Source organism: Komagataeibacter rhaeticus (assembly GCF_003207855.1).
GTDB classification, from domain to species: Bacteria; Pseudomonadota; Alphaproteobacteria; order Acetobacterales; family Acetobacteraceae; genus Komagataeibacter; species Komagataeibacter rhaeticus.
On record NZ_NKTZ01000002.1, the window covers coordinates 342,648 to 445,033 of the forward strand.

Annotated in this window: 82 protein-coding genes, 1 pseudogene and 1 riboswitch; of the genes and pseudogenes, 35 read left to right on the forward strand and 48 right to left on the reverse strand. The window is 60.8% G+C overall.

The window, feature by feature from the left end:
* Positions 1–37: 37 nt before the first annotated feature.
* From CFR78_RS03800 to ppdK, 7 genes are all read right to left on the reverse strand, one after another.
* Positions 38–1,303, reverse strand: coding sequence for an acyl-CoA dehydrogenase family protein (locus CFR78_RS03800; protein WP_034933333.1), 1,266 nt, complete (start codon positions 1,301–1,303; stop codon positions 38–40).
* Positions 1,304–1,354: 51 nt separating this feature from the next.
* Positions 1,355–2,581 (reverse strand): MFS transporter, encoded by a 1,227-nt coding sequence (locus CFR78_RS03805; RefSeq protein ID WP_034933336.1) that lies wholly within the window; start codon positions 2,579–2,581, stop codon positions 1,355–1,357.
* 333 nt (positions 2,582–2,914) lie between these two features.
* Positions 2,915–3,046 (reverse strand): hypothetical protein, encoded by a 132-nt coding sequence (locus CFR78_RS16550; protein WP_007399525.1) that lies wholly within the window; start codon positions 3,044–3,046, stop codon positions 2,915–2,917.
* Positions 3,047–3,530: 484 nt separating this feature from the next.
* Positions 3,531–5,198: an alpha-keto acid decarboxylase family protein gene (locus tag CFR78_RS03810; RefSeq protein ID WP_034933338.1), complete on the reverse strand. Its 1,668-nt coding sequence runs from the start codon at positions 5,196–5,198 to the stop codon at positions 3,531–3,533.
* Positions 5,199–5,248: 50 nt separating this feature from the next.
* Positions 5,249–6,589 (reverse strand): B12-binding domain-containing radical SAM protein, encoded by a 1,341-nt coding sequence (locus CFR78_RS03815; protein ID WP_007399521.1) that lies wholly within the window; start codon positions 6,587–6,589, stop codon positions 5,249–5,251.
* A 298-nt stretch (positions 6,590–6,887) separates the two neighbouring features.
* On the reverse strand, positions 6,888–7,754 hold the full coding sequence (locus tag CFR78_RS03820; protein ID WP_034933340.1) for a pyruvate, water dikinase regulatory protein: 867 nt from the start codon (positions 7,752–7,754) through the stop codon (positions 6,888–6,890).
* 79 nt (positions 7,755–7,833) lie between these two features.
* Entirely contained in the window at positions 7,834–10,509 is a 2,676-nt protein-coding gene (gene ppdK / locus CFR78_RS03825) for a pyruvate, phosphate dikinase (RefSeq protein WP_034933343.1), read from the reverse strand.
* 551 nt (positions 10,510–11,060) lie between these two features.
* Between ppdK and CFR78_RS03830 the strand changes: the two genes are divergently transcribed.
* Both CFR78_RS03830 and CFR78_RS03835 read left to right on the forward strand, forming a co-directional pair.
* A complete protein-coding gene (locus CFR78_RS03830; protein WP_034933345.1) occupies positions 11,061–11,237 on the forward strand; it encodes a DUF3311 domain-containing protein in 177 nt (58 codons plus the stop codon).
* Positions 11,234–12,745, forward strand: a complete 1,512-nt coding sequence (locus tag CFR78_RS03835; protein WP_034933348.1) for a sodium:solute symporter family protein — start codon at positions 11,234–11,236, stop codon at positions 12,743–12,745. The genes CFR78_RS03830 and CFR78_RS03835 overlap by 4 nt, the downstream gene beginning before the upstream one ends.
* Before the next feature lie 394 nt (positions 12,746–13,139).
* On the opposite strand, the gene CFR78_RS03840 is transcribed toward CFR78_RS03835, so the two are convergent.
* The gene (locus tag CFR78_RS03840; protein ID WP_172459724.1) at positions 13,140–13,364 is read right to left on the reverse strand and encodes a (2Fe-2S)-binding protein; all 225 of its coding nucleotides are present in this window, start codon (positions 13,362–13,364) and stop codon (positions 13,140–13,142) included.
* A 264-nt stretch (positions 13,365–13,628) separates the two neighbouring features.
* Here CFR78_RS03840 and CFR78_RS03845 point away from each other — a divergent pair, with 264 nt between their 5' ends.
* Positions 13,629–14,084, forward strand: coding sequence for an Rrf2 family transcriptional regulator (locus tag CFR78_RS03845; RefSeq protein ID WP_007399508.1), 456 nt, complete (start codon positions 13,629–13,631; stop codon positions 14,082–14,084).
* Positions 14,085–14,348: 264 nt separating this feature from the next.
* A complete protein-coding gene (locus tag CFR78_RS03850) occupies positions 14,349–15,740 on the forward strand; it encodes an NAD-dependent succinate-semialdehyde dehydrogenase (RefSeq protein ID WP_034933350.1) in 1,392 nt (463 codons plus the stop codon).
* 371 nt (positions 15,741–16,111) lie between these two features.
* Here the strand turns inward: CFR78_RS03850 and CFR78_RS03855 are convergent, their stop codons facing one another.
* The 6 genes from CFR78_RS03855 to CFR78_RS03880 form a co-directional block, all read right to left on the reverse strand.
* A complete protein-coding gene (locus CFR78_RS03855) occupies positions 16,112–16,678 on the reverse strand; it encodes a phosphatase PAP2 family protein (RefSeq protein WP_051672178.1) in 567 nt (188 codons plus the stop codon).
* Between the two features lie 175 nt (positions 16,679–16,853).
* On the reverse strand, positions 16,854–18,179 hold the full coding sequence (locus CFR78_RS03860) for a cytochrome c (RefSeq protein ID WP_007399505.1): 1,326 nt from the start codon (positions 18,177–18,179) through the stop codon (positions 16,854–16,856).
* Positions 18,172–19,809 carry a GMC family oxidoreductase gene (locus tag CFR78_RS03865; RefSeq protein WP_034933356.1) on the reverse strand — a complete coding sequence of 546 codons (1,638 nt, stop codon included), beginning with the start codon at positions 19,807–19,809 and terminating at the stop codon, positions 18,172–18,174. The genes CFR78_RS03860 and CFR78_RS03865 overlap by 8 nt, the downstream gene beginning before the upstream one ends.
* 17 nt (positions 19,810–19,826) lie before the next feature.
* Positions 19,827–20,447: a sorbitol dehydrogenase family protein gene (locus CFR78_RS03870; protein WP_223846523.1), complete on the reverse strand. Its 621-nt coding sequence runs from the start codon at positions 20,445–20,447 to the stop codon at positions 19,827–19,829.
* A 681-nt stretch (positions 20,448–21,128) separates the two neighbouring features.
* Entirely contained in the window at positions 21,129–21,944 is an 816-nt protein-coding gene (locus CFR78_RS03875) for an FTR1 family iron permease (RefSeq protein WP_034927582.1), read from the reverse strand.
* Positions 21,945–21,946: 2 nt separating this feature from the next.
* The gene (locus CFR78_RS03880; protein WP_172459725.1) at positions 21,947–22,288 is read right to left on the reverse strand and encodes a cupredoxin domain-containing protein; all 342 of its coding nucleotides are present in this window, start codon (positions 22,286–22,288) and stop codon (positions 21,947–21,949) included.
* A 209-nt stretch (positions 22,289–22,497) separates the two neighbouring features.
* Between CFR78_RS03880 and hmpA the strand changes: the two genes are divergently transcribed.
* The 9 genes from hmpA (at position 22,498) to CFR78_RS03930 (ending at position 33,459) form a co-directional block, all read left to right on the forward strand.
* Positions 22,498–23,703 (forward strand): NO-inducible flavohemoprotein, encoded by a 1,206-nt coding sequence (gene hmpA / locus CFR78_RS03885; protein ID WP_034927639.1) that lies wholly within the window; start codon positions 22,498–22,500, stop codon positions 23,701–23,703.
* Between the two features lie 283 nt (positions 23,704–23,986).
* A complete protein-coding gene (locus CFR78_RS03890; RefSeq protein WP_034927586.1) occupies positions 23,987–24,688 on the forward strand; it encodes a glutathione S-transferase in 702 nt (233 codons plus the stop codon).
* 86 nt (positions 24,689–24,774) lie between these two features.
* Positions 24,775–26,397: an ABC-F family ATP-binding cassette domain-containing protein gene (locus CFR78_RS03895; protein ID WP_034927588.1), complete on the forward strand. Its 1,623-nt coding sequence runs from the start codon at positions 24,775–24,777 to the stop codon at positions 26,395–26,397.
* A 118-nt stretch (positions 26,398–26,515) separates the two neighbouring features.
* On the forward strand, positions 26,516–28,894 hold the full coding sequence (locus tag CFR78_RS03900) for a heavy metal translocating P-type ATPase (protein ID WP_051671987.1): 2,379 nt from the start codon (positions 26,516–26,518) through the stop codon (positions 28,892–28,894).
* Positions 28,895–28,977: 83 nt separating this feature from the next.
* On the forward strand, positions 28,978–29,319 hold the full coding sequence (locus tag CFR78_RS03905) for a metal-sensitive transcriptional regulator (protein WP_007399494.1): 342 nt from the start codon (positions 28,978–28,980) through the stop codon (positions 29,317–29,319).
* Positions 29,320–29,408: 89 nt separating this feature from the next.
* The gene (locus CFR78_RS03910) at positions 29,409–29,783 is read left to right on the forward strand and encodes a hypothetical protein (protein ID WP_007399493.1); all 375 of its coding nucleotides are present in this window, start codon (positions 29,409–29,411) and stop codon (positions 29,781–29,783) included.
* Positions 29,784–29,862: 79 nt separating this feature from the next.
* On the forward strand, positions 29,863–31,761 hold the full coding sequence (locus tag CFR78_RS03915) for a copper resistance system multicopper oxidase (RefSeq protein WP_034927598.1): 1,899 nt from the start codon (positions 29,863–29,865) through the stop codon (positions 31,759–31,761).
* Positions 31,758–32,687 carry a copper resistance protein B gene (locus CFR78_RS03925; protein ID WP_181417484.1) on the forward strand — a complete coding sequence of 310 codons (930 nt, stop codon included), beginning with the start codon at positions 31,758–31,760 and terminating at the stop codon, positions 32,685–32,687. Before CFR78_RS03915 ends, CFR78_RS03925 begins: the two co-directional genes overlap by 4 nt.
* A 163-nt stretch (positions 32,688–32,850) precedes the next feature.
* Positions 32,851–33,459 (forward strand): glutathione binding-like protein, encoded by a 609-nt coding sequence (locus CFR78_RS03930; RefSeq protein ID WP_034927604.1) that lies wholly within the window; start codon positions 32,851–32,853, stop codon positions 33,457–33,459.
* A 132-nt stretch (positions 33,460–33,591) separates the two neighbouring features.
* On the opposite strand, the gene CFR78_RS03935 is transcribed toward CFR78_RS03930, so the two are convergent.
* Both CFR78_RS03935 and CFR78_RS03940 read right to left on the reverse strand, forming a co-directional pair.
* On the reverse strand, positions 33,592–34,140 hold the full coding sequence (locus tag CFR78_RS03935; RefSeq protein ID WP_007399489.1) for a hypothetical protein: 549 nt from the start codon (positions 34,138–34,140) through the stop codon (positions 33,592–33,594).
* Between the two features lie 56 nt (positions 34,141–34,196).
* Complete coding sequence (locus CFR78_RS03940) at positions 34,197–34,670, reverse strand: GAF domain-containing protein (protein WP_007399488.1); 474 nt, start codon at positions 34,668–34,670, stop codon at positions 34,197–34,199.
* Positions 34,671–34,941: 271 nt separating this feature from the next.
* Between CFR78_RS03940 and CFR78_RS03945 the strand changes: the two genes are divergently transcribed.
* Together CFR78_RS03945 and CFR78_RS03950 are read left to right on the forward strand one after the other, a co-directional pair.
* Positions 34,942–37,401 (forward strand): membrane-bound PQQ-dependent dehydrogenase, glucose/quinate/shikimate family, encoded by a 2,460-nt coding sequence (locus CFR78_RS03945; protein WP_034927640.1) that lies wholly within the window; start codon positions 34,942–34,944, stop codon positions 37,399–37,401.
* Between the two features lie 225 nt (positions 37,402–37,626).
* Positions 37,627–38,574, forward strand: coding sequence for a helix-turn-helix domain-containing protein (locus CFR78_RS03950; RefSeq protein WP_034927606.1), 948 nt, complete (start codon positions 37,627–37,629; stop codon positions 38,572–38,574).
* A gap of 146 nt (positions 38,575–38,720) precedes the next feature.
* On the opposite strand, the gene CFR78_RS03955 is transcribed toward CFR78_RS03950, so the two are convergent.
* The 3 genes from CFR78_RS03955 to CFR78_RS03965 all read right to left on the reverse strand — a co-directional run bounded on the left by CFR78_RS03955 (position 38,721) and on the right by CFR78_RS03965 (position 42,137).
* Complete coding sequence (locus CFR78_RS03955) at positions 38,721–38,924, reverse strand: TOBE domain-containing protein (RefSeq protein WP_034927643.1); 204 nt, start codon at positions 38,922–38,924, stop codon at positions 38,721–38,723.
* 228 nt (positions 38,925–39,152) lie between these two features.
* Positions 39,153–40,433: an NAD(P)/FAD-dependent oxidoreductase gene (locus CFR78_RS03960; protein ID WP_007399483.1), complete on the reverse strand. Its 1,281-nt coding sequence runs from the start codon at positions 40,431–40,433 to the stop codon at positions 39,153–39,155.
* Between the two features lie 192 nt (positions 40,434–40,625).
* Entirely contained in the window at positions 40,626–42,137 is a 1,512-nt protein-coding gene (locus tag CFR78_RS03965; RefSeq protein WP_034927609.1) for an aldehyde dehydrogenase family protein, read from the reverse strand.
* A 628-nt stretch (positions 42,138–42,765) separates the two neighbouring features.
* Here CFR78_RS03965 and CFR78_RS16555 point away from each other — a divergent pair.
* Positions 42,766–42,987: a hypothetical protein gene (locus tag CFR78_RS16555; protein WP_258365893.1), complete on the forward strand. Its 222-nt coding sequence runs from the start codon at positions 42,766–42,768 to the stop codon at positions 42,985–42,987.
* Between the two features lie 122 nt (positions 42,988–43,109).
* On the opposite strand, the gene CFR78_RS03975 is transcribed toward CFR78_RS16555, so the two are convergent.
* Positions 43,110–44,192: an aromatic ring-hydroxylating oxygenase subunit alpha gene (locus CFR78_RS03975; protein WP_051671988.1), complete on the reverse strand. Its 1,083-nt coding sequence runs from the start codon at positions 44,190–44,192 to the stop codon at positions 43,110–43,112.
* Positions 44,193–44,291: 99 nt separating this feature from the next.
* Here CFR78_RS03975 and CFR78_RS03980 point away from each other — a divergent pair, with 99 nt between their 5' ends.
* Both CFR78_RS03980 and CFR78_RS03985 read left to right on the forward strand, forming a co-directional pair.
* Complete coding sequence (locus CFR78_RS03980) at positions 44,292–45,194, forward strand: LysR family transcriptional regulator (protein ID WP_034927620.1); 903 nt, start codon at positions 44,292–44,294, stop codon at positions 45,192–45,194.
* Between the two features lie 122 nt (positions 45,195–45,316).
* A complete protein-coding gene (locus CFR78_RS03985; RefSeq protein ID WP_034927622.1) occupies positions 45,317–46,414 on the forward strand; it encodes a PepSY-associated TM helix domain-containing protein in 1,098 nt (365 codons plus the stop codon).
* A gap of 51 nt (positions 46,415–46,465) precedes the next feature.
* On the opposite strand, the gene CFR78_RS03990 is transcribed toward CFR78_RS03985, so the two are convergent.
* The 6 genes from CFR78_RS03990 to CFR78_RS04015 form a co-directional block, all read right to left on the reverse strand.
* Entirely contained in the window at positions 46,466–47,095 is a 630-nt protein-coding gene (locus CFR78_RS03990) for a Crp/Fnr family transcriptional regulator (RefSeq protein ID WP_223846524.1), read from the reverse strand.
* Entirely contained in the window at positions 47,092–47,763 is a 672-nt protein-coding gene (locus CFR78_RS03995) for a TetR/AcrR family transcriptional regulator (RefSeq protein WP_034927624.1), read from the reverse strand. The genes CFR78_RS03990 and CFR78_RS03995 overlap by 4 nt, the downstream gene beginning before the upstream one ends.
* 79 nt (positions 47,764–47,842) lie before the next feature.
* Positions 47,843–48,412 (reverse strand): hypothetical protein, encoded by a 570-nt coding sequence (locus CFR78_RS04000; protein ID WP_258365897.1) that lies wholly within the window; start codon positions 48,410–48,412, stop codon positions 47,843–47,845.
* Between the two features lie 224 nt (positions 48,413–48,636).
* Complete coding sequence (locus tag CFR78_RS04005) at positions 48,637–49,869, reverse strand: MFS transporter (RefSeq protein ID WP_051671990.1); 1,233 nt, start codon at positions 49,867–49,869, stop codon at positions 48,637–48,639.
* Between the two features lie 32 nt (positions 49,870–49,901).
* Positions 49,902–50,300, reverse strand: coding sequence for a GlcG/HbpS family heme-binding protein (locus CFR78_RS04010; protein WP_034927630.1), 399 nt, complete (start codon positions 50,298–50,300; stop codon positions 49,902–49,904).
* Positions 50,301–50,391: 91 nt separating this feature from the next.
* The gene (locus tag CFR78_RS04015) at positions 50,392–51,123 is read right to left on the reverse strand and encodes an IclR family transcriptional regulator (RefSeq protein ID WP_034927647.1); all 732 of its coding nucleotides are present in this window, start codon (positions 51,121–51,123) and stop codon (positions 50,392–50,394) included.
* Between the two features lie 450 nt (positions 51,124–51,573).
* Between CFR78_RS04015 and CFR78_RS04020 the strand changes: the two genes are divergently transcribed.
* On the forward strand, positions 51,574–52,575 hold the full coding sequence (locus tag CFR78_RS04020; RefSeq protein ID WP_034927633.1) for an NAD-dependent epimerase/dehydratase family protein: 1,002 nt from the start codon (positions 51,574–51,576) through the stop codon (positions 52,573–52,575).
* A 201-nt stretch (positions 52,576–52,776) separates the two neighbouring features.
* On the opposite strand, the gene CFR78_RS04025 is transcribed toward CFR78_RS04020, so the two are convergent.
* From CFR78_RS04025 to CFR78_RS16560, 3 genes are all read right to left on the reverse strand, one after another.
* A complete protein-coding gene (locus CFR78_RS04025) occupies positions 52,777–54,693 on the reverse strand; it encodes a Hint domain-containing protein (RefSeq protein ID WP_258365900.1) in 1,917 nt (638 codons plus the stop codon).
* 140 nt (positions 54,694–54,833) lie between these two features.
* Complete coding sequence (locus CFR78_RS04030) at positions 54,834–55,607, reverse strand: zinc-dependent alcohol dehydrogenase family protein (protein ID WP_240471506.1); 774 nt, start codon at positions 55,605–55,607, stop codon at positions 54,834–54,836.
* 24 nt (positions 55,608–55,631) lie between these two features.
* Positions 55,632–55,841 carry an alcohol dehydrogenase catalytic domain-containing protein gene (locus CFR78_RS16560; RefSeq protein ID WP_240471507.1) on the reverse strand — a complete coding sequence of 70 codons (210 nt, stop codon included), beginning with the start codon at positions 55,839–55,841 and terminating at the stop codon, positions 55,632–55,634.
* Positions 55,842–56,113: 272 nt separating this feature from the next.
* Positions 56,114–56,192: riboswitch (Fluoride riboswitch) on the forward strand.
* Positions 56,193–56,329: 137 nt separating this feature from the next.
* Here CFR78_RS16560 and CFR78_RS04035 point away from each other — a divergent pair.
* A complete protein-coding gene (locus CFR78_RS04035) occupies positions 56,330–57,142 on the forward strand; it encodes a universal stress protein (RefSeq protein ID WP_110580998.1) in 813 nt (270 codons plus the stop codon).
* A 39-nt stretch (positions 57,143–57,181) separates the two neighbouring features.
* A complete protein-coding gene (locus tag CFR78_RS04040) occupies positions 57,182–57,595 on the forward strand; it encodes a CrcB family protein (protein ID WP_034933841.1) in 414 nt (137 codons plus the stop codon).
* A gap of 26 nt (positions 57,596–57,621) precedes the next feature.
* Here the strand turns inward: CFR78_RS04040 and CFR78_RS04045 are convergent, their stop codons facing one another.
* Positions 57,622–58,797, reverse strand: a complete 1,176-nt coding sequence (locus tag CFR78_RS04045) for an AAA family ATPase (RefSeq protein WP_034933818.1) — start codon at positions 58,795–58,797, stop codon at positions 57,622–57,624.
* 268 nt (positions 58,798–59,065) lie between these two features.
* On the opposite strand from CFR78_RS04045, the gene CFR78_RS04050 reads away from it, so the two are divergent.
* The 3 genes from CFR78_RS04050 (at position 59,066) to CFR78_RS04060 (ending at position 62,535) form a co-directional block, all read left to right on the forward strand.
* On the forward strand, positions 59,066–60,079 hold the full coding sequence (locus CFR78_RS04050; protein WP_034933843.1) for a LacI family DNA-binding transcriptional regulator: 1,014 nt from the start codon (positions 59,066–59,068) through the stop codon (positions 60,077–60,079).
* 80 nt (positions 60,080–60,159) lie between these two features.
* A complete protein-coding gene (locus CFR78_RS04055; RefSeq protein WP_034933821.1) occupies positions 60,160–61,023 on the forward strand; it encodes a shikimate dehydrogenase family protein in 864 nt (287 codons plus the stop codon).
* Between the two features lie 36 nt (positions 61,024–61,059).
* Positions 61,060–62,535, forward strand: coding sequence for a sugar porter family MFS transporter (locus CFR78_RS04060; RefSeq protein WP_034933824.1), 1,476 nt, complete (start codon positions 61,060–61,062; stop codon positions 62,533–62,535).
* A gap of 238 nt (positions 62,536–62,773) precedes the next feature.
* Here CFR78_RS04060 and CFR78_RS04065 read toward each other — a convergent pair whose 3' ends face one another.
* The 4 genes from CFR78_RS04065 to qhpR all read right to left on the reverse strand — a co-directional run bounded on the left by CFR78_RS04065 (position 62,774) and on the right by qhpR (position 68,830).
* On the reverse strand, positions 62,774–65,149 hold the full coding sequence (locus CFR78_RS04065; protein ID WP_110580985.1) for a TonB-dependent siderophore receptor: 2,376 nt from the start codon (positions 65,147–65,149) through the stop codon (positions 62,774–62,776).
* A 336-nt stretch (positions 65,150–65,485) separates the two neighbouring features.
* The gene (gene eutC, locus CFR78_RS04070; RefSeq protein ID WP_110580986.1) at positions 65,486–66,256 is read right to left on the reverse strand and encodes an ethanolamine ammonia-lyase subunit EutC; all 771 of its coding nucleotides are present in this window, start codon (positions 66,254–66,256) and stop codon (positions 65,486–65,488) included.
* Complete coding sequence (locus CFR78_RS04075; RefSeq protein ID WP_007399454.1) at positions 66,249–67,631, reverse strand: ethanolamine ammonia-lyase subunit EutB; 1,383 nt, start codon at positions 67,629–67,631, stop codon at positions 66,249–66,251. Before CFR78_RS04075 ends, eutC begins: the two co-directional genes overlap by 8 nt.
* Before the next feature lie 116 nt (positions 67,632–67,747).
* Positions 67,748–68,830 (reverse strand): AraC-like transcriptional regulator QhpR, encoded by a 1,083-nt coding sequence (gene qhpR / locus CFR78_RS04080; RefSeq protein WP_034933831.1) that lies wholly within the window; start codon positions 68,828–68,830, stop codon positions 67,748–67,750.
* 189 nt (positions 68,831–69,019) lie between these two features.
* Here qhpR and CFR78_RS04085 point away from each other — a divergent pair, with 189 nt between their 5' ends.
* Complete coding sequence (locus CFR78_RS04085) at positions 69,020–71,104, forward strand: phosphocholine-specific phospholipase C (protein ID WP_034933832.1); 2,085 nt, start codon at positions 69,020–69,022, stop codon at positions 71,102–71,104.
* The gene (locus CFR78_RS04090; protein ID WP_034933835.1) at positions 71,101–72,393 is read left to right on the forward strand and encodes a haloacid dehalogenase-like hydrolase; all 1,293 of its coding nucleotides are present in this window, start codon (positions 71,101–71,103) and stop codon (positions 72,391–72,393) included. The genes CFR78_RS04085 and CFR78_RS04090 overlap by 4 nt, the downstream gene beginning before the upstream one ends.
* Before the next feature lie 258 nt (positions 72,394–72,651).
* Here CFR78_RS04090 and CFR78_RS04095 read toward each other — a convergent pair whose 3' ends face one another.
* From CFR78_RS04095 to CFR78_RS04105, 3 genes are all read right to left on the reverse strand, one after another.
* Positions 72,652–75,078: a TonB-dependent receptor gene (locus CFR78_RS04095; protein WP_110580987.1), complete on the reverse strand. Its 2,427-nt coding sequence runs from the start codon at positions 75,076–75,078 to the stop codon at positions 72,652–72,654.
* Positions 75,079–75,691: 613 nt separating this feature from the next.
* Positions 75,692–77,086 (reverse strand): ethanolamine permease, encoded by a 1,395-nt coding sequence (gene eat / locus CFR78_RS04100; RefSeq protein WP_110580988.1) that lies wholly within the window; start codon positions 77,084–77,086, stop codon positions 75,692–75,694.
* A gap of 330 nt (positions 77,087–77,416) precedes the next feature.
* Positions 77,417–79,642, reverse strand: coding sequence for a TonB-dependent receptor (locus tag CFR78_RS04105; RefSeq protein WP_034932370.1), 2,226 nt, complete (start codon positions 79,640–79,642; stop codon positions 77,417–77,419).
* A 667-nt stretch (positions 79,643–80,309) separates the two neighbouring features.
* On the opposite strand from CFR78_RS04105, the gene CFR78_RS04110 reads away from it, so the two are divergent.
* The 3 genes from CFR78_RS04110 to CFR78_RS04120 all read left to right on the forward strand — a co-directional run bounded on the left by CFR78_RS04110 (position 80,310) and on the right by CFR78_RS04120 (position 85,026).
* On the forward strand, positions 80,310–81,389 hold the full coding sequence (locus CFR78_RS04110) for a phosphatidylinositol-specific phospholipase C1-like protein (RefSeq protein WP_240471468.1): 1,080 nt from the start codon (positions 80,310–80,312) through the stop codon (positions 81,387–81,389).
* Positions 81,390–82,381: 992 nt separating this feature from the next.
* Positions 82,382–83,614, forward strand: a complete 1,233-nt coding sequence (locus CFR78_RS04115; protein WP_051672147.1) for an MFS transporter — start codon at positions 82,382–82,384, stop codon at positions 83,612–83,614.
* Positions 83,615–83,634: 20 nt separating this feature from the next.
* A complete protein-coding gene (locus tag CFR78_RS04120; RefSeq protein ID WP_051672148.1) occupies positions 83,635–85,026 on the forward strand; it encodes a zinc-binding metallopeptidase family protein in 1,392 nt (463 codons plus the stop codon).
* Positions 85,027–85,168: 142 nt separating this feature from the next.
* Here the strand turns inward: CFR78_RS04120 and CFR78_RS04125 are convergent, their stop codons facing one another.
* Positions 85,169–86,131, reverse strand: coding sequence for a PDR/VanB family oxidoreductase (locus tag CFR78_RS04125; RefSeq protein WP_034932374.1), 963 nt, complete (start codon positions 86,129–86,131; stop codon positions 85,169–85,171).
* Between the two features lie 264 nt (positions 86,132–86,395).
* Between CFR78_RS04125 and CFR78_RS04130 the strand changes: the two genes are divergently transcribed.
* The gene (locus CFR78_RS04130) at positions 86,396–87,478 is read left to right on the forward strand and encodes an acetamidase/formamidase family protein (protein WP_034932376.1); all 1,083 of its coding nucleotides are present in this window, start codon (positions 86,396–86,398) and stop codon (positions 87,476–87,478) included.
* Between the two features lie 303 nt (positions 87,479–87,781).
* On the opposite strand, the gene CFR78_RS04135 is transcribed toward CFR78_RS04130, so the two are convergent.
* The 4 genes from CFR78_RS04135 to ygiD form a co-directional block, all read right to left on the reverse strand.
* Entirely contained in the window at positions 87,782–88,906 is a 1,125-nt protein-coding gene (locus CFR78_RS04135; RefSeq protein ID WP_258365906.1) for an aromatic ring-hydroxylating oxygenase subunit alpha, read from the reverse strand.
* Between the two features lie 165 nt (positions 88,907–89,071).
* A complete protein-coding gene (locus CFR78_RS04140; protein WP_034932380.1) occupies positions 89,072–89,884 on the reverse strand; it encodes a TauD/TfdA dioxygenase family protein in 813 nt (270 codons plus the stop codon).
* Between the two features lie 51 nt (positions 89,885–89,935).
* Positions 89,936–91,042, reverse strand: coding sequence for an LLM class flavin-dependent oxidoreductase (locus CFR78_RS04145; protein WP_034932382.1), 1,107 nt, complete (start codon positions 91,040–91,042; stop codon positions 89,936–89,938).
* 139 nt (positions 91,043–91,181) lie between these two features.
* Positions 91,182–92,015, reverse strand: a complete 834-nt coding sequence (gene ygiD, locus CFR78_RS04150; protein ID WP_034932384.1) for a 4,5-DOPA-extradiol-dioxygenase — start codon at positions 92,013–92,015, stop codon at positions 91,182–91,184.
* Positions 92,016–92,290: 275 nt separating this feature from the next.
* Here ygiD and CFR78_RS04155 point away from each other — a divergent pair, with 275 nt between their 5' ends.
* The gene (locus CFR78_RS04155) at positions 92,291–92,782 is read left to right on the forward strand and encodes a VOC family protein (RefSeq protein WP_034932386.1); all 492 of its coding nucleotides are present in this window, start codon (positions 92,291–92,293) and stop codon (positions 92,780–92,782) included.
* 45 nt (positions 92,783–92,827) lie between these two features.
* Here the strand turns inward: CFR78_RS04155 and CFR78_RS04160 are convergent, their stop codons facing one another.
* The gene (locus CFR78_RS04160; RefSeq protein WP_258365909.1) at positions 92,828–93,850 is read right to left on the reverse strand and encodes a helix-turn-helix transcriptional regulator; all 1,023 of its coding nucleotides are present in this window, start codon (positions 93,848–93,850) and stop codon (positions 92,828–92,830) included.
* Positions 93,851–93,971: 121 nt separating this feature from the next.
* On the opposite strand from CFR78_RS04160, the gene CFR78_RS04165 reads away from it, so the two are divergent.
* Positions 93,972–94,616 (forward strand): cysteine hydrolase family protein, encoded by a 645-nt coding sequence (locus CFR78_RS04165; RefSeq protein ID WP_050800748.1) that lies wholly within the window; start codon positions 93,972–93,974, stop codon positions 94,614–94,616.
* 40 nt (positions 94,617–94,656) lie between these two features.
* Here the strand turns inward: CFR78_RS04165 and CFR78_RS04170 are convergent, their stop codons facing one another.
* The 3 genes from CFR78_RS04170 to CFR78_RS04180 all read right to left on the reverse strand — a co-directional run bounded on the left by CFR78_RS04170 (position 94,657) and on the right by CFR78_RS04180 (position 98,899).
* Positions 94,657–95,736, reverse strand: coding sequence for a TauD/TfdA family dioxygenase (locus CFR78_RS04170; RefSeq protein ID WP_034932388.1), 1,080 nt, complete (start codon positions 95,734–95,736; stop codon positions 94,657–94,659).
* A gap of 158 nt (positions 95,737–95,894) precedes the next feature.
* The gene (locus CFR78_RS04175; RefSeq protein WP_258365911.1) at positions 95,895–96,509 is read right to left on the reverse strand and encodes a flavin reductase; all 615 of its coding nucleotides are present in this window, start codon (positions 96,507–96,509) and stop codon (positions 95,895–95,897) included.
* Between the two features lie 35 nt (positions 96,510–96,544).
* Complete coding sequence (locus CFR78_RS04180; protein ID WP_240471471.1) at positions 96,545–98,899, reverse strand: TonB-dependent receptor; 2,355 nt, start codon at positions 98,897–98,899, stop codon at positions 96,545–96,547.
* Positions 98,900–99,121: 222 nt separating this feature from the next.
* On the opposite strand from CFR78_RS04180, the gene CFR78_RS15980 reads away from it, so the two are divergent.
* The 3 genes and pseudogenes from CFR78_RS15980 (at position 99,122) to CFR78_RS04190 (ending at position 100,632) form a co-directional block, all read left to right on the forward strand.
* Complete coding sequence (locus CFR78_RS15980) at positions 99,122–99,340, forward strand: hypothetical protein (RefSeq protein ID WP_139064306.1); 219 nt, start codon at positions 99,122–99,124, stop codon at positions 99,338–99,340.
* A 108-nt stretch (positions 99,341–99,448) separates the two neighbouring features.
* Complete coding sequence (locus tag CFR78_RS15985) at positions 99,449–99,805, forward strand: carboxylesterase family protein (RefSeq protein ID WP_146221264.1); 357 nt, start codon at positions 99,449–99,451, stop codon at positions 99,803–99,805.
* Positions 99,802–100,632 (forward strand): annotated as a pseudogene (locus CFR78_RS04190) (oxidoreductase). The gene CFR78_RS15985 and the pseudogene CFR78_RS04190 overlap by 4 nt, the downstream one beginning before the upstream one ends.
* A gap of 200 nt (positions 100,633–100,832) precedes the next feature.
* Here CFR78_RS04190 and CFR78_RS04195 read toward each other — a convergent pair.
* Both CFR78_RS04195 and CFR78_RS04200 read right to left on the reverse strand, forming a co-directional pair.
* Positions 100,833–101,288: a nitrate reductase associated protein gene (locus CFR78_RS04195; protein WP_007399414.1), complete on the reverse strand. Its 456-nt coding sequence runs from the start codon at positions 101,286–101,288 to the stop codon at positions 100,833–100,835.
* Between the two features lie 24 nt (positions 101,289–101,312).
* A complete protein-coding gene (locus CFR78_RS04200; protein ID WP_110580990.1) occupies positions 101,313–102,251 on the reverse strand; it encodes an ABC transporter substrate-binding protein in 939 nt (312 codons plus the stop codon).
* Between the last annotated feature and the right edge of the window lie 135 nt (positions 102,252–102,386).

The window sequence follows — 102,386 nt, forward strand, 5'->3', positions numbered from 1 at the left end:
AAACAACAAGGCGCCCGGTGGCGGGCGTTACGGACGCTTACTGGTAAAGCCCCGGTTCGGGCACCCAGCCGGTCAGCAGGTGGCGGCCGATTTCCGCATTCTTCCAGTCCACGGGGTCATGCAGGGATATGGTGCGGGCATCGCGCCAGTAGCGGTCGAATGCGTTGGCGGCATCCGTGCCCCGCGCACCCGCCGCCGCCGGTGCATCGCTGGCCGCGCGCAGGCCCGCGCGCGTGGCGACCGAACGCGCAGCACTGGCCGCCATCGCCACCGCATTACGCGACACCTGCCCCTGTTCATACTGGTCCAGCATCCGGCCCGCCGCCATCACGGCGCAGTAGGCGCCAAACAGGTCGGCCCCGATCTCACCCAGCAGGCGGCGCACATAGGGGTCCTGATCCGCGCTTTCCACCCCTGCCGCCCCCCACGGCCGGGCCTGCCGGGGCACGAATGCGCATACGGCCCGCACCGCGCCAATACCGATACCGGTCAGGATTGCACTGAAACCGGCCTGAAAACGCAGGGCCACATGCCGGGGCAGGTCGGCATCGGGCAACAGCGCGTTCCACCTGTCCGCCACCCGCACGCGGTCCAGTGTCACGGTGCCGGAATCCGTGGCGCGCTGGCCCATGCGGTTCCAGTCATGGTGAAAGGCAAGGCCCGGCGTATTACGCGGCACAAGGTCCATGCGCACGCCCGCGCGGACCGAACCCGCCTTCTGTGCCGCTACCGGATCGAATGAGGAGACAGCCACCAGATCCGCACCCGATGCACCCGTGGCATAGATCTTGCGGCCCGATATGAAATGCGTGCCCTCGGGGCCGGGCTGCGCCAGTGTCTGCAGGAAACTGTCGGCCGTGCGCCCGTTTTCCGCCACTGCCATACCCAGTATGATATGGTCACTGACAATGCGGGCGCCAAGTTCCGCCTTCAGGCCCGCCGGCGCATAGGCAAAGATTTCCCGCAGCAGGTCATCATGCACCTTGTAGATCTGGGCCACCGCCGGGTCCGCCACGGCAAGGCGCAGCATGAGTTCAAGCGAAAGGTCCTGCCCCATGCCCATCCCGCCCCATTCCACCGGCACGGCCAGCGCAAGGATGCCGGTGGGCTTCAGGGCGGCAATGGCCTGATGGGGGTAGCCGCCAGTGCGGTCGCGCTGCACCGCCGTGGGCGCGATACAGGTATCGAGCACATGCTGCACACGCAGCAGCACCGCCCCCACCGGCCCGCTTACGGGACGGGAGGGCAGCAGGTCATGCAGCAGGGGGGGCAGGCAGTACCCGCCAGTGGGCAATGTGGTCATGCCGCACGATAGGAAAGACGGAACAGGCCGGCAACCACCCTGCCCCTGGGTCTAGCCGCCCGCCTGCCTGCGGGCGGCAGCGCGGATATCGCTCAGCGTGACCAGCCAGATCACGAACCCGCCCATGGCCAGGCAGGCCCCCACCCAGCCCACCGAGGCCCAGCCCAGCCCGGCACTGATTGCAAGCCCGCCCAGCGCCGGGCCGATTGCATTGGCCATGTTGAACGCGCTCTGGTTCATCGCAGCGGCAAGGGCCTGCGCATCCACCGCCACGCTAAGCAGGCGGGACTGGATCACGGTGCCCAGCCCACCCCCGCACCCGATCATGAACACGATGGGCATCATGCCCCACACGGAATGCACCGAACCGGGAAAACCCGCCAGTGCCGCCGCATTGACCAGAAGCGTGCCGCCGATGGTCGGCATCATCTTCCTGTCCGCCGCCCAGGCGCAGGCCATGGTGCCAACCGTCATGCCCACGCCAAACACCGCCAGCATGACGGGGGTCATGTAGGCCGGTGCGTGCGTCACCACCTGCAGGATGGATGCCAGATAGGTATAGACACAGAAAATGCCGCCAAAACCCACAATACCGATGCCCAGCGTCAGCCAGACCTGCCGGTTGCGCAGGGCGCGCACTTCCGTCATGGCGCTGGCATGTGGACGCGGCGGGTCCAGGGGTACGAAGCGCATGATCAGCAGCATCGTGCACAGGGCCAGCCCCGCGATCAGCACGAAGGCCCAGCGCCAGCCCATCAGCATGCCCAGTCCGTTGGCCATGGGCACGCCACCGATCGTGGCGATGGTCAGCCCCAGCACCACGCGCGCCACCGCCTGCGTGCGCCGGTTGATCGGCACAAGCGAGGACGCGACAATACCCGCCGTACCGAAATAGGCCCCGTGCGGCAGGCCGCTTACGAAGCGGCACAGCAGCAGCCACCCATAACCCGGCGCCAGCGCGGTCAGCCCGTTGCCCAGCACATACAGGACCATCATGCCGATCAGCAGGTGCTTGCGGCTCATCTTCGCGCCAAGCATGGCGATAAGGGGCGCGCCCACGCACACGCCTGCCGCATAGGCCTCGATCGCATGACCGGCCTGCGGCACGGTGACATGCATGTCCGCCGAAATCATGGGCACAAGGCTCATGGCCGCGAATTCGGCCGTGCCGATGGCGAAACCACCCAGCGCCAGAATGAAGAAGATCAGGCCGGGACTGACGGCGTCACGAACGGAAGCATCCGCCCCCACGCCGGGACTGGTTGGTGTATCTGTCATGCACAGGCTCGGGACAAGGGAGGAAAAGCGCAGTTACGCACGCCGTTCCATGGCCGATACACCCATGCCAGACAGGCTACAAGCCCGCATGGAACATGAAGTCCATATCTTCAGCCTATGGCTATACCCGTCATCACCCACCACGGGGTGACAGACCATCCCCCGCAAGCGGCGGCCAGTACGCCGGATATCCGCGCAAGCCAGGCCGCAGGCATGAAAAAAGACGCCGAAGCGCCTGTCATCATCCGTATCCAGAACTGTCTGCCCGCCGGCCATTCCCGCTTTATTGCGGGAATTCCGGCTGCAGGGGTGTCAGGACAGAAACCCCGGCAATCAGGCAGCGCGATCGGACACGATGGTGGCAACCATCAGGGCGGCGATCATGGGCAGGAAAGCAACCATGGTCAGGGAAGACATGGCGTTGACGGAGTGGGCAATCATGGTGCTGATGTTTGCGATGAACATTTGTTTTTCCTCTGGTGTCGAGTTGATGAACGGGAAAGAACACCAGAACCGAAATACAGGCAATGAAAATCGTATGGTATTTCCTGACCATACCTGGATCATTACATATTTATTATGATATTTGTGACCAACAAATACTCATGAACACCTGACCATCAGGCTCCTGCTCCATAAAGGACAGGAAGGAATGCCATCAAAAGCGGCAGAACCGGTTCAGGTCAGGAAAGGGAGCAAAATAAGGTGGCTGGAATTTATGCAAATGCACAAATTTTAACCACACACGATCACGTTTTTGTGATGCCGCTTGCTGCTTTTATGCTCTGGTTCTGTCCCGCTTTCGGGACCCGTCCGCCGCATATTTTGCGACACCATAAAAAACAGTCGTATTTTCAATAACCTGCATGACGGCATTCGTCCAGCTTAAAAACAGGTCTTTCGCCATCGGAGATGAAAAAAGACCTGCCGCCATTTTATGCGCCGTCTTTCAGGTCAGGTCGGGGGTTTCGATTCCATAATCGTAGCGGCGCACCGCCTGCCCCATTGCCGCCATCGCGGGGGGCGCATCCATGGGGGTGAAACCCACCTCGACAAACGCCACGCCCTGATGCGCGGCCGCCTGTACCAGTGCCGCATCCAGTTCCGCAATACTGCCCGCCCGCAGCGACAGGGGGGCCGCACCGGAACCGAACGCCGCAGGCAGGCTGGCATAATCCCAGTTGGCAATGTCGTTATACGACGCCTGCGGGCCCAGGATCATCCGCTCGATGGTATAGCCACCGTTATTGATCAGGAAAATCGTGATGTTGCATCTGTGGCGCAGCAGGGTGGAAAGTTCCTGCGCGGTCATCTGGAATGATCCGTCACCAATAAAGAGCACATGCCGGCGGTGGGGGGTGGCAAGGCACGCGCCAAGGCTTGCGGGCAGGGAATAGCCAATGGCGGCCCAGACCGGCTGCACCAGCAGGCTGCACCCGGCGGGCAGGCGCGCATGCAGCATGGCCACCATGGACGAACCGTTATCCGCCACCACCACGTCACCCGGCCGCAGGAATGCTTCCGCCCTGGGCCAGAATGCCGCCTGTTCCCATGCCTGCGCGGCGGGTGGGACGGCCGCCTGCACTGCCGGCGGCGGTTCGGCGCGCGTATGTGGCAGCGAAGCCAGCTTGCGCCACACCGCATCCAGCAGGGCGGCTGCGGTTATGCCCTGAAAATCCAGCCCGTCACATGTCAGGCTGAACGCCTGGATATCCACCAGCGCGCCCGCGCCGATTTCCTGCGAGAAATAGCCGGATGTGGAATCCACGAACCGCACGCCCAGCCCGATCACACAATCAGCCCCATGCACATAATCGGCCACATGCGGGGCAGAGGCACGGCCACCATAGGCCCCCAGCCATTCAGGCCCCGTTTCCGCCATGATGGTGCGCGCGGTGGAGAGTGCCGCATAAGGAAGGCCGTACTGGGCACAAAGCTGCTGCACCCGCTCCACCAGCCCGTATTGCCGCACCAGCGCATCAACCAGCACCAAGGGCTGGCGCGCCTGCCTGATCCGCCGCACGACCAGATCCGCCGCACGCTCCACCAGTACGGGATCAAACTGGGGTTCCATGGCCGGGGGCGTGCCCACCTCCACGTCAACGTAACAGATGTCGGACGGAAACTGGATATAGACCGGGCGGCTGAAGGTCCGTGCGGCGTGCAGCACGCGATCGGTCTCGGTCACGGCGCTGGCCGGATGCAGCCGTGCCGTGGCCGCGGCAAACTGCCGGTAGCAGGCCATGACGTTATCATAATTTCCGTCAGCCAGCGTATGATGCACCAGGGCACGCGACTGGATGGCATGCCAGGGCGGCATGCCGGAAATCACGACCAGCGGCACCCCTTCGGCACACGCACCCGCCACGGCCGAAAGCGCCGACAGGTCCCCCACCCCATACGTCACCAGTACCGCCCCGATGCCGGTCAGCCGGGCATCGCCATCGGCCGCATAGGCGGCATTGAGTTCATTGCAGGTCCCGATGAATTCAATGCCGGGCGTGCGTTCGATCAGTTCAAGGAATTCCAGGTTATAGTCACCCGGCACACCATAAATGCGCGAGACACCGCTGTGCCGGAGCCGCTCCAGCACCATACTCCCGATTGATCCGCGCATATGCCATTCCCCTGCCTGCTGCTGCCCGGCCGGGATTGGACGGGCAGCTGTCAGTAGATATCAAAATCATTGTTTCCCGTGGATGAAAAGGCCATGCGCCGTTCCGTCATGTTCAGGATCCATGATGACATGTCCGAACGGGTGCGGGGAAAGGGCAGCCGGTGCAGCATGGAGCGCATGCTGTAGAATTTGCGGTACATGCCCTGAATGCGCTGCTCCATCTGCTGGGGCGTGCAGTTTTTGGGCCAGATATGGCAGACCTGTCCCGGCCAGCGGTCGATCTCATCGGGGTCGATGATCCGGTTCGCCTTCTTCATCCGCTCGAACAGGGCGGTGCCCCTGGTGGGGGTCAGGATATTGAAATAGGCGGCGGGAACCTTGTGCGCTTCCAGAAAAGAAAGGGTCGCCTCATATACATCGGGATGTTCCTCATCATACCCGAAGATGAAATTGAGCGAATAGCTGATGTCACGCCTGCGCAGGTTATCGAACATCTCGCCGTAACGGCTGGCCTTGTTCCACCCTTTCTTCATGCCCTGCAGCATTTCCTCATCGATACTTTCAATACCGATATTGACGTGCATCACCCCGCTTTGCCGGGCAAGATCAAGGAAACCGGTATCAAGGCACAGGTTGGACGACCACAGGGTGGACCAGCGGATCTTCAGCGGCACCAGCCCTTCCATCAGTTCCATCGCACGGCTTTTCTTGCCGCCGAAATTACTTTCCCCAAAGAAGAAATGACTGCCCCGGTTCTTTATCCTTTCCAGTTCGCCCACCATCTGGTCCACCGGGCGCCAACGATACCGGCCGCCAAGATAGAAACGCTCCGAACAGAAATCACACACGAACGGGCACCCACGCGAGGACTGCACCGCAAACGTGCGGAAAGGCCCGAATTTCTTCAGGTCCAGCAGGTCATAACGGGGTGGCGGCAGGTCGTCGAGTTCCTTGAGCGGGGCCGCGCGATAGATTTTTTCCAGCCGGTCCGCCGCCGCGTCTTCCAGCATGGTCCGCCATATGGGCTCGGCCTCCCCCACGCCTACGGCATCGCAATGTTCCGCGGCCTCATCAGCGTAGAAGAAGACATGGGGTCCGCCCATGATCACCTTTACACCCCTGCGGCGGAAGGCTGCGGCAATATCGTAAGCGCGCGTGGAATGCAGTGTCCATGCGGTCAGCGCCACCACATCGACCGGCACATTGAAGTCGATATCCTCCAGCTGTTCATCCAGCAGGGTCACGGTCCATTCCGGCGGGGTCAGGGCGGCCAGATAGGGCAGGGCCAGCGGCACCATCTGTCGTCGCCTGGTCTTGAACAGGGTCCGGTCGGTCCTGGAGCGGTAATGGGAGGGCTGGATGATCAGAAGTCTGGGATTTGTCTTGGACATGCTTCGGCTCTATGGACTCAGATGCAGGAAATATCCTGAACAAGTAACTCTGCGCCATATCGTACGATTTTCGTCCCGCATGTCCACCGCGCGAAATAATCATCACCCATTCCCGCATGGACGTATAGAATATGCATATTGCATATATCGAAAAATTTTATGATTATTTATTTTATTATTACTTTTTTTACTTTTTTATTATTTGAATAAATTTGAGTTACTGGAAATTTTTAAACGTTTATGTTACATATTAAACATATCTGCATTCAACCCGCTGCATGACTTGATCCCTGCCCGATCAGCAGCCAGCGGGTCGTCCCCCCACACCGTCATGCTCCAGCATGTCGATGATGGCGGCGGCCGTCTCCTCCACCGAGCGATGGGTGACGTTGATGACGGGCCATTTGTAGCGCACGCATAGCCGGCGGGCCCATTGCAGTTCCTCCTGCACGTTCTGGGGATCGATATAGGGTTTGACCGATGTTTCCGACATGCCGGGCGTGGCCATGGAACGCCCCGGCAGCATCATGCCCACCCGTGAGCGCCGTATTTCAAGCAGGGTATAGGGGTCGATCGTAAGCCCCACCACCAGGCCGGGAAACTCCACCAGTCCCGGCGGCAGGGGCGCGTGGGGCACGAGCGGAATATTGGCGGCCTTGATGCCGCGGTTGGCAAGATAGAAGCAGGTGGGGGTCTTGGACGTGCGCGACACGCCAACCAGGATGACATCGGCCCGGGAAAGATCGGTGGCCTTCTGCCCGTCATCATGCGCAATGACGTACTGCATCGCGTCGATACGGCGGCGGTAGCTGTCATCCATCACATACTGGCCGCCGGGGTGGCGCTCGGCCACGGTGCCGGTCTGCTGTTCAAGAAAATGGATGGTGCCATCCAGGATGTTCTTGACCTGCACACCAAGGCGCGCGCACCCAACGCGCAGCATGGTCTGGAGATCGGGCGAGGTCAGGGATGACAGGACCGGCCCCGGTTCATCCCTTATCCCGGCCAGTACCCGCCCCACCTGCACGCGGGTGCGGACAAGGTTCCAGTTGCGGGGCGAGAATTCGGCACCCTGAAACTGCGCGCTGCACGCGCGCATGACAGCTTCCAGCGCCTGCCCCGTCGCTTCGGAGACAAGGTGCAGGATAATGGGCTGATTGTTCATGATACTGCCTGACATGGTGCCCCACCCGTGGGCGGGGCACCATTCCTACGGCGTTATGTTATGGCCGGTGGCCATGCGGTCAGGCCGGGCTGGCGGCCTTCTGGCGCGTGGCCAGCGCGGCCTGTGCCGCGGCAAGACGTGCCACCGGCACGCGGAAGGGCGAGCACGAGACATAGTCCAGCCCGACTTCATCAAAGAATGCGATGGAATCCGGGTCGCCACCATGTTCGCCACAGATGCCCAGCTTCAGGTCCGCGCTGGTCTGCCGGCCCCGTTCCACCCCAAGGCGGACAAGCGCCCCCACGCCATCGCGGTCGATCGACACGAACGGATCACGCGGCAGCAGCCCCTGGTCAACGTAATAGGGCAGGAAGGACCCCGCATCATCACGCGACAGGCCGAAGGTGGTCTGGGTCAGGTCGTTGGTGCCGAACGAGAAGAAATCGGCATATTCCGCGATCTGGTCCGCCTGAATGGCGGCACGGGGCAGTTCGATCATGGTGCCGATGGAGTAGCTGAGATTCGTTCCCTCCTCCTTCAGCACACGCGCGATCTCGTCCTCGGCCGCACGGCGGGTGGTGGCCAGTTCGGCCTTTGTCGCCACCAGCGGGATCATGATCTCGGGGTGGATGGGCCTGCCCAGTTCCTTTTCCACCAGTACTGCCGCCTGAATCAGCGCACGGACCTGCATGGCATAGATTTCCGGACTGGTCAGGCCAAGGCGGCAGCCACGGTGGCCCAGCATCGGGTTGGTTTCCGCCAGCGCGGCGCAACGCGCGCGCACGTCCTCCACGCTCCTGCCCAGCGCCTGTGCCACCTCGGCCATCTCGGCCGCCTCATGCGGCAGGAACTCGTGCAGCGGCGGGTCCAGCAGGCGCACCGTGACCGGCAGCCCGGCCATGATGCGGAACAGGCTGGCAAAATCCTCGCGCTGGAACGGCAGCAGGGCGGCAATGGCCTTCTGGCGCACGCTCTCCTCATCGGCAATGATCATCTGGCGGACAAAGCCGATGCGGTCAGGGCCGAAGAACATGTGCTCGGTCCGCGCCAGGCCAATCCCCTCCGCGCCGAAGCGGCGCGCGGTGCGCGCGTCATCCGGCGTTTCGGCATTGGCCCGCACGCCTAGGCGGCGCACGCCGTCCGCCCATCCCATGAGCGTGTTGAAATCATCCGACAGCACGGGTTCGATGGTCGGCACGCGCCCCAGATAGACCGCGCCCGTCCCGCCATCGAGCGTGATCCACTCGCCTTCCTTCACGGTATGGGAGCCGACACTCAGGCTGCCTGCCGCGTAATCGACATGGATGCCGCCGGCACCGGCCACGCATACGCGGCCCATGCCACGCGCCACCACGGCGGCGTGCGACGTCATGCCGCCACGGGTGGTCAGCACGCCCCGGGCGGCGTGCATGCCATGCACGTCCTCGGGCGAGGTCTCGATCCGCACAAGGATCACATCCTCCCCTTTCGCCGCGCGGGCCTCGCATTCCTCCGCCGTGAACACGACGGCACCGGCGGCCGCACCGGGCGAGGCCGGAAGACCACGGGTCAGCTGCACACGCTCGGCCCTGGGGTCCAGTGTGGGGTGCAGAAGCTGGTCAAGGGAGGCCGCAGGCACGCGCTGGATGGCCTCTTCTTGCGTGATCAGCCCTTCACGCGCCATGTCGATGGCGATCTTCAGCGCGGCGGCGGCCGTGCGCTTGCCGTTGCGGGTCTGGAGAATGTACAGGACGTTGCGCTGGACCGTGAATTCGATGTCCTGCATGTCCTTGTAATGGGTTTCCAGTATGGAGCGCACGCGCAGCAGTTCGGCGTAAGCCTGCGGCAGGGTGGTTTCCATCGGGTGCTGGCCGGCCTCGGCACGGGCGCAGGCCATGGGCTGCGGCGTGCGGATGCCCGCCACCACGTCCTCCCCCTGCGCGTTGATCAGGTATTCACCGTAGAAGATGTTCTCGCCCGTCGAGGGATCGCGGGTGAAGCACACGCCGGTCGCGCAGTCATCGCCCATGTTGCCGAACACCATGGACTGCACGTTGACCGCCGTCCCCCACGAAGCCGGGATCTCGTGCAGCTTGCGATAGGTGTTGGCGCGCGGGTTCATCCACGAACCGAACACGGCGCCGATGGCGCCCCACAGCTGGTCCTGCGGATTGGTGGGGAAATCGGTGCCGGTATGGGTGGTGATGATGTGGTTGTAGTCCACCACGATCGCGCGCCACTGCCCGGCGGTGATGGCGGTGTCGTCCTCCACATTGTTGGCGCGCTTGAACTGCTCCAGCACGTCCTCGAAATGGTGATGGGGCACGCCCATCACGACCGAGCCGTACATCTGGATGAACCGGCGGTAGCTGTCCCACGCGAAGCGCGCATCGCCCGAGGAACGGGCAAGCCCTTCCACCGTCTGGTCATTCAGGCCCAGGTTGAGCACGGTGTCCATCATGCCCGGCATGGACACCCGCGCACCCGAACGCACCGAGACCAGAAGCGGGGCTTCGGGGTCACCAAAGCGCAGGCCCATGGACTGCTCGACACGCTGAAGGGCGGCATCGACCTGCGCCTTCAGTTCATCGGGATATTTCCGGCCGTTCTCATAGAAAGCCGAACAGACTTCCGTCGTAATGGTAAAGCCCGGCGGCACCGGCAGGCCGTTCGCCGCCATTTCCGCCAGATTGGCGCCCTTGCCCCCAAGAAGGTTGCGCATATCCGCGCGCCCTTCGTTCAGGCCATCTCCGAAGCTGTAAACCCATTTGGTCATGTCTGTTCGTTCCTACGCGCGTGCGTCTGTCAGAAATCGCGCCTGGTCCGGGAACAGGGCAGAAAACAGGCGACCGCGCTATTAGTATTGTTTGTTGTTGGCAGGTCCGGGACAGAAAAATAACCGCCCGGACCCCCTGCGGGCAATCACTATTTTGATGGCGAAGGAGGGGCCACCCTGCGCCACGCTATCCGGACTGACCGTGCTCCGTAACGAAAAATATCATTTAAAAAATATTATATAACAATGTGTTATTGTTTAATATGCAGCCATACCCCCACTTCTGGCGGCATGGGAAACCATATTATATTCTATTTTTATATTTCAGTTATTTAAAATATGAATTAAATATCCATCCGGTAGAACTCGCATTTATCTAATGTTTTCTTGTGCATCGCAGCAAATTTGTTGCGCGCCGCACAATAATGAAATTGTAATTACAAAAACATTCCCAAAAAATACTTCCCTTGTCATTTAATTATGTTGACACCCCGTCATTCTTTAATAAAAAATCCTTTCCGGCCACAAAAAAACAAGAAGTCACGGTCATCATGAAAAAAGCGCTGTTCCTCCTGCTGCCCTTTGCGGGGCTTCTGTGGGTGCCACTGTATAACCGGCATGACCCCACCCTGCTCGGCTTTCCATTTTTCTACTGGTACCAGCTGGCCTGGGTGCCCGTCACCTCAGTCCTCATATGGATGGCCTGGAAGTCGGACCGTCAGTCATGAACGCATCTACCCTTCCCGATAACGCCGCCATTGGCGTATTCGTACTGTGCTTTGTCGCCACCATCGTGCTGGGCAGCACCGTCCGGCTGTGGCGTCCGTTCCTGAACCGGCGCAAGGCCGCTACCCGGCACACCGCGGACGAGGAATGGGGGCTGGGTGGCCGCGAATTCGGCGCCTGGGTCACATGGTTCCTGGTGGGGGGCGATTTCTATACCGCCTATACCGTCATTGCCGTGCCCGCCCTTGTCTATTCAACGGGGGGCTTCGGCTTCTTTGCCCTGCCCTATACCATTATCGTCTATCCGTTCATTTTCGCGGTCATGCCCCGGCTGTGGACCATCGCGCGTGATGGCGGCCATGCCACGGCGGCCGACATCGTACGCGCGCGCTTTGGCAGCCGGACGCTGGAGCTGGCCGTGGCGCTGAGCGGACTGATTGCCGTGCTGCCCTATATCGCGCTGCAGCTGATCGGCATCCGCACCGTGATCGAGGCCCTGGGCTTCACCGGCATGCTGCCGCTGCTGATCGCCTTCGTCTCCCTTGCCGCCTACACCTGGCTGGGCGGACTGCATGCCCCGGCGCTGACGGCCTTCATAAAGGATGTGATGATCTATATCGCCGTGCTGGCGGCGGTGATCATCGTGCCGATCCATCTGGGTGGGTACGGTGCCATGTTCCATGCGGCGGCCCAGCACCTGCCCCCCGTGCCAGACGGGCGGATCGTGGCACAGGGGCAGACGGTACCCTATGCCACGCTGGCCCTGTCATCCGCCTTTGCCGCATTCCTGTACCCGCATACCCTGACGGGCATCCTTGCCGCCAAATCCGCCGATACGATCCGGCAGAATGCTGTATTCCTGCCGGTCTACACCATCGTGCTGGGGCTGATCGCGCTGCTGGGGCTGATGGCGCATGCGGCCGGTATTGTCACCACGTCGTCATCACAGGTGGTACCACAGCTTTTCCTGGCCATTTTCCCCTCGTGGTTTGCCGGGTTCTGCTTTGCGGCCATCGCGGTCGGCGCGCTGGTGCCCGCATCGGTCATGGCCATCGGCGCGGCCAACCTGATCATGCACAACATCCTGCCCCGTCATGGCGAATCGGTGACCGGCTCAAGGCTTGCCGGATTCGGGGTCAAGATTGGCGCGCTGGTCTGCGTGGTGTTCCTGAATGCCAAATTCGCAATCGACCTGCAGCTGCTGGGTGGCGTCATCATCCTGCAGACCTTTCCCGCGCTGATCATGGGCCTGCTCCCGCTGCGCCTGCCCGCGCCCGCGCTGATCGCGGGCTGGGTCATCGGCTCCTTCACCGGGCTGGGACTGTGCTGGATGGATGGACTCAAACCCGTGCATCCCATTGCCTTCGCAGGTTTTTCGGCCTCGGTTTCCACCGGGCTGCTGGGGCTGGCGGTCAATATCGTGGTGACCCTGGCGCTGGGATCGGTCATCCGGCTGGTACTTGGCGCATCGCCGTCTACCCTGCGGGTCGGCCCTGGCGTGCGGCGATAGCAAGGACGGACGGCCCGACCCGCATGCGGCCCCGGCTGCGTGTGGGCGGGTCCCGTCCGGGCGTTACCGCCGCATGGCGGGTTTAAAACCAGCCCGCTGACAAAGGCGGGCATTTTCGGGATAACGCCCCGGACCTGCGGGAAAACGCTTCACCGGACGCGTGTCTTCCCATTCCATGCCAGTGCATGGCGCCGGCTTCCTTAAGCACTCCATCTTATCCATTACCTGCCATCAGGTATCACGGGCGACATGAAAGCGGAGCAGCTTCCGGCCACGCCAGACTGCTGCCCCGAACATGTTTCGCACGCACGAACGCCGTATTGTCCAGGCCCCGCCGGGGCCTGTTGCCGTTTCAGGCTCCCCCCGCATGAAGCCGGCAGGACAGGGTCGCGCGTCAGACCACCGCATTCATCCCGGTTCCTGCATGCATGGCTTCCGGCACGGCCATGCGGCCCTGCCGGAGCATCTGCCGCAGCAGGCACACGACACCGGGCACGCAGTTGCCGCACTGGGCACGGCACCCCTTGGATTCATAGACTTCCCTGGGTCTTACAGCGCCGTTTTTAACGGCTGCTTCCACATCCGTATCCGTCAACATATTGCAGGAGCAGACAAACATCCATCCATCCCATCCATGATGTATGCCCAGCATAATCACGAATGAGAACAAATCGCAATACAATTAATACTCATTCCTGTTTGCCTTTCCCGCCCATCACGCCACCGATCCGGTCCTCACCTTTACAAGATCCCGCTCCCATAACACTTATGTGCGATAATAATTTTTCAGATCCGGCCGTCCGTACCCTTCGCCCCGATGCCGGGCGGGAATATTGTTCACGCCCACTGGAAACAAGATGCGGGCGTCATATATCTTTTTTTCATGCGCCTGACCCTTCATACCGATTATGCCCTGCGAACGCTGCTCTATCTGGGCATCCATACCGACCGCCTCACCTCCATCCGCGAGGTTGCGCAGGCGTATGGCATTTCGGAAAACCATCTGGTCAAGATCATCCACCGGCTGGGCCAGGGTGGCTTTATCGAGACCATCCGCGGCCGCAATGGCGGCCTGCGGCTGGGTCGACCCGCCGCCTCCATCCTGATCGGGGATGTGGTGCGCTACACGGAAGAGGACATGGCGCTGGTCAACTGCATGCAGCCGGCAGACCCCGAAAGACCCGACATGAAACCCTGCATCCTGGCCGATGCCTGCCGCCTGCGCGGCGTACTGGGGGAAGCGCTGGGATCGTTTATCGCGGTGCTGGACCGCTATACCCTGGCCGATGTCATAACCGACAGGGAACGCCAGCGCCTGCAGGCCCCCACCAGGATGTGAACGCAACCACGAATTCCTGACCATTGTGTCAGAAAAAAATCCGTGCCCAGATAGGCCCGCAGGCTAAATTCCCTTTCATGGTTCCACCATGGCGGGCAGCGCTGCGATGGCAAAAGATGCAGCTCTGGCAAGGGACCATGCGCCCGGCCTTCCCTGGACTGGCCGCCTGTGCGGCACAGGGGCAGGCAGGCGGGAGCTGAAACGATTCTTGCACGCGCGCCCGTGGAATATATAGTTGACGAAACTCTGAGGAATATACTGCTTATGGCTTACGCGACGACCAACCCCTACACTGGTGAAAAGCTGAAGACTTTTCCCGATGCCACGGACCAGGAAATCCAGACTGCCCTGACCGAGGCCTATGATGCCTTCAAGGCATGGCGCCAGACCTCCTTTGCCGAGCGTGCGAAGGTGATGACGGCCGCAGCCCAGATCCTGCGCCGCGATATCGACAAATATGCCAGGCTGATCACGCTGGAAATGGGCAAGATCTACGCCGAAGCCAAGGCGGAGACCATCCTTTCGGCTGAAATCTTTGAATACTATGCCGCCAAGGCCGAGGAACTGCTGGCCCCTGAAAAGCTGCCGGTGGCCAATGCGGCGGAAGGGGACGCCACCCTGATCCACCAGCCGCAGGGCATTGTCTTCGCGGTTGAACCGTGGAACTTCCCCTACTATCAGGTTGCCCGCATCATCGCGCCGCAGCTTTCCGCCGGGAATACGGTGCTGCTCAAGCATGCTTCCAACGTGCCGCAGTGCGCGGCGGCGTTCGATACGCTGATGCAGGAAGCGGGCCTGCCCAAGGGTGCTTTCCGCAACCTGTATGCCGCGCGCCATCATACCGAAGTGATCCTGAGCGACCCGCGCGTGTGCGGTGTTGCCCTGACCGGCTCCGAAGGGGCGGGCACCATCATCGCGGGCATCGCGGCCAAGGCGCTCAAGAAATCCACGATGGAACTTGGTGGTTCGGACGCCTTCATCGTGCTGGATGACGCGGATCTGGAAAAGACCGTGAAATGGGCCGTGTTCGGTCGCCACTGGAACGCGGGCCAGGTGTGCGTCTCGGCCAAGCGCATCATCGTGGCGGACGCCATCTACGACAAATTCGTCGAGATGTACAAGAAGGGCGTTGCCGCGCTGAAGGCAGGCGACCCGATGGACCCGGCAACCCAGCTTGCACCCCTTTCCTCTCAGAAGGCGGCGGACGACCTGCTGGCCCAGGTCGAGGAAGCGAAGAAGCATGGCGCCCATGTTGAAGTCATCGGTGGCCCCGTGCCGGAAAAGGGCGCCTTCTTCCGCCCCATGCTCATGACCAACCTGCACAAGGACAATGCTGCCCGCCTGTGGGAATTCTTTGGTCCCGTAACCCAGCTTTACCGCGCCAAGGATGATGCCGATGCCATCCGCATCGCCAATGATTCCCCCTATGGCCTGGGCGGCGCGGTGTTCACCAGGGATACGAAGCGCGGCGTCAAGGTTGCGGAGCAGATCTACACCGGCATGGTGTATGTCAACCACCCGACCATGGTTAAGGCCGACCTGCCGTTTGGCGGCGTGGCCCGTTCGGGCTATGGCCGCGAACTGATCGGTCTGGGCATCAAGGAATTCGTCAATCACAAGCTGATCGACGTGGTTGATATCGACGCGCCGTTCTAACTGACCGGATCACCTGACCACGTCAGGTAAACAAAGACGGGCCATTGGCCGGATGTGTCCCGGTTGATGGCCCTTTTCTGATTCCCGGACCAGATGGCAGGAAATCAGGCCGCCAGCCCGGCACGACCAGCCCCTCATGTCCTGCCGGGCCCTGCTGGATGCATTGGTGCATCATATCAGCACGGCACAGGCCGGCATGCGCCTGCCGCACCGGGACACACGCCCCGTTCCCTTGAGGACTGCTTGAAAAAACCGCCCAGGAAACATCCTGCCATTACAGGAGAGGCTTTGGTCAGGCGGTTTAAAAAAGACGACACCAAAAAGCTTTTACCGCCTGTCAATATACTGTTTTCAGACAGTCTCCGGGTAAATCAGTCATGCAAAAGGGCTTCGGGGCCAAAAAGGCTCCGTATCGTACCCTCAATCGCCAGATGGTGTCCGTGGAACAGCCAGGCGATACATCCCACGCAGAGCAGCAGATACACCCATAACAGGCGTGGCACCGCCCCACATTGACGTCCGGTCAGGATTCCGCCCGTACAGCCCACGATCCCTCCCGTCACGACTTCAAACAGCGTATGGGCGTGCAGGGACAGGCGTGTCAGGCCAATGACCAGCGCCAGCCCCAGCACGGGCACCGGCATGAGCGCGGGAAAACGGGCAAACCATTTTTGCCCCAGCACAAGCAGCAGGCCGCCATACACCACGCATGCCGATGCAACATGGCCGCTGGGGCTGATGATGGGCACATGGGCAAGCCACGCATAGTACAGGCCCGCAATCTTGAGAAGCAGCATGCCAGCCAGCACAAGGCAGGCCATGCCCGTCCATACCACCGCCCCCCGCCACCAGCCGCGCAGGGCCATGACAAGGAAACCCGTCGCCATCACCGGCAGGATAACACCCTGATCTGCAAAATCGGTGATGAAACGCATCATGATGAAAGGACCACCCTGCCTGTCCAGCCCGCCAGGCCCGGATCATCCATGCCGAAGCGGGACAGGACAACGCTCCGCCCCCATGCATATCCTTCATCCGGCACGCTGGCACGGTTTACGCAGCACGTCCGGCCCCGCTCCGCCGGTGCCCGTTACGGGCACCGGCAGGATGGCTTCAGGGTGTCTTGGGCAACTGGGCGCGCATCTTTCCCACCTGCTCGGCGGTTACCCCGTGGTCGCCGCTGCCAAAGGTGGCCGTCACGTAATTGACCAGACTGGCAATTTCCGCATCGCTCAGGCGCTGCACGTCAGAATTCCCGTCAAACCCGGGCATGTGAACATGCAGCGTGCCCGTGGTGCGGTCCACACCGCTGAGGATGGCCATGATCAGGTTGTCGGGACGGGCCGACCCCACGACCGAGTTGTGGAACAGCGACGGCGCATAATGGTCACTGGTACCTGCCCCGTCGCTGCCATGACAGGCGGCGCAGTTGCCATCATAGATATGCGCGCCATCCATCTCGTCCAGGCTGTCGATGCGGGTGAGCACGCCGGTGCGGATATCGGGGGTATCCACCGCCTTGCCCACCTGTTCGCGCGGGCTGTGCTCGACCGCGTCATCCTTGGCCGGAACCTGAAGGATATAGGCGGCCAACGCATGCAGGTCCGCATCGGTCAGGTGGCTGGTGCTGTGCTCCACCGCCTCCCCCATCGGGCCTGCCGCCTGGCTCAGCCCATCGACATGACCGGTCTGGAGATACTGGACAAGATTGTCCTCGCTCCAGTTCCCGATGCCTGCCGTCTTGCTGGACGTGATGTTGGGCGCATACCAGCCCAGCAGCGGCGCACCGGCAAGGTAGCTGTCTTCCTTCTCGCTCAGCATCATGTTGCGCGGCGTGTGGCAGGTGCTGCAATGCGCCAGTGCGTTGGCGAGGTACTTGCCCCGGCGCAGCTTGTCGAACGTGGCGGAATCGCCCGTCTCGGGCGGTACGGCCCCGGCCACAAGGTTCCACGCCGCCATGGTTATGCGCAGGCTGGCGGGAAAGTTCAGTTCGGTCACCGGGGGCGATTCCGCCACCGGCTTCACGTCATGCATGAACCAGGCATACAGCGCCTGCACATCCCCGTCCGTCATGCCGGAATAGGATACATAGGGCATGGCGGGATAGAGACGGCTGCCATCACGGCGGATGCCGTGGCGCAGGCTCTTCTCGAAATCCTCTTCCGTGTATCTGCCAATACCATGCTCGGGGTCGGGCGTGATGTTGGTGGTAATGACATCGCCCATGGGCGTGCTGATGCGCAGGCCACCGGCAAACGGCCTGCCGCCCGGCGCGGTATGGCAGGCCACGCAGTCCCCCGCCGTGGCAATGTATTCACCCCGGGCCAGCAGGTCGGCCGAAGGCTGCTCATCCGCCCGTGCGGATAGCGGGGACAGGCAGGTAAGTGCCGTGCCTGCGGCCAGGACCGACCACAGGATCTTGCGTGTCACATCAGGCATGAGCGAGTTCTTTTTTAAGCGTGTCGGCCACGCGCAGGGCAAGGGCCGCGACCGTCAGTGTGATGTTGCCGGTTCCAACCGATGAAAAGACGGAAGAACTCGCAATGAACAGGTTTTCATGGTCATGCGTACGACAGAAACCATCCACCACGGAATCCTTGGGGTCGGTGCCCATGATGGTGCTGCCGGCGGGATGATCCTGCGGGAAGTAGCCCGGCGTCCACTGTTCGTCGGTTCCGTGCATGAGCCCGATGAGGTCACGGAACAGCCCGCGCGTGTGCTCGCAGCTCTTAACCGTGTATTCCGGCAGCTTGTAATAGACCTCGGGGTGCGGAATACCCAGCATGTCCTTGTGCGTGGCGCTGAGTGTCAGCCGGTTCTCCGGGTCCGCCAGACCTTCGTTATGGCTGAACAGCCGCACGGTATGGGAGGCGAGATAGCGGATCTGCTCTTCAAGCTCGCGCCCGACATATCCCTTGGAAATGGCAAGCTGCGTGGCCAGGTCAACCTGGTTGTCATCGACCATGTGCACGAGGTACGCGCCACGCTCGTTACGCCAGTCACCATCGCGGAAATTGTCGATCACGTTGGTCTCAAGCGGGCCACGTCCGGGCCACAGCGCCTTGTCGCCACTGATGAAGCTTACCTGCACGCCGGTATGGTCCATCATGTTCCGGCCCACATGGCCCGAACTGTTGGCAATGCCCGCGGGGCTCTGCTCGTCAGCGGAAACAAGCATCAGCTTGGCGGTCTCGATGCAATGGGCGGCAATAACGAAATACTTGCCGGTCACGCGGTGTGATCCCTTGTCGGGATCATAGTAATGCACCGCCGTCACGCGCTTGTTGGCGCTGTCACGCTCGATCCTGTACACCACGGCGTTGGGTACGAACTTCGCCCCCGCCGCCTCGGCATGATAGACGGAGTAGCTGCCGTTATACATCGCCCCGATCGGGCAGATCGGCATGCAGTTGTTATGCCCCTCGCATGTCGGGCGATTGTCATAGGGGCGGGTATTGCGGGCCTGCGGTTCATGCACGACGCGGTATGGCGTCTTTTCGCTGATCAGCTTGCGGAACTGCTGCGCGGCATAGGAAATGGGCAGGGCCTCCATCGGATAGGGCTGCCTGCGCGGGGAGCCGAGATCCTCCCTGGCGGGGTCCGGGCCGCAGACGCCCATCATCACCTCGGCCTGGTAATAGAACGGCTCCAGGTCATCATATTTCAGCGCCCAGTCACGCCCCTGGCCATAGCGGGTCTTCAGCTCGAAATCGGATGGCAGGTACCGCCACGCGCAGCCCGCCCAGTGCCATGTCGTGCCCCCCATCATGCGCAGATAGACCTGCTGGTAGGCCTCCGCATCGGGGCCGGTGGTGTGCAGGTAATCGTTGGGGGTGACCTGATCGGGCGGATGACGCGCCCAGGGCACTGCCGGGAACGGCCCCTGATAGGAGGGCTTGTTCTCGAGGTTGCGGAAATTCTCGACAAAATGCTGGCGGTCGACGCGGGGGCCAGCTTCCAGCACAATGACGGAAATACCCGCGCGCGCCAGTTCATTGGCAATGGAACTGCCCGCAACGCCGGAGCCGACGATCACGACGTCGGCTGAAAGGTCTTGGTCGGAAGGCATGGAAATGCTCCGGAATATCAGGTGGGTTCTACGACAAATTTCGAAGGCGAAAGGGCTGGCTCACCCTTGGGCAGCGCCACTTCCGGGGGCGTCCGGGTCCAGTAGAACGGACCACCTGCCGCGTATGTCTTGGGGTAGATGGCATCCTTGGTGATGTCGAACATCAGCGCGGAGCGGTAGACCACGACCTTCTGGTCGGCAACGCCACGGTACCAGCCGGTCATGATCTCGTGGATGAGGTCCTTGAACGCCGGGTCGGCCTTTTCGGCGGCCCTGGCCAGTTCACGCGCGCTGCCAAACGTACTGCCGCCCATCAGGTCATGCAGTTTCTGGATCTGGTCGTGCCGCTGGGGCGTGGCCCGCACGATGCCCGCGTAAAGCGCGTGGCCGATGCGGGGGTCAAGCGCATCACGATCGGTCAGGCGCTGCGAAAGGGCCATGAACTGCGCGACCCCCGCATCATCGTCTGCCGGGGTGGTGGCGGCGGTTCCCCTGCCCGCCCCCATGGTCAGGGCAGCGGCCCCCATGGCGCCAAGCAGCATGTCACGGCGCGACATGCGCAGTGCGCGGTTCATCCGGGCTGCATTGGGGGTGGAAAGATGGATACTGGTAGGAAAACAGGGCCGGTCTGCAGCCATCTGGCGTCGCCTCTCATGCGCGTTGGTCCAGCAGGAATGCCGGGATACAGGCATGGCCGTGCGGGATGCAATAGTGCATCCATCGATACCGTTAGCGAATGCGGTCCTGCAACCTTTTATATCCCTATATCAATGTATGACAGCCTTACATTTATTAGACATAATCGGGATTATGTAGTATATCCCATATATAAAATCCTTATTAACATAATATATCAGGAATTTTTTGATTTAATAGAAAGTATATATTCGTATATATCAATAATATACTATGTAAATACCATAAATTCCGGGAATCATGATCATGGAATCATAAAAAATTAAAATAAATTAATGAAATTGCGGTAATGAATTATTTCTCCAGCGCCCCGGATCAACCAGACCGGCCAGATATATCATTTTTGCTGAATACAGTTATTTACATAAATAATTCATGAACCCGGAACCGTAAACCAGTCCATCCGGCACCTCCGGACATGCTCATTCCGTAACCACCCTGCTGCCCGGCCCGTCCGGTCAGCAGGGCGTGAACAGCCATGCCCTGTTCCAACCGGACGGATGGAAGCGCCTGTCCGGCTCCATCACGTATGAAGCCGGCCATGGCGTGGTCATGCATACCGAACCCGTGATGGAGACAACAGCCCCGGCATGCCCGTCCATATCATGCCGTGGCCGTCGCCATTACGGGCGGGCGGGCTGCCGGCGGGCAAGCCGGGTGGCAACGGTCATGACCGCCAGTGTCCCCCCCCATGCCATGAGCTGGATGCCCATGGGCCGGTCGGAATAGCCAAACAGCGCCTTGGCCGCACGGCCCAGCATGCTGCCATCGGACAGCAGCCACGACGTATCCCATATTTCGTAACCGAAGGCGGGCAGCAGGTCGTCACCCGCCAGCAGGGCCGCCGCCTGGCTGGCCATGCCCGCGGCCAGGAAGGCGATCAGCAGCCCGGTCACCGCGAACAGCCGGTGCAGCGGAATCACGATCAGCCCGCGATACAGCAGCCACGACAGGGCGGCACCCGCCGCAATGCCCAGCGCGCCGCCACCCAGCATGGCCAGCGGGCCGGAATGGGTGGAGACGGCAATGCCATACAGGAACAGCACCACCTCCACCCCTTCCCGCAGCACGGCCACGGCCACGACCACCGCCATGGCGGTCAGCGAACGCTCGCCAGAGACAACCTCGGCCCCCAGCGCCTTCATGTCGCCCGCCATCTCACGGCCGTGACGGGTCATCCAGATCGTGTGCCACCCCAGCATGACCACCGCGATGCACAGGATGGTGGCGGAAAACACATCCTGCCCGTTACCCGAAAGGGCGGCCGACAGGCTTCCGGCAAAGACCGCGACAACGGCCGCCCCCACCACGCCGGCGGCAATGCCGCCCGCCACCCAGCGGCCCCGCCCCGCAATACCCTGCGTCGCGGCCAGCACGATCCCGACAATAAGCCCTGCTTCCATGACCTCACGGAAAACGATCAACAGACTGCCAAGCATGATCAGGGCTCCTGTGTTACGGTTACGGTGCCCGTTGCCTGATCGGGATGGTAATCATCAAAAAACTTGTAGGTGCCGGGATGCAGCGGACCGGCATGCACCGTGATGGTGCCGCCGGACACCACGATCTTCTCGAACTTCAGGTCATAGCTCTCGAATTCGTCCGTCGTGTCATCATGGTTGTCCAGCACGATCAGGAAGCGCTGCCCGGCGGGCACGCTGAAATGGTCCGGCGTGAAATGATGGTCCCGCACTTCCAGATGCACCGGGTCCTGGGCCTGGGCATGCGGCACGAACGCGCATGCGGCAAGCCAGAGGGAAGACACAACACTCACGTAACGCATACGGGACACTCCTATCGTGCGGCGCATATTATGCGACTGATTATTACTGTCAAATATATGCGGAAGCGACGCCGGGGCACCCTTTACATTAATGCAATCCTTACATGGGAATTATGCGGGGTTCTGCCCATCCTTAAAGATATGCGCCGTTGACATCTTTTTGAGACGCCATTAAGGTATCTTGATTATCTATCTTTATGGAGCATATCGTGGCCTCACCCCTTGATGACCGGACCCGCGGCATCATCCGCGCCTGCGTGCCCGCGCTAGAAGCCCATGGCCTGGCAATCACGACGGAAATGTACCGTCGCCTGCTGGCCAATCCCGCCATCCGTGACCTGTTCAACCTGTCCCACCAGCAGAACGGCGAACAGCCCCGGGCACTGGCCCTGGCGGTCCTGGCCTATGCCCGCAACATCGATAACCCTGGCGCGATGGCCGGCGCGGTCGAACGCATTGCGGAAAAGCATGTCGGGCTGAACATCCTGCCCGAACATTATCCTTATGTGGCCGATGCCCTGCTGGGGGCCATTGCCCAGGTGCTGGGCGATGCCGCCACGCCCGACATCATGGATGCCTGGGGCAGGGCCTACTGGTTCCTGGCGGATATCCTGATCGGGCGTGAGGAGCAGATCTACGTGGCCCATGCCGCCGCACCGGGTGGCTGGACGGGCTGGAGGCCCTTCAGCGTGCGCCGCCGCACGGTGGAGAGCGGGACCGTGACCTCCTTTGAACTGGTGCCGACCGATGGCCGGCCCGTCATGCGCCACGCGGCGGGGCAATCCCTTGGTTTCCGCCTTGATGTGCCGGGGCATGGTCCGGCGCGGCGCAACTACAGCATCTCCTCCGCGCCGGGAGCCGATGCCTACCGGATCAGCGTGCGCCGCATTGACGGTGGCGTGGTATCCAGCTGGCTGCATGACAGCGTGCGCGAGGGAACGGTCCTGCAGGTCTCCGCCCCGGCGGGAGACTTCACGCTGGGCCATCCGGATACCGCGCCTGTTGTCTTCCTCAGCGCCGGGGTGGGGCTGACGCCGTTCATGTCCATGCTGGGGGTGGTGGCGGCGGGAAAGACACCCATCCGCTACATTCACGCCACCCGCAGCACGGAAACGGAAGCCTTTGGCATCCCCGTCCGTGACCTTGCGGCAAAGGGCAGGCTGGATGCGGATATATTCTATACCCGTCAGGCCCCGCAGGGCGTGCCCCCGACCCCGAACGTGACCACCCATGCCGGGCGCATCACGCCGGAATGGCTGAGCGGGCAGGTGGACCCAGCCGCGACCTATTATGTCTGCGGCCCCGACGGCTTCATGCGCGACATGGTGACAGCCCTGCGCGCGGCGGGCGTGCCGGACGGCCAGATCCGCTACGCGTTCTTTGGCCCGGCGGATGATACGGCGCTGATGGGCTGAAAAGCCGTCTGGAAACGGAAGTATCCAGGTGCCTCCTGCCTTCGGGACGGGTGGCGCCTGCGGATGCTTTCCGCAAACCGCCTTGCCGGACCCTGCTCCATGATCCGCGGGAGCGGCCCACGTCTCAATCCGGTGGCGGGCGTGAGCGCCCCGCATGCGCCACCAGCAGGCTGCAACCCTGCGGCGGGCCGCGCCTTCTTCCTGTTATCCGGGTCGCATCATGGAAGGCCCTCCCGGCTTTCCGGCAGGACCCGGGTCACACCCGCAGGGAAGGGCCACCGCAATGCTGACCGTACATCATCTGGACAATTCCCGTTCACAACGGGTCCTGTGGCTGCTGGAAGAACTGGAACTGCCCTACGACATCCATTTCTACAGCCGCGACCCGAAAACCATGCAGGCGCCACAGTCCCTGCGCCGCATCCACCCGCTGGGCAAGGCCCCCGTCCTGACCGATACCGATGGTGACGTGACGCTGGCCGAAAGCGGGGCGATCATTGAATACGTGCTGGCCAGATACGGCCATGGCCGACTGGAACCCGCACACGGCACGCCCGCGCATACGCGCTTCATCTACTGGCTGCATTATGCCGAAGGCTCGGCCATGCCGCCACTCCTGCTCAAGCTGGTCCTTGGCCTGCTGCCCGGCCGCGTGCCGTGGCCCCTGCGGCCCTTTGCCGCCCTGATTGCAGGGGGCGCGCTGACAAAGGCCATCAATCCGCAGGTCAGGCTGCACATGGATTACTGGGAACAGAGCCTTGCCGCCAGCGAATGGTTTGCAGGACCCGAATTCACGGCCGCCGACATCCAGATGAGTTTCCCGCTGGAAGTGGCCGCCGCCCGCGCGGGGGCACTGGCCGGTCGCCCCCATATCGGTCCCTTCCTGCGCCGTATCCATGCCCGTCCCGCCTGCCAGCGCGCCCTGGTCCGGGGCGGGTCCTATGCCTATGCCACGACGGGGAATGCCCCCGCCGCCACGCGCTGAACGGCGCCCCCACGGCGGGCGGGCATGGTTTACGCGGCACTGTGGTTTGTATTAAGTGCGCCGACAGCCCCAGCCCCCGAGGTTCCATGATTCGTCTCGACACCATCAGCAAGCATAACGGCCAGCGCCTGGTCTTTATCGAAGCCTCGGCCGCCCTGCAGAAGGGGGAAAAGATCGGGCTGGTCGGCCCCAATGGCGCGGGCAAGACCACCCTGTTCCGCATGATCACGGGGAAGGAGGAACCCGATGAGGGCCAGATCCTGATCGATCGCGGCACCACCATCGGGTTCTTCAGTCAGGACGTGGGCGAAATGGCGGGCCGCAGTGCCGTGGCCGAGGTAATGGAAGGCGCGGACGCGGTCTCGGAAGTGGCGGCCGAACTGGCCACGCTGGAAAACGCGCTGGCCGACCCCGATCAGGCCGACCGGCTGGAAGAAATCCTTGAACGCTTTGGCGAGGTGCAGGCCCGCTTCGAGGAACTGGGGGGCTACGCGCTTGATAGCAAGGCGCGCGAGGTCCTGCACGGCCTTGGCTTCAGCCAGGAAATGATGGATGGCGATGTCAGCCGCCTGTCGGGCGGGTGGAAGATGCGCGTGGCGCTGGGCCGCATCCTGCTCATGCGCCCCGATGTGATGCTGCTGGACGAACCCAGCAACCATCTGGACCTGGAAAGCCTGATCTGGCTCGAGCAGTTCCTGGCGGGTTATGATGGCGCCCTGCTCATGACATCACATGACCGGGCGTTCATGAACCGGGTCATCAACAAGGTGATCGAGATCGATGGCGGCAGCCTGACCAGTTTCTCGGGCGATTACGAGTTTTACGAACAGCAGCGCGCCCAGAACGAAAAGCAGCAGCAGGCCCAGTTCGAACGCCAGCAGGCGGCACTGGCCAAGGAAATCAACTTCATCGAACGCTTCAAGGCCCGCGCCTCGCACGCGGCACAGGTGCAGAGCCGGGTCAAGAAGCTGGAAAAGATCGACCGTGTGGAGCCACCCAAGCGGCGGCAGGCGGTCAGCTTCGAGTTCCCGCCCGCGCCGCGCTCGGGCGAGGACGTGGTCAGGCTGCGTGGGGTGGACAAGCGCTATGGCAGCCGCGTGATCTATCAGGGGCTGGACCTGCTGGTGCGCCGGCGTGAGCGGTGCTGCATCCTGGGGGTGAACGGCGCGGGCAAATCCACCCTGCTCAAGCTGGTCACCGGCACGACCGAACCGGATGCGGGCACGGTCACGCTGGGGGGCAGCGTGAAGATGGGCTATTTCGCCCAGCACGCCATGGACCTGCTGGATGGCAACCGCACGGTGTTCGAGACGCTGGATGATGCCTTCCCGCTGGCCAGCCAGGGTTCGCTGCGCGCGCTGGCGGGCAGTTTCGGCTTTTCGGGCGATGAGGTGGAAAAAAGCTGCCGCGTGCTTTCAGGCGGTGAGAAGGCACGGCTGGTCATGGCACTCATGCTGTTCGATCCGCCAAACTTTCTGGTACTGGATGAACCGACCAACCATCTGGACATTGCCACCAAGGAAATGCTGATCACCGCCCTTGCGCAGTACGAGGGCACCATGCTGTTCGTCTCGCATGACCGGCATTTCCTTTCCGCCCTGTCCAACCGGGTGCTGGAACTGACACCCGACGGCATCCACCAGTACGATGGCGGCTATACGGACTATGTGGCGCGCACCGGGCAGGAAGCACCGGGGCTGCATGCCTGATGGCCGACGGCACCGGCAAAGGTGGTAAAAGGCGAAGGTGGTAAAATAAAGCGTCGCCACCCTTGATAATACCATAGGGGGGTATAACCTCATCAGGGCACGCATACGGAGCGGACCCATGCCCCAGACCCTTGCTTTCCCAGTTGGCGGCATGTCATGCGCCGCCTGCGCCGCGCGTATTGAAAAAGTCCTCAACCGTCAGGATGGGGTGCATGCCAGCGTCAATTTCGCCACCGGCCGCGTGCAGGTCACGCTGGACACGCCTGCCGCCACACCGCAGGGGGTGGTTGACGCCATCCGCAAGGCCGGGTTCAGCGTGGGTGAAGACAGTATCGACCTGTCCATAACCGGCATGTCGTGCGCCGCCTGCGCGGCCCGTATTGAAAAGGTCCTCAACCGCCTGCCCCTGACACAGGCCAGCGTGAACCTGGCCACCGGGCGGGCGCATGTCGTGTTCGTGCCCGGCGTGACCGATACTGCCACCCTGATCGCCCGCATTGAAAAGGCAGGCTATGGCGCGAAACCTGTCGGGGATACGCCACAGGCCGATCCGCGTGCGGAACGCGCGCGCGAATGGCGCGCGGCATGTCGGGCGTTTGGCCTGACCCTGATCCTGTCGCTGCCCTTCTGGGTGCAGATGGTGCTGATGCTGTCAGGCTCGATGCACATGATGCCCGGCTGGCTGCAATGGGCGCTGGCAACGCCGGTGCAGTTCTACTGCGCGCGCCATATGTACCAGCGTGCCTGGAGGGCGGTGCGTGGCGGGGGGGCGGACATGGATGTGCTGGTCGTGCTCGGCACCAGCATCGCCTATGGCTTCAGCGCCGTCGTGGTGGCGCTGGGCCTGCGCCAGCCGGTCTATTTCGAGGCCAGTGTGGCGATCATCACCCTGATCTCCCTGGGCAGGCTTATGGAAAACCGGGCGCGCAACCAGACCGGCGCCGGGCTGGAGAGCCTGCTGCGGCTCCAGCCCCAGATTGCCCATGTACAGACGGGGGACAGCGTGGTGGACCGGCCCGTAGCAGATGTGCGGGTGGGTGACGTGTTCAGCGTGCGCCCCGGCGAGAGCATTCCGGTTGACGGCCGCGTCACGCAGGGGACATCGGAAGTCAGCGAAGCCATGCTGACGGGCGAGAGCCTGCCCGTGGTCAAGCAGCCCGGCAGCATGGTCTATGGCGGCACGACCAACACAACCGGCACCCTGTGCGCCACCGCCACCGGCGTGGGGCATGACACCGCCCTGGCCCATATCGTACGGATGGTGGAACAGGCCCAGGGGTCCAAGGCCCCAGTGCAGCGGCTGGTTGACAGGATTGCCGGCATCTTCGTGCCGATAGTGCTGGCCATTGCCTTGGTGACCTTCGTGGCGGGCTGGCTGGTTACGGGCAGCGCGGGGTGGAGCCTGGTATCGGCCGTGTCGGTACTGGTCATCGCCTGCCCGTGCTCGCTGGGGCTGGCAACGCCCACGGCCATCATGGTGGGCACCGGGCTGGGCGCGCGCGCGGGCATCCTGTTCCGCAATGCCGATGCACTGGAACAGGCCCGGAAGCTGACCACCCTGATCGTGGACAAGACCGGCACGCTGACACAGGGCAGGCCCGGTGTCAGTGATGTCATACCCGCACCCGGCGTGACGGAACATGCCCTGCTGGCCATGGCCCTTGCGCTGGAACAGAATTCCGAACACCCGCTGGCCCGCGCCATCGTGGCACATGCGGTGGCGAACGGTGCCCGGGCGCAGGCGGTCACGGATTTTGCGGCCATACCCGGCAGGGGGGTTACCGCGCGCGTGGACGGGGTGGCGGCGTGCCTTGGCGCGCCCCGTTTCCTCGCGGACAGCCACATCACGCCGGATACCACCGTGACCGGGCGGCTGGAGCGGGAAGGCAAGACCACGATCGGGGTGGCCGCGGGCGGGCGGCTTATGGGCTATATCGCCCTGTCCGACCAGTTGCGCCCGGATGCGGTGACAACCGTCCGCGCGCTGAAGGCCGCCGGGATCAGGGTCATCATGCTGACGGGCGACAACCAGCACACGGCGGAAGTGGTGGCCCGCCAGGTGGGCGTGGATGACTACCGCGCGGGCGTGCTGCCCGCCGACAAGGCGGAAGTGGTGCAGAAATACCGGGCCGAAAACGCGGTCGTGGGCATGGTGGGCGATGGCATAAACGATGCCCCCGCCCTGGCGGCGGCGGATGTGGGGTTTGCCATTGGCGCGGGCGCCGCCATTGCGCTGGACACGGCCGATATCATCCTGATGCGCAGTGAACTGGTGAGCGTGCTGGATGCCATCTCGCTTTCACGTGCCACCATCGCCAAGATCCGCCAGAACCTGTTCTTCGCCTTCATCTACAACATACTGGGCCTGCCGCTGGCGGCTTTCGGCCTGCTCAACCCGATCGTGGCGGGCGGGGCCATGGCCATGAGTTCGGTCTCGGTCGTCAGCAACTCGCTGCTGCTCAACCGCTGGAAGCCCACCCCCCGCCCCGGCACCTGAAACCCCGCTGTACGCAGGGGCATGCGTGGTATCGGACGGGATACGCTGCTATCGTGCCGCGACACGAGCCAGGAAAAGGGTGCATGGCAAAAAACGGACAGACGGCAGGAAAAGCCGCGGACTGCGCGCGGTGCGCCCCGCAGCCGGACACGAAAAAGGTCGAACAGCCCCACAAGCGGGCCCTGATCAACCGCATGCGCCGCATTGAAGGCCAGATGGGCGGCGTGCTGAACATGATCGAGGATGACCGTTACTGCGTTGATATCCTGACCCAGGTCTCGGCCATAAAGGCCGCGCTGGACGGGGTGGCCATCCAGATCCTGTCCAGCCATGCCAGGGGCTGCGTGCGCAAGGCCGTGCTGGAAGATGGCGGTGACGAGGTGATGGATGAACTGCTGGGCATCGTGCGCAAGCTGATCCGCTGATCACGGTGGAAAAAATGCTTCCCCCATGCCCCCCAAGGGTATTATAAAGCCGTGTCTGCACGTAGCCCCTCTGTGCACGGGAGCCCTGAATGGTCAGGACACATGGCCGGATCTGGATTGGTCTGCTGACCTGGCTGCTGGTGCAGGCCGGGCTGCTGGTCGGTTCCGTGCCCCTGCCCGCACAGGCGCATCCCGCCCTGATCGCCTGCACACACACAGACCAGCCCCAGTGCATGACACCCGCAGCCCATGCCGCCCACATGGCCCATGCCCACCATGGAACGCCTGCGGGCGGGCAGTGCTGCCATGTCCATGCGGGCACCGATATACCCTCCCCCCCCACGGCCTGCCTGATCAGCCACCCTGTCAGGGTTACGGGGGCCTTCATGACCCCGGCACAGGCCCATCACGCGGGCCGCGACTGGCTGCCCCCGCTGCGCCCACCCAAAACCCGGATCGCATAGACGCCACAAGGCGTGCTCCATGCCCCCGCTGGCCCATAGCCATTGCGGGTTCTGACAGCCCTGTTTTCCGGATTTTCCCATGCACGACCGCCAGCGCACGCGCGCGCGCCTGACACGGCGCCGCTTCGTGACGGGACTGGGCGCGGGTGGCCTTGCGGCCGCCCTGCCCCGTCCCCCATCCGCCCATGCCAGCCCCACGGGCACGGTTCCCGATACCCCCCGTGCCGCATGGAACCTGAATGTGGGCCGCACCCGCATCGAAATCGACCACAAGGTGCTCCATGCACCATGCGTGGACGGCGCCGTGCCCGGCCCGATCCTGCGCTGGCGGGAGGGCGATACGGTGGCCCTGACCGTTACCAACACGCTGCGTGACGAGGATACCTCCATCCACTGGCATGGCATCCGCCTGCCCTACACCATGGATGGCGTGCCCGGCCTGAGCTTTACCGGAATCCCGCCGGGCCGGAGCTTCACCTACCGCTTTCCCGTCAGCCAGAGCGGTACCTACTGGTACCACAGCCATTCCGGCATGCAGGAGGCACAGGGGCTGTACGGCGCGGTCGTGATCGACCCCCTGCGCCCCGACCCGCATGCCTGTGCGCGTGACTACGTGATCCTTCTGTCCGAATGGACGGATGTGTCGCCCATGGACATGATCAGCAACCTCAAGATGCAGGATGACTATTACGTCTTCCGCCAGCGCACGGCCGCCTCCCTGCCACGGGAGGCCCGGGCGGCGGGCGGCCTGCTGCCCGCCCTGAAGGACCGGCTGGCCTGGTCGCGCATGCGCATGGCGGCGACCGATATTTCGGACGTGACCGGCATCATTTACACCTACCTGCTGAATGGCCATGCGCCCGACATGAACTGGAGCGGGCTGTTCCACCCCGGTGAGCGGGTGCGGCTGCGCTTCATCAATGCATCGTCCATGACCTTTTTCGACATCCGCATACCGGGGCTGGAAATGCTGGTGGTGCAGGCGGATGGCAATGACGTCGAACCCGTGCCGGTGGATGAATTCCGCATCGGGGTGGCGGAAACCTATGATGTGATTGTCCAGCCACGCGGCAACGCGGCCTACACCATCTTCGCGCAAAGCGAGGACCGGACCGGCTACGCCCGTGGCACGCTGGCCCCCCGGCCGGGCATGAGCGCCCCGATCCCGCCCATGGACCCGCGCCCGGTGCGCACCATGGTCGATATGGGCATGGGCGACATGAAACCGGGCGAAAGCATGAAGGACATGCCCATGCCGGACATGAAACCCGACCGCACCATGCAGCATATGGACATGCCGGACACGAAACCCGGCCACACCATGCAGGGCATGGACATGCCGCGCACGGAACCGGGCCATGCCATGGCGGACATGGATATGTCCGACATGCAAATGGACGACAGCATGCCGGACATGGACAAAGACCATGCCATGCCAGCGGACACGCCGCCGCTGGAAATCGATGATCCGGGGCCGCCGCCCCTGAATGTGGAAAACCAGAATATCGCCCGCATGCCCGTCGACCGCCTGGGCAGCCCCGGTGACGGGCTGGAAGACACTGGCCGCCGCGTGCTGGACTACCGGCAGTTGCGCGCCACCCGGCCCGGCACGGACCCGCGCCCGCCCTCGCGCGAGATCATCCTGCACCTGACGGGCAACATGGAGCGCTACATATGGGGCTTCAACGGCCGGAAGTTTTCGGAATCCGGGCCGATCCGCCTGAAGCATAACGAACGGGTGCGCTTTACCCTGATCAATGACACGATGATGGAGCACCCGATCCACCTGCACGGATTGTGGAGCGAACTGGAAAACGGACAGGGGGATTACCGCCCCTACAAGCATACCATCATCTCGCAGCCCGGATCACGGCTAAGCTATCTGGTCACCGCCGATGCGCCGGGCATGTGGGCGTATCACTGCCATCTCATGCTGCATATGGAACTGGGCATGTTCCGCACGGTAATCGTGGAATGAGGGGCCTGATCTACGTGGCGGCCATGCTGGTATCCGGCATGGGCACGGCCGCACTGGCGCAGTCCACCAGCCCGGCCAACGCCAACGCCAACGCCAACGCCAACGCCAACGCCAACGCCAACGCCAACGCCAACGCCAACGCCAACGCCAACGCCAGAAAACCTGCCATGGATATGACTGCCCGCAAGGGCACGCCCCACCAGGCCCCCCATCCTGCCGCACCCGTCTACCATGCCGCCGATGCCCCCACAGCAACGCCGGTGGTCTATCTGGGCAACATGAAGCCGGTCATGGACCATGCCCGTTATTTCCATGGCATCATGGATGAACTGGAAGGACGCTACGCGCCCGGTGGTTCCGATTTCCGCTGGGATGGGGAAGCGTGGTACGGGACCGACTACAACCGGGTCTGGCTCAAGTCGGAAGGCACGCTGGAGCGGGGGCGGCTGGGCGATGGCGATCATGAACTGCTGTACAGCCGTGCAATCTCACCCTATTTCAACCTGCAGGGCGGCGTGCGCGCGGATATTGACGATGGCCCGACCCGCACATGGGGCGCGCTGGGGGTGCAGGGGCTTGCCCTCTACCAGTTCGAATTCCAGGCCACCGCCTATGCCAGTGACCGGGGGCGGTTTGCCGCCCGGGTCGAGGGGTCATACGATTTCCTGCTGACCAACCGCCTGATCCTGCAGCCGCAGGCGGAATTCAATCTCTATACAAAGTCCGACCCCGCGCGGCAGGTTGGCGCGGGCCTGTCCGATGTCGATACGGGGCTGCGGCTGCGCTACGAGATATGGCGCAAATTCGCCCCCTACGTGGCCGTAACCTATTCCGGCTACCTGACCCAGGCGCGACGTATCGTGCATGACCAGCAGGGGGAGACGGGTTCTATGCGGTTCAGCTTTGGCATCCGTGGCTGGTTCTGACAGTCCCGTTCTGACACTCCCGCCACCCCGATGGGGGAAAGGCTGCCGCCCGGACCGGGCGGCTTCTCACCACCCGATCCCTGTGCCACCCTTCATCCCTGCCCGCCCGGGGGACAGCCCGGGGCGGCAGGGCGGACAGCCATGCCAATGGAAGGAATACACCATGAAGCTTTATTATACGCCGGGTGCCTGTTCTCTCGCGTCCCACATCATCCTGAACGAAACCGGCCTGCCCTACAGCCTGGAACGGGTGGACCTGAAAACCAAGAAAACGGCGGATGGTCAGGATTATCTCAGGATAAACCCGCGCGGCGCGGTCCCGGCGCTGGAAATCGCCCCCGGCGTGGTGCTGACCCAGAACGTGGCGGTACTGCCCTATATCGGCGCGCAGTCCGATATTGCCGCCCTGCACCCGGCGGCCGGTTCACTGGAACAGGCACGCCTGCTGGAAGCGCTGGGCTTCTGCGAGGACGTACACGCGGCCTTCGGGCCACTTTTCGCACCCGACCTGCCGGATGTGACGCGCACACGCATACTGTCCGTGGTCGCGCGCCGGATGGGCCAGCTTGAAGCCGAGCTGGCGGCGGGCACGGACGGATACATGCTGCCCACGGGATTCACGCAGGCGGATGCGCTGATTGCGGTCATCCTGAGCTGGGCGCCACATGTGAACGTGGATCTCTCTGCCTATCCGAAGGCCCGCGCCCTGCATGAACGGGTCTTTGCGCGGCCTGCCGCGCAGAAGGCACTCAGGGAAGAAGGGCTGGCCTGACCCTGTCCGGGCCGTGGCCTGACACGGGGCCATGCCCCTGTCCCGTCAGGCCACGGCCCGCGGAACCGGACCATCAGGCGGCCGCCACCGGCTGCCCGATGGCCTGCCCGGCCCAAGGAAACTGGCCCGTGCTTATGGCACCGCCACCACCATGATCTCGATTTCGGGGCTGCCAGCGGCACTCAGTTCAATGACGGAGCGGCCGGCGGGCAGCTGGAAATCCACCATCTTGCCAATCCCGCTGCATGCCGGTCCATGCTGGTGGTGAACGGATTCGGTCGTCTCTCCACCCCGCACCACTTCCAGCCATGCCTTCGCGCCCAGCATGATCCGGTATGTCCCGGCCTCGGGGGCCTGAAAAACCATCATGCCGCCAGTACTGCCCTGATCGCCCGGCTGCGCGGGCGCGCGCGCGTATTTCATCTCGCCTGCCGGGTGCAGGCGGGCCAGCACCGCACGGCCGGGCAAAAGGATCACGCTGCCCAGCCCCGCCCCGTCCCGTGCCGCCGCCACGGCTTCAGGCGTGGCCCAGCCGGACAGGTCATCGGGCAGTACCGTCCCCGCGCATGTGGCCGGGGCATCATGCGGCCCCGGTTCCGCCGCCATTACAGGGGTGGCGATCCCCCCCATGGCCAGAACCAGCAGGGCTGCCAGCGCGCCCCTTTTCGTACATGCGCTCATGATGTTCCCTTCTCTCTTCGCGCCAACCCTATTTTACAATATATGCACGGGTATAGTCATTTGTGGGGCAGGCTGCGTACCAGCAGCGCCACGACCGCTTCCAGCATGGCCTGATCGGCATGGGTGAAGCGGTCCCTGCGCGGGCTGTCGACATCCAGCACGCCCAGCAGCCGGTCCCCTGCCAGGACGGGCACCACGATTTCCGAAGCGGATGCCGCGTCACAGGCGATATGGCCGGGAAAATCATGCACGTCGGGCACGACCTGCGTCACCCGGTCGCGCGCGGCGGTGCCGCACACCCCCCTGCCGGATGCGATGCGCGTGCAGGCCACCCGCCCCTGAAAGGGGCCAAGCACCAGCTGGCCGTCCTTCCACAGGTAGAAGCCGGCCCAGTTCAGATCCGGCAGGGCCTCGTAGATCAGGGCCGCGACATTCGCCATATTGGCAATCAGATCGGTTTCCGTGGCCAGCATGGACGCAATGGTCGGCAGCAGGTCATCGGGCGCGAGGCGCCGGGTGGGGGCAGCCATGTATCCTTGTCCTCTTTCAGGTTCAGATCCGCTTCTGTGGGCATGACTGCCGTGCCGGGTCAACCGGGCCATCCCCGTGACCGCAGGGACCGGGGGAACTGTCTCATCCATGAGACAGGACCTGCCGTTTGAATCACATGCCCGTGAAATTCCCCGCAATCCATCTGGCGCCGCCTGCCTGCACCATGCAGTGCAGACACGCTGGCCGCATACGGGCATTGAGTCGATCATGTTCCCGCGGCCTATTGAAAACTTCAGAAAGAACGCAGGAATGCGAGAGGGTAAACAAAAGCTGTTTTCCATCATAACCTCAGCCCTGCTGGCGTTGGTGGGACTTTTCCTTTTCTTTGGCGGTGCCCAGCTTATGGTCCTGGGCGGGTCATGGTTCTATGTGCTGGCGGGCTGCCTTCTGCTTGCCGTGGCGGTGGCGGGGGTCAAGGCCCCGCAGCTGGCCATGCGGGTCTATGCGGCCTTTCTGGTGGTGGCCACGATATGGGCACTGACCGAGACCGGGTTCAACATCTGGGGGCTGGAGGTACGCCTGCTCGCCCCCATCGGTTTTGGCGCATGGATGCTGCTGCCATGGGTCTGGCGCTCCGGCGGGAACTGGCTGGCGGACAAGCGCGATATGCTGGGCGCGATCGGCCTGGCTGTCGTGGTGCTGGTCATAAGCTGCTTTACGTCCTATTCCATCGACGGCACGGTGCCTGATGACCGCATGGCGGCACAGGGGCAGGCCGACCCGGCAGCCGATGGCGTGGCCGATGCCGACTGGCAGGCCTACGGGCGCACGATGGGGGGCGACCGTTATTCCCCGCTGGCCCAGATCACGCGGGGCAATGTCAGTCATCTCAAGCGGGCGTGGGTCACGCGCACGGGTGATGTGGAGCAGGACGGCGAAGGCACGGTTGCAGGCCCCGACCAGGGGCATGAGTTCAACCTGGAAGTCACGCCGCTCAAGGTGGGTGACACGCTGTACATGTGCACCCCCCATAGCTGGGTCATGGCGCTTGATGCCACGACCGGCAAGGTCAAGTGGAAGTTCGACCCGCATCCCGATACGGCGGATCTGGCCAAGAACGTCTATCTGGCATGCCGTGGCGTCAGCTATTACCGTATTCCCGACGAGATCCAGACAAGCTGCCGCACCCGCATCTATTCCCCCGTGGCCGATGTGCGGATCGTGGCGCTGGATGCGGAAACCGGCAAGCCCTGTGATGACTTCGGCGACCACGGCTTCATCTCCATGCGCGCATATCTGGGGCATGTACCGCATGGCTTCCACTTCATCACCTCGCCCCCGCTGGTGGCCAAGAACCGCCTGATCACGGGCGGGTGGATTTTTGACAACCAGGCCAATTTCGAACCCTCTGGCGCCATCCGCGCGTTTGACGCCACGACCGGCGAGATCGCCTGGGCATGGGATGCCGGTCATTCCCCCGAAACGTGGAAACCCGGCCCCACCGATGTCCTGACCCGCGACACACCCAATGCATGGGGCGTCTATACGGCGGACCCGGCGCTGGGCATGGTCTACATTCCCACCGGCAACGCACCGCCCGACAACTGGGGTGGTTCGCGCCGTCCGTTCGATGATGCGACATCATCGGCCACCATCGCGCTGGATATCGTGACGGGTGAGCGGCGCTGGACATACCAGACCGTGCATCATGACCTGTGGGACATGGATATTCCCTCGGGTCCGTCCATGGTCGAACTGCCCGGCCCGAACGGCGAAAGCATTCCCGCTCTGGTGCAGAGCACGAAGCGTGGCGAATTCTTCGTGCTGGACCGCCGGACCGGCGCGCCGGTACCCGGCTATCCGGTTGAGGAACGGCCCGTGCCCACCGCAGGTGCCGCGCCGGATGACCGCGTATCGCCCACGCAGCCCTACCCCGCCGCCATGCCCAGCCTGACGCCGCCCAACCTGAAGGAAAGCGACATGTGGGGCGCGACACTGCTGGACCAGATGATCTGCCGCATCCAGTACCGTCAGTCGGCTTACGAAGGGCAGTTCACCCCGCCACATGTCGGCAGGACCACAATCGTCTACCCCGCATTCTATGGCGTGGTGGACTGGCAGGGCATTACCATTGACCCGCAGCGCAAGATCATGCTGGCCAATGCAAGCTACCTGCCCTTCCGCATCAAGCTGGAAAAGCGTCAGGGCCTGGAAGGCAAGGGCGTGCTGCCCAGGTGGAATGGCCAGGGCGAGGAACCGGCCGCCAAGGGAGATGCGCTATCCGTCTCGCCTGACTATGGCACGCCCTATATCGCGCTGACCAATCCGTGGCTGAACCCGCTGCAGATCCCGTGCAAGGGACCCGTATGGGGCACGATCACGGCCATCGACCTGGTTACAAAGAAAATCGTGTGGCAGCACCCCGTGGGCACGACCCGCGACACGGGCCCGTTCCGCACGCATAACAACCTGCCGCTGCCCACGGGCATGTACAATATTGGCGGCAGCATTGTAACCAGGGGCGGGCTTGTGTTCATGGGCGCCACGGCGGACGACTACCTGCGGGCATTCGATCTTGCCACCGGCAAGGTCATCTGGACCGACCGCCTGCCCGCGGGCGGCCAGGCAACGCCCATGTCCTACGAGATCGGGGGCAAGCAGTATGTCCTGATCGCGGCAGGCGGCCATGGGGGCCTTGGCACCCGCAGTGGTGACTACATCATCGCCTATACGCTTGATGGTGAAAAAGGCGCCGCCAGCGCACAGTAACCGCCGCGCAGGCACGCCAGGGGTGTCCGGTTCCGGCCGGCACCCCTTTTTTGCAGGCTGATGGATGGATTGGCGGGGATACGGTGGCCCCGTGGCTGATTACAAATCCATTAGAATAAAGACCATACAGTAGCAGGGACCATATGCTGTATGAGCAGCCTGCCGCCCGCTGGCGCGGCGCAACAGTCATGTCGCAAGCCAATGCGCCTATGGTGAGTGATGGGAATGAAAAGGAACTGTACCCAGCCTGCCGCGATCCGTCCCGCGCCGGTGGCGGAAAAGACACCTCCCGGCGAGATCGAGCGGTCCTGGCAGCGCTGTGCGGGGTTCTATCATCTTGATCCCGCGCAGGCATGGACGGCCACCGTCCTGTCCGGCGCCGAATTCCGGCATGTCAGTGGACGTTCCGCCGCGCTGGTCCGGATCGCCCTGCCCGAGATGCGCCACCTGTTCACCCTGCTGCGGGGGCTGGACCTCATGGTGCTGCTGGCGGATGCCGATGCCATGATCCTGGCGCGCTGCGTTGATGAAACCCAACTCTCCGCAAGCCGGCGCCTATATCTGCGCAGGGGGGCGATCTGGAACGAGCGGGTGGCGGGCACGAATGGCATCGGCACGTCAGTGGAAGCCGGCCGCCCCATTGTTCTGGGGCCGGGTGAACACTGGCGGTTCTGCCTTGCGCGGCTGACCAGCTTTGCCGTGCCGCTCTTTGATGCGCGGGGACGCATGGCCGGCGCCCTCAACCTTGCGGCCCTTGCGGGCACTGCCACGCGCCCTGTTGCCGCGCTGCTGCTGGACGTGCTGCTGCAGGCGGGGCGACGGATCGAGGAACTGCTTTTCCGGGCCTGTTACCCCGACCACAGGATTCTGAGCCTGGGCGTGGCACAGGGGTGCTCGACCCCCCTGATCGCACTGGATGCAAGGGGGGACATGGCGGGTGCCACCCGTGCCGCACGCATGCTGACCGGCTGGACGGAAGACACGGGCGGCCCCCCGTCCCCGCATGATGGCGTCGTGGTGGAGGAGCCGGACCTCAGCTTCCGGCAGGCGGAAGCCAACGTGATCCGCGCGGGTCTGGCCCGCTGCCACGGCAATGCCACGGCCACGGCCCGCAATCTGGGAATCAGCCGCGCGACCCTGTACCGCAAGATGCGATATGGCGGAATACGATAGGGACGGATGCCAGCGACAGCAGGCATCCCGCATGGGGCAAAAGCCCTGTCACCAGCAGAAAGACCGGCATGGGGAACAGGCGGCGGACGGGCCGGAACGCCTGTCCCCCACGGGATGCGGACAGGCCGCGACCGGGCCGCGCAGGCTCAGACGCCCACCATCACGTCGGAAGCCTTGATGATGGCGGTAGCAGCTTCACCAACCCTGAGGCCGAGGTCATCGACCGCCTCATTGGTGATGGAGGCCGTAATGACCTTGCCGCCGATATCGATGCTGACATGGGATGTTGTCGCACCCTTTACGATTTTGGTGATCCGGCCCGAAAGCTGGTTACGTGCGCTGACCTTCATTGCATCCTCGCTACTGTCATCGTGAAGGGTGTTATAACCCTGCGCTCCCGGCACAGGCAAGCCGGTGCCCCGCGCCGGGCGCATCCGCGTTTTCCATCCTTCATCATGGACACAAATGGAAAACGCCGCGCGCCCTGTGGGGCACGCGGCGGCATGAAACCCGTCGTGTAATGCCTGCCCCCTGGCCGCCCGAAACGGAAGATGCCGGACCAGAGGTGGCACGAGGACTCAGTCCAGCCGGACGGAGGGCCGCACGAAAACATCCAGCCAGTCCACCAGACACGACATCAGGCCACGGAACGTGCCGTAAAGCTCGAACTGGTGCTGGCGGTAGAGCATGAGGTGAACCATGCGTGCGCTGATGCCACGCAGCCAGCCGCCACCGAACACACGCCCGCCGGGGAAGGTACCCCAGCCGTTATAGTCACCCAGTGCCACCACCGCGCCCTTGTTATGGAAGGCAAACGGCGGCAGCGCCCGGCCATTGATCCATGCGGGAATATGGCGGGCCAGATGATGGGCCTGCTGGCGGGCGGCCTGCGCCGTGGGGGCGACCGGCTTTTCGGCGATGAAGGCGCAGTCACCGACGGCAAAGATGTTGTCGTCTTCCACCAGCTGCAGCGTGGGACGCACTTCAAGCTGGCCGGAACGGGAGAGTTTCAGGTCACCGAATTTGCGCGTGACATCGGGTGCCTTGACCCCTGCCGCCCAGACGCGCAGCGTGGCGGGAATGCGGGTCCCGTCCTTGAGCATGAAGCCCTTTTCATCCGCGCCGCTGACCATGGCCGATGTCTGCACGGTCACGCCAATCGCCTCAAGCTCCTTCTGCGCGGCGGCGGAAACCGCTTCAGGGAAGGCAGGCAGGATGCGGGGACCGGCTTCAAGCAGGGTGATCTTCAGCTTCGGCGGCTTCTTGCCAAAGCTGTAGAGGGAGGCCAGGTCAAGCGCCTTGTGCAGTTCGGCCGCAAGCTGGGTGCCGGTGGCGCCGCCGCCCACGATGGCGATGTCCAGTTCCTCGTTATTGCCAAATGCCTTGAGCAGTTCCATGCGGAAACGCTCGTTAAAGCCGTTGGCCTCGACAAGGTTGTCAATGAACAGGCAGTGCTCGGCCACGCCGGGGGTGCCGAAATCATTCGCGCGGCTGCCGATGGACAGGATCAGCGCATCATATTCCAGCTTGCGTTCGTCCAGTATGACCTCTCCCGTCGGCTCGACAACCGGGGCAAGCGTGATGGTCTTGGCGGTGCGGTCCATGCCCGCGATCTCACCGGGCCAGAACTCGAAATGATGGCGGCTGGCCTGTGACAGGAAGCTTATGCGGTCATTTTCGTTGGCGGCCGTGCCTGCGGCAAAGCAGTGCAGCATGGGTTTCCACACATGGGCGAAACTCTTGTCGACCAGTGTCACCTGCGCACGGCCCGACTTGCCGATGGAATCACCCAGCCGGGTAGCCAGCGCCAGTCCGGCCACGCCTCCGCCCACGATCACGACCCGAAACTTTTGTGCCATCCTACATTCCTCCAACCCTGCCGCACAGCACCCCGGCCCCGGGGGAAAACCTGCTGCATGCATGATAAATCAAAAAAATCCGTCTACTCCTACCCTGTCGGCATGGGTACGACGCCGGACGGCCGAACCGGTAAACCCGGCCCGGCCGTCCTGCCTGTCGCTCAGGGTGTGGCGGCTCTCACCGCCCTGGCATCAGAAGAAGCCGCGCTTCTTCTCGCTGTAGCTGACCAGCATGTTCTTGGTCTGCTGGTAGTGTTCGAGCACCATCTTGTGGGTCTCGCGCCCGATGCCGGACTTCTTGTAGCCACCAAATGCCGCATGCGCCGGATAGACATGGTAGCAGTTGATCCACACGCGGCCCGCCTCAAGCCCGCGCCCCATGCGGTAGCAGGTGTTGGCATCGCGGCTCCACACACCCGAGCCAAGGCCGAAGGGCGTGTCGTTGGCGATGGCCAGCGCTTCTTCTTCCGTCTTGAAGGTGGTCACGGCCAGGACCGGGCCAAAGATCTCTTCCTGGAAGATGCGCATCTTGTTGTTGCCCTTGAACACGGTCGGCTGCACGTAGCACCCGTTGTTCAGGTCGCCACCAAGGTCGGGACGGCCGCCACCGGTCAGCAGCTGGGCGCCTTCGCCCTTGCCGATATCGATGTAGGACAGGATCTTTTCCTGATGGCCATGGGAGTTCTGGGCACCCATCATGGTGTTCGGGTCCAGCGGATTGCCCTGGCGGATCGCCTTGATGCGGGGCAGCGCGCGTTCCATGAACTTCTCATAGATCGATTCATGGACCAGCGCACGGCTGGGGCAGGAGCAGATCTGGCCCTGGTTGAGCGCGAACATGGTGAAGCCTTCGATCGCCTTGTCCAGGTAATCGTCGTCCTTGTCCATGATATCGGCAAAGAAGATGTTCGGCGACTTGCCGCCCAGTTCCAGCGTTGCCGGGATCAGGTGCTCGGCGGCTGCATGCGCGATCATCTTGCCGGTGGGGGTGGAACCGGTGAAGGCGATCTTGGCAATGCGGTCGCTGTTGGACAGGGCGGCGCCCACGTCGCGGCCCAGGCCGTTGACGATGTTCAGCGTGCCGGGCGGGAACAGGTCACCGATCAGTTCCATCAGCACCAGCATGGAAGCGGGCGTGCTTTCGGCGGGCTTCATGACCACGCAGTTACCGGCAACCAGGGCGGGCGCCAGCTTCCACGAACCCATCAGCAGCGGGAAGTTCCACGGAATGATCTGGGCCACGACACCCAGCGGTTCATGGAAGTGGTAGGCGATGGTGGTGGCGTCGATCTCGCTCAGCGTGCCTTCCTGCGCACGGATGCAGCCGGCGAAATAACGGAAATGGTCGATGGCAAGCGGGATGTCGGCGGTCAGGGTCTCGCGGATGGGCTTGCCGTTGTCCCATGTCTCGGCACGGGCGAGAAGATCAAGGTTCTTCTCCATGATGTCGGCGGCCTTAAGCAGGATCAGCGCGCGGTCGGCCGGTGCCATGTGGCCCCATGCGGCCTTGGCCTTGTGCGCGGCATCGAGTGCCAGTTCCACGTCAGCCGCGGTGGAAGCAGGCACTTCACACAGCACACGGCCATCCACGGGGGATGTGTTGGTCAGGTAATGTCCCTCGACCGGGGCCACCCATTTGCCACCGATATAGTTGCCATAGCGGGACTTGAACGGCGGTGCAGCCGTCAGACTGTCTACTGACATGAGAATATTCCTTCAGTACAATTCCTCAGAAACCATAAAATACAGAGAGAACATTATTGTTCATTCCGGATTTTTTCATGAATCCTGAAGTTAAAAACAAAACGAAGGCATGGATGTAATCCACAATACAGTATGGCATGGTGAAAACGACTGTCCGTTACGGAATTGCAGGTCATGACCGTGCATATCCGGCAGACATTCCTTCCCTCCAGACCGAACAGTGTCGGGACACGCCCCGGTGCGATATCGGGGAACCATCTGTATTCATCGATATATAGACCGGACTGGTACGGCAAGCGCGAAACATGTAACGTAATCGTGAGGTGTGCATCTGGTGCCATAAGGAACACAGTGTAAGTTATTATATATCAATATGTTACAGTTTATTGAAACAGGATATTTTTTGTCGCTTATGAATTCCACCCGGTGTGTCCTGCCCGGCGCATCGCGTTGGGAACCCGAGTCAGGGCGCACATGCCCGCTGCGCAATCGCGTATGCTCCGTCCATGAACGGCAGTCTGCTGATATGAATTTTTTATTTCATGACCTGTCTTTTGCGTACACATGCGCAATACAGGCCGCCCCGGTCGGGACTAATCCGTAAACACCATTTGTCAGGTATTGCTGCATGTCGGCATCGGGCGGGTCGCATTGCTGCGTGCTGATGAACCGCGCCTGCGCCCTGCGTGTCAGCGCCACCAGGGCATCCTGTTCGGTCCGGGGCAACACGACCGGCATGGCCATGCACAGCAACGGTAGCAGGGGGCGGCTGGCACGGCGCTGGCTGATCCGGGGCCATGTCGTACCAGAGCGGTCTGGCCGTTCGCACGCCCCTGCCGGTCGTCGATGACGGACAGCGTTGCGACAGGCCCGCGCAGCGGCACCGGAGCGGACTCCTTGCCAACCTGCAGCAGCGTGCCATGGCGCAGCGTATCCACATCCGCATCATGCCTGCGCCGCCGGGAATGGGGGTCAGGAAATGAAGAAGCGGCTCAGCCCTAGCTCACGCAGCCCCCGGCGGTAGGCGATGGAACTGCGGTCAGCCGGCACATGGGCTTCCAGCCGGGGGTCAAGAGGCAGGCATTCGGGCTTCTGGGCTTCAACAATGGCCTTGTCTTCCTCAAACACCCGCCGGTTGAAGTCATACACGTCCTGTACGGGCAGATCGGTATCGAAATTGCGGCAGATGGGCGCGAACAGCCGCGTCTCCCGCGCGGAAACGGGGGATGCCGCATTCATGATCACCAGTCGCCCGTCATCAGGGAAATGGACGGTCAGGGTCGCGGTAAAGGGCAGATGGGTGCGGAAATGGCGCAGCCATTCAAAACCGGGGCGCCCATGGTCCACCCGGCCAATCGGGTAGTTACCGACGGTGCTGCGGTATTCGACCTCAAACCCCCTGTCCGTCCGAACGGGCCTGTAGCCGGGTACGACGGGATTGTCAGGGTCGGCGAAGGTTGCGGTATGCACGAAGGCAAAATGGGCAACATCGAGAAACCCCTCCATCTGCCGCCCCGCAAAACCATGGATGTCGATAGAAGGGCAGACAATCTGCTGGAAACCAGCATCCTGCCAGTGCGGCATGAGCGGAATATCGGCATTGGCCATGATCGCAGTGGCATCGTCCGGCCACTGGCCATCGGGGCGAAGGCAGGTCCAGATCAGGCCGTAGCGCCTGATGGCGGGATAGGTCCGCAGGTGCATCTTGGACGGGATGGCATGATCGGGATGGGCGGGAATACGCACGCAGCGCCCCGCCGCCCCGAAACGGAAACCATGATAGGCGCAGGCGATGCTGCCGCCATCGCCCGAGCCCAGGCTGAGCGGCACGCCACGATGCGGGCACAGGTCGTGGGCTATGACAATGTCTTCCCCGGCGCGATACACCACCAGGGGTTCATCAAGCAGCATGGCCGCAACGGGCCTGTCGCCAACATCACGCTCCAGCGCCACGGGGTACCAGAAACGCGCCAGAATGGCCCAGTCATCGGGTTCGAACGTGCAGTTGCGGGGAAGCGTGTCGGGAGCGTGCATGGAGGGAGACATGGGGGCCATCCTGGAAAAGCAGCGGATGACTGATCTTTTCCGATGTCCGTATGCGCGTATATATCATAATATCGTCTTGATTGTTCGCAAAAAGAGAGCGGTTGTGCCGTGCCGGTTTTTTCCCGTTTCATGCGTTATTTCATGGTGGTGGCCCGCTTCGGCTCCATCCGCCGGGCATCGGAGGAACTGCGTATCGCCGCGTCCGCCATAGACCGGCAGATATTGCAGGGCGAGGCGGCGCTGGGTGTTCCCCTGTTCGAACGCCTGCCCACCGGCCTGCGCCTGACGCCCGCGGGGGAGTGCCTGCTGGCGGAAGGGCAGGACTGGCAGCGCGGCATGCAGCGCGTGCAGCAGCAGATTGCCGACCTGCGGGGTCTGCGGCGGGGGCATGTGACAATCGGCCTGATCGCGGCCCTTGCCAGCGGGCCGGTGCCCCGTCTGGTCCACACGCTGCGCCAGAACCACCCGGGCATTACCCTCCGCGCCAATATTCTTGATAACCAGGATGTCGCGGCCGCCGTAACCCAGGGCGAGGTCGATCATGGCCTGATGCTTGACCCGCCCCTTATGCGGGACCTGATGGTGGTGAGCAGTTCCAGTGTTTCCCTGGGGTTTGTCACCCTGCCCGCTCACCCCATTGCCGCATTGCGCACCGCACGGATCAGCCAGTGCGCGGAATACGCGCTGGTCATGCCCGAACCCCCGCTGGCCCTGCGCCATGAACTGGACGGGCTTCTGGCGGCCGGGGACATGCCGGTCAAGGTCGCGGCATCGGCGGATAACGTCCAGATGATCAAGTCCCTTGTCACCGAAGGGGTGGGGGTTGGCATCCTGAGCAGCCTGGATGTGATGGAGGAGGTCCGGGTGGGCACGCTGTGCTTTACCCCCATTGCCGACAGGCGCCTGTCACCGCTGACACTGGCGCTGGTGACCAACCGCACGCGCCCGTCCTCGTTCGCGGGCCGCCTGGTCATGGGGGAGATGGCACGGCACCTGTTCGAAACCGCATGAATACGGCCCCCGGGGCGAGCTGATACGTTTTCTTACCTGCACGGCACGGCCCGGCCCGTTGGTACGCCGCGCTGGGCCTGATATCATGCGCATCCGTCGCCGGTCTGCAGGAAAGATGCCGCATGCTCCGTAAAGTCCATCGCTGGATAGGGCTTGTCCTCATGCTCCCCCTCATGCTGCAGGGCCTGACCGGGGCATTGCTCATCCTTATCCCGCTGCTGCTGCCCGGCCCACCTGCCACGGGCGAGGCCGGCCCCCATGCCGGGGCCGAGGCCATGATCGCCGCGTCCCGCGCCAGCGCGCCACAGGGCATGATCCCGCTACGTTTCGACCCGCCCGCCACGGGGCGGAGCGCCATCGTGACCTATGGGCCACCGGGCGAACGGCATCCCACGTTCGAGGTCTTTGTCAATCCGGTGCATCCGGCCGTCATGGGCACCTACATCATTCCCGCCGGCATCCGCTTCCTGCATAACCTGCATGCCGACCTGCTCCTGCTGCCCTATGGCCAGAACGCAACCGGCATCATGGGGGTGCTGGTCACGGCCATGGCGCTGACGGGGCTGGTGCTGTGGTGGCCGCCCGCCGCCCTGTGGCAGTCGGGCAAGTGGCGCCGGACCATCATGGTATCCCCCCGCGCCCGCGGTCGCCGGCTGTGGCGTGAAATGCATGTCAGCCTCGGTTTCTGGCTGTCGGGCATGCTGCTGTTCATGGCGGTCAGCGGTTCCATCCTGGCATTTCCCTTCATGCGCCCGCTGTTCGGTGCCGGCCGCCCCGCCACGCCCCATGTGCATGCAACCCCCGGCATACCGGGGGAGGCCGGCGTGGACGCGGCCCTTGAGGCCCTGAAAACCCGCATGCCGGAGGCCCGGCTGCTTTCGGTGCAGCTGGGACAGGGGCCGGCCCAGCAATCGCTTGAAGTCGTGCTGCCCGCCTATGGCGCCAACCGCCCCGCTTCCCTGCATTATGATGCCCAGGCCGACAGCCTGGACCTGACCCGCGACCCCGGCCAGCAGCGCGGGGGCGAGCGCAGCTTCCAGTGGCTGCACATGATGCATGAAGCCAGGCTGGTGGCCCCGCATCCCGTGGCCATCATATGGAAAACCGCCGTGCTGCTGTGCGGGACGGGCGTTATTTTCTTCTCGCTGTCCGGTGGGGCCATGTGGGTGCTGCGCCGACGGGATGCCGCACGGCGCCAGACACACATCACGCAGGCATAGGGCGCGGCCCCATCCCCGCCATTCAGGGCCGGGAGGCCCGCATGGCGACCGTCACAGCCGCGCGCAGTCGCGCAGCCGGGGCAGGTCGATGGCCAGATGATGCATGTCGTGGCGATGGATGATCTTCCTGCGTTCCAGCACACCCAGGGCACGACTGACGCTTTCGGTCGCAACACCCATGTAATCCGCTATGTCGGGGCGGCTCATGGGCAGTTTCAGGATCTGCGTGGCGGGGTCGAAGCACTGGCCATTGCCGCAGCATTCCAGCAAAAAGGCCACCACCTTCGTCACCACGTCATATTTCGCCATGAGAATGATGCGGTGCTGCTGCAGGCTGATTTCGGCTGTCGCCTGCAGCAGGAACCTGTTCTGCATGTGTGGCCGGGACAGGAGCAGTTCCTGCAGCCTCTCTGCCTGGAAACGCTGGATACGCCCCTTGTCCAGCGCATCGGCATTGTTCAGGTAGCGCCCGCCGGCCGCCATGCCGAACACGTCCCCTCCCCAGCGGAACGCCAGGACCTGCCGCTTGCCGTCCAGCAGGTCATGGGATATCCGCACGACCCCGCTTTCCACCATATAGATATGCGTTGCGGCATCACCCTGCCGGAACAGCTTGGTGCCGGGCCTGACATCCATGGCTTCACCAATCGCCATGAGCGCTGTCTGATCGGATGGTGTCACGGCCCCGCGTCCCTGTTCTTCCGGCTGGCCTGGAGCATCATCGCAAAGGCAGACCATGTGGTATCGAAAAACTGCTTTTTGTCCGCCGCCGTTTCAAACGGCTGCCGGCCCACCAGCGCCAGGCGGAACGCCCATCCCGAAATCAGGCCGGTCAGGCCATGGGCAAGCTGGTCCAGCCATCTGGCCTCCGCAGGGGTGTCGCCCGCGTGCAGCGCCCGGGCCAGAAGGTTTGTGATATGATCGTGGAAAGTCCTGCCAATCTCATCCGCCAGACTGTCCAGCAGGGCGGGAATGCGCCGCCCGTCGGCAATCATGACCCGGTATGTTTCCACCGTTTCGGGAATGAGGGAAAATTCCAGGAAACGCCACATGAGCTGCCGCAGCGCCAGAAGCGGATCGGCGGGGGAGAGCGATGCCTCCTGCATGGCATCGAACAGATGCCTGCACCGTTCGCGCACGACCGCCCTGAACAGGTCCTCCTTCGAATGGTGGCGACGGTAGATGGTCGCCTTGCTGCAGCCCACCATGCGCGCGATCCGCTCCATGGACGTGGCGGCGTAGCCGTCGGCAAGAAAGGCCCGGGTTGCACTGTCCAGAACGGTGCGATCCAGTGCTTCCGTCCCCTCCACGGAAGGGCGGCCGCCGGATTTGTGAACGGATAGGGCCATTACGTCTCCAGCGCTTCCGGATCCAGCCATTCCATTGCCTGGAAAACCACCATCATACGCCATACGGCGGCCATGGATGTCACGGCTGCACCGCGTTGGCCGCCAGGTGGAAATACAGCCGCGACACCTGCCCCGACAGCTGGGCGCCATGGCTCCGGCCTGAAAACCGGATATCAACCCCCCGCGCGTTCTCCATGTCGATGCCGGTCGCGCCGTGCCCCAGTGTGGCCGTGCCCCCCACCGTCCAGTACGTGCCATTGAAGTCCCTGATGCGCGCCAGGTTACGCACGCAGCCCTGACCCGACACCCTGGCCCCGCCCAGCGACAGCATGCCCCCGCCGCGCACGCTGAAAGGATAGACATGCGCCCCGTCATGCAGCACGCCCCGGCCCCACATGTACCCCACCATCAGCCCGACCTGCCGGGCCGACAGTTCGATACGGACATCCTGCGCCCCACATCCGGCCTGTGCGCGGGCCGTATGCGAAAGTGTGGTGACAGCCAGCAGCACGGACCCCGTCCCCGCCAGAAGGCGGCACGAAAGGCGCAGGCGGCCATGCGCCGCCGCTACCGTCATCCCCCGGACCATACGACGCGCCCTGCCCGCGCCATCGCGGTGCCCCCAACCGGTCATGCTGCCCCTGTTCATACGATCCTGTCCTGTCGGCATGGGGCGTGCATCTGGCATGCCGCGCCATTGATAAAACGGTACGGTATCGTTTTACAAATCAGCCAGCCCTCTGTCAACGCATGCAGGCGGCCCCATAAGGTGCCGCGCCATGGATGGATCTTCCGCCGGTTTCATGACGGGACCGGCCCGCTGTAGCGCACCGGACCGGGCAGTCCCGCCCGGCCGGCATGCCGTGAAACGGATCAGTCGATCGGACCGCGCACTTCCGTCATGCCACGGCTCCTGAGCACGCCCAGCGCCACCAGATAGACCGCAAGCCCACCGGCCGACAGCATGGCCCCGCCCACCCCCAGCGAACCATAGCCAAACCGGTTGGCCAGCAGAAAACTGCCCATCGACGCCCCAAGGGCATTGGCAACGTTGAAGGCGGAATGGTTGAGCGAGGCCGCCAGTGTCTGGGCATCCCCTGCGAAATCCATGAGCCGTGTCTGCAATGCCGGGCCAAGTGCGTTCACGAAGGCCGGCACCAGCAATACATCAAGCATCAGGCCCGCTTCATTATGCAGGACCATGGGAAAGACCAGCATGACGGCCGCGCTGCCCGCCAGCGCGACCAGGGCGGCCAGGTCCAGATTGCGGTCAGTCAGCCATGCCCCCGCATTCGCCCCGATCAGCATGCCCGCCCCGCACACGACCATGTAGATCATGATCCGCCATTCCGGCACATGCGTGACATTCTGCAGCACGCTGGTCAGATAGGTATAGATGGCGAACATGCCACCAAAGCCGATGGCCGCTGTCAGCAATGTCAGCAGAAGCTGGGTATTGGCCAGCGCCCGGACCTCACGCAGGGGAGAATTGGCCCGGTTGGGCGTATCGGCGGGAATGTAGCGCCATATGCCCGCAAAGGTCACGAAACCCAGGGCCGCGATGATCAGGTAGGCGACCCGCCAGCCAAAATGGTCGGCGGCGAAGGTGGAAAACGGCGCCCCCAGCAGAGTGGAAATGGCAATGCCCGACAGGATACGCCCCACGGCCCAGCCCCGTCGCGCCCGCTCCACCATGGAGGCACCCACCAGCGCCGATATCCCCATCAGCGCGCCATGCGGCAGGCCGGTGATGAAGCGGGCGATTTCCACCAGTCCCGGCGTGGGCATGACCACGCTGAGGATATTGGACAGCCCGAACATCAGGAACAGGATCAGCAGCAGTTCCCGCCGCGACAGCCTGGCACCCAGAATGGTGATGAGCGGCGCGCCCACCACAACACCCAGCGCATAGGCGGTAATGGCATGCCCGGCATCGGAGGGTGACAGGCCAAGCGATACCGCGAATTCGGGCAGCATGCCCATGATGCCGAACTCACCCGTTCCGACCACGAACGTGCCGAACGTCAGGATGAAAAAGGCGGCTTTCGTGCCATGGGGCGCCGCAACCGGCAGGGCGCCCCCGGGGGGGGACATGGTCTGTGTCATCTTGATAAAGTCCGGCAGAAGGTAAGAATGGTTCAGGCCACGAGCGTTGCCGCGGCAATACGGGCAATATCGATATCATCCTGCGTGCTGGCCCCGGATACGCCAATCCCGCCCAGCATGCCGCCATCGGCCGCCCGCAGCACAACGCCACCACCAAAGCTGGTCAGGCCGCCATTGGTGTGTTCCAGCATATAGGCCTCGCCTGCGGGGTGACCTATTCTGGCAAAATCGGCGCTATCCATCTGGAACAGCACGGCGGTGCGGGCTTTCCTGTTTGCCACGTCGATCACCCCCAGGGGGGCGCCATCCATGCGGATGAACGCCATGGGCCATGCCTGCGCATCGAGAATGGAAATACAGACGCGTACCCCCCGCCTGCGGGCTTCATCATGGGCGGCGTCAAGCATTGTGGTTGCCTGGGAAAGTTTCATGACGTGGTTCCGGGTCTTCAGTGTCAAAAAATGCAAACTAGCCACGCATGGGACCGGGCGTAACACGCCAATGAGCGGAATCCCCATTTATTCAACATTGTTGAATGGTTGCCTGTTCCACATGCCGCATCATCATCCACGCCAGCCGGACCAGCCGGTAGCGGGGCAGGTGCGCCGCAGGCCCCGTAAGGGCGATGCCCGCACGGACTTCACCGTTCTCCCGCCATGGCACTGCCACCCCGTGCTCGCCGGGGCGGTAGGCTTCAAGGTCAAGGGCATATCCCTTCACCCTGACCGCCTCGATCTCGTCAAGCACCGTGGCGTCAAGCGCCCGGGCGCGCGTGGCGCACACCCTTCTGCCCAGGCCGGGCATGAAGGCCAGGAACACAAGCCCCACCGCCGCCCCCTCCAGCGTTTCGCGCCGCCGCAGGCGGGAGGCCCGTACCACCGGGTCCTGTGGCCCCACAATATCCAGATAGACCGCTTCATCCCCGCTGGGCACGCCCAGATACACGGTTGCCCCGCTTTCATGGGCAATGGCTTCAAGCGCGGGGCGCATGCGGGTCCGCAGCCCGTCATCATCACCCGCGATACGCGACAGGTTGAGGATACGCCCCCCCAGATGATAGCGCACATCCCCCGCCCGGCGCTGCACGTAGCCCAGATGGTCCAGCGTCTGGAGGATATTGTGGACCGTGGTCTTGCCAATGCCGGAAATGGCGGCGATCTGCTGCAGGCGCGCGCTGCCGCCTTCCTGCGCGATGATTTCCAGAATGGCGACGGAGCGCTCTATGGACTGGATCAGCTTCGGCGTCTTTCCCACGGGCCACTCCTTCTGCGCCGGGCGGACGGCATGCATCACGGGTTCAGCATCGCTGAATGACCCGTTCCACGGCAAAGCCATGCCGGCGGCGGCACGGACACTGTCCCATGCCTGTCCGCCACCATGCAACCACCCCACCCGGGCCGCCATGGACGGACATGACAACACTGTGGCCAGACTGGCCATCCGCCCCCGGCCTGTGCCATATAGCCCGCATATGCCATTTCATCAGGGAAACACAACGCGACCGGCATGGCACGCCTCTTTCCTCTCCGGTTATGCCGTCTGTCCGGCCCTGGCACCACCCGGATATCCCGCCATATCCCGATCATTGTCCCGTAACCGTCTTCCTGCCGCCGCTGGGCCACCGGGGGCGCTGCATATCATGGCGCAAGGCTGAACGAAACTGGCGCGCCCCTTCCCGGCCGCCACATCTTTCTGGAGTTTAGGATGCGCATCCTTGTTACCGGCACGGCCGGGTTCATCGGTTTTCACGTCGCCCGGCGACTGCTGCGGGAGGGCCATGCGGTTACGGGTGTGGATGGCATGACCCCCTATTATGACGTAACGCTGAAACAGGCGCGCCATGCCATGCTGCGGGCATTCGGGCAGTTCACCTGCCACGAATTCATGCTCGAAGACATGCAGGCCATGGAGCGGACCTTCGCGCAGTGCCGGCCGGAACTGGTCATCCATCTGGCCGCGCAGGCGGGTGTGCGGCACAGTATCGAAAGCCCCGGCGGCTATATCAGCGCCAATATCGTGGGCACCTACAATGTGATGGAACAGGTCAGGCAGCACAGGCCCCGGCACTTCATGCTGGCCTCGACCTCCTCCGTCTACGGCGCGAACACGGATGTGCCCTTTGTGGAATCCCAGCGCTGCGACCATCCGCTCAGCCTTTACGCCGCCACCAAGAAGGCGACCGAGGAACTGGCGCATTCCTATTCCCATATCTGGCAGGTTCCGGTCACCGCCTTCCGCTTCTTTACGGTCTATGGCCCGTGGGGGCGACCGGACATGGCGCTGTTCAGGTTTACCGCCAATACCCTGGCGGGCAAACCGATCGATGTTTACAACAACGGCAGGATGGAGCGCGACTTCACCTATATTGATGACCTGGTGGAAGCGATCTGCCTGCTATGTGAAAAGCCACCACGCGGGCCGGGAGAACCCGACCCCGGTGCCAGCCCCGTTGCCCCCTACAGGGTGATCAATATCGGCAACAGCCAGCCGGTCAGTCTCATGGCGTTCATCGAAGCCATTGAAAAGGCACTGGGCAGGCCCTGCATCCGCAATTACATGCCCATGCAGCCCGGCGATGTCATCCGCACCTGGGCCGACTGTACCGCCCTGCGGGACCTGACCGGTTTCTGCCCGGCAACATCGGTGCAGGACGGGGTTGACGCTTTTGTGGCGTGGTACAGGGCGTATTACGGGCCGGCGGCCTGACCCCTGATCACGGCCTTCCTCCCCCCCGCCGGGCCCCTGATGATGGCGCAGGGGCCGCGGCTGGCCGTAATCGGAAATGGCATGGCCATACCATGCGTGAAGAGTGCGCCGTTCCATGTCTGCCCGCCTATCAGGGCAGGGGCATCCGTCATGCCCGTGGGGTCTGCCCCCCGCGCCAGGCGGGGCGGGGGGCCAGCATGGTCAGGCCGTCAGGCGTGGCCTGTCTTCGGACGGGGCATGACCTGTATCGACATAGGGACCACCCGCGACGATTTCGAGACAGAGCAGCCCCATAAGCGTGGGATGGCGCGGCCCCAGCACCAGTTCGGCCCGGCCATTAGTCCAGCGGCAGCGTCCATCGCGCGGTGCGTGCCAGCCATTGCACCACCCGTCGGGCGCCGCATCATCCAGATGGGACGAAAGGGAATAGGCGACACTGCCCTCGAACAGCCTGATCTGCCCGATCAGCACCCCAAGCTGGCGGCGATCATCCAGATAAGGCCCGATCGCATCACAGGGGCGACTGGTACGCGACATGATGCGCACGGCCTGCACGCCGGGCGGGATCATGAAAATGGCAAACCCCCTGTTCTCGCGCATCTGCCGGATGACCGCGCCGTCATCCGCAACCAGATGCAGGCCCGCATCGTGATGGAGCACGGGCGATGCGACACGGATGTCATGAAAGGTTTCCCGTGCCCTTGCTTCCAGCTGGCGGTACAGGGGTTCCACCACATCCGGCGCCACGATGAGCGGAGCCGCCGCATCCACCGCCCATGAACGGACCGGCCCCCTGCCAATGCTGACGACAGGCCCCCTGTGGTGGAAGATGTGCCGGTTCCCCGTATCGAGATAACTTTCGGTCAGCACGCCATCGGCCATGATGATCGAATGCCGCTCCGTCTCGATATGGTGGTAATCATAGGCGGTAATGGCATGATCATAGAAAATCGAGCGGCCATTCACCAGCATGCGGACCGGCACGAACCCGCCACCAAGGAACAGCGAATGTTCCGGCGTGACCAGCATGTCCCTGCAGGGCACGCCATCGGCAATGGCATCCTTCAGGATACGGACGGGGTAGCCGGCCTCGTCATCCGGCAGGCCATGGCGCACCACGGTACGGGCCGTACCCGTCCAGATGACCCTGCGGGTTTGTGCCTGCCCCCCGACGTAAGCCACAACATCATCACCGATCGTGACATCCTGCACCGGTACATCCCCGCCCGGGGTCCGGATCATGGTGCCGGACAGGAAACAGACACCAATATCCGTATTGCCATCCACATAGGTGATCTGGAGCGGATTGGCCGTCGTATCACCCGTCGTGCTGTAGGTGCCGTTGGCCAGGCTTATGCCGGTAGCCAGTGAAACCTGGTAGGCCGCGACTTCCGTACCGTCGCTGCCGTAAAGTGTGATGGTTTTCGTGCTGTCGCCACTGATCGTGTAGCCGGCGATGGGGGCCGTGGTGTTCTGGAGCTGGATGGTATCCTGTGACGGATCATAACCGCTGAACGTCACCCCGCCCACCCCGTTGGAGGCGATCAGGTTGAGGACCGAATTATCGGCATTGAGTACAAGCGTGCCGCCCCCGGTCTGGAAATTGACGGTGGAACCGGTGAGAATACTGATAAGGTTATCACCGCCATCATAGGTCCCGCCGTACCCTATGTTGATGGTCGAACCGGCCAGCAGCCCGGCCACCAGATCACCCGAGAAGGTTGCCGTGCCGCCATAGATATTGATGGTATTGCCAGAAAGCGCGTTGACCAGGATGTTGATGTCGGTATCACCGCCAATATAGTATGTATTGGCGCTGATGGCATTTGCCACAACAGTGATGCCACCCGTGCTGCCCGGCATGGAAACATAGGTACCACCCAGAACGCCGACCAGCGTGGTAACGGAATCCGACCCCGTCACCACATCCCCTGTCGGCAGTACTTTCAGGCCCAGCACGTCCAGGCCGGTACTGATATCCGTCAGGTGCGCAACGGTCGCACCACTCGCATCCGTTATCGTGACGTCATAGGATGTGGTTGTTATCCCCACACCAAGCGTCGTTCCGGTTTCGGTATAGGTCAGGCCAGATGCCGTGGTGCCCGTGGTTGTGGTCATTGTTATGTCCATACCATTCCATGTGATGGCATGTGTTTTCATACAGAAAACAAAAAAAACGGTTAATTTTGGATACGGGAACACGGGAAAACCGGCCCACAGGTCTCGCCGCCGCCAGGGCGGTGCGGGGCCGCGCCACGTCAGAACGCCAGGCAGATCTTGCCAAAATGCCGGTTGCCTTCCTGATACCGGAAGGCCGCCACAATCTCCTCTAGCGGGAAAACACGATCAATGACGGGGCGGATGGTGCTGCTGTCAAACGCACGCACCATGGCCTGCTGGTCCGCCCGGCTGCCCACCAGCACGCCCTGCAGGCGGAACTGCTTGAGCAGCATGGGCACGATGGCAAGCTGGCCCGCAACACCGCTGAGGATACCGATGACGGAAATATGCCCCGCAACCCGGATCGCGGCCATCGACTGTTCCAGCGTCGCGGCGCCGCCGACCTCGATGATATGGTCAACCCCCTTCCCGCCCGTCAGGTCCCATGCCGTCTGGCCCCATTGCGTGTCCTGCCGGTAATTGATCACATGGTCCGCCCCCAGTTCACGCAGGCGCTCCAGTTTCGCATCGCTGGATGATGTTGCGATAACCCTGGCGCCGGCCATTTTCGCGAACTGTAGCGCAAAGATCGAAACACCCCCGGTCCCCTGCACCAGAACCGTATCGCCCGGCCTGACCCGGTCATCGACAAACAGCGCGCGCCAGGCGGTCAGGGCGGCGGTTGTCAGCGTGGCAGCCTCGACATCCGTCCAGCCACGCGGCGCATGGGTAAACGATGTAGCGGCGGCCGTGACCTCTTCACGGGCATAGCCGTCCACGCCATCGCCCGGGACCGTGGCAAACCCGATCACCTCCGGCCTGCCGGAAAGCCATGTGGGGAAAAACGTGCTGACAACCCGATCCCCCGGCACGAATTCCGTTACACCGGCACCGGCTTACAGCACCTCTCCCGCGCCATCGGCCATGGGAATGCGCGGGACTGCAGGCCCCCACATGCCACTGACAACCGCATAGTCATGGTAATTGAGCGATGAGGCATGCAGCCGTACCCTGATTTCACCCTGTCCGGGCGGGTGGGCGGGCTGCTGCGAGAGGGCAACATTCCCGAAGCCACCAGGTGGCTGCACCACGACTGTCCTGGGCATGGCAGGAAGATTGCACTCAATACAGGTGAAGTCCATTTCATCCATTATTGTAAATACTTATTTATAAAAACAAAAATGTTCGTTATTCCACATATTATCTTTCAATACTGAAATAATAAGAAAACTTTTGATGAATGTTTTTTTTAGAAAGATTCAGGAAACATCACCTTCATGCAATAAAGACGATACCCTGGAACTTCTGCCGTTTTTAGGCATACGGCTGCCCTGCCGGGATGATGCAGGGATTGACTTCACCCGCACAGTATCCCCATAATACGGGCGGCAATGGACTCTGCCTGATTTCAGTGATGAAATCGAACCGCCCGCCGGGCTGATGATTCCTACCCCGCCATATCATGCGTGAGGGAGGAGTGTGTCCGTGATCCCATATCCTGCAGTTTCCATCATCCCGCCAGCACCCGATAACAGGACAGGCCGTGTTCCGCCCTGCGCGCATTGCCCCCTGCCCTGCCGGCAGGCGCAGTGACATGCGTATTCTCGTCATTCTTGATTGCGTGGAAACCGCGCTCCCGGCACTGGAAACCGCAGGCGGACTGGCCTGCCGACTGGGGTGCCACGATATCCGCGTGCTCCAGCCCCAGCCCGCCACCGACCCGGATTACCAGAGTCCCGATGAAGGAATGCCCGGCAATGAAGCGCGCCTGCACTTTGCCCGCACCATTGCCGACCGGGCAACGCAGCTGCACCGGATCTGCACGGACTGGGCCGCCGCAACCGGCCACACGACCGACACGCACTGGGTTGAACGGGCTGGTGACATCCGCGCGACTGTCGCCCATGAAGCCAGCGGAAGCAACCTTGTCGTGATGGGCCGTCCGCATGCGGGCGATGCGGCCGCCATCAGCCCGTCCCTTGCCGGGGCGCTGTACGATGCGCGGGCCGCCGTTGTGATGGCGCCCCTGCGGGCCTATGCCACCATCGGGCTGAACCCTGTCGTGGCATGGCATGCATCGCCCGGCCTGGAGCGCGCGATTGCAAGCGCATGGCCCCTGCTGGAACAGGCCCGCAAGGTAACGGTCATCATTGGCGAATCCCGGCTGGACACCCAGCCCGACCCGGCACTGGTGGCCACCCTGCGCCACAAGGGCGTAACGGTGGCGGTGGAGCGATTCATCAGTACCGATACGGATGTGGGTGCCCGGATCCGGGCACTGGCCGCACAGGGGGACCTGCTGGTCATGGGCGCGTATGGGCGGCCGCATTTCCTTGAATGGCTGTTCGGGGGGCCGACGCTGGATATCCTGACCCACGCCCCCCTGCCGCTGCTGACCCATCACTGAAGCCGCCATCCCCCATCAAGATAAAGAGAGATGCTTTCCATGTCCGCGAATGTGCTGCCCACGCTCCTTATCGGTCTTGCCGGTGCCGGGGGCACGCTCCTGCGTTACTGGCTGGGACTGGCCACCGCGCGCTGGAGCCTGGCCCTGCCGTGGGGCACCATCATGATCAATGTCACCGGCTCCTTCGCAATCGCCTTCTTCGGTACCCTTACGGCAGCCAGCGGGCGGCTGCCCGTATCGGAAACCGGGCGGCTTGTCTTCATGGTCGGACTGTGTGGCGGCTATACCACGTTCTCGTCCTTCAGCCTGCAGACGCTCGACCTGCTCAGGAACGGCACGCCCGCGCGTGCGCTGCTCAATATCGGCCTGTCGGTCACACTCTGCATGGCCAGTGTAACCGCAGGCTACATGGCGGCTCAGGCCATCAACACCGGCCATCCAGGCCGGCACTGAACACCGGACCGCCGGGTCTGACCGCCCTAACGGGCAAAGCCTATGGTCGCCTTCTGCACGGGACGGGTAAAGGCGATCCGGCCGCTTCTGGGTTTCCACAGCGTGGCACGGATCTGGTATTCGATGATCGCCCTCAGGTTACGGATGTTGGGATTTGCCAGGTAAGCCTGCCTGATCTCGTCCATGTCAGGTACAAAATCGTAATTCCCCAGATTGTAGCATGCCTTCACATCATTGATGACATGGGGCACGATCCGCTCCAGATCGTTCACGCCAGGTGGCTGTATTGTCACCATCCTCACGCGCGTCATCATCGGTTCGGGCATGGTGTCAACGCTGTTGGCCGTCAGGATATAGGACAGATAGCCCAGGTTGATGGTTTCCTGCAGGCAGTTGTCCTTGTGCACACGGGCGGTCTGCTGTTCCAGCAATGGCAGGAGTGCCGCATACGGGTCGCCGCCACGGTGGTCGGTCATCATCTTCTCCACTTCGTCGAGAAGGATCACGTTGTTGACGACCTTAGTCTTCCTGAATGTTTCGGCATAGAAGCCCGGTCGTGATTCGGAATAGCCCTGTTCCGAACCCTGAAGGGCCATGCCGCCGCTCATTCCCCCACAGGAGAGCATGTCAAAACCCGCATTGCACAGGCTGGCAACCCGCATGGCAAAGCGCGTCTTGCCGATACCGGGGGGGCCATCAAGCAGCAGCGGCGGGAAATAGACCGGCCCCTGCCCAAGCCGGGCCATGCTGACGAACGAGCATATGTAGTCCAGCGCCTCCACGAAATTGGGGAACTCAGCGCTCAGTGTATCGAAGATGAACTCCGCGCTGTTGGTGACGGGCTGGATTGGCAGGGGATCGAGCAGAAAGGCGTAGCGCAGCAGCAGCCGTTCGTTTTCATGGAATCCGGCATCGCTTTCCAGCGGGGCGCAGACAGGCAGGGGCTGAAAGGTGGAACTGCCCCCGCCCGCTTCCTCCGCTGCCGTGCGGGCATCAGGATTGTACCAGAAATCATCCAGCGGCGTGGGCAGCGGCGCCTTTTCCGCGGCCAGAGCGGGAGGATTCGTGCTGTCGGGGGCCTGGCCGGTTCCTGCCGCGGGACGCTCCCTGAAACAGAAGTCATCCACATCGAAAAACGGAACCATATCCGCTTTCAGGGGGAGGGTGCTGGTAGTATCGGGGGTATGGCTTGCATCCGCCATGGGCGACTCCGCAAAGTGAATGAATAGGGATTAAGGCCCCTACACAACCTTTGATAGCGCTTCACCATCGGGCATACAGCTTTCCGAAGAAAGACAAGTCCATTCAAGGACCAGTCTTCCTTATACAGACCCTGACCTCAAAATAAAATTAAATCGTGTTCATGTGTGCCCCGCGCATGCCACGCGCCATGCCCCCTGCCTGAAACCATGGTGCCATGATGCGCAAGACGGTAGACTTGCCCGGAACCATGACAGGCAGGAGCAGACCATCATTCGCGCCGTTACCTCCACTGATGTCGCACGGATGGCAGGGGTATCCCAGTCGGCGGTATCGCGGGCCTTTTCCCCCACGGCCAGCATTTCGGCCCGGACACGGCAGAAGGTGCTGGCCGCCGCGGCCAGTCTTGGCTACCGCCCCAACCGTATCCCGGCCATCATGCTTTCAGGCCGGTCATACATGGTGGGCGTGGTGATCGGCGGGCTGCAGAATCCGTTTTACGCCACCGCGCTGGAGCAGCTTGCAACGGCGCTGCGTGAAAACGGGCTTCAGGTCATGCTCATGCATGTGGAAGACGCCGTAACCCTTGATAGCGCGCTGGACCAGTTGGTCAGCTACCGGATCGACGCGGTTGTCACATCGCTTGCAATCGGATCGGACACCGTTGTCCGGGCACTGTCGCAACTGGGGATTCCGGTCGTCTGCTTCAATTCATCACGGGTGGGACCATGGATTTCAACCGTGAATTCCAACAACCACGGGGCCGGCCTGACAGCAGCCCGCCTGCTGGCCCACAACGGGATACGATATCCGGTCTGGCTGACCGGCCCCGTCCGGAACGCGGCCTCACGCGCACGGGGCGAAGGCTTCCGGCAGGGATTGCATGACGCGGGCAGCCCCCCTGCCGCGCTGAGCGTGCTGCAGGGTGATGATACCTATGACAGCGGATACGACGCCATTGCCCGCCTGAAAAAACGCGGCGTCCGGCCGGATGGAATCTTTGCCAGCAATGACATGATGGCCTGTGGCGCGATTGACGCGCTGCGCGAATGCATGGGCCTGCACTGCCCCCGTGACGTGATCATCCTTGGCTATGACAATATTCCGCAGGCGGCATGGCGCAGCTATGACCTGACATCCTTCAGCCAGCACACCGAACATATGGTTGCCCGCACCATGGAACTGCTGGACGAAGCCCTGGCAACACAGGACACGCCGCTTTCGCGCACATATGTCGTTGACGCCCAGTTGATCGAACGCGGCAGCACGGGCTGCGCGCCCTGAACGATTAGGGCTTACACCCTGATGTGAAAAGCGTGTTGTTTTGCATAGCTATGCAATCTTTCATCTGTCAGGACCGCCGTATGAGCAACCAGAATTTCCGCAGCATCCTTACCGGTTCATTTTCCACACCCTGTGCGGACAACCCGACCGTCGCCATGATCGAGGCCGCCTACCACCATGCCGGGATCGATGCGCGCTACATCAACTGCGATGTCAGCGCCGCGCATCTGGCCGCCGCCGTAAAGGGCGCCGTGGCCATGGAATGGGTGGGCTTCAACTGCTCCCTGCCCCACAAGGTCGCGGTCATCGACCATCTGGACGAACTGGCGCAGGCCGCGCGGATCATTGGCGCGGTGAACTGTGTCACCATCCGGGATGGCAGGCTGATCGGCAACAATACGGATGGCAAGGGATTCCTGGCTTCGCTGCGCGATGTGACCGACCCGGCAGGCAAAAAGGTTTTCCTGCTGGGGGCCGGTGGCGCCGCGCGGGCCATTGCGGTGGAACTGGGTCTGGCAGGTACCGCGCACATAACGGTTGCCAACCGTGACCCGGAAAAAGCCGAGGCCATTGCCGCCCTGGTGCGGGACAATACCGGAAGTGCCGCCACGGGCTGCCCATGGGTGGGCAAGGCCCGCATTCCCGAAGGGACGGATATCGTCATCAACGCCACATCGGTGGGTCTGGGTGACGGGCAGGCCATGCCGGAGGTTGATCTGGATACGCTGGCGCACGGGCAGATCGTGGCGGATGTCATCCCCAATCCCCCCCGGACCCGTTTCCTGCGTGAAGCCCGCGCGCGTGGCTGCACGCCGCTTGATGGCCTGGGCATGCTGGTCAATCAGGGTGTGATCGGCGTGGAATTATGGCTTGGAAAAACGCTTGATGCAGGCGTGATGCAACAGACCCTGCGCGACATATTCGGCGCATCCGACACGGACTGACCCGCAGCCCCACCACAGGGAAAAGGAAATCCCGGCATGCCATCCATCCCGGACATCCCGGCCACGACCCGTGACCATACGCATGAACGTGCCCTGTCCGCCCTTGCGGCCCTGGTGCACCGGGGGGACCAGACCCTGTCGGCCCGCCGGTATGTATCCATTGCCGCTGCCGTGGCCGCCGTGGGGGGGCTGCTGTTCGGGTATGATACCGGGATCATCGCCTCCGCCCTGATCTTCGTGACACAGACGTTTTCCCTATCAACCGCGGGGCAGGAATGGGTGGCGGCGGCGCTGAACATCGGGGCGATCTTCGGTGCCCTGCTCAGTGGTCCCGTATCGGACCGCTGGGGGCGCAGGCCGGCCATCATGGTGGCGGCGGGCATATTCATTGCGGCATCACTGGGGTGCGGGCTTGCGCCGGATGTCGGCACCCTTATCGCCGCGCGCCTGTGGCTGGGGGCGGCGATTGGCGCAACCACCCAGATCGTGCCGGTCTATGTGGCTGAACTGGCCCCGGCATCCCGGCGTGGGGGGCTGGTCTCGCTGTTCCAGCTTGTCTTTTCGCTGGGGCTGCTTCTGGCTTTCTTTGTGGGATATGAACTGTCCGGCAGCGCGGAATCCTGGCGGTCCATGTTCATGCTGGGGGCCATACCCGCCATCCTGCTGGCCCTTGGCATGCTTTTCCTGCCGGAAAGCCCGCGCTGGCTGCTGCATCATGAACGTGAACGGCATGCCGTCTCGATCCTGTACAGACTGCGGGGGCACAAGGACCTTGTCCGTCAGGAACTGGATGATGTCCTGACCGTGGATGCGGATGCGACCACCGGCGCCGGCGGCTTCAGCCTGAAGCAGCGCTGGATCCGCCCTGCCCTGGTTGCCGCACTGGGGATTGCAGCCTTCTCCCAGCTGTCCGGCCCCAATGTCATTGTCTATTACGCGCCCATCATCCTGTCACAGGCCGGGCTTGGACATTCGGCGGCATTGCTGACATCGGTTTCGGTCGGTGTCACATCAACCATCACAACGGCGATGGGCATTGCCCTGATCGACCGGATCGGCCGGCGGCGCATGATGCTGTACATGCTGCCGGTCGCAGCCCTGTCGCTGTTCGTGCTGGGGGCGGTCTTTCTCAGTCCGGCACCGCTGTCGGGCATGCGGCTGGTCCTTATGGTGCTGTCCCTTCTGGGCTATATCTTCTTCAACTTCGGTTCCCTGTCCGTGGCGGTCTGGCTGATCGCGGCCGAAGTCTTTCCGCTGTTCGTACGCAGCAAGGCCATGGGCATGGCCAGTGCGACGGTGTGGCTGTCCGATACGCTTGTCTCGCTCGTCACACTGTCACTGGTGCAGGCACTGGGCACGACGGGCACGTTCTGGCTGTTTGGCCTCGTAAACGTCGCCGCCTTCGCCTTCGTTTGGCGATATGTGCCTGAAACGGCCGGCACCACGCTGGAAGGGATTGAAAGCGCGCTGAGATCCGGCAATTTCTACCGGAGCATCCGCAAAGGCCGGTAGCAGGCACGCCCATGTTCCTGACCGAGCGTAAGGGAACTGGCCGAAGCAGCGGCAGCGCCCCGGCGGGCATGATGCCGGCGCGGGGCATGGAAGCTGCGGGCAGGATACCCTGTGATCACAGGGCAGTTCCTGGAGAAGCTTTTTTCAGGACGCTTCCGGGAACGTCGCCTTTCCGGAAAAAGGCGACACCCGAAAACTTTCATACCTTTCATAAAAGGACTGTTCTGGAAACAGCCTTTTAGAATTCAAGTGACAGGGTGAAGTGATACACACGCGGCAGTCCCGCATACAGGGTGGAGGCCGCACCCGACGTGCCGCTGGGCGCGCCCGTGTAGACCGAGGCCCAGTAGCGCTCGTTCGTGGCATTGCTTACCCCGAAACGCGCGACCCACGGGAAGCGGGAAACATGGAAGGCATACCGCGTGCCCAGATCCAGTGTTGTGTACGACCCGGTATGCAGCGTGTTGGTGATGTTGGCCGCACGGTTGCCGATGTAATGGACACTGGCATTGAAGGCCCAGCCCGACGCAAAGGCACCCAGTGACGCCGGCAGGCGGTAATCCAGCAGAAGATTGGCCTGCAGCGGGGCCGCACCGACAATTTCCTTGTTGTTGTAGGCAGCGGTCTTGCTGTTGACCAGTTCCGCATCCAGCCAGGTCATGCCCGCAAGAACGGAAAGGTTGGGCAGCACCTCACCCGAAATCTGGGCTTCCACACCATAGTTGCGCTGCGTCCCGCCATATTCATAGGTCTGGCAGGTCGTCCCGCCCGAGCACGAGCCATTCGCCGCGGGGATATACATGGCATAGGGCGAGGTCATGCGGAACCCGGCCACGTTGAACTGCATTTTCTGGAACCGCAGCTTGTAGCCGACTTCGTATTCTTCCGAATGCGCGACAGGCAGGGCAATGTTGGTATTGGTATAGTATTTGCTGTTGGGGGTAACCGGACCCGCTTCAGCCGAGCGCCCATAGGTGAAATAGAGGGTCTGGTTCTGGGTTGGCTTGTACATGATGCTGGCTGTCGGGCTGAACGTCGCATTGGCCTGGAAGGTCCGCTTGAGCGGACTTGTGGCATTGAGCGCCCCCTTCTGGTCGATCCAGCTCCATGCCAGCGTACCCATGACCGACCAGTGCTTGTTGATGCGCATCGTGTCGCCAATGATGAAGGACTGGCTCATGATGGAACTGGATTTGTAACGCCCGCTGTAATAGGGCTGCGTGCCGTTGGTCGGCGCGGCGCCATACATGCTGTATGTGCCAAGGCTCTGCGCCGATGTCAGGGCGGTTGTCGGGTTATAGTTCCCCATCATGTAACCATTGGTGCCGATAACCAGATCATGCCGGAGCGGACCGGTACGGACACGGCCGTTGAAATAGGCCATGTTACTGCCAACACGGAAATCATCCGCCGTCGTCGTTGCCGTGGCTTTGGAGGTATAGATGCCCTCAAACCCCTGGGTCGCGCTCAGCGTATCGCTTATGCCGAAGGACTGGCGCATGGCATCCTGGTACAGCCCGCCGAGCGTGAAGCTCCAGTCCCTGTTGATCTGGTGCTTGATCTTGGCCAGGAAGGTATTGGTTTCCATGTTGTACCCGCTCCAGTCGGGCGCCAGGCTCTTGCCCAGATCCGGCGCTTCGGGCAGCTTCCCGCCAATACCGGTCGGGTTGGTGGCGGTACCGGCGGAAATACCAAAACCGGGCGCCATGCCGCGCTCGTCATAGGTATAGTGGCTGGCATCAAGCTCGATGACCGTTTTGGAATCAATATGGATATCAAAATCGGCGCTGACCATCTCACGCCGGATCCAGCTGCCCGGCGCATAGGCCGAACCATTGGCATGCAGCATGTTCAGGCGGTAGCCAAACCAGCCATTGCGGCCGATCCGGCCGGAAATATCGCCATTGACCGTGGGGGTGCCAATGGAATCCACACCGACCGAAAGCCGTTCGGTGCGGCGGTTGGTCGGGCGCTTGAGAGTATATTCAAACACGCCGGCCGGGTTTTCCGGCCCGTACATGGCCCCGGCCAGACCGTTGAGGACCTGCAGGTTGTCGACCCATTCCGCCGGATACGGGGTGGTGGAGACCACGTTCAGCCCGTCCAGACGGGAGTTGGAAACCACGTCGGCCTCAAACCCGCGGGACTGCGGGCGTGACGTGTTGGGATCACCACGGATTTCCAGCTGTACCGAAGGCAGGTATTCCGCCATGTCATTGATGTTGCGCAACTGCTGGTTGACCACGACATCATGCGTGACCCCCATGACGGAATAGGGCGTATCCAGCGTATCCCGGTTGCCCAGCGGGCCGAGATAGATGTTCTTGTTCATGTATTTCGCGCCCGTGCCATCGGCCGCATGATGGCCGTGGACGGTTATTGTCTCACCATTGGAGCCATCGAGTATCCCGGCGATGGGGGCTGCGGTACCTGATGCGCCGGTGGTGGACGGACTGCTGGCCGGTTTTGCCGTGACGGGCTTTTTCACGGTGGTCTGGCCGTTTGTTGCGCCCTGCTGCCGTACGGATGCGGGCGTTGCCGCCAGCGCCGACGTGGTCAGCAGGAGAGCACCAAACGTAGTGGTCACCAGAAAGGTATGGGAACGGTCATGCATGGTTCAGATAGGCCCGGAATGTAAGCATCAAACATTAAAGAGTGGTTCCTTCTGCCCGGACGCATGCAGGATTGTCCATATATATCCATACATATATATGTATCTTTATGGATATAATCGGGAAGTGATGCCGGAAGAACACAATTGTACTGGCCCTGCCCGGCAGAGCTGCGGGCAATGGACCGCCCTATAGCGCATTCAGGGGGCACATCCGGCTAAAATCCCCTGTCCCATACCCGTTTCGGGCAGGCGGATGCGGCATGCCGTGGGCCGGAGTCAGTGCGGGTTTACCAGCCGGCCGCCCTGCGCATCAGCCACGCGCACCCGGATGCGCTTTCATTCTTCCCGCCCGTCAGTGGCGACCGCCTTCTGATCCTGACCCGCGCCGTGTTCGATAATGCAGGTTTCGTCCTTCAGGTTGACACCGCTGTAGCCTCTCATGCGGGCCGTCTTCAGCAACCACGCCAGGCTGTTCGCGGCGGCCATGGCGGACAGGCCGCCATGGCCATGGATGTTGGAAATGCAGTTCCGTCCCGAATCACGCATGCCCACATGCGGGTTCCATGTCATGTACAGGCTCATGCTTTCAGCACATCGCAGGCCCGGACGCTCCCCGATCATCATCACCACGCAGCGCGCGCCCAGGCAGGTTGCGATTTCATCGCCCAAGGCCACCCGGGCCCTGTGCGCCACAACCAGCGGGGCGATGCGCCAGTCCGCAAGCAGGGGGCGCACCACCGCCAGCACCGCCGCCCCCTGCCGCTCCGCCGCCATGGCCGACAGTCCATCGGCAATGACAAACACGACATCATACTGCCCATGCGGCAGGCGCTCCCGGCCTGCGGCGGACAACTGCCGCCCGAGATCGGGCCTGCGCACGTATTCCGCGCGGTCCGCTGCCTGGCTTTCAACCTCGATACAGGGCTGCGGCAGGTTCAGGCGGCGGGCATCCAGCGTGGCCGATACCGCATGACGCGCGCGGACATGGGCAAACTGGAACTCACGCACGGCCGCGCCGGAAATCGTGTTGCCCGCACGGGCCAGCCCGATCCGGGCCGAGGTCCGCGCCCGCAGGCTCTGCCATGAGACGGGAGGATCATCAGTCATCGCAAGGTATCATTCTGGCAAGGATATCGGGGGAATTGACGCGCATCCGCCCCCGGGCATCGATCAGGTCATGGGCGGCCAGCCATGTTTCGAATTCGGGCGCCGCCCGCACGCCGAACAGCGAACGCAGGGTCTGGATGTCATGATAGGACAGGCTCTGGTAATTCAGCATGATGTCATCACTGCCGGGCACGGCAATCAGGAAATTGATGCCTGCGGTGCACAGCAGCATCATCAGGCTGTCCATGTCATCCTGGTCGGCCTCGGCATGATTGGTGTAACAGACATCACACCCCATCGGCAGGCCCATCAGCTTGCCACAGAAATGGTCTTCCAGTCCCGCGCGGATGATCTGCTTGCCATCATACAGGTATTCCGGGCCGATAAAGCCGACCACCGTATTGACCAGCAGCGGCGAGAACGCCCGCGCCACGGCATAGGCCCGCACCTCCGCCGTCTGCTGGTCCATGCCATGATGGGCATTGGCCGACAGGGCCGACCCCTGCCCCGTTTCAAAATACATGGTGTTGGTACCAACCGTGCCCCGCCCCAGTGACTGGCTGGCCATATGGGCTTCGGACAGGACCGACAGAGAAATGCCAAAGCCCGCATTCGCCTCCTGCGTGCCGGATATGGACTGGAACACCAGATCCACCGGGGCGTTACGTTCCATAAGCTGGAGTGTATTGGTCACATGCGTCAGCAGGCAGGTCTGCATGGGAATGTCGTACTGCACCCGCACCCCTTCCAGCATATGCAGGATGTCACGGGCATTGGCCATGTTGTCCGATGCCGGGTTGATGCCCACCACGGCATCCCCCACCCCCAGCAGCAGCCCGTCCAGCATGGATGCGGCAATGCCCGGCAGGCTGTCCACCGGGTGATTGGGCTGCAGGCGCGACCCCATGCGCCCCGGCAGCCCCTGCGTATTGCGAAAGGCCGTGCGGACCGTGATCTTGCGCGCGACACTGACCAGGTCCTGATTGCGCATGAGCTTGCTGACCGCGGCCACCATTTCCGGCGTCAGGCCCGGCGCGAGGGCCGCAAGCGTTGCCCCGTCGGTTTCATGATGGAGCAGCCAGTCGCGCAGGTCGCCCACCGTCATATGGGCAACAGGCGCAAAGGCCGTGGTATCGTGACTGTCAATAATCAGCCGTGTGACTTCATCCGTCTCGTACGGGACCGGGACTTCATCAAGGAAGGTCCTGAGCGGAATGTTCGCCAGTGCCTCACGCGCGCCGATCCGTTGCAGGGGATCAGGGGCGGCAACCCCGGCCAGTTCATCACCGGTGCGATAGGGCGAGGCATAGGCAAGCACCTGTTTCAGGGAGGAAAAGCGGAATTTCTCTCCCCCCAGAAAAGCATGATATGACACAGTACAACAGCCTTCCCGATGGGAGGTAATTTATCGATGTCTGAATTATAAGCTTTTGTTTTCAAATATCTTGACCGACAGGCACAAAGACTTGACCTGCCTCCGCACGGCACATGTCAGATGTTCCCGCCTGACTGGCGTGATGCACGGTACAGGCGGGGGGACACCCCGGTCCATTTACGGAAGGCCCGGCTGAAGGCGCTGATTTCCGAATATCCCAGCAGCAATGCAATCTCGCCTATCGGCATCATGGGGCGGGCAAGATATTCACGCGCCAGTTCCTGCCGGGTCCGTTCCACCAGCACCGAGAACGTGATGCCCATGCCATCCAGACGGCGCTGTAGGGTCCAGCGCGGTATGCGCAACGTTTCCGCCACCTGTGACAGCGCGGGCACGCCCTGCCCCATCGAATACCGGATTTCGGTACGGATGCGCGACAGCAGCGGGTCGGTCGCCGGTTCCACCGGCCGGGCCGTGACCGCGGGCGACAGCGCCGTCAGGCTGCACCGCAGCACGTCAAGCAGCCGGACATTGCCCTGCGGCATGCCACATTCCGTTCCCGCCCTGTCAAATACAACGGCGTTGACATCCATGCCAAAATGCACCGGCGCGCCAAACGCACTGTCATATTCGGCCGGGGTGGCAATGCGGCGGTGTTCAAGCCATATGGCCCGTGGCGCCCAGCTTTCCCCCAGGACATGACGGAAGATGTTGCAGAACATGCCCATGGTCAGTTCCGCATCCTGCTCACGCCCTATGATGCCGCCGGTCAGGATACGGTATTCCAGCCGCGCGCAGCCATCGTCCTGATAGACAAGGCGGGTCATGGTGCCGCTCTGGTGATACGGGAACAGTTCCGCCACATTTTCTATGGCGCTGCCCAGCGTGGGCGAGGCCATGGCAATGAAACCGATCAGCCCCAGCATGTCCGGGGTGAAATGCCGCCCGTAGGACAGGCCCACCCCCGCATATCCGCTCTGGCGGGTGGTCTCCTCAAACAGCAGGCAGTATCCGGCAAGGTCTAGCAGCGCCGTCTGGGGCAGGCCCTGGTCAAGCCGCAGCCCGGCGGACAGGGCCACGCGATCGGGGTCGCATCCCTGCTCACGGATGAACTGGTACACGCCCGTGGCGGCGGCGGCGAGCACATGGGGTGGCCTGATCGTGCTGTCTGATGGGCCGGGTATATCGCCAGGCAGCATCGTCCCTGTCCTACATCTTGAAGCGACCGCCAATTTTCATGCTTTGACGGACCAGAACAAGCCTTAACGTCATGATGCCAAAACTATGTAGTCTTCTGTCAAGCCCTTAATACCCGCGCCCGTTACGCTGGCGGGACATTCCTGCCCCTGATGCCCCGCCCGCGCGGGAAGATGAGGAGAACAAGGCCCATGCCCCGTTTCATCCGTCCAGGCCGGCGTCATTTCCTGCGGATGTCGGCCGCGACCGCCATGGCGGGGGCACTGCCCGAAAACGTGCGGCGTGCCCTGGCCGTGCCACCGGACCGACGGGGCGGCGGGATAGGGGATATTGAACATGTCATTATCCTGATGCAGGAAAACCGTGCCTTTGATCATTATTTCGGCTGCCTGAAGGGCGTGCGCGGCTATTCCGATCCCCAGCCCGAATTCCTGCCCGATGGCCGCTCCCCCCTGTTCCAGCGCGACCGCAAGGGGCGGACGGTGCTGCCGTTCCGCTTCAATACCGCCACCACCAGCGCCGGATGCCTGCCCAGCCTTGACCATAGCTGGAAGGGATCTCAGGCATTATGGAACAGCTGGGATGCATGGATTGATGCCAAGACACCCATGACCATGGGGTATTTCGACCGTCAGGACATTCCCTATTATTATGCGCTGGCCGATGCCTTCACCATCTGTGACAACTATCATGCCTCCATTTTCGGGCCGACAAACCCCAACCGCCTGTTCCTGTTCACGGGCACGAGTGGCCTTGCCTGCGGGCGCGATGGTGTGCAGGTCGTAACCAATGTCGATGATGGCAATGGCTCGGCCGACATGGCGCTGGACCGCAGGGATTTCAGGGCATTTGACTGGAAAACCTATGGCGACCGGCTGCTGGAACACGGCGTAAGCTGGAAGATCTATCAGGAATACGACAACTTTACCGATAATCCCCTCGCCTCCTTCGCGCAGTTCCGCAACCTGTCCCCCCATTCGGCCCGCTACCGCGCGGCCCGCGCGATCGTGCCGGGTTCCGATGCCGGCAATGCCCATGCATCGCAGGGGCAGTTTCTGGTCGCGGCGCTGGAGCATGACATCAAACATCGCACCCTGCCGCAGGTGTCATGGATCGTACCGCCCCAGCATCTGAGTGAACACCCCGATGCGCCGCCGGGATATGGCGAATACCTGATCTCCCGCCTGATGGATGTCCTCTCCCGGCATCCCGATGTCTGGTCCAGAACCGTTTTCATTCTCAACTATGATGAAAATGACGGTTTTTTCGATCACGTCCCCGCCCCCGTACCAGCACTGGACGCAGCACAGGGTGGCGGCAACGTAGCCGTTACCGGCGAGGTCTATCAGGGTGAGCCGGTCGGCCTGGGTCCCCGCGTGCCGATGATCGTGATCTCGCCATGGACAAAGGGGGGATGGGTCAATTCGCAGATGTTCGACCATACCTCGGTCATCCGTTTCCTGGAACAGCGTTTCGGGGTCATGGAACCCAACATCACCCCATGGCGGCGCAGTGTGTGTGGCGACCTGACCTCGCTTTTCGATTTCGCGGCCACGGACCGGCAATGGCAGGCGGACCTGCCCGATACCACGCCTTATCCGGCGCAGACGGATGCAGGCTGTCACCTTGTCCCCCCGCAGGTGCCACGCCAGCAGGCCTTACCCATACAGGAAAGCGGCCAGCGCCCCGCCCGCCCCCTGCCCTACCGTCATACCGCGCAGCTACGTGACCAGGGCGGCGTGCCGACCCTTGTGCTGGACAATCCGGGCAATGTCGGGGTGGTATTCCGCCTGTATGGGCTGGATATCCGGGGGCCACGGCACTTTACCGTGGACCGGCGCAGCATGCTGCATTTCCCGCTTCCCCCGGGCGGCGCCACCCGTACCCTGCGCCTTCATGGTCCCAATGGCTTTGTCCGGGTATGGACCATACCACGCGGCACCCTCGCGCTGGAGGTAACGGAATCCTACGATACCGGCACCCTGCGCCTGGCGCTACGCAACCGGCACAGGACGCGGTTGCGTGTCGGAATGGACATGATGGGATATGCCGGATACGCGCCGGTGCGCCTGGACCTGCCCCCGCTGGGCGGCATGACCCATGAGTGGAACCTCGCCCCGTCGGATCACTGGTATGACCTGTGCCTGACATGCGGCACCCACCCGCATCCTGCCATCAGGCTGGCCGGTCATCTGGAAACGGGACGGCCCAGCCGCAGCGATCCGCGTCTGGGCGGCATCCCGCCCTCACACATGTCGAAGGGGCATGAAGCGTGACGAAATCCTTTACCCGTCGCCAGTTCGCCGCCCTGGCGGGACTGTCATCCATGGCCGTTCCCCAATGGGCAGATAAGGCGCGTGCGGCAGGCAGCGCGGCACCCGTATCGCTGCTGCCCCCGCTGAAATGGGCCACTACGACACGAAACGCGGTCGAAGCCGTGATCCGCGCCCATGGCCGGACCGGGCCCGACAGGGCGGTCAGGCCCTATGCCGTGTTTGACTGGGACAATACCTGTATTTTTGGCGATTGCGCCGAAACGCTGCTCCGTTTCATGATTGACAACCTGTGCTTCATGGTCACGCCAGCGCAGTTTGCCACTTTCCTGCGGCGCGGTCTGGGGCATGGCCTGCTTGCCGCGACATGCCGCACCATTACGGGCCAGCAGGTGGACCGTCACGCACTTATGGCAGACCTGACGGGCGATTACACCACGCTGGTCCGGGCCTATGGGCTTCAGCCCCTGCGGGATGGCGGCTTCATGGCACGTACGGCCACTGACCCTGTCCTGTCGTGTTTCCGGGCCAAGCTGTATTTTGCCTATGATGCCATGATGGCGAGTGCCGGCGTGGGGCATGCCTATCGCTGGATCATATGGATGCTGAACGGCCATACACCCGACAGCCTGCGCAGGCTTGTCCAGGCTTCCAACGCCTGGCATCTGGGACAGGCCATCACATCGGTTACATGGCAGACCCCGCCACAACGGCCGGGGCGGGCGGGCTGCATCAACCATACTTTCATGCAATGCCTGCGCCTGACGCCCGAGATCGCAACGCTGCATGCCTGCCTGCGCGCGCAGGGCATTGATGTCTATGTCTGTTCGGCTTCCTTTGTGGATATCGTGCGTGTTTTTGCAACCGACCCCCAATATGGCTACGGCCTGCCAGCGGAAAATGTTCTGGGTGTGCGCATGCGCCCTGACAATGATGCACCCTATCCCGGTGCGCAGGATGTACCCCACTGGCCACTGACCTACCGGCAGGGAAAGGTGACAGCCATCCGTCAGGCACTGGCGGGGCGGAAGGGGTACGGTCCCCTCATGGTCTTTGGCGATAGCGACGGGGATGTGGAGATGCTGCACGATTTTGCCGATACGGCGCTGGCCGTCATCATCAACCGCTGCCTGCCCGGCCCGATCGGCGCGCTGTCCCGCCGCGCGGTGCACGAACAGGCAGGGCCGGTCCCCCGGTTCGTACTACAGGGACGCAATGAAAACACCGGCGAATGGTACCCCGATTCCGCCACCATCCGTTACGGCAGTACCACGCCCCGCCTGCTGGCCTGACCGCAACAGGCGCATGCCGGTCCATAAATCATAAAGGCAGAACCTGTTTCAGGAAGATGAAAGAAACGCCGCCCTTCCAAGAAAGGCGGCACCCAGAAATATTTTATTTATCAATACTCAAGTAGATGAATGGCACCCTGTTGTCCAGCCATCCCCAGGCCGGGAACGGATCAGCCCGCAAGGCACCGCCATAACGGCCCGGTTCCGCCATTCCAGAGGTGGGAAGGCACTACGCAATGGCGTGCCTTCCTCCATTTTCTAGAATTCGATGGCAACCGATCCGAAATACTGCCGTGGCGCGCCAATAAGGAAGGACTGGTCATCACCACTCATCGGGTTGCCGTTTTCACCCATGGTGGAGATATACTGCGTATTGGTCAGGTTATACACGTTGAAGCTGAGCGTCAGGTGCTTGAGATACCGGTAGCGGTCACTCCTGCGCGCCAGATCAGAGAAGTTGTAACGTGCGCCCAGCGACGTGACCCAGTACCCCGGCACATGGGTATCACCAATATAGCTGAAGTTACGCTCACCGATATACTGCGTATCGATATGGGCACTCGCGCCATGCCAGGAATAGGTCAGGCTGGCCTTGTACATGAAGCGGGGATAATTGACGATCTGCTGCCCCTGCGTGCCGTAGCGCACGCCGCCGGATGTCACATCCTGATCATAGGTTGCATGGTTCCAGCTAATGGAATTGAAAATGGACAGCCCCTTGACCGGCATGATGGTCACACCGGCATCAACACCATTCATCGTAACACCGCCAACGTTCATGACGGCGGAATACGGGTTGGTGATGGGCCCGCTTGTCACCTGCTGCAGCCGGTTGTGGAAATTGGTATGGTAGGCATACAGCGATGCCATGAGCATCCTGGCCATGTATCGGTAACCGACAGCATAGTTCCAGTTGGTTTCCGGCTTCAGCCCCCCCTGCGACTGCATGGAATCATAGGCGGACTGGGTCATGGCAAAGGGCGAGGCCCCCATCTTGTAACCTGCGATGGGATAGGATTTCACGTTCTCCGCCACATCAAAGAACAGTTCATGATGCTTCAGGAAATGCCAGTCCGCGCTGATATGCGGCAGGAATGCCTTGGCCGTGGTCACACTGCCACTGGCAATGGCATCGGTTCCGGTATAGGCGGAGAGATTGGCGGTTTCACGTCCATCAACCGTCTGAAGCAGTGACTTGAAACCGAAATGCACATTCAGGTTGGGCCGGACATGATAGGTGTCCTGCACAAAGGCCGTAAAGCTGTTTGAACTGAAGGTATCACCCCACAGATTGGCCATCGGGGATGGCAGCTTGCCCATGGAATTGATCGGTGAGCCTTCGCCCAGCACCGGCTCGTAATAGGCATTGCGCATTTCATCCACATGGTAATGTTCATACCATACGCCCGCGCTGATATCGTTATGCGCGATTTCGTAATGCAGGGCAGAGGTAAAGCCGCCACGCTGGGCATGGACATTGGTGATCTGGTCGAATATCGGCGAGCCATTGGGCATCAGCCCGCTGCTGTACCATGGATAGGGGCTGGCCCATGTGCCACGGCCGTACTGGCCCTGCGCATACAGAACGGTTTTCCAGTGCAGGCGATGCGTCAGCGCGAAATCAAGATTCAGGCCGCCCAGATAGTCGCGTTCAACCGTGCCGCCATCATAATAGGACGCATCATACGGGTCCGACATCTTGCTGTACCCCGCGGGCAGGGAGCCCCCTGGCAGCTTGTTCGCCGCCAGCGCGAGATGATAGGCATTGGCATAGGCATTGGGCGTGCCGATAAAATTGTCGATCCCCGCGCCACCATTATGCAGCATGTCAAACGACAGGTCCTGATACTGGTACTGGTCCAGATCGCCCCAGTCGAACAGTGCGGAAATCTGGCTTTCCTGACCAATCGGCTGTACCAGCTTGGCATTGACCTGCTGCATGAACTGGTTGCCACCACCTTTCCATTTCTCCGCGTTATTACGCATATAGGATACGAACATCCGGGTGCCGGTTTTGTTCATGTCGCCCGTGTCAAAGCGGAAGAAGCTGTGCATGGTGGAATTGGAACCGAATGTCTGGTTCACCTGCCCCCCCATCTTGTGCTTTGGATCGGCTGAGAAATATTCGATCGAACCGCCGAGATTGGAAGTGGAGGCAACGGATTCAGCGCCCGCACTCATAGAGACATCCATGTGGCCGATATTCTCGGATGCCAGCGCGTTCATGACATTCAGGCCGTTCAGGGCATGGTACTGCTGGTCCCCCAGCGGAATGCCATCAAGCGTGACCCCAACCTGATTGAGCAGGAAGCCATGCATGTAAAGCGACTGCGACCAGATATCCAGCCCCTGCCCATCTGCTGACTGGAACAGGATACCAGGCATTTTCCCCAACACTTTCAGTGCATTGGTTCCGGGCACTTCCTCCCTGATCATTTGGGAGGAAACCACTTCCTTGACGCCTACGGCACGCTGGCGGTGTCCGACAACACCCAGTGTTTCCGGTTTCAGCGCGGCCATTGCCCTGGAAGCGGATGATGTTGCAACACCATGCCGGCTGACAGAGGTGACTTTTCCATCGGGCTTCACCTTTGACGCAACCGTGGCGGAAAGCGCAACATTGGAACTGGAAACAAAAAGAACCGCGGCAAATGTTTTCAATAAAACATCGGTACGGTGTTTCATATCATTCTCCCTTGACCCTTAGCAGAAGCATGCAGCCAGAAACATCATTTTTTATTCGGAATTATTTTTTTAATTTAAAAAACAAGTATTTTCAGGACAGCCATAAAAAATGTCCGGATCAGGTCCATTAACGACCACGGCCACAATCATTGCACCGTAGCCAGAACAGATGATCCGGCTGCCTGTTCCACAGCCCGGTCTGGTCGTCTTTGCGTTCCATTTTCCCAATGTTTCCATCAATGTCATACAGAACAATTCTTCATCTTCATTACAGTATAATAACTTATATCCGGATCTGAATTGACCCCATGAAACATATTGTTGACATCTCTGCATGGGAAACAAATCATGAAACACAATGAATATTCGTGGAATAATCATTACATCAACCGATCTGTACATCATTGTGCACCCGTTTCCAGGTCAGGAAACGTAATTAGACCATGCAGCTGGCAGACTTCATCACTCAGCCACCAGAACCCTGCCGTCGCGGTTAAACATCCCCATCACAATACCCACGGTATTGCAGGGCGTATCCCGTCGGTCCGGCATATTGCGGCAACACAACCTGATCCCGGGCAGGAAGCATGCCGTCCCGCCGGGACGGAAGCCGTCAGGCGCGGCAACCCCGGTTCAGCAGATAGACCAGCAGTCCCGTTCCCATGAACAGGACATAGATGCCAAAAATCACCATGTGGCTGATCGCCATGCCGGCCAGCGCACAGAAGGCCGCGACAAAGGCAAATCCCGGCACGACAGGATAGCCTGGCACGGACCACGGCCGCACCCGATCCGGCTGGTTACGGCGCAGCCGGAAAAGGCTGGCCATGGCAAACAGGTACATGGTCAGGGCACCGAACACCGATATGGTCACGATCCCCGCGGTCAGCGGCTGCCCCCCGATCGTGACATACCGGTCACCATGAATGGCCAGCATTCCCACCACGCCACCCGCCAGGGTCGCGGCCCATGGCGTTCCGAACCGGGGGTGCAGCCGCCCGAGTACTGCCGGCAGGTAGCCTTCACGCGCCATGGCATAGATCTGGCGCGAATATCCCATGATGATCCCGTGGAAAGACGCCACAAGACCGAACAGCCCAAGCCATACCAGCATATGCACATAACCGCTGCGGGGGCCGACAACGCTCAGCATGGCCTGTGGCAACGGATCATTCAGGTTGGCCAGGGCTTTCCAGTCCCCCACCCCTCCCGCCAGGATCATGATACCGAATGCAAGGACCATCAGGGTGATGATCCCTGCGATATAGGCCACGGGAATGGTCCGGTGGGGCGCACGCGCTTCCTCTGCCGTCATGGCCACCCCTTCAATCGCCAGGAAAAACCATATGGCGAAAGGAACGGCCGCCAGGATGCCACCCACCGCGTGCAGGCTGAACGTATCGGAGCCTGCCCAGCCATCATGGACAAAATTGGCCCATGAGAACCCGGGCAGCACCACGGCCATGAAAACCAGAAGTTCCACAATGGCCGCTATGGTAATGACCAGTTCAAATGTAGCGGCGATATTGACCCCGAATATATTGAGCGCCATGAAAACCACATAGGCCCCCGTCGCCGCCGCCGTGGCGCTGACGTCGGGGTACTGGACATGAAGATAGGCCCCGATTGCCAGCGCGATGGCGGGCGGCGCAAACACGAATTCCATAATCGAGGCAAACCCCGTCAGGAAAGCAGGTACCGGGCCGAAAGCCGCCAGTACATACGCAAAGGGACCACCCGCCCTGGGGATGGAGGTTGTCAGTTCGGTATAGGAAAAAATCAGCGCCGCATACATGAGCGCCACCATGAAGGTCGTAACAAGGAAGCCAAGCGTGCCTGCCGCGGCCCAGCCATAACTCCACCCGAAATACTCCCCCGAGATCACAAGCCCGACGGCGATACCCCAGAGGTGAAAAACACCGAACCGACGCTGGAGTTCCCGGGGCGGGTTATTGGCATTATGCAACGAATGGGCGGGAGACACGGAAGGCAGGGAGGGTCGGGTCATTGTCCACAACAGAAATTATGATGGCATATCAGGAAACACGTATGCAGGACGCCCTGATTAACATGAAGTACGGGTTGACTTCTATCGCTACGATAAACTGCTCTCTCAAAATTATTCTTGACCCTCTGAAACATTTTTTTGACCTGCAGGCCGTTTTGCCATCCCGCCCCCGGTCTTCTGGCAATGCGGCGCCACGCACTTGATTTTCCAGGAAAAGCGGCATTACCCGGAAAAGCAACAGGAAACGCCGCCTCTCCGAAAAAAGACGGCGCCCTGAACCCTCTGCTTTTCATCAGTATGTTTATATTGTTCGGTCCATAAAAATTCGTTTCAGTAACTGAAGTTTATAAAACCCCCGATCGTGCGCCGTGCATCAGGCGATGTGTAATGCAGGTAACCCGCAGTTCCATAAAGCTGATACCCGGTCGAGAAATACTGATTGAACATGTTCCGCACATACAACCCGACCTGAAGCCGCTTGTTCAGTGGCAGAAGGCTGACACGCAGGTTGACAAGACTGTAGGCCGGTACCCTGGAGTAGTCGGGTTGACCGGTTACTGTCCATACCGTGCCACGATAGGCGTAATCAAGATGGGCCTGCAGGCCAAGATGCGGCGTAAGATCACGGTGATAGTCAATAAACGCGTTGGCCGCCCATACTGGCGCATTGGTCAGGCGGGTGCCGGTATAGTCAACCGTCGGCTTGGGCCGGTAATCCGTAAAATGCGCATCTGTGAAAGAGACTGAACCGGACAGGGTCAGGTCCCGGATGGGCCTGAATGCCACGTTGCCCTCCACGCCCTGGCTTACCAGTCCGCCCGCATTGCCAATGGCACTGGTCAGGATGGTTGTGCCGTTACCCGCGGGCACGGGTGTCAGCACCGTGGCCTGGAAATCCGTAAAGTCTTCCCGGAAAACATCCATGTTGAAACGCAGCCTGTGATGCATCCACTCCGACTTCATGCCCACTTCGTAAGATTTGACGGTCTCCTTGCGATAGGGGTCATATACATTGCCCACAAAGGCAATACCGGCGGGCTTGTACCCGGTGGAAAAGGTAAAATATGCCATAACATTGGGGTTGAAATGGTATTCGGGGGAAATTCGACCGGAGAAATTCTGTCCGCTTACCTGCCCCCAGGGATAGACAGGCGCATCATGCGTTGGCGTCAGGGTGGGGCTGTAACCCGTAATGGCCTGCACGTCCGAATTGATGAAACTCAACCCCTGTGAGTTCCTGTCATGGGTATAACGACCACTGATCGCAATATCAAAGTGATGCGAAATATTGAACTTCAACTGTCCGAACGCGGCCAGGGATTCGTTACGTGACTGGAAAAGGGACGTATTGCCGCTCTGCCCGACCGCGCCTTCGTTGTTGTACAGGGTCTGCGCGGGCTGCCCGTTTACATAAAGCGGGGACCCCGCGGTGCCCCACTGATACTGGGTCTGGCGTGCGTCAAGCCGGTTGAAGAAACCACCGGCCAGCCATTCCATGAACTTCCCCCTGGGGGAAGAAAAACGGATTTCATCGCTGAATTTCTGGGTGCTCAACTGGCCATAATTATAGGGATAGTAGGCGTAGACATTTAGCGGCACCAGATCAACCGGCGTATTGTTGTCATAGGTTGAGCCGCGCCATGCGCTGATGAAGTTCAGGTCATTTTCACCCAGTTTGGCATGGATTTTCAGGGCCGCGCCATATTCCTGGGAAACAATATTTCCGTATATGGGGTCTGCGGTATCAGCATTCTTGGCATTTGGATAAATGCCCAATGAATTCAGTTCGGATGTAACGGCCGCAGTCTGGCCGCCCACAGGGGTACGGACGCTGCTATCCCAGTGATGGGCATAATCCCCCTGCAGGGTAATATCCAGATTGTCTGTCGGTTCAACGTAGAATTTGCCACGCACACCATATTCATTGGTGGAACCGACCAGCTTGTTCAGTATGACATTGCGGCCAAAACCGTCCTGTGCGTTGTCAAATCCTGAAATACGGAAGGCCGCCCTGTCCCCCAGCGGTATGTTGAGGGTGGTATTGAGAATGCGCTCGTTATGCTCACCATAACTGGCACTCACGCGCGTGGTCAGCCTGTTCAGCACAGGCTTTCCCGTTGTAACGGAAATCACGCCAGAGGTGGAGTTCATGCCGAACAAGGTGCCCTGCGGCCCCATCATGATATCAACGTTATTGATATCAACCATGCCGATCATGCCGTTGGCGCGCTGTGCGTCCATCACGACATCATCAACCACCACACTGACAGATTTTGCGTTCGAGAAGTCAAAGGACTCACTCCCTACGCCACGAATCTGGAATGCGGCACCCTGTGTCGGATCATACTGCACGCCCGGCGCAAGGTACTGCAGGTCGGTCAGGGCCGTATAACCCGCATTGGCCAGGGTCTTGCCGTCGATATGCTGGATGGAGATGGGCACGCTCTGGCTGTTTTCCGTACGGCGCTGCGCCGTTACGACAACGGATTCAAGCCCGGAATGCTCCGTATTCCTGTTTTCAACTGCGGTTGCATCTGCCTTGCCGGTACGGAGCACCCTGGATTTTTTACTGTATTTTTTACTTTGCTGCGGCTGATCTGCTGACATTGCACCATCCGCCTGCGCCCATGCTCCGTAAGGCAGGGCAATACCACAGCATAAAAAAAGCTTAAAAAACGTATTTTTCATTAACTTAATTTTCCAACCCATGTGTGGCGCAACCCGTGTTTGACCGCGGCATTACCTGCGCAGCAGACACGCCTTCAGTCACAGGCACTGCAAGATGGCCAGGAGACTATGAAAAAACTTTATAAATAAAAAGTCGATTCATGATGTGTAATATAAGTTTAATATGAATGTGTTTATTTTATTTGTATTGTTATATTGATTGCATGACCATAAAATTAAAATGGTATTTTTGAAAAATAATATTGTAAAGAATCAATATATGAAATTTTTATGTATAGACAGTATTCCAGATACCGCTCCATCCGGATTCAGGTCACTGGAATTCGTTTCCGTGAAAGAAATATGAAAATCCCGTTCCTTTATTCTATTCCATTTTGGGATTTGCTATGTTCCCTGAATTGCACTTTCGGGTTCCTTTTCCACCGCCTGACCGGACAGATTCATGAAAACAGTTTCCTGTATCATGCCAGCCATAGCCTTACTGCTTGCATTATCCGCGCCACATGCGGGCCTTGCGTCTGATGAAGCGGTAAAAATGAACCAGATCCAGATTATTGGAACGCATAACAGTTACCGCCGCAGCATTGCCCCCAGTACACTTGCCTGGCTCAAAGGCCAGTCCCCACAGATGGCCGAGGCACTGGATTATAAACACGGTACCATTCCGGCCCAGCTGGATGGTGGCGTGCGTCAGCTTGAAATTGATATCTATGCGGATCGCACCGGCAGGCGTTATGCAAGTCCCCGTGGCGCGGAATGGCAGAAAAAAGCAGGGCTGACGCCCGATAAGGACCAGAGCGACGTGACGGACGCGCAGGGTACGGACTTCAAGGTCATGCATATTGTTGACATTGACCAGCGCTCGAACTGTGAACCGCTTCGTAACTGCCTGATGGTCATAAAGGCGTGGTCGGATGCCCATCCCAACCACCTGCCACTTTATATAGATATTGAAACCAAGCAGGACGTTCCTTTTGAAAATGGTGCATTCACCAGACCGGAACAGTTCACTCCCGCCACCTATGACAGGCTGGATGCCGAGCTGCTATCCGTGTTCGGGCGTGAGCGTATTGTCACCCCGGATGACGTGCGTGGCTCCTGCGCAACCCTGAACGAAGCCATCCGTACACGCGGATGGCCCACACTGGCCTATGGCCGTGGCAAGGTGGTGTTCACCTTTGACCGCCCGCATGACACGGCGCGCTATCTGCTCGGCCACCCTGCCCTGCGCGGGCGCGTTGTATTTACAAATGGCCAGCCCGGCGCCCCCGATGCCGCCTATACGGAAGCCAATGAAGGCTTTGTGGGGCATGCGGGCAATGGCAGCACCGAAGTCAACAATACAACAGCCCTGCGCCAGATTCAGGATCTGGTGAAAGAAGGCTATCTGGTCAGGACCCGTTCCGACGCCAATACGGTTGAAGCCAGACAGAACGACACCACCCGCCGGGACGTAGCATTCCAGTCCGGCGCACAGATCATCAGCACGGACTACCCGTCTTTTGAACCGGCACCGTGGCATGATTTTACCGTGTCTTTCCCAGGTGGGGTTATTGCACGATGCAACCCCGTTACCGCGCCAGCCAGTTGTTCCGCTGCCGATGTTTCCGAATAGTACGTTGGTCCCTGAAAGCCTTGATGTCATATCAACAAGACTGCCAGGCGTTTTCATGTGAATCTTCTTTGAATAGCAGACTGATCGGCAGAAGCCTTGCATGACCGGCTTCCGTCAGGGCAGTCCGCATCATTGCAGACCGCATGAAACATGCGCATATTCGCCTGATCCCGCGCGGGGCAATCCCTTCCTACAGCGCAACACCGCCGTACGATAAGCAGGAAATACATGCCATTCCTGATGCATTCCGGAACATCCAACTGAGCCGCAAGGAGGCCAGGATATTCCCGGACAGGCCGTGCCGTCGCGGTCGATCCTGGCTACCTACCCGCATCATGCCGGGCCTGTTTCCACCCGCCATGCCCACTGCCTCCCGAACAGCCAAGGCAGCCTAGCCTGTCGCCATTCTCACGACGGGCAGCACAAATACGTAAGAAACTGTTTGAGAATAAATCATTGATAAAAAACAATAAAAGTTTTTGAGTATCGCCTTTTTTTAAAAGGCGGCGTTCTTTCGAAGCTTCTGCCATAAGCTTCACCAAAAACTTTCTTTAATTTTAAAGCGCTCTCATGAGCTGACTTATCAAACAGTCTCCAAGCAATCCGGCCGACGATCTTCCAGACAACGCACGACACGCTGACGTCATCCGGACGGAAAACACGCGACTGTCTTCCCGGCCTCAGGTTTCAAGCACCAGAGATCTTACTCCCTGCCCCCCTGCCGGGGCATCCACCCCGTGATGTGCTTCCATGAAGAATGGCCCTATGTAACGAATTCGTTATAATTCCGGTTCGGCGCATATGTCGTACTTCTAAAAGGGATCGGGGCGTTTGTGATCAAGACGGCGGGTACCCACTTACATAGACTGCAGGCAGGTCTTCCGGTCCCGTCAATCTGAAGATCTATTGACGCCCCCCTATCCAGTGACGACAGTCCGGAAGGTCACCGGGCTCCTTCCCCATCTCCGGCACACCATACAAGGCGCGGGTTCATGTTGGCACAGATACATAGTCGCTTTATCGTAACGACCACACTCAGCCTGCTGTATTTCCTGCTCATGGCCGGGACCTTCAACTCACTGGGCGCGGTGCTGCCCCTTATGGTCAAGGACCTGCACATGGACTGGGGAGAGGCTGGATTCGGCTTCTCCCTGCTGGGACTGGCCTGCGGGCTTGGCAGTCTTCTGCCCGCCGTGGTCATCCGTACCGTGGGCGTCAGTGCCACCATTGCCGCAGGGACACTCCTGCTTGCAGGGGGCTTCGCGTGTCAGGCGATGACACAGGGGGTCCGGGCCTATCACATCGGAACGGTATTCATGGGGCTGGGCTTCTGTTTCGGAGGAACAGTGGCTGGGGTGCATGTCATTTCACGGCTGTACCAACGCCCCTCCACGCCAATCGGGATCTATTTCACCCTGGGCAGTCTGGGCTCCGTGTGTGGCCCCATGCTTTTTTTCCTGATCAACCAGAGCGGCAGCAGCTGGCGCGTGTTCTGGATGATCTGCTGCTGCGCGGCCCTGGTCATTGGCGGGGCCGCGGCATTTTCCACGCACGGCTACCACTTCAGGCAGGATGACGACACGGAAAACGCGGCAACATCGACAACGGGCGGATGGTCGACCCGCGCGGCCCTGGCCACGCCACAGTTCTGGATCATCATCGCCGCCTATACCACCTGCCTTCTGATCAATACGACAGTCCACACCTTTGCGGTACAGCACTTCCGTGAACAGGGACTGACACTGGGGCGTGCCGCAACCCTGATCAGCATGGGGGCACTGGTGGGCGCCGTGGCCTCCACCCTGGCCGGTCTATGCGGGGAAAAGGTGGATGCCCGCAAGTTGACCCTTCTTTCGCTTGGCAGCCTTGGCCTTGCCGCCACCTGCCTGCTTTTCCCCCCGACTGCACTGGCATTGTCCGGTTTTGTCATCTGCATGGGTCTTGGCATGGGGTCCAGTTATGTCAGCACGGCCATGCTGCTGCTTACCTATTTCGGACGCCGCGCCAATCTGGAGCTTTATTCGCTCATGTGCATGATTTCTACCCTGGCGGCCCTTGGCCCGGGCATCGGCGGCATGGTCCGGGACCGGACAGGTAATTTCACGCTGGTGTTCCTCTCTCTCGTAATAATCGGTACCGTCCTGTTCCTTACGGTCCTGCTCATGCGTCGCCCCATGCCCAGGAATACCGCCGATGCCGATATCTTCATGCCCGAGGCAGGCTAATTCCCACGTCATTCTCCACCATGGACACCAGGCTTGCCATGATCAATTTCGCCAATGCTTCCAAAGCGCCCTACCCGATCACACAGGCCGAGCGCGATGCCGTGGCCGCAGCCATTGACCCGGCCGAACTGCTGGATCTGGCACTGGCGCTGGGCAACATTCCCAGTCGTTCGCGTGAGGAACTTGCAGCCGCGACCTTTGTACATGACTGGATGCAGGCGGAAGGGTTCCGCCCCCATCTGTCGGGTGCCACACCCGAACGGCCCAATGTGATTGGCGAATACGGCGGACATGGCACAGGTGCCAACCTGCTGTTTACCGCCCATCTGGATACCGAAAGCCCAAGCGGCAACGCGACACAGGACCGGTTCCGCTACCATCCCGCAACGCTGGCGGAACCGGAATGGACACGATGCTGGCTGGAAGACGGGCACCTGCATGGCTATCCGATATCCAATGACCGGGGACCGATGAGTTGCATGCTGATTGCAGCCAAGGCCCTTAAACGCGCGGGGATCAACCTTGCGGGCAAGGTGTACCTGACCGCCTGCCCTGGAGAAATCGGCCCCGAACCCATTGAGGAGTTTGCCGGCATCGACTACATGGGCAAGGACATCGGTGCGCATTATCTTTTTCATCACGGTGGCGTCGCACCAGACTATGCCATTGCCGCGGAGGGAACGGATTTCGGCATGACATGGCAGGGGTGTGGCTACACTGTCATGCGCATTCGCATTCTGGGGCGCGGACTGTTCACCCCCATTCTGGATACCCCGGCACGAACCACCAGCCATCCCAATCCCATTTACCGCCTTGGCCCGGTCATTGATGCACTCCATGAGTGGAGCCGCGCTTACGAACACAACAATATCCATACCGGTCCCGGTGGCATTTCCCGCCCCAAGGCCCAGATCGCGTCCGTACGGGGGGGAAGTCCCACCGATTTTGGAGCCGGCACGGAAGTGTGTGCGCTGTATCTGGAAGTCATCATGACACCAGAGCAGAACGTGGCCGAGATATATCATCAGCTCAATGCCGTCCTGCGCACGCTGGATCTGGAAGGCTTTGAACTGGAACCGGTGGTCGTACGCCATGGTTTTGAAGCCGACAGTGCCCGTGTGGCGCCCCTGGCGGGTGCCGTCGACCTTGCAACGCAACTGGCGCGTCACCAGCCCGCCCCCATGGCGCATCCTGTCTATTCCAGCATGTGGCGGGACCATAATGTCTTCAACATGCAACGCATCCCCGCCCTGACAACAGGCATGCCACGCTGGCGTCCGACACCTGATGACCTGACTTCCAGTGCGTTGATATACGCCCTGACAATGCTTGCGGTATGCGGTCGCCATGAAAGCCGGCCGGCATGCGTGTCAGGGGATGGTGTTTATGATGACAGTCCCTTCCCATCCTGACCACACTCCGGGCACGGCAGGTTCCATTGCCGGGCAGGATAGTTGCCGGGTGTCGCCTTTTTGAAAAAGGCGCCATGCCCCGGAGCCGGGTTACGGTAAAACCATAAAAGAGGACTACCGGGCCACTACAAATCCATCGCCATTACAGATCCAGAACCAGACGCGCGGTCCGGGAGCCGGAGCAACAGACCATGATCGTCCTGCCTTCCGCCTTCTCGGCATCCGTCAGGATGGAATCGCGGGCGTCCGGCATGCCTTCGAGCACTGTGGTTTCGCACATGCCACACACCCCTTCGTGGCAGGAGGATGCAACGGCCACTCCTGCCGCCTTAAGCACATCCAGAATGGTCTTGCCCGCCGGTATTGCAAGGGTCCTGCGGCTTCTGGCCAGAACGACCGTAAAACCGCCCGTTACATCTGGTGCTGCAACGGGCGCAAAATGTTCACTATGCACCTGTGTCCGGGGAAGCGTGGCACAGGCGGTCTCAAACGCCGCGATCATGGATGCGGGCCCGCAACAGTAAAAATGCGCATCGGATGGGGCGGCATGGATAATACCGGCAATATCCATGCGCGCACCATCGACTTCCCGGCAATAGGTCTGGACCATTCCCCCCGCTGTCCGCGCGGCGGCTGCATGCGCCATATCAAGACAGACGGCCTGCGCACGGTGGCGCATGGCATAATGCAGGGTCCATGGACGCCCCTGGGCGGCAAGGTGCTGCACCATGCTGCATAACGGCGTAATGCCAATTCCACCCGCAATCAGCACGCTCTGCCCGGTACCGACCGCAAGAGGAAACAGGTTACGCGGCGCACCGATCTGCACGACATCCCCCTCACGCATTGAAGCATGAATGAAGGCGGAGCCACCCCGGCTGTTTTTTTCCCGCGCAACCGCAAGCAGGTAACGATGTGTCTCCTGTGGATCATTGGCCAGGGAATACTGCCTTACCAGCCCATTGGGCAGGTGCAGGTCAATATGGGCACCGGCACTGAACGACGGCAGACAGCCGTCATGCCGCGCCCGCAGGTCAAGCACCCGGATATCAGGAGAGAACGCATGGATCTGGTGTATCCGGACAGCGTGCAGCGGTTCTTCCATAATATCCCATCCTGCGGGGGGCCAGCACGGCACATGCCCTGATACAGGAACAGCCGTGGGAACAGTTGTCCCTCCCCCACAAAATACTGACAAGCGCCTGATTGCCGATAGGATGGGCTGAACAAGTATTGGTGCGGACCTGAACAACTTCCACGCCCGTGATACCATTATCATCCATGACGGCGCGTATACAGGCCGACACCTGAGCGCCCGTCCGCCTTTCGATAACGCATGACCCATTATCGGCAACCAGTAAGGACATTCATGACATTCATGTGCGAGGGGGAAACCCTACGTCCATCCGTTGTTCCCGGCGCGCTGCACCGGCTTGATGCCCTGCCCGAGACCATTCACTGGGGGTATTTTGATGCCGCCCGTGCCCCGTCTCTGATCATCAGTTCAGGGGACCTGATCCAGGCCGAGGCCGTAACCCACCATGCGGGAGATGATCCTCACCTGATGATGGACGACAAGCTGTGGCAAATCTGGAACAGAACACCTGAATCCGACCGGACGCCCGGCGTCCACATCATGACCGGCCCGATTTACATCCGCGACGCAAAGCCGGGCGACATGCTGGAAGTGCGCTATCTGTCCATGCAGCCGCGATTCAGGCATGGCTCAAACCTTGCGGCGCATTGGGGACAGCTCTATCAGGAATTCGATGAAACGGAACGCGTGACCATCTATCAGCTTGATGCTGACACCAACACGGCACAGGCTGCCTACGCCTATGATGTCGCGGATAAATACCTGACCCCGGGACGCATTACCTACTGCCCCGAATGTGACCGCCGCATGGCACTGCAGGGGGTACGTGTGCCGGTTCGCCCGCACCTGGGCACGGCGGGGGTTGCCCCTGACATCACCGGTCGCGTCAGTACCGTACCGCCGGGCCTGCATGGCGGCAACATCGATAACTGGCGTATCGGGGCCGGAGCCACCATGTATTACCGGGTGCAGGTGGAAGGAGGGCTGTTTTCCATCGGTGATCCCCATATCAGTCAGGGCGATGGCGAGATCAGCGGCACCGCCATCGAGGCTTCGCTGAATGTCCTGTTCCAGATCATATTGCGCAAGGACTTCTCCTTCCCGTCCCCATTACTTGAAACGCCGAAAAACTGGATCGTCCATGGATTTGGAGATACATTGAACGCAGCCATGAAGAATGCCTCGCTGGACATGCTGGATCTGCTGGGAGAAAAGGGGCTGTCGCGCAACGACGCCTATTCATTGATGAGTGTTGCGTCAGACTTCACGGTGACACAGGTCGTTGACGGCACGCAGGGCGTCCATGTCCGCATGCCACGCAATATCTTTCCCTCCGGCGCCCGGAAAACGGACTGAAATCTGTATCCATGCAGCCCTGCCCCCTGATCATGACCATACCGGGGGCCGGACCCTGCTGGACGTCCTGACCCCTGCGGTCAGGAACGGGCCAGGCATGCCGCTGCCCCCGATACACGCCATTGCATGAAAGACCACTGTTCCACCGGGCAGGCGCGAATGTGCTGCTTCATACAGCCATTCCTCTGACGCGGGCGCCGCATGGGCCAACGCGGCATCCCGGACTCATCTGCCGGGTTGGACAACCCCGGGCAGGATGACGTGACCATGGGGCCGATCGTGCCCCCATGGTCCAGACAGGCTTTACGGAGACTGTTGCGCACGCTGCCGCTGCCATTGAGCGCGATAACGGGGCACCAGCCAGCAGTTGAAGACCCGTTGCGCCCCTTCCTGCCAGGAATAGCGCCCGCGTGGCGCGAAGCGTGAGCGCAATCCTTCCTGCACCAGTTCATCAACATGCAGGTCCTGTGCGATGATATCCGAGGCAGCCTGCATGTTCATGGCCATTTTGTAGGAAAACGCCGGATCGGCCATTGCCCCGGGTGCCACGAGTACGCCCTGGTCCAGATAATGGCTTTCGGGTCCATCAGCCCGCAGGATCATGTAGATGACCATGTCACTGGTCAGGACAAGCGACAGGGTGGGCGGCAGATTGGCAAAAACCATCTGGCTGCGTCCCGCCATGTCCAGATCGGGAAACAGCGGCAGGACCGCCTTTTGCGTTGCATTAAAGCTTGCATCCGCATGCAGGGTACCATTGGTCCGGTAATAGCCGGCCGTATCTTCCGGCAGGGTCGGGAAGGCCGCCAGTTCACTGGGAACAAAATCATGCAGCACGCCATGATGCAGTTTATTGGCGTGGTAGCCATCATTATTGTTCTCGAACATGACCTTCCAGTTCCAGGGATAATGTAATGGCTCCCCGGGGCGTGGTCCTTCGGCCTCTGCCAGGCGGTAATTCCGCACCACTTCACTTACCGCGCCCAGGCGTGGAGCAAGCGGGGGGGCATCCGGGTCGAAATTGATGAAGATGAACCCTTCCCATACCTCGACCTGAAAAGCAGGGAGTGACGCGGATGCCTTGTCAAATCCGCAGGTTTTTTCCATTGCGGGTGCCGCGACAAGCTGCCCGTCCAGCCCATAGGTCCAGTGATGGTAAGGACAGACAAAGGAACGCTTCCTGCCATGCCCTTCCGCCACCAGCATGCCACGATGCTGGCAGACGCTGGACATGGCACGCAGCACGCCATCACGCCCGCGCGTCACCAGGATCGGTTCACCTACGATTGTGGTCGTAAAGTATTCACCGGCTTCATCAAGCCATGACTCCCGGCCGACACAAAGCCATTCATGATCAAAAATGGCCTTCTTCTCGAATTCGTAGAAACTTTTATCAACATAGCATAGGGGGGGTAGGCTCTCGGCCATTTCCGTTGGCAGTATGGAACTCTCGAGACTGTCCATAAAAGATTCGTTGCAGAACGAAGGTTTATTATCTTGATCCATGGCATGTCCCCTTGGGCCATTCAGTAATGGGGAGATTAAGGCACCCATCCCGCACCATCACATGTTCCGGCGCGGAACGCGCGCTGATCAGAACGGTCTGTCACCCGCAATCGTGACCCGGAAGCCTGAGCGGGTCTGGGGGAAGTAATCCCATACAGCCTGATGCTGCGTGCAGCGATTGTCCCAAAAGGCAACGGAACGTGGCTGCCAGCGAAACCGGACCTGGAAGTTCGGATTCATGCAGTGCACGTAAAGGAACTGCAGCAGGGCATCACTTTCCCCCTTGGGAAGCTGGTCGATGCGCGTGGTATAGGATGAATTGACATACAGGCACTTTTTTCCCGTAACCGGATGCGTGCGGATAACGGGATGGCTGTTGCACGGAAATCTCCTGGTAGGATCATTGACAATGGGCCGATAGACATGTTCCCCGTCATGGGTCGCGGTCAGCCCGGTCAGCAGATCCTTCATGCGCGGCGATAACGCTTCATAAGCGCTGTACATATTTGAAAACAGGGTATCCCCCCCGATTTCCGGCACGACAGGCAGATACAGGATGCTGCCCATGGGGGGGCATTCATTACAGCTCAGGTCGGAATGCCAGTTCTCACCCGCCACGAATTTTGACCTGCCATCGGCATGGATGGCCACGATTTCCGGATAATCAGGCAGGCCGGCCACGCCACTATGTATCGCAAGATCGCCAAACAGGCGCCCGAAGCGCAGGTGATCTTCATGCGTTATGTCCTGGTCCCGAAAGAAAATTACAAGATGCTCCATCAATGCATCATGCAGTATCCTGAACACATCGGCATCAATGGAACGGAACAGGTCCACCCCGCTGATCTCCGCACCGATCCTGCAGGTCAGGGGCCGTATCTGTATATCAGCAGCATTCATGGCTGACGTATCCTCCTGCAACCTTTTCTTCCATCATGGTCCACATCCTGCTCAGCCGGAAAAACGGGCGCGCAGGGCTGGCAGGACCGACTGCGACAGTTTGCGCAACCCGCTTTCATAATCCGGGAAAATCAGCATCAGACCATCAAGGTCGGCATTTTCGATCTTGGCGCTGATCTGTTCGCACACCGTTGCGGGACTGCCGGCCGTAAACGGCGCCATGAAGCCGGAACGCGCACGGCTTGTCATGGCATTTTCCTTGCCGATTTCCGCATCGATCATGCCGTAGGAACGCATCATGCCGTAGAAGGCCTGTTCATCAAACCCCTGCCGGATATGATCCACCAGCGCCTGCGCCTCCTCATCCGTTTCCTCGATGATCAGAATCTGCATGGCGTAGGTACGTAACCGCCGGCCGGCGGCTTTTGCCATGCTCTTGGCCTTCAGGCTGACCGCCCGCATCTCGGCATCATCCCGGCCACCGATGAAGATGGCATCCGTTTCCTCAACGCTGAACCGCATGCCCCGTTCGGACATTCCGGCGGCAACAATAAAGGGACGTGGCTTCTGTATCGGTTTCGGGTAGGATTCACAGTCATCAAGATGAAAATACTTTCCCTTCATGGTCACCGATGGTTCGCTCCACAATGCCTTTACCGCGCGCAGCCATTCGGTAGCCAGGTCGTACCGCTCATCATGACCCATGCCTTCGGGCCAGGCCCCCATCTGCTCGAATTCGCCCTTGTATGAACCGGGCACAACATTCAGGCCGGCACGGCCATGGCTGACCTGATCCAGAGTTGCAATCATCTTTGCCGCCACGGCCGGATTTTGCAGCATGGTATGGAAGGTGGTCCAGACCTTGACCCGGCTGGTCTGCGCCGCCAGCGCGGACATCAGCACCAGACTGTCCAGTGATGTGTTCCAGTGCTGGGTCACGCCCCCATACCCACGGAATTTTGCCATGGACATGATGAAGTCCAGCCCGATCTCTTCCGCCAGCAGGGCTGCCTTGCGGTTATATTCGTATGAGCCATCAATTTTGGGTGCGGTTTCGGACAGGATCCACCCGCCATTGGCAATCGGCATGAAAATACCGAAATCCTTCCCGCCCCGTTCGGATGGAAGGTCAAAAACAGGAGAAACAAAAGGGTTCATTATGGAAATCCTCGACTGCAACCGATTTCAGGGCGGAATAGAATGGTTTTTACAAAACCGGCACCCCGAATACATAGACAGATAAATAACCGTAATTCTTGTTTGTTAACGCCTGACCATTAGATCATTACTATGATTTTCACGCATTCACATCATGTGGGGGCGCCTTACCGGCAGCCATCCCCGGCCAGAAGGCAATGCTCGTCATGCTGAGTGAACCATGCTCGATATGATCAGGGCCAAATGTCACCTGATCATCAGGCTCACGCGTACCCAGCACGTAAAGAAGCGGCCAGAAATGGTCCGGGCTTGGCACCGACTGGCGCGCCGCCTCACCCAGTTCCATGAAGTTCACGACATCCCGCAGGCGGTCCGCCACGATCGCATCATGGATATAATCATTGAAACGTGCCGCCCATTCATAGGGCCGCACATGCTGGTTGTTCCAGTCCATGCGGGGCAGGTTATGGACAATGTTGCCCGTCCCGATAATGAGTACGCCCTCATCGCGCAGCTGACGCAGGCGTATACCCATCTCGTAATGCCACTGCGGTGGACGGGTGGCATCCATACCCAGCTGCACAACCGGTATGTCAGCCTGCGGATATGCCTTGACCAGTACGGACCATGTGCCATGGTCCAGTCCCCAATCGCCATGGTCCAGCATGACCGGTTCAGGGCTGAGCAACTGGCTGACCCTCTCGGCCAAAGCCGGGCTTCCAGGAGCCGGGTACTGGATATCGAACAATGCCTGCGGAAAGCGGCCAAAATCATGAATGGTCGGGGGCGTTTCCATTGCCGTCACCGCAGCGCCACGTGTCAGCCAATGCGCGGAAATGCACAGGATCGCGCGCGGACGCGCATATTTGGTATCGACTTCATGGGCAATTTCAGCCCAGCGCCGCGTCACATCATTGGTTTGCAGCGCAATCATCGGGCTACCATGGCCAAAAAATAGGACTGGCATACGCATCGTGCATATCCTTTCACCGGGTTTGAACGCCCCGTCGTTTCAATAACAAGCCAAATTCATGCTGCATGTTTTGTCCATACCCTTCATGCATTTGTTCCTGCTGGGTCTAATCGTCACGCATATTCAGACAAGTCTGCCCTGGTCGCCAGTCTGTAAGATAATTCGATTCCCGGCTGCGCGATAAGGCATGCCCCCTCTCCTGCCACCGGGAACATGGTGCAACGTAACAGGTCGTTGCAGGCAGTCATGACGAACCACTGAAGGAAATATCCGCGATGGCCTATCCCAATACCCTGATTTTTGTTGATCTTGCTGCCGATGATCCATCAGCCGCAGCCAAATTCTATGCTGAAGTATTCGGATGGGTAAACGATCCGCGGCCCGAAGGGGTCTATCACCGCATGATTCCCGGGGGCCAGTTCCGCAACAAGGATGGTACGGACAGCACCATTGGCAACCTGCATATCGGCATATACCGCGCGGCAAATGCACGCCCCTACCCGCTGCCGGAAGGGTCGGACCCACGCACACTGGCCGATACAGGACGCAAGGCACGGGTCTGGATTCTGATCAGCGACGACGATACACCCGAACGCATACTGGCAACAGCGAAAGAAAAGGGGGCCACAATACTGTGGCGCGATCATTACTGGAAGGAATTCAACGGATACAACCATGCCTTCCGCGATCCGTGGAATAACGAGATCGTACTGTGGGGGAAGGCTGGACCGGAACCGCGCATTCCGGACGGCTACACGCGCGAATAGAAGCCGGTTACACGGGAAAGCGCAGCACCCGGCCAGCCGGAATACTCATCTCGCAAGAGATACGGCTGCGGGCATGACAGGATGGGCGTTAAGCTTATCATCAACCGCCGCGTGATTGGCATTACGCCATTCACGCGGTGTCATGTCGTAACTCTGCCGGAATGTCCTGCTGAAATGTGCAGCGTCATTGAAGCCCCATCGGAAGCATATTTCGGAAATGGACAGATGTGTGTACAGCGGACTGGCAAGATCACCCCGGCACCGTTCCAGCCGACGCATGCGGATATACTGACTGAAACTGCGCCCGGCCATGGAGAACAGCTTTTGCAGCGTACGGCTGGAAATACCCTGCAGCTTGGCTATTTTCTGCACGTTCAGATCAGGATCCGCCAGTTCCGCTTCCACTGTCTGGCACAGACGGTGGAACAGCGCGATACGCCGGCTGGAAGCCGAAGACCCAAGGCTGGAGGCCTCATCACTCAGTACGCTGGAAATAAGGAGTTCAGACAGGACCAGTTCAACCGCCCGCAGCTGCGGCAGGGTCAGATGATCCAGCGCCCGCCCCAGGGAACACAGGGTATCACTGAAAACCTGCTGTATGCCCTGTGTATTTGTCAGCATGCCCACCCGCACGGGCATTGGACCAAGCAGGCGTGGATGCAGCACCAGACGCGGCAGGCGCACATACAGCAACGAAAATTCCACCGGCAGGGTCAGTACCGTATGGGTTGCAACCGGACCGAAGGCGACATCGCCTGTCCTGAGGGCAATGTCACCCATGCTTGTGGCAAGGGTACCATGCCCATCCAGAATCTGGGCCAGCCATATGCCATCCGACTGCCTGACGTAACGCCCCGCAATCTGCTGCGGGGCGGATGTCAGGCGCGTCAGTTCGATACCCAGGGGCGAGACAAGCCGGGTCGCACTGCCAAAAAAACCGGTCTGTGGCTCCAGAGGACGCGCGGCAGGAAGAAACAGCCGCGCCATGACTTCCTGCCACAAGGTGGCGGGGTCCTGATCCGGCTGCTGCGCCAGATTGAACTTCCATGCCTGCATCTGTCCCTCCATGATTGTCCCGGAACCGGAATTATGCGCTGGGCTACGCCACACCACCGCCCCACGACCCGAAACCGCCAGGATGGTGAATATGGAAAATGCTACAGCAAATCATAACGAAAAGGAAATAATAATGAGCACCGCCCCCCAACTGCCCCTGCCCGAAACCGGCAGCATGCTTGATACAGGCCGCACCGCATTACTGGTTATTGACGTGCAGAACGATTTCGCCGCCCCCGCTGGGGCCATCGGCCGCGCCGGGGTTGACATGTCAGCCATTGCCCCTGCCCTGGACAATATCCATGCCCTGATCGCCGCCGCCCGGTCGGCGGGAACACCAGTCATATTCGCACGCGTCATTACAACGCCGGAAACCGATACCAGGGCCCAGAAACTGCTTGCCCGGCGCACTGGCCAGGACCCGGATTCAATTGCCATCTGCCGTAAGGATACCTGGGGCGCCGCATATCATCAGGTCCAGCCCGAAAGGGGTGAGATTGAAATACAGAAACGGCTTTACTCATGCTTCTACGGAACGAACCTGGAAGACATATTAAAGGGCCGTGGTATCGATACACTGGTCCTGACGGGGTTTTCCACCAACTGCTGCGTTGAATCGACCGCCCGTGATGGCTTTCATCGGGATTTCAATATTTTTATCGTCAAGGATGCCTGCGCCGATTACGGGATGGCCGCGCATGAAGCATCCCTTGGCGCCCTGTCCGGCCAGTGTGCGCTGCCGATCAGCACACATGATGTCCTGCGGGCATGGACCTGATCAAAAAAAGGGAGGACCCGCCTCCCTTTTTATCTTTTCATCACGAAATCAGCCGTGGCACTGCGGCAACACGAATGTGGAAATGATTGTTATCCGTTTGCACTGATGGGTCCCTTGCAGCTGCACGGGGCTGCACGACGGCATTCTTGCCAAATCCCTCAACCACCGGCCGTTCTCCCTTGCGGCTGAGCCATAACCGCAGCAGGTGCCTCCGCCGCTGTGGTTCCGGATAATCGGTAAACCCCGTACGCGCATGCAGCGCCGCGTAATTGGACAGCCACTGGATATCACCGGGGCGGAAGTCCATTTCAATGGCCATGCCCGGTTCATATGTGATCGCATCGAACAGTTCGAGCACCTCCACCTGCCGGGGTGTCAGACGCGGAACTTCCGGGTAATCCTGGGCCGTGAAAATATACAGGGCACCAGCATACATGCTGAATACACCGTCGACGATGCTGACAATCGGCGAAGTGTAAGTATTGCCGGGTGCCTCATGATCCTGCCGTTTCCAGTCCCAGTAAAACGGTTCGAACAGCAGGGGCGCCAGATCGGGCCTGCGTCGCAGGATTTCGTTGTAAATCTCCGCTCCCGACACAAGGCAGGACGCACCGCCCGCCCGTGCGGGCCGCAGGCACATCAGGGATACGACATCCGAACTGTCCGAGTGATAGACCAGCTGATCGCGCACCTTTGAGGACAGTGCAGTCGGATCGTCCATCGTCTTGTCCGATGTGGCATAGACATGATCGACCAGATCACCATGTTCATTCTGCCGGATGGGTTCACCCATGTGCAGCCCGAGAATGTAATAGATCGCGGCGGACAGGGCATCGGAATAAAGATCGGTACGCAACCCGCGCACCAGCACGAAGCCCCGACCGCAGTCAACATCCCGCCTCCATGCCTGCACGGCATCGGCTGTAGCCACCAGGGGGTAATCCGTAGCCTGGACCGTGCGCAGGTCAGGATCGTCACGCATGAAGCGCTCACCCAGTGTTTCCAGTTCCGTCACCTGCCCGGGAGAAAGCTGGAACACCCATTCCTGCGACTGGCCCAGTCCATCACCCCGCCATGCGGCCGGGCCGGTTACAGGTTTGGGGACGGTCGATACACTCATGGTCTGTCCTCGTCATATATTGGCGGGCTCAGGTCCCGCGATGGCAATGCTCGGCACATGGCACCAGCCAGGACCGACAGCAGCGCAGCATAGGCTTTCTCATAAACCGGTTCTTGTCCATGCCGGCATATGGATTGACTGGATGTTCTCCACATCGCTTACGGCGCGGTTCCAGTACACAGGTCGTGATAGGCACGCCCGAACCAGACAAGTCCCCCACGCGCGTGATCCAGACGGACGGCTTCAACCCGGCACATCAGAATGTCATGTGTTCCCGCATCCAGAACCTGGCTGATGGAGGCATCAAAATTGACGACACACCCGTCCAGCACCGGCGCACCGGTTTTCAGGACCGACCAGGCCGCAGAACCAAAACGTTCATCACTGGATGCCTGGCTGCTGGAAAACAGCCGTGACAGCACCCGATGGCCGCCGGACAGCACATTGACACATAATACGCCATTCCGCACAAAAGCAGCATAAGAACGCACATTCCTGTTCATGCATACCAGAAGGGTGGGCGGTGTATCGCTTACACTGCATACAGCCGAAGCCGTAAAACCATGCCGCCCCGCTGCTCCATCGGTCGTAATGATGTTGACCGATGCCGCCAGCCACGCCATGCCTTCACGGAACTTAGCCTGATCCAACATGATCTTGTTCTCTCCAGCAAAGACCGTTCGAAACGGGCGCCTGCAGATATCCTGCGGGCCGCAAGGAAGTTTCTGGTTTTTATAACCTCTCCGGGAAGGGTAGCATCGGGCAATTTCCATGAATGCTTACCGGCGCGCTGTTTCCAGACGCGCGCTCAGAAATCGTAAGAGACCGTACCCATGATCTGACGCGGCGCGATATACTGGATGCTTGTCTGGTTCGTGCCATACGGGTCCGTATAGCGGGAGTTCACACCCGCCATGTTTGTCAGGTTACTGCAGGCAAGCGAGAAATCCATGGGAAGACGATTGGGTTTGTAATCCATGTAGAAATTGAAGAGGTTATACGAGGGAACATGATCATAGGCCGGGTTATTGAATATCCGTGCCTCATAGGGTCCACGATAGATATACTGTACTTTTGTCAGCAGTTTACCGTACGGTACGTTCCATAGATAAGATGCCGAAAGGGAACCCTGGACCGACACCAGTCCTGGTGGTTTGTTACCATGCAGGTTGGTCGCCGCCGCGGCAGCGGCTGACCAGCAGGCCGGATTATAGTAAGACCCGCCATAGCCACACGCCGGTGCGGTTGCATAGACCTGGGACAGGGCAGCCGCATCGATTGCAGAAGGATGGCCTACAATCTGACCATCCTCCAATGTCAGGTTACCCTCAAGGCGCAGACGGCCATGAAACATGAGATAGGCGGCTTCTCCCTCGATCCCGTACATATGCGCCTTGGGCAGGTTCGCGACCCCGTAGGCATATGGATACGGATCATTGGCGATATACTGCATGTTTTTATAATCGGAAAAGAATGCCGATGCATTGAACATGAATGTCCTGTTGAGAAACCAGTTCTTGGCCCCAATTTCGAAATTCATATTCTGTTCGGCTTGGAAATTATATTTTATGATTTTTGCGTTATCATTCCCGTTAACACCGCCCGGCTTGTATCCCGTTGCAATGCTGAAATACACCATCTTGTCCGGATCGACATCATAATCCAGTTCCGCCTTCCATGTGGGAATGGATGTGGAATAGGTATGATTGCTCTGGGACCCACCATATGCGGAAAAGTAAATGTTCGATGCATTGTATCGATCATAATTATAACGCACCCCACCATTTATATGGAGCTTTTTCGTAATGCGGTATCCAACCTGGAAATACGGCTGGATGGCAAAACGGTTTGCTGTTTCCTGATCGCCATACGCAAGATTGGACTGCGGGTTGGACACCACATTGGCCGGCACGGAAATAACGGGATCGATTGCCATCGTGCCTTCATATTCGGTCACAAGCTGATGCCCGCGCTGCCCCATGACATACAGGCCCACCGTCCAGTCCAGACGCCTGCCTGCCCTGGAACGCAGGGCAATCGTTTCAGAATAGTTGTTAAGGGAATTGTTGTTCTTGGCATCATAATCATATTTGCCCAGATCGGCAAAATTCAGGCGCCCGCTATCATACTGGTAAATACTGTTCACATGCTGTGTTGCCGTAACCGATGTCAGGGTTGCCCATGGCAGATCCCACTCCAGATTCAGATGATAGAACGATGTGTGAAGATTGTACTTGGTCGGATAATCCTGACTGACAATACGCGGATTGGAGATCGGGTCGTTTATGTTCTTCTGTTCCGGACCATTGGGATAGGCGCCATACCACTGGCCCGTCAGGGTTGCGCTAAAATTATCGATCGGCTGCCATTTGATGGCAAGCTTCCCGCTTATGTCGTGCTGGTCATCCAGCTGATAATGACCAATATAAGGGGAAGACGTATGTGCAAACCCATCGTGATCAAATTTCTGGAACGATCCACGAATGGCCAGGGTCCTGGTAATGGGCACATTCAGTTCGACCCGGCCGCGCGACAGATTGTAATTACCGCCCGTCGCTTCGACATGCCCGCTGATCCGGTCAAATTTGGGCTGGTTCGTATTCAGGATGATCGCACCACCGGGCGCACTCTGGCCATAGACCGTTCCCTGCGGCCCACGCAGGACATTCACGTTATCTACATCAAACAGGGTCTGGTCCAGTGAAATGGAATTGGCGATATAAACACCATCGACATAGAATGCCACGCCGGTAGACGTGTTAAGGGTATTTTCCGGCGTCTGCATGCCGACACCACGAATTGTAATATTGGTCTGGTAACCGGCCGTCTGGCTGACATTCAGTCCCGGAACTGACCCATTCAACCCTGAGAGAGATACAATATTTGATTGATCAAGGGTCTTTCCAGAAAGCAGGGTTACGGACGTAGGTGTCTTCTGTACCATACGCTCAACCCTGCTGGATGTTACCAGCAGCTGTTCCGCCTTCTGTTTCCCGACATTCTGATCCTGCGCGGCCCTGGATGCCAAATGTTTGCCATTCGGCTTTACTACAGGTGCGGCATGAGTGCCTTGCCCGTAAGCATCGTGCGCTACTGAATAACAAAATACCGACAAAACGGAAACACCCAGCAACAGGCGCTGAGAAGAACAAATCTTGATCATATTCGCCGTCCGCCCAAACATCATATGAAAAAATCAGATTTATTGTGCGTGATCGCATGGTGCGATCCCAGGAATTGAGATCCGCTCACTTGTCCATATATCCAGGCAAGGACGGCTTTACGGAACCATTGTTGTACGCATTCGTAACGAATATCTATGCACGGATGACCCAAAAAATTGTACGAAAAGACAGCCCTCCATCGCCAGCCCGACCGGTTATGAATGGGAATTGAACAGGTTGGACAATATTGTCCTGTTTCATGGAAAATGATGAGAAATGCAATGCAAGCAGATCATTTTTGCATGAATCTGGCATTCCATGCGCCCGGATTGTTGCTGGTTAAAAATCATTCGGGCAACGGCACGCGGCAGGACTGGCTGATCATGGCCTGTATCTCTCCTGTTCGTACAATTTTTTCAGTCAATCAAGGCAATTACTGATCGTAGTGATATTGTAATATCCTCTCTCCTGTCGCCCGGTATCCGGTCGGTATCGCATTGTGATCACGGATCAGGATTTTCCACCGTGCATCCCGGAGGAATCGTCACATGAGCACGCGTCTTTCCTGCGTATGCGTAATAGCCCTGACGGCCTGTTTCCAGAAGTCCATTCGGGAAGTCACGAAAGCCTGGTGGAAGAACGGCATAAACACTCTCACAAAGCATGTCCTGCCTGACAGAAGGCGCGACCGGGCAATCGCAGGCAGGAACAGGAAAATACCACAGATCACCATGGCAATGCTTCTGGGGACGGTTATCCTGTCTTCAGGTTATGGAAAAACGTTTTCTGGTCCACTTGTCCGGACTCAATCCGGCATCATCAAAGGCTCGCGCGATAAAGGGGTGGACAGTTTTCTGGGGGTGCCATTCGCGGCGCCCCATCCACACATAGGAGAGACGTGGTGACAAACTGGCTGATAACAGGCGCGGGGCGCGGGCTTGGCCGCGCCCTGGCTGCCGCGGCGCTGGCACGGGGTGATACCGTATGCGGAACGCTACGTGATGAAAGGGCATGCACCGCATTCGAAGCCCTGGCGCCCGGCCGGGCATTCGGGTTTCTGCTCGACCTGCGTGATCCGGCGGCGATCCATCGCGTTGTGAACGGGGCGGAAGTACAAACCGGTGGCATTGATCGCCTTGTCAACAATGCCGGTTATGGTCTGGTCGGTGCACTGGAAGAAACCAGTCTCGACTAGGCCCGGGCGCTTTTTGATGTCAACCTGTTCGGTGCAATCGCCATGATCCAGGCGGTGCTGCCCTTCATGCGCGCGCGGCGGGCAGGTTACATCATCAATATCACGTCTGTCAGCGGTCTCGCACCCTGGAGCGGCACTGCAATTTATGGGGCCAGCAAATATGCCCTGGAATGCATCGGCCAGACACTGGCGCAGGAAGTGACGCCACTGGGGATCAGGGTCATGAATGTGGCACCCGGCGGGATGCGGACCGATTTCGCCGGTCACTCCCTTGTTCTGGCAGAGGGTGATATTAAAGATTACGACGGCGGGGCACACGAGGCACGGCGCATCCTGACATCGGCACCAGGCCACGAAAAAGGGGACCCGGATCGCGCCGCGGCGGCAATCCTGCTGGCACTGGATACGCCAGACCCGCCACTGCATCTACTGCTTGGGGAAGATGCGCTGCATTATGCGGACATTGCACGGGAAGCACTCCAGACCGACATCGACGCCTGGCGTGAACTGTCCCTGACCACGACCGCAGATGGATAAAAAGACTTCCTCCCGCGCATATCTCATCCCGGATAGCCTGATATAATATCCAGACCGCGCGCGTGCCCGAAGATGTATCGGTTGTGGGTTTTGATGACACAGCGCCGGGCAGACCGGCGCGTCCCGTAACCGGCATGACGGATTTCAATAAACCCCATCATCCGGAAAACGGGCATCCGGATTGGCGGCCATTGCCCCCGTTATCCGTTTCCATCAAGAAATTCCCGCAGGGCCGGTCCGAAATTCTGGTTTTCATGACCCCGCCGCGTCAGCTTGACAAGGGCGAAACGCTGGAGTGAGGACAGATGCCGCCATTGCTCCGGTGTGGGGGGCCTCAGCCCGTCCGTTTCCGCTTTCAGCCTGATGGCATCGGGAACACCATCGGGCAGCTGCCATGCTTCAGCCCGGGCTGGTGGAAGGAATTCCGCCATGTCTCCCGCCCGTATCCGGATCAGGTGCAGAAGGAACGCGCGGTACGCCACCCGCTCCATCCGTGTATCGATGGAACGCGCCACCAGTGCATGCCTGTCTTCGCGCGTGAAACGGCTCCACTGACGCAGGCTGAGCTTTATGCCGCATATATCAAGCTTCATGCGCACGATCATGGGAACACAGCGCAACGATGTGGCAAAATCCATTTCAAAATTGAACAGCATGTTTCCGTCTCCCTGCCCCATGCCCTACAGCGGGCCCGCGCAGGCACGGGTCGGGTCGGCAGGTTCAGGACCGATCCAGCGCATCAGCAGCCGGTGTTCGGCATTGTCCAGCCAGCCCAGCGCCATCATGTCGCTTATGATCCAGTCCAGATCGGATGGCAGGAGACTGCCGCCGGTAAATGCAAGACATTCAGCCGCATCCCCGCCAGGCAGGATCGCACGCGTTGCCTTCATGGGTAACGTCAGGCCGCCATCCGCAACGGGAGCGGCCAGGACATGTGTGATTTCCTCCCGGTGTCCGGGCTGCTGGCAGAAGGCCAGCGCCTCGTGCATTGCGGCTGACAGGCACCGGGCCGTTGTTTCACACGACAGCAGCCGGCCCGATGCCACAAGAATCTTTTCGATATGGCCGGGCAGAACGGTGGCCGATCCGCCAACGCGGAATGCCAGTCCAAGCTGTTCCGCCTCGGTTCCCCATGGCGGCCCCACGCAGCCACCATCAATCGCATTTTCCGCAAGGGCCGTGATCATGTCCGTCGGCGGCATGACCGACAGGTCGATTTCGTTCTCCATGCTGACGTCAATCCGCTCCAGGAAACGCCTGAGAATGAGGAGATGGGTGGAATACATATGGACAACCGCTATCCGCGGCCTGCGGCCGATAGCCGTGCGCCAGCATTCAAAAGCCTGCCGCCCCCGCGACCCCGCCTTCCATACGCCCGCGACCGGATTGGTACCGCGCAGCATGATCGTGTTGCCGCCCCGGCTGATCCGGCCGAACGGACGCACCCCCGTATCGTGCCCGCGCCGCCCGAGTGCCGTCATCATGGCAAGGGGCGCGAAAATGACGGCGGCATCCAGGCGGTTCCACGCCAGCCCATCGGCTATGTTGGCCCAGGATGGAGAGACGACGACCCCGGTTTCCAAGCCGTGACGGGCAAAAATCCCTTTCTGCTGGCCCATGATGTGAGGTGGTCCCGTCCGTTCGGACAGTTTTGTGGGCTTGATAAGCTATACCCGGTTGTTGTTATGCCGCCCTTCTGACGGCGTTGCTGTTGGCCATCTGGTCCGGGGTTAACCCCGGACCAGATGGCGTCG

Excerpts from the sequence above, each read along its gene's own strand:
- CFR78_RS03800 (WP_034933333.1), bottom strand. The coding sequence starts at position 1,303 with ATGACCACATTGCCCACTGGCGGGTACTGCCTGCCCCCCCTGCTGCAT.
- CFR78_RS03805 (WP_034933336.1), bottom strand. The coding sequence starts at position 2,581 with ATGACAGATACACCAACCAGTCCCGGCGTGGGGGCGGATGCTTCCGTT.
- CFR78_RS16550 (WP_007399525.1), bottom strand. The coding sequence starts at position 3,046 with ATGTTCATCGCAAACATCAGCACCATGATTGCCCACTCCGTCAACGCC.
- CFR78_RS03810 (WP_034933338.1), bottom strand. The coding sequence starts at position 5,198 with ATGCGCGGATCAATCGGGAGTATGGTGCTGGAGCGGCTCCGGCACAGC.
- CFR78_RS03815 (WP_007399521.1), bottom strand. The coding sequence starts at position 6,589 with ATGTCCAAGACAAATCCCAGACTTCTGATCATCCAGCCCTCCCATTAC.
- CFR78_RS03820 (WP_034933340.1), bottom strand. The coding sequence starts at position 7,754 with ATGAACAATCAGCCCATTATCCTGCACCTTGTCTCCGAAGCGACGGGG.
- ppdK (WP_034933343.1), bottom strand. The coding sequence starts at position 10,509 with ATGACCAAATGGGTTTACAGCTTCGGAGATGGCCTGAACGAAGGGCGC.
- CFR78_RS03830 (WP_034933345.1), top strand. The coding sequence starts at position 11,061 with ATGAAAAAAGCGCTGTTCCTCCTGCTGCCCTTTGCGGGGCTTCTGTGG.
- CFR78_RS03835 (WP_034933348.1), top strand. The coding sequence starts at position 11,234 with ATGAACGCATCTACCCTTCCCGATAACGCCGCCATTGGCGTATTCGTA.
- CFR78_RS03840 (WP_172459724.1), bottom strand. The coding sequence starts at position 13,364 with ATGTTTGTCTGCTCCTGCAATATGTTGACGGATACGGATGTGGAAGCA.
- CFR78_RS03845 (WP_007399508.1), top strand. The coding sequence starts at position 13,629 with ATGCGCCTGACCCTTCATACCGATTATGCCCTGCGAACGCTGCTCTAT.
- CFR78_RS03850 (WP_034933350.1), top strand. The coding sequence starts at position 14,349 with ATGGCTTACGCGACGACCAACCCCTACACTGGTGAAAAGCTGAAGACT.
- CFR78_RS03855 (WP_051672178.1), bottom strand. The coding sequence starts at position 16,678 with ATGATGCGTTTCATCACCGATTTTGCAGATCAGGGTGTTATCCTGCCG.
- CFR78_RS03860 (WP_007399505.1), bottom strand. The coding sequence starts at position 18,179 with ATGCCTGATGTGACACGCAAGATCCTGTGGTCGGTCCTGGCCGCAGGC.
- CFR78_RS03865 (WP_034933356.1), bottom strand. The coding sequence starts at position 19,809 with ATGCCTTCCGACCAAGACCTTTCAGCCGACGTCGTGATCGTCGGCTCC.
- CFR78_RS03870 (WP_223846523.1), bottom strand. The coding sequence starts at position 20,447 with ATGGCTGCAGACCGGCCCTGTTTTCCTACCAGTATCCATCTTTCCACC.
- CFR78_RS03875 (WP_034927582.1), bottom strand. The coding sequence starts at position 21,944 with ATGCTTGGCAGTCTGTTGATCGTTTTCCGTGAGGTCATGGAAGCAGGG.
- CFR78_RS03880 (WP_172459725.1), bottom strand. The coding sequence starts at position 22,288 with ATGCGTTACGTGAGTGTTGTGTCTTCCCTCTGGCTTGCCGCATGCGCG.
- CFR78_RS03890 (WP_034927586.1), top strand. The coding sequence starts at position 23,987 with ATGCTGACCGTACATCATCTGGACAATTCCCGTTCACAACGGGTCCTG.
- CFR78_RS03895 (WP_034927588.1), top strand. The coding sequence starts at position 24,775 with ATGATTCGTCTCGACACCATCAGCAAGCATAACGGCCAGCGCCTGGTC.
- CFR78_RS03900 (WP_051671987.1), top strand. The coding sequence starts at position 26,516 with ATGCCCCAGACCCTTGCTTTCCCAGTTGGCGGCATGTCATGCGCCGCC.
- CFR78_RS03905 (WP_007399494.1), top strand. The coding sequence starts at position 28,978 with ATGGCAAAAAACGGACAGACGGCAGGAAAAGCCGCGGACTGCGCGCGG.
- CFR78_RS03910 (WP_007399493.1), top strand. The coding sequence starts at position 29,409 with ATGGTCAGGACACATGGCCGGATCTGGATTGGTCTGCTGACCTGGCTG.
- CFR78_RS03915 (WP_034927598.1), top strand. The coding sequence starts at position 29,863 with ATGCACGACCGCCAGCGCACGCGCGCGCGCCTGACACGGCGCCGCTTC.
- CFR78_RS03925 (WP_181417484.1), top strand. The coding sequence starts at position 31,758 with ATGAGGGGCCTGATCTACGTGGCGGCCATGCTGGTATCCGGCATGGGC.
- CFR78_RS03930 (WP_034927604.1), top strand. The coding sequence starts at position 32,851 with ATGAAGCTTTATTATACGCCGGGTGCCTGTTCTCTCGCGTCCCACATC.
- CFR78_RS03935 (WP_007399489.1), bottom strand. The coding sequence starts at position 34,140 with ATGAGCGCATGTACGAAAAGGGGCGCGCTGGCAGCCCTGCTGGTTCTG.
- CFR78_RS03940 (WP_007399488.1), bottom strand. The coding sequence starts at position 34,670 with ATGGCTGCCCCCACCCGGCGCCTCGCGCCCGATGACCTGCTGCCGACC.
- CFR78_RS03945 (WP_034927640.1), top strand. The coding sequence starts at position 34,942 with ATGCGAGAGGGTAAACAAAAGCTGTTTTCCATCATAACCTCAGCCCTG.
- CFR78_RS03950 (WP_034927606.1), top strand. The coding sequence starts at position 37,627 with ATGAAAAGGAACTGTACCCAGCCTGCCGCGATCCGTCCCGCGCCGGTG.
- CFR78_RS03955 (WP_034927643.1), bottom strand. The coding sequence starts at position 38,924 with ATGAAGGTCAGCGCACGTAACCAGCTTTCGGGCCGGATCACCAAAATC.
- CFR78_RS03960 (WP_007399483.1), bottom strand. The coding sequence starts at position 40,433 with ATGGCACAAAAGTTTCGGGTCGTGATCGTGGGCGGAGGCGTGGCCGGA.
- CFR78_RS03965 (WP_034927609.1), bottom strand. The coding sequence starts at position 42,137 with ATGTCAGTAGACAGTCTGACGGCTGCACCGCCGTTCAAGTCCCGCTAT.
- CFR78_RS16555 (WP_258365893.1), top strand. The coding sequence starts at position 42,766 with ATGTCGGCATCGGGCGGGTCGCATTGCTGCGTGCTGATGAACCGCGCC.
- CFR78_RS03975 (WP_051671988.1), bottom strand. The coding sequence starts at position 44,192 with ATGGCCCCCATGTCTCCCTCCATGCACGCTCCCGACACGCTTCCCCGC.
- CFR78_RS03985 (WP_034927622.1), top strand. The coding sequence starts at position 45,317 with ATGCTCCGTAAAGTCCATCGCTGGATAGGGCTTGTCCTCATGCTCCCC.
- CFR78_RS03995 (WP_034927624.1), bottom strand. The coding sequence starts at position 47,763 with ATGGCCCTATCCGTTCACAAATCCGGCGGCCGCCCTTCCGTGGAGGGG.
- CFR78_RS04000 (WP_258365897.1), bottom strand. The coding sequence starts at position 48,412 with ATGAACAGGGGCAGCATGACCGGTTGGGGGCACCGCGATGGCGCGGGC.
- CFR78_RS04005 (WP_051671990.1), bottom strand. The coding sequence starts at position 49,869 with ATGACACAGACCATGTCCCCCCCCGGGGGCGCCCTGCCGGTTGCGGCG.
- CFR78_RS04010 (WP_034927630.1), bottom strand. The coding sequence starts at position 50,300 with ATGAAACTTTCCCAGGCAACCACAATGCTTGACGCCGCCCATGATGAA.
- CFR78_RS04020 (WP_034927633.1), top strand. The coding sequence starts at position 51,574 with ATGCGCATCCTTGTTACCGGCACGGCCGGGTTCATCGGTTTTCACGTC.
- CFR78_RS04025 (WP_258365900.1), bottom strand. The coding sequence starts at position 54,693 with ATGACCACAACCACGGGCACCACGGCATCTGGCCTGACCTATACCGAA.
- CFR78_RS16560 (WP_240471507.1), bottom strand. The coding sequence starts at position 55,841 with ATGCCCAGGACAGTCGTGGTGCAGCCACCTGGTGGCTTCGGGAATGTT.
- CFR78_RS04035 (WP_110580998.1), top strand. The coding sequence starts at position 56,330 with ATGCGTATTCTCGTCATTCTTGATTGCGTGGAAACCGCGCTCCCGGCA.
- CFR78_RS04040 (WP_034933841.1), top strand. The coding sequence starts at position 57,182 with ATGTCCGCGAATGTGCTGCCCACGCTCCTTATCGGTCTTGCCGGTGCC.
- CFR78_RS04045 (WP_034933818.1), bottom strand. The coding sequence starts at position 58,797 with ATGGCGGATGCAAGCCATACCCCCGATACTACCAGCACCCTCCCCCTG.
- CFR78_RS04055 (WP_034933821.1), top strand. The coding sequence starts at position 60,160 with ATGAGCAACCAGAATTTCCGCAGCATCCTTACCGGTTCATTTTCCACA.
- CFR78_RS04060 (WP_034933824.1), top strand. The coding sequence starts at position 61,060 with ATGCCATCCATCCCGGACATCCCGGCCACGACCCGTGACCATACGCAT.
- CFR78_RS04065 (WP_110580985.1), bottom strand. The coding sequence starts at position 65,149 with ATGCATGACCGTTCCCATACCTTTCTGGTGACCACTACGTTTGGTGCT.
- eutC (WP_110580986.1), bottom strand. The coding sequence starts at position 66,256 with ATGACTGATGATCCTCCCGTCTCATGGCAGAGCCTGCGGGCGCGGACC.
- qhpR (WP_034933831.1), bottom strand. The coding sequence starts at position 68,830 with ATGCTGCCTGGCGATATACCCGGCCCATCAGACAGCACGATCAGGCCA.
- CFR78_RS04085 (WP_034933832.1), top strand. The coding sequence starts at position 69,020 with ATGCCCCGTTTCATCCGTCCAGGCCGGCGTCATTTCCTGCGGATGTCG.
- CFR78_RS04095 (WP_110580987.1), bottom strand. The coding sequence starts at position 75,078 with ATGAAACACCGTACCGATGTTTTATTGAAAACATTTGCCGCGGTTCTT.
- eat (WP_110580988.1), bottom strand. The coding sequence starts at position 77,086 with ATGACCCGACCCTCCCTGCCTTCCGTGTCTCCCGCCCATTCGTTGCAT.
- CFR78_RS04110 (WP_240471468.1), top strand. The coding sequence starts at position 80,310 with ATGAACCAGATCCAGATTATTGGAACGCATAACAGTTACCGCCGCAGC.
- CFR78_RS04115 (WP_051672147.1), top strand. The coding sequence starts at position 82,382 with ATGTTGGCACAGATACATAGTCGCTTTATCGTAACGACCACACTCAGC.
- CFR78_RS04120 (WP_051672148.1), top strand. The coding sequence starts at position 83,635 with ATGGACACCAGGCTTGCCATGATCAATTTCGCCAATGCTTCCAAAGCG.
- CFR78_RS04125 (WP_034932374.1), bottom strand. The coding sequence starts at position 86,131 with ATGGAAGAACCGCTGCACGCTGTCCGGATACACCAGATCCATGCGTTC.
- CFR78_RS04130 (WP_034932376.1), top strand. The coding sequence starts at position 86,396 with ATGACATTCATGTGCGAGGGGGAAACCCTACGTCCATCCGTTGTTCCC.
- CFR78_RS04135 (WP_258365906.1), bottom strand. The coding sequence starts at position 88,906 with ATGGCCGAGAGCCTACCCCCCCTATGCTATGTTGATAAAAGTTTCTAC.
- CFR78_RS04140 (WP_034932380.1), bottom strand. The coding sequence starts at position 89,884 with ATGAATGCTGCTGATATACAGATACGGCCCCTGACCTGCAGGATCGGT.
- CFR78_RS04145 (WP_034932382.1), bottom strand. The coding sequence starts at position 91,042 with ATGAACCCTTTTGTTTCTCCTGTTTTTGACCTTCCATCCGAACGGGGC.
- ygiD (WP_034932384.1), bottom strand. The coding sequence starts at position 92,015 with ATGCGTATGCCAGTCCTATTTTTTGGCCATGGTAGCCCGATGATTGCG.
- CFR78_RS04155 (WP_034932386.1), top strand. The coding sequence starts at position 92,291 with ATGGCCTATCCCAATACCCTGATTTTTGTTGATCTTGCTGCCGATGAT.
- CFR78_RS04160 (WP_258365909.1), bottom strand. The coding sequence starts at position 93,850 with ATGGAGGGACAGATGCAGGCATGGAAGTTCAATCTGGCGCAGCAGCCG.
- CFR78_RS04165 (WP_050800748.1), top strand. The coding sequence starts at position 93,972 with ATGAGCACCGCCCCCCAACTGCCCCTGCCCGAAACCGGCAGCATGCTT.
- CFR78_RS04170 (WP_034932388.1), bottom strand. The coding sequence starts at position 95,736 with ATGAGTGTATCGACCGTCCCCAAACCTGTAACCGGCCCGGCCGCATGG.
- CFR78_RS04175 (WP_258365911.1), bottom strand. The coding sequence starts at position 96,509 with ATGGAAATTGCCCGATGCTACCCTTCCCGGAGAGGTTATAAAAACCAG.
- CFR78_RS04180 (WP_240471471.1), bottom strand. The coding sequence starts at position 98,899 with ATGATCAAGATTTGTTCTTCTCAGCGCCTGTTGCTGGGTGTTTCCGTT.
- CFR78_RS15980 (WP_139064306.1), top strand. The coding sequence starts at position 99,122 with ATGGGAATTGAACAGGTTGGACAATATTGTCCTGTTTCATGGAAAATG.
- CFR78_RS15985 (WP_146221264.1), top strand. The coding sequence starts at position 99,449 with ATGAGCACGCGTCTTTCCTGCGTATGCGTAATAGCCCTGACGGCCTGT.
- CFR78_RS04195 (WP_007399414.1), bottom strand. The coding sequence starts at position 101,288 with ATGCTGTTCAATTTTGAAATGGATTTTGCCACATCGTTGCGCTGTGTT.
- CFR78_RS04200 (WP_110580990.1), bottom strand. The coding sequence starts at position 102,251 with ATGGGCCAGCAGAAAGGGATTTTTGCCCGTCACGGCTTGGAAACCGGG.